The organism is Clavibacter sp. B3I6 (genome assembly GCF_030816895.1).
Lineage (GTDB): Bacteria > Actinomycetota > Actinomycetes > Actinomycetales > Microbacteriaceae > Clavibacter.
On sequence record NZ_JAUSYL010000001.1, the window covers coordinates 2,975,907 to 3,091,249 of the forward strand.

Consider the following 115,343-nt stretch of genomic DNA (forward strand, 5'->3'; position numbering starts at 1 on the left):
TGGTGCTCGGCATGTCGTCGTCGGGGGCCATGCATCCTCCTCGTGCTCGATGCGGGCGCCGCGCACCCGCCGTCCCTCCACCCTGCCCCTCCGTCGGCCGGCCGGCCGGCCTCGGCCCTCCCGCTCGTGCGCAGGGGATGATGGACCCATGGCGTCTCCGCTCCACCCCCGCACCCCGTCCGTCCTCCGTCGCGCCGCGCTCGCCGCGTCCGCCGCCGCGCTCGTGGTCGGGGGCGCGCTGATCCCCGCGGGCGCCGCCTCCGCGCACGACCGGCTCGTGGGATCCACGCCGGCGGCCGACGCCACGGTCACGTCCGAGCCCGGCACCATCGCCCTCGACTTCAGCGAGGACCTGCTCTCGCTCGACGCGCAGAACTCCGGCTTCGCGATCCAGGTGGTCAACGCGTCGGACGGCTCCTTCCACGAGGACGGCTGCGTGGCGGTCGACGGCACCACGGCCACGAGCCGCATCGCGCTCGGCACGGCCGGCACCTACCAGGTCACCTGGCGCGCGGTCTCGAGCGACAGCCACCCCATCGACGGCACCTACTCCTTCACCTACGCACCCGAGGGCGACACGGCCGGCACCCCGGCGGTCCTCGCCGCACCCGCGTGCGGGGACGCCTGGGCGGGCAGCGAGCCCACCCCGACGCCCGAGCCCGAGGGCACCATGACGACGCAGGGCGCGGAGTCGGCGGCGCCCACGCCGACCTCGGACGCGCAGTCCGGCGAGTCCGTCCCGATCGCCGACGCGGCCGAGGACACCCCGGTCTGGGTCTTCGTGCTCATCGGCTTCGTGATCCTCGCGGCCGCCGTCCTCGTGGTGCTCGGCGTCGTGCGCCGGTCGTCGCGCCGGTTCCCCGGCGAGGACGGCCGGAGCGTCGGCGGACCGCTCGACGGCGCCGGCGACCCGCGCTGACCGCGGCGACGGGGCGGGTATCCCGCGGGCCGGCTAGGCCCGGTCGTCGGAGCCGAGCGCGCGGCGGAGGGCCGTGAGGTCGTCGCCGTCGAGCGTGCCGGCGAAGCGCAGGAGGGCGGCCTCCCGGTCCTTCGTGGCCGCGAGCGCGCCGGACATGAGCGACGCCGCGTGGTCGGTGCGCGAGCGCGCGGGCGCGAACGTGAGGGAGCGCGCCTCGTCGGAGCGGACCACCAGGCCCTTCTGCCCGAGGCGGTCGAGCACCGTGAGCACCGTCGTGAGCGCGGGGCGCGGATCCGCGATGCGCGCGACGACGTCCTTGCCGGTGAGCGGCCCGTCGGCGTCCCAGAGGGCGTCCATGATCGCGGCCTCGAGCTCGCCGCGGGGTCGCTGGCGTCCGATCGGCACGGCGGCTCCCCTCGGTTCGGGCGGCGGATGGGAAAGGTCGATCCTAACTCCGCCGGGCGCCCGCCGAGCTCCCGCGCTCAGGCACCGCGGCGTCCGATCGGGCACGATGGGGGCATGACCGATTCACAGGACCGAGAGCCCACCCCCCTCGAGCAGGCCATCGCGCGCGGCCAGGCCGGCGAGTCCGACATGACCGCCGTCCTCACCGAGTTCATCAACACCGTGGTCGTCGTGCCGACCGCCACGCCCCTGACCCCCGAGACCGACCAGCTCCAGCCGGTCCTCTTCGACCGCGACGGCGTGCCCATGCTCGCCGCCTTCACGCACGAGGACCGCATCGACGAGAAGGTGACGAGCGTCGCCGACCACGTCGCCACCATCCCCGCCGCCGAGCTCGTGCAGGCGATCCCCGAGGGCACCGGCCTCGTCATCAACGTCGGCACCACGGACGGCTTCGAGATGATGCCCGAGGGCGTCGCGCAGCTCGCCGACGACGTGCGCCGCGTCATCGACCAGGACGACGACGGCCAGCCCGGCACCGCGGCCCCGGCCGCGCCCTCGCCCGACGCCGTCTGACCCGCGCGGTCCGACCGACCACCCGACGCCGTCGCATCCGAGGAGGATGCGGCGGCGTCGTCGCGTCCGGCGTCGCGTGTCCGCCGGCGTCGCCCGGCGGACCGCCCGCGGATCGTCACACGCCGGAAACCTCCCGCTCGATATGCTGATCCCCGTAACACGGCCGCGCACGCATCGCGGGAGAGCTCCTCCGGGAGCACCGAAGGAGCAAGCCTCCCCGCCAATCTCTCAGGTCCACGTACCGCGATGCACTGGCCACTCTGAAAAGCAGCCGTCCCGCACGGCTCGCCCACGGTGAAAGCACCGTCCTCGGACGGCGCGAAGCTCTCAGGCCCATGACAGAGGGGGAGTCCCGCATCCGGCGTCCCCGCCGGAGGACACCGGAGGACTCCATGACCGACGCACCCGCCGACACCGCCGCCGAGGCGCCGCCCCGGCGATCCCCGCTGCACGCCGTGCACGAGGCCGCCGGCGCCTCCTTCACCGACTTCGCCGGCTGGCTCATGCCCGTCCGCTACACGAGCGACCTCGCCGAGCACCGCGCCGTGCGCGAGGCCGCGGGCATCTTCGACATCTCGCACATGGCCGAGATCGCCGTGGAGGGCGAGGGCGCCGGCGCGTTCCTCGACTCCGTGCTCGCCGGGAAGCTCTCCGCCATCGCCGAGTGGCAGGCGAAGTACACGCTGCTGCTGGATCCCTCGGGCGGCATCGTGGACGACCTCATCGTCTACCGCACCGGCGAGGAGTCCTTCCTCGTCGTCGCCAACGCCGGCAACCACGACCCCGTCCTCGCCGTCCTCGCCGACGCCGCCGCCGGCCTCGACGACGTGGCGGTCGACGACGCGAGCGACGACGTGGCGCTGATCGCCGTCCAGGGCCCGGTGTCCCGCGCGATCCTCGAGGCGACCGACGGCCTCCACGCCGAGGCGCCGCTCGAGGCGCTCCGCTACTACCGCGCCACGCCGGCGCGCTTCGCCGGGAAGGACGTGCTCGTCGCCCGCACCGGCTACACGGGCGAGGACGGCTACGAGCTGTACGTCGCCACCGAGGACGCCGTCGCCCTGTGGGAGGCGCTCGTCCGGGCCGGCACGCCGCTCGGCCTCCTGCCCACCGGCCTCGCCTGCCGCGACACGCTCCGCCTCGAGGCGGGCATGCCGCTCTACGGGCACGAGCTCGGCCTCCACACGCTGCCCGTGCAGGCCGGCCTCGGCAAGGTGGTCGCGCTCGCCAAGGAGGGCGACTTCCGCGGGCGCGCCGCCGTGGAGAGGGGCCCGGATCCCGTCGCCCGCGTGCTCGTCGGCCTCGTCACCGAGGGCCGCCGCGCCCCCCGCGCCGACTACCCCGTCTACGCCGAGGAGGCCGCGGGCGACTCCGCCGCGGCCCTCGAGGCCGTGATGGAGGCGACCGAGGGCGCCGTGCCGCCCGTCGGCATCGTCACGAGCGGCGCCCTGTCGCCCACGCTCGGCCACCCCGTCGCCATGGCGTACGTGGATCCCGCGCTCGCCGCCCCCGGCACGCGCCTCGCCGTCGACGTCCGCGGCACGCGCGTGCCCGCCACCGTCGTGACCCTCCCGTTCTACTCGCGAAAGGCCTCCGCATGACCGACCAGACCAGCCTCCAGTACACCGCCGAGCACGAGTGGGTGCAGGTCGACGGCGACGTCGCGACCGTCGGCATCACGGCCTACGCCGCCGACAAGCTCGGCGACGTCGTCTTCGTCGAGCTGCCCGCGGTGGGCGACGAGCTCTCCGGCGGCGAGGTCGTCGGCGAGATCGAGTCGACCAAGTCGGTCGGGGAGCTCTTCGCCCCCATCGACGGCACCGTCACCGAGGTCAACGACGACGTCGTCGCCTCGCCCGACCTCGTGAACAGCGACCCGTTCGGCGCCGGCTGGCTCGTGAAGGTGCGCTTCGAGGCGCTGCCTGCGCTCCTCAGCCACGACGAGTACGTCGCGCTGGTGGGCGAGTGACCGCCGTCGACGCCGGCACGCGCCCGGCCGCTCCCGCCCCCGTCTCCGCGCCCGACATCGCGGACGAGTCGTCCGCCTTCGCGCCCGGCGCGTTCGGGGCCCGCCACATCGGCATCGACTCCGAGGCCCGCGCCACCATGCTCGGCGTCCTCGGCCACGACTCGATCCCGTCGCTCCTCGCCGCCGCCGTGCCCGAGACGATCCAGGTCGACCGGTTCCGCACCGCCGGCGACTCCGTGCTCCCCGAGGCCGCGACCGAGCGCGACGCCCTCGCCGAGCTCCGCCGCATCGCGAGCCGCAACCGCCTGCGCACGTCGATGATCGGCCTCGGCTACCACGACACGATCACGCCCGCCGTGATCACCCGCAACGTGCTCGAGAACCCGAGCTGGTACACGGCGTACACGCCCTACCAGCCCGAGATCTCGCAGGGCCGCCTCGAGGCGCTCATCAACTTCCAGACGATGGTCGCCGAGCTCTCGGGCCTCGCGACCGCGAACGCGTCCATGCTCGACGAGGCCACGGCCGTCGTCGAGGGCATGCTGCTCGCGCGCCGCGCCTCGAAGGCCAAGACGCCGGTCTTCCTCATCGACGAGGACGCCCTGCCGCAGACGCGCGCGCTCCTCGACAGCCGCGCCGCCGCGCTCGGCATCGAGCTGGTCGCGCACGACCTCGCCACGGTGGATCCCGCGGAGCTGCCCGACGCGTTCGGCGCCTTCGTCCAGTACCCCGGCGCCTCCGGCCGCATCTGGGACCCGAGCGCGGTCATCGCGCGCGTGCACGCGTCGGGCGGCCTCGCGGTCGTCGCGGCCGACCTGCTCGCGCTCACGGTCATCACGTCGCCCGGCGAGCTGGGCGCGGACATCGCGGTCGGCACCTCGCAGCGCTTCGGCGTGCCCATGGGCTTCGGCGGCCCGCACGCCGGCTACCTCGCCGTGCGCGCCGGGCTCGAGCGGCAGATGCCCGGCCGCCTCGTCGGCGTCAGCCAGGACGCGGCCGGCCACCCCGCCTACCGCCTCTCCCTGCAGACGCGCGAGCAGCACATCCGCCGGGAGAAGGCCACGAGCAACATCTGCACCGCGCAGGTCCTCCTCGCCGTGATGGCGTCGATGTACGCCGTCTACCACGGGGCGAAGGGCCTCCGCGTGATCGCGCGCCAGGCCAACCGGGGCGCCCGCCGCCTCGTCCGGTCGCTGGCGTCCGTCGGCGTCGAGCCCGTCCACGCCGCGTTCTTCGACACCGTGCGGGTCTCCGTGCCCGGCCGCGCCGACGCGATCCTCGCGGCGGCCGCGGACGGCGGGGTCAACCTGCTCCGCGTCGACGCCGACACGATCGGCTTCAGCGTCGACGAGGCCACGCGCGTCGAGGACCTCCAGGTCGTCGCGCGCGCGTTCGGTGCCGAGCTCGCGGACGACGAGGGCGCGTCCGGCGACCTCTCCTCGATCCCCGAGGCGTCGATCCGCACGAGCGAGTACCTCACGCACGCCGTCTTCTCCACGCACCGCTCCGAGACCGGCATGATGCGCTACCTCAAGCGCCTGTCCGACAAGGACTACGCGCTCGACCGCGGCATGATCCCGCTCGGCTCCTGCACCATGAAGCTCAACGCGGCCACCGAGATGGAAGCCGTCACCTGGCCCGAGTTCCAGGCCATCCACCCCTTCGCGCCGGCCGACGACGTCGAGGGCTACCTCGAGCTCGTCCTCCAGCTGGAGACCTGGCTGGCCGACGTCACCGGATACGACACGGTGAGCCTCCAGCCGAACGCCGGCAGCCAGGGCGAGCTCGCGGGGCTCCTCGCGATCCGCGGCTACCACCTCGCCAACGGCGACACCCAGCGCACCGTCTGCCTCATCCCGCAGAGCGCGCACGGCACGAACGCGGCCAGCGCCGTGCTCGCCGGCATGCGCGTCGTGGTCGTCGCATGCGACGAGCTCGGCAACGTCGACGTCGCGGACCTGCGCGCCAAGATCGCCGAGAACCGCGACGCGCTCGCGGCGCTCATGATCACGTACCCCTCCACCCACGGCGTCTACGAGCACGAGGTCGGCGTGATCTGCGAGGCCGTGCACGAGGCCGGCGGCCAGGTCTACGTCGACGGCGCGAACCTGAACGCGCTCCTCGGCTTCGCCCGGTTCGGCGACTTCGGCGGCGACGTCTCGCACCTCAACCTGCACAAGACCTTCTGCATCCCGCACGGCGGCGGCGGGCCCGGCGTCGGCCCGGTCGCGGCGAAGGCGCACCTCGCGCCCTTCCTCCCCGGCCACCCGCAGGCGCAGCGCAACGTGCACGCGCTCGTGCAGGACGGCGTCGTCTCCACCATCGAGCACGGCGGCGCCCCGGTGTCGGCCGCGCCGTACGGGTCCCCGAGCATCCTCCCCATCAGCTGGGCCTACGTCCGGATGATGGGCGCCGAGGGCCTGAAGCAGGCCACCGGCGCCGCGGTGCTGTCGGCGAACTACATCGCCGCGCGCCTCCGCGACCACTACCCCGTGCTCTACGCGGGCGAGGACGGCCTCGTCGCGCACGAGTGCATCCTCGACCTCCGCCCGCTGACGGCCGCGACCGGCGTGACGGTGGACGACGTGGCCAAGCGCCTCGTCGACTACGGCTTCCACGCGCCGACGATGAGCTTCCCGGTGCCCGGCACGCTCATGGTCGAGCCCACGGAGAGCGAGGACCTCGCCGAGGTGGAGCGCTTCATCGCGGCGATGATCGGCATCAAGCAGGAGGCCGACTCCGTCGCCGCGGGCGAGTGGCCGGCGGACGACAACCCGCTGCGGAACGCGCCGCACACGGCCGAGTCGGTCATCGCGGGGGAGTGGACGCACGCGTACACGCGCGAGCGCGCCGTCTACCCGGTGTCGACCCTCGTGCGCGACAAGTACTGGCCGCCGGTGCGCCGGATCGACCAGGCCTACGGCGACCGCAACCTGTTCTGCGCCTGCCCGCCGCCGGAGGCCTTCGCCTGATCCGCGGCTGGCGCACGACGCACGCACCGACGAGGGCGGCGGGACCTCCGGGTCCCGCCGCCCTCGTCGTGCGTCCGGCCTCCGCCGACCGCGCCCGCTAGTGCTCGGTCGCCTTCTCCGCGCCGTGCCCGGTGAGCGACCGCACGTCCATCTCGGCCGCCACGAGCGGATCCTCCTTGCGCGTCGACGTCACCGTCCCGATCCAGCCCAGCAGGAACCCGACGGGGATCGACACGATCCCCGGGTTGCTCAGCGGGAACCACGAGAAGTCGGCGCCGGGGATCATCGACGTCTCGGCGCCCGACACCACGGGCGAGAACGCGATCAGCACGAGCGCCGTCCCGAGGCCGCCGTACATGCTGAGCACCGCGCCGCGCGTGGAGAACCGCCGCCAGTAGAGGGAGAACAGGATCGTCGGGAGGTTCGCGCTCGCCGCGACCGCGAAGGCGAGCGCCACGAGGAACGCCACGTTCTGCCCGTTCGCACCGATGCCCGCGAGGATCGACACGATCCCGATCACGACCACCGTGATCCGCGCGACCCGCACCTCGCCGTTGGCCGAGACCTGCCCCTTCTTGATGACGCTGCCGTACACGTCGTGCGCGAAGGACGCCGCCGCCGTGATCGTGAGCCCGGCGACCACCGCCAGGATCGTCGCGAACGCGACCGCCGCGATGATCCCCAGGAGGATCGGCCCGCCGAGCTCGAGCGCCAGCAGCGGTGCCGCGGAGTTCACGCCGCCGGGCGCCGCGAGGATCCGCTCGCTCCCGAGCAGCGCTCCCGCGCCGTAGCCGAGCACGAGGGTGAAGAGGTAGAAGATCCCGATGAGCCAGATGGCCCAGACGACGCTCCGCCTCGCCTCCTTCGCGGTCGGCACCGTGTAGAAGCGCATGAGCACGTGGGGGAGTCCCGCGGTGCCGAGCACCAGCGCGAGCGCGAGCGACAGGAAGTCGAGCTTCGTGATCCCCGTGGCCCCGTACTGGTTGCCGGGCTCGAGCACGGGCTTGTCCGCCGCGGCGGCCGCCGCGCCCAGCAGCTCGGAGATGTTGAACCCGTGGATCGCGAGCACCCACACGGTCATCACGGCGGCGCCGGCGATGAGCAGGCAGGCCTTGATGATCTGCACCCACGTCGTGCCCTTCATCCCGCCGACGAGCACGTAGACGATCATGAGCGCGCCGACCACGGCGATCACGAGCGACTGCCCGAGCCGGTCGTCGATCCCGAGCAGCAGCGAGACGAGACCGCCCGCGCCCGCCATCTGCGCGAGGAGGTAGAAGAAGCAGACCGCGAGCGTGGTGGTGGCCGCCGCCAGCCGCACGGGCCGCTGCTTCAGCCGGAAGCTCAGCACGTCGGCCATCGTGAACTTGCCCGTGTTGCGCATGAGCTCGGCCACGAGCAGGAGCGCCACGAGCCAGGCGACGAGGAACCCGATCGAGTACAGGAAGCCGTCGTAGCCGTTGATGGCGATGGCGCCCACGATCCCGAGGAACGAGGCCGCCGAGAGGTAGTCGCCTGCGATCGCGGTGCCGTTCTGGGGCCCGGTGAAGGAGCGGCCGGCCGCGTAGTAGTCAGCCGCGGTCGAGTTGTTCCGGCTCGCGCGGAAGACGATCACGAGGGTGATCACCACGAACGCCCCGAAGATCGAGATGTTGAGGACGGGATCCCCGGTGTCGGTCGTGGGCGTCGTCGCCAGGACGGCGGAGGTCGCGGCGGTCACCGCCGGCCGCCCTTCCGGCGCTTGGGCGGCGTGGTCCCGCCCGGGCCCCGGACGGCGACGCGCTCCCGCTCCTCCAGGTCGGCGCGGATCTCCGCGGCGATCGGGTCGAAGCGCGCGTTGGCCCGGCTGACGTACCAGGTGGTGATTGCGAAGGTCGTGACGAACTGCCCGAGCCCGAGCAGGATCCCGAGGTTCACGTTGCCGATGACGGGCGTGGACATGAAGTCGTGCGCGTAGTCGGACAGCAGCACGAACGCGAAGTACCAGACGAGGAACGCCACGGCGAGCGGGAAGACGAAGCTGCGGTGCTCGCGCTTCAGCTCCCGGAACCGGGCCGAGTCCTCGACCTCCAGGTAGTCGACGGCCGGCCGGGGGTCCCCGGTCGGATGAGCGGCGTCGCCCATGGGATCTCCTCGAGATGAGGCCGCACCTCGTCGTGCGGCGTTCCCAGGTTAGGCACAGGTGCGGGTGTTGCGCCAGGGTCGCGCCCCCGGGAGCGCCCGAGCGCCCGTCACGCGAACAGCCCGGGGCAGCAGCGCGAGCGCGACGGGGTAGCCCACGAAGCTCACGACGTCGAGGATCAGGTGGGCCACCACGAGGGGCGCCGTCCGGCCGAACCGCACGTAGCACCAGCCGAACACGACGCCCATGGCGACGTTCCCGAGGAACGGCCCGTAGCCCTGGTAGAGGTGGTAGCTCCCGCGCAGCACGGCGGCCACGAGGATCACGCTCCACATCCCGAGCCGGCCGCGCCCCCAGCCGAGCTGGCCGAGCCGGGTGAAGAGGTAGCCGACGACGATCACCTCCTCCTGCAGGGCCGCGCGCAGGGCGACGAGCACGAGCACCGGCACGGTCCACCAGTAGGAGTCGAGCGCGGTGGGCACCACGTCCACCGTGATCCCCAGCGCCCGGCCGGCGAAGTAGAGCCCGAGCCCCGGCACCCCGATGAGCGCGGCCAGCCCGAGCCCGGCGGCGACGTCGCGTCCCGGGCGCGCGAGGTCGAGCCCGATGCGCCGGAAGGCGCTGCGTCCCGGCTGCCACAGCAGGAAGAGGACGAGCGCCACCGGCACGAGGGCCGTGGCGACGTCGAGCAGCTGGTACAGCAGGTCGAACACCTGCCGGTCGTTCAGGCTCCGGTTGATGGTGGCGCTCTGCGATCCGAGGGACGCAGCCCGTGTGGACAGGTCGACGATGCGGAGGATCGAGTAGACGGCGCTGGCCCCGAGCGACAGCCCGAGGACGATGGCGATCTCGATCCGGAGCCGGGTCCGGACGGCTGGTCGCAGCGGCGCACGCGCGGCGCGGGGGAGGACGGGAGCGTCGGGCACGGGCCGATCCTAGGCGCGCGGAAGGCGCGCACCGTCCGTCGGCCGGACGTGGTCCGAGAGGCCCCTGACGACGCGATCCGTCGCCGCGGACGGCAGGAACGCGCGATCCCGACCGTCAGGACGCACGGATCCGGAGTCCCACGCGCGGATCCGCGCGTCCGCGTTACCGGTGTGTAACGTTTGGGCCCAGTTTTTGCAAAGACTCCCAGGCGTACCTAGGGTCGTTCATATCTGCGCGGCCGATCGCACGCACGGTGGGTCCGCGCCATTCCCATGCACAGGAGGAACATTGAAAATCAGACGCCTCGCAGCGGCTGGTGCCGTCATCGTCTCCGGTGCCCTCGTCCTCAGCGGCTGCTCTGCGCCCGCTCAGGAGTCCGAGGTCATCGACGGCTCTGAGATCACCGTGGCCTGGAACGACCCGTTCCTCGAGTACAACAACCTCTCGGCGACCGGCAACGCGACCGCCAACACGAACATCGTGTACCTCACGAACCGGTCGTTCAACTACTACGACGACGGCCCGACCCTGGTCAAGGACGAGGACTTCGGGACCTACGAGAAGGTCTCCGACGACCCGCTCGTCGTGAAGTTCACCGTCAAGGACGGCGTCAAGTGGAGCGACGGCACGCCCGTCGACGCCGCGGACATGCTGCTCAACTGGGCGGCCAACACCACGAACGTCAACACCGTCGGCGGTGACGAGGTCCAGACCGACGAGGAGACGGGCGCCGTCACCACCGGCGACGACCAGGTCTTCTTCAACTCGGGCGCCGTGGCGGACACCCGCCTCGGCCTCGTCACCGAGACCCCCGAGATCGGCGACGACGGCCGCAGCCTCACCTACACGTACGACAAGCCGTACGTCGACTGGGAGGTCGCGACCGGCAACGGCGTCGGCGTCTCCGCGCACGGCACCACGCAGCTCGCGTTCCCCGACGAGGACCTCTCGGCCGAGGACGCCAAGGACAAGCTCATCACGGCCATCCAGGACAAGGACGCCAGCGTCCTCGCCCCGGTGTCCAAGATCTGGAACGACGGCTACCGCTACTCGGACATGCCGACCGAGGCGCAGAAGACGCTGGCCACCGGCCAGTACGTCATCTCGGACCTCAAGGCGGACCAGTACGTGACGCTCACCGCGAACCCCGAGTACGTCGGCACCAAGAAGCCGAAGTACCAGAAGATCACGGTGCGCTTCATCGCCGACCCGCAGGCGCAGATCCAGGCGCTCGAGAACGGCGAGGTCTCGATCGCGTCCGGCCAGCCGACGGCTGACCTCCTCAAGCAGGTCCAGGGCCTCAGCGGCGTCGAGTACAAGGGCCAGGCCGAGGGCACCTACGAGCACGTCGACCTGCAGACCACGAACGGCGGCGCCTTCGACGCGTCGAAGTTCGGCGGCGACGCCGCCAAGGCGCAGCTCGTCCGCGAGGCCTTCTTCAAGACGCTCCCGCGCGAGGAGATCCTCGAGAAGCTGATCAAGCCCCTCCAGGAGGACGCGGAGCTCCGCAACTCGAACGTCTTCGTGCCCGGCACCGAGAACTACGAGGCCTCCGTCGAGGAGAACGGCTACGCCGACCAGACGGTCGACATCGAGGGCGCCAAGGCGCTGCTCGCCGAGGCCGGCGTCACGGGCACGATCGACGCCCGCGTCCTCTACGGCCAGGGCAACACCCGTCGCCAGCAGGAGTTCGAGCTCATGCGCCAGTCGGCCGCCCAGGCCGGCTTCAACCTCATCGACGTGAACAGCGCGACGTGGGGCGCCGACCTCTCCAGCAAGCCCGACTCGTACGACATCGCCCTCTTCGGATGGCAGTCCACGAGCCTCGCGGTCGGCGAGTCCGGCCCGAACTACCAGACCGGCGGCATCAACAACTACTACGGCTGGTCCAACCCGGAGGTCGACGACCTGTTCACGCAGCTCGACACGGAGACCGACCCGGGCAAGCAGCGCGAGATCCTCATCGAGGCGGAGAAGCTCATCCAGCAGCAGAGCTGGACGACGCCGATCTTCCAGTTCCCCGGCCTCACGGCCTGGAGCGACACGGTGTCGGGCGTCAAGCCGGCCTTCCTCTCGCCCACGTTCTTCTGGAACTTCTGGGAGTGGGCACCGGCGGATTCCTCTGCCGAGTAGCACGGATGCAGTGAGCGCCCGCCCCCGAACGGGGTGAGCGTGAGGGTGCCGAGGCCACCTGGCTTCGGCACCCTCTCCATGTCCGTTGCCGATTCGTGATCCGCGGATCCGGCCGCGTATGCTCTCGTCGGGTCGGGTCACGAGCCCTGGCCGAACACAGAAAGGGACGTCGTCGCCCTGTGCTTACCTTCGTCTTGAGACGCCTCGTCGCGTCGTTCTTCGTCCTCCTGGGCGCCAGCTTCATCATCTACAACCTGGCCGCCAACTCGGGTGATCCGCTCCAGGACCTGCGCGAGTCGCCGTCACCCAATCGCGACGCCCTGATCGCCGCACGGACCGAGGCGCTGGACCTCGACGTCCCGTCGCCTCTTCGCTACTTCCTCTGGCTCGCGGGCGTGCTCAAGGTGTTCATCGGCCAGATCGACCTGGGTCGCGCCATCGACGGCCGCGAGGTCAACGAGATGATCGCCACGGCGGCCGCCCAGACCATCCAGCTCGTGACCATCGCCACCGTCATCGCCGTGTTCATCGGCGTGGCCATCGGAATGACGACCGCACTCCGCCAGTACAGCGGCTACGACTACACGATCACCTTCTCGTCGTTCCTCTTCTTCTCCCTCCCCGTCTTCTTCGTGGCCGTGCTCCTCAAGCAGTACGTCGCCATCGGATTCAACGACTTCCTCGTGGACCCGTCGATCCCGCCGGTCGTGATCGTGCTGCTGTCGCTCCTCTCCGGCTTCGTCTGGATGAGCATCATCGGCGGCGACCCGAAGCCCCGGCTCATCGTCTTCGGCTCGGCCACGGTCATCACCGCGGTCGTGCTCACCTACCTCGTGCTCACCGACTGGTTCTCGCGCCCCGGGCTCGGCATCCTCCTCATCGCCGCCCTCGGCGCGCTCGTCGCGGTGCTCATCACCTCGCTGTCCACCGGGCTGCGCAACCGGCGCGCCCTGTACTCCGCGCTCGGCATGGCCGCGCTCGGCGCCGCCCTCTGGTACCCGCTGCAGTACGTGCTGACGGTGTCCGCTCCCTGGTGGATCACGCTCGTGCTGATCGCCGCGTTCGTCGTCGTCGGCATCGTGGTCGGCTACCTCGTCGGCCAGAACGACAAGCCCATCGTCGCTCGCGGCGCCGCCATCACCGGCGGGCTCGTCGCCCTGCTGATCATCGTCGACCGCGTCATGCAGGTGTGGCCGGACTACGTGCAGAACACGCGCGGCCGTCCCATCGCCACGGTCGGCGCCGTCACCCCGGGTCTCAACGGCTCGGTCTGGCAGGGCATGCTCGACAGCTACACGCACCTCCTCCTCCCCACCATCGCGCTCCTGCTCATCTCGGTGGCCAGCTACTCGCGCTACTCGCGGGCGAGCCTCCTCGAGGTGATGAACCAGGACTACGTGCGCACCGCGCGCGCGAAGGGCCTCACGGAGCGCACCGTGATCATGCGCCACGCGTTCCGCAACGCGATGATCCCCGTCGCCACCGTCATCGCGTTCGACGTCGGCGCCCTCATCGGCGGTGCGGTGATCACGGAGACGATCTTCGCGTGGAAGGGGATGGGCTCGATCTTCCAGGACGCCCTCCGGACCACCGACCTCAACCCCCTGATGGGCTTCATCCTGATCACCAGCATCCTGACCGTGATCTTCAACATGCTGGCCGACATCCTCTACTCGGTCCTCGATCCTCGAATCCGGGTGAGCTGACACATGACGAACGCACTGATGGGGAACCCCAACGACCCCCACAACGACCCGAACCTCCCCGAGGGCGGCGCGAACTCCGAGCTGACCATCGAGCAGCGCGAGATCGAGGGCCTCAGCCAGGGGACCGTGGTCCGCCGCCGGTTCCTGCGCCACAAGGGCGCCATGACGGCCCTCGTGGTGCTGGTGCTGGTCGCGATCCTCGTGTACTCCAGCGTCGGCATCCAGTTCTTCGGGCTGCGCATCCCCGGCTGGTGGATGTGGAACTACGAGGACGTGTCGCCGATCGTGCAGGGCGGCGACCCCACCTGGGTGCTCCCGTTCCAGTTCGGCGCGCACCCCTTCGGCCAGGACGAGATCGGGCGCGACATCTTCGCGCGGGTCATGCGCGGCACGCAGCAGTCCATCGTCGTCATGGTCGTCTACGGCATCATCGCGGCGTTCCTGGGCATCGTGGTGGGGGCGATCTCCGGCTTCTTCCGTGGCTGGGTCGACTCGGTCCTCATGCGCTTCACGGACCTGATCATCGTCATCCCCGTCATCGTCATCGCGGCGGTCCTGGGCCGGACGTTCGGCAGCCTCGGCGCTGCGGTGCTGGGCCTGGTGCTCGGTCTCGTCGGCTGGCCGAGCCTCGCCCGCCTCGTGCGCGGCGAGTTCCTCAGCCTCCGCGAGCGGGAGTTCGTGGATGCGGCTCGCGTGGCAGGGGCGTCCAGCAGCCGCATCGTATTCCGGCACATCCTGCCGAACGCCATCGGCGTCGTCATCGTGTCGACCACCCTCCTGATGAGCGCGGCGATCCTGCTCGAGGCGGCGCTCTCCTACCTGGGCTTCGGCATCAAGAAGCCCGACGTCTCCCTCGGCCAGATCATCAACGAGTACCAGGGCGCGTTCTCGACCCGTCCATGGCTGTTCTGGTTCCCGGGCCTGTTCATCATCGTCATCGCGCTGTGCATCAACTTCATCGGGGACGGCTTGCGCGACGCGTTCGACCCGCGCCAGCGCCGCATGCCGGGCGGACAGGGCCCCTACCGCCAGATGTTCGCGATGCTCACGGGCCGCGGCGGACGGGACTCCGGTCCGAAGGCCGGATCCGGCGCCGAGGGCGTGCGCGTGCCGCCGCCCGTCGGGTCCGCCCGACCGGGCGCCCAGGCCGACGGTCCCGCCGAGGGCCAGGCGCCCGACGGCGCGGACGGCCGATGACGGTCATCGCCGTCGGTCGTCGGCCCCTCGGGGCCCGGCTCTCAGAGCAGGCCGCTCAGCACCGTCGCGACGACGAGCACCGCGAGCACGGCGATCTCCGCCCAGTGCGTGCGCACGCGTCGCGCCTCCTCCTCGACCGGGCCGCCCAGGTGGCCCGCCTCGGCGAGGTCGGCGAGGCGCAGGCGGATCACCGTGGCGGCGTCGCCGGAGTCGGTGCGCGGCAGGTCGCCGCGGCGCGCGTCCTGCATCATCGCGCTGAGGTGCGGCTGGTTCCGCTCCTCGTTCGTGGTGATGTACGCGTTCGAGTGCCGGCCGGGCGCCGGAGCGGCCCAGGCCGTGACGCGCTCGTGGGCGGTCGTGATGTTCAGCGCCCACTTGGTGTCGACGCGGCGGATTGCGGGCCACGAGATGTCGTGCGTGCGGAAGACGTTGCGGATCTCGACGCCCTCGGTGGCGATGCGCACCCGAGGAGCCCAGAAGACGAGCCACGCGCCGTAGGCCAGCAGGAGCGGTCCCCACGCCTGCGTCGGCAGGAGGTCGGCGCGACCGCCGACCACGGTGCTCACGAGCACCAGCGCCGCGATCGCCGAGACGATCACGGTCAGCAGGCGTCCGAACGACGGGCGGATGACGACGGGCTGATCCATGGCCTCATCGTCCCACGGCCCGCCCGGACGCCCCTCGTACCCCTTGTCCCCAGCAGCCAGGAGGCCGCAGCATGAGCGCTCACGTGAACGGGGCGGACGCCATCGTCCCCATCCTCGAGGTCTCCGGCCTCGGCGTCGACTTCTGGGTCGGCGACGAGTGGATCCCCGCGGCCATCGACATCGACTACAAGGTGAACCCGGGCGAGGTGCTCGCGATCGTCGGCGAGTCCGGCTCGGGCAAGAGCGTCAGCTCCATGTCGCTGCTGGGCCTGCTGCCCAAGAACGGCCGGGTCCGGGGGAGCGCCAAGCTCAAGGGCGTCGAGATGGTCGGCGCCGACCAGGCGACCCTCCGGAAGGCCCGCGGCAACGACATCGCCGTGATCTTCCAGGAGCCCATGACGGCGCTCAACCCCGTGTACACGGTGGGCTTCCAGATCGTGGAGGCCCTGCGGGTCCACCAGTCGATCATCCCGTCGGCCGCGAAGGTGCGCGCGCTCGAGCTGCTGAAGCTCGTCGAGATGCCGGACCCGGAGAAGGCGTTCGACTCCTACCCGCACCAGCTCTCCGGCGGCCAGCGCCAGCGCGCCATGATCGCCCAGTCGCTGTCCTGCGACCCCGACATGCTGATCGCCGACGAGCCCACCACGGCGCTCGACGTGACGATCCAGGCCGAGATCCTCGACCTGCTGCGGAAGCTCCACCAGCGCCTCAACAGCGCGATCGTCATCATCACGCACGACATGGGCGTGGTCGCCGACCTCGCGACCAACGTCATCGTGATGAAGAGCGGCCGCATCGTCGAGCGCGGCTCGGTGCGCGAGATCTTCCAGGCGCCGAAGGACCCGTACACGAAGCAGCTGCTCGCGTCGGTGCCGCACCTCGGCACGGGCGAGGCGTCGCAGGTCGAGATCGCGGCCCGCACCACGGAGCCCGCGATCTCGCTCAAGGACGTGGACATCGACTACCCGAAGCTCGGCCGCGTGCCGGCGTTCCGGGCCGTGTCCGGTGCCTCCTTCGACATCCACCCCGGCGAGGTCGTGGGCGTCGTGGGCGAGTCGGGCTCCGGCAAGACCACCATCGCGCGCGCGGCGGTCGGGCTCCTGCCCGTCGCGGGCGGGGAGATGACGGTCGCGGGGCGCCGCATGACCGGCATCTCGCAGAAGGACCTCCGGGCCGTGCGCCGCGAGATCGGCATCGTCTTCCAGGACCCGGGCTCCTCGCTTAACCCCCGCTGGCCCATCGGCCAGAGCATCGGCGAGCCGCTCGAGCTCTCGGGCCAGTTCTCGAAGAAGCAGCAGAGCGACCGGGTCGAGGAGCTGCTCGAGCAGGTGGAGCTGCCGCGCAGCTTCCGGAACCGCTACCCCAACGAGCTGTCGGGCGGCCAGCGCCAGCGCGTCGGCATCGCCCGGGCGCTCGCGCTCCGGCCCAAGGTGCTCGTCGCCGACGAGCCGACCTCGGCGCTCGACGTGTCAGTGCAGGCGCGCGTGCTCGCGCTGCTGCAGGAGATCCAGAAGGAGCTCCAGTTCGCGTGCCTGTTCGTCAGCCACGACCTCGCGGTGGTCGACCTCCTCGCCGACCGCATCGTGGTGATGAACCACGGGAAGATCGTGGAGCAGGGGCCGACCGAGTCGATCCTGCGGAACCCGCAGCACCCGTACACGCAGAAGCTCATCGCCGCGGTGCCGCTGCCGGATCCCGACCAGCAGCAGGAGCGCCGCCAGCTCCGCGAGGCGCTGCGCGACCAGCAGCCGCCCGCGGCCTGATCGCCCCCGCACGACCCGGCCCGCCGTCCGGCGCACCCCCTCGCGGGGGCGCGCGGGCGGCGGGCCTCGTCGTGCCGCTCGCGTAGGATCGAGGGCGATGGACAGCGACACGCGAGGCCCCGAGGCCGCCCGAGCCCGGCGCCCGCGCGCGATCCGCCGGGCCGTCCGCGGCGCGTCCGCCGCCGTCGCGCTCGCGCTCGTCGCGGGCCTCGCCGCCTGCGCGCCGACCACCGGGACGGTGGCCGACACCGAGATCCGCGCCGCCCTGCCCACGTCGTTCACCTCCTACAACGCGGCGTCGCGCACGGGCGGCACCGACGGCAACCGGCAGATCGTGCATGCCACCAACTCCCGGTTCTCGGAGGTGTCCGCGGACGGCACCGTCGCCGCCGACCCGGGGTACGGATCCGCGCGCGTCGTCTCCCGCGACCCCTTCACCGTGGAGTACACGGTCGCGGAGGGCGTGCGCTGGTCCGACGGCGAGCCCGTCGACGCCGCCGACCTCCTGCTCGCCTGGGCCGCCGGGTCCGGCGCCTTCGACACCCCGGGCTTCGATCCGGCCGGGTACGTCGACGAGGCGACCGGCGGCTACACCGGCCCGCTCCCCGAGGGGACGGTGTTCTTCGACGCCTCCGCCGCCGAGGCGCTGACGCACGTCACCCGCACGCCCGGGATCGGCGACGGCGGGCGCTCCATCACCATGGTCTTCGACGAGTACACGCCCGACTGGCGCCTCGCCTTCGAGGTGGGACTGCCGGCGCACGCCGTCGCCCAGCTCGGGCTGGACATGTCGAGCCCGGGACGCGCGAAGCAGACGCTCGTGGACGCCGTGCAGGACCGCGCGCCGGAACTGCTGTCGCCCATCTCCGACGCGTGGAACCGCGGGTTCGGCGTCGCCGAGATCGCCGCGCACCCGGACCGCGCGGTCGGCTCGGGCCCCTACGCCATCGAGTCGATCGACCCGGGGACCTCCGTCACGCTGCGCGCCAACCGCTACTACACGGGCCTGCACCGGCCGTCGGTGGAGCGGATCGTCGTCTCCACCATCGAGGACCCCGCCGCCGCGGTCGCCGCGCTCAAGGCAGGTGACGTCGACGTGATCGCGCCCGAGGCCGACGCCGACGTCGTCGACGCGCTGGACGACGTGGACGGCGCCACGGTCGTCCGGGGCACGTCCTCGACGTGGGAGCGGCTCGACCTGCAGACCCTGGGGGCCCGCGACCCCGCGATGTCGGACGTCGCCGTCCGCACCGCCTTCCTCTCCACCGTCCCGCGCGAGGCGATCGTCCGCCAGGCGGCCGCGCCCGTGGATCCGGACGCGACGAAGCGCGACTCCTTCGTGCTCGCGCCGGGCGCCGACGGCTACGCCGACGAGGTGGGCGCCAACGGGTCCGGCCGCTTCGACGCCGTCGACCTCGACGAGGCGCGCCAGCTCCTGGCGTCCGTCGGCCAGACCGCGCCCGAGGTGTGCGTGCTCTACGACCCGGCCGACCCCCGCCGCGTCGCCGCCTTCGAGGCCATCCGCACGTCCGCCGAGAAGGCCGGGTTCGTGGTGGCCGACTGCTCCACCCCGCAGTGGGAGAGCGTCCTCGACCAGCCCGACGCCTACGACGTCGCCCTCGTCGGCGCGGATGACGCCTACCCGTCCGTGGCCGGGATCCGCGCCGCGCACGAGGCGCGCGCCGACGCCCGCGACGGGCTCGCGACCGTCGACCCCGACGTGGCGTCGCTCTTCGCGTCGCTCAGCCGCACCGAGGAGGAGGACGCCCGATCCGAGCTGCTCCTGCGCCTGGACCGCCGCATGTACGGCGACCGGGCCGGCCTCCCGCTCTACCAGCACCCCGCCATCGCGGCCATGGCGGCGGGCGTGGACGGCGTCCGGGTGTCCCCGCACCAGGCCGGGATCCTCGACGACGCCTGGCGCTGGACGCGGAGCTCCACCGCTCCCTGAGCCCGGCTTGCGTCGGCACGGTAGACTTGCACTGCTGGGAATAGCAGACGGCGGCTCTTCGCCCTACTCCCTTGATGACAAGGCCAGCATCCTCTTCCCACTGAAGGACAGCACTATGGCGCTAGTCGCGCGCAACGACCTCCGCAATGTGGCCATCGTGGCCCACGTGGACCACGGCAAGACCACCCTGGTCGACGCCATGCTCAAGCAGACGAACTCGTTCGACGCCCACTTCGAGGGCGAGGACCGCATGATGGACTCGAACGACCTCGAGCGCGAGAAGGGCATCACGATCCTCGCGAAGAACACCGCGGTGCTCTACAACGGCAAGCACGCTGACGGCACGCCCATCGTCATCAACGTGATCGACACCCCGGGTCACGCCGACTTCGGCGGCGAGGTCGAGCGCGGCCTGTCCATGGTCGACGGCGTCGTGCTCCTCGTCGACGCGTCCGAGGGCCCGCTGCCCCAGACGCGCTTCGTGCTCCGCAAGGCGCTCGAGGCGAAGCTCCCCGTGATCCTCCTGGTCAACAAGACCGACCGCCCCGACGCGCGCATCGACGAGGTCGTGGCCGAGAGCCAGGACCTCCTCCTCGGCCTCGCGTCCGACATGTCGGACGAGCACCCGGACCTCGACCTCGACGCGATCCTCGACGTCCCCGTCGTCTACGCGTCCGGCCGCAACGGCGCCGCGAGCGACAACAAGCCCGAGAACGGCGCGCTGCCGGACAACGACGACCTCGAGCCCCTCTTCAAGGCGATCCTCGACCACGTCCCCGCGCCGACCTACGACGACGAGCACCCCGCTCCAGGCCCACGTCACCAACCTCGACGCGTCGCCCTTCCTCGGCCGCCTCGCCCTCCTCCGCGTCTTCAACGGCACGATCAAGAAGGGCCAGCAGGTCGCCTGGGTCAAGCACGACGGCACCGTCAAGAACGTGAAGATCACCGAGCTCCTCATCACGAAGGCGCTCGAGCGGTTCCCGACCGAGTCCGCGGGCCCCGGCGACATCGTCGCCGTCGCCGGCATCGAGGACATCACCATCGGCGAGACGCTGGCCGACCCCGACGACGTCCGCCCGCTGCCCACCATCACGGTGGACGACCCGGCCATCTCGATGACCATCGGCACCAACACGAGCCCGCTCATCGGCAAGGTCAAGGGCCACAAGCTCACCGCGCGCATGGTCAAGGACCGTCTCGACCGCGAGCTCATCGGAAACGTGTCCATCAAGCTGGTCGACATCGGCCGTCCGGACGCCTGGGAGATCCAGGGCCGTGGCGAGCTGGCGCTGGCGATCCTCGTGGAGCAGATGCGCCGCGAGGGCTTCGAGCTCACCGTCGGCAAGCCGCAGGTGGTCGTCAAGCAGGTCGACGGCAAGATCCACGAGCCCTACGAGCACCTCACCATCGACTCGCCCGAGGAGTACCTCGGCGCGATCACGCAGCTCCTCGCCGCCCGCAAGGGCCGCATGGAGGGCATGAGCAACCACGGCACCGGCTGGGTGCGCATGGAGTTCGTCGTCCCCTCGCGCGGCCTCATCGGCTTCCGCACGGAGTTCCTCACGATCACGCGCGGCGCGGGCATCGCCAACGCCGTGTCGCACGGCTACGAGCAGTGGGCGGGCGAGATCACGACCCGCGTCAACGGCTCGATCGTCGCCGACCGCGCGGGCGTCGCCACGCCGTTCGCCATGGTGGCCCTGCAGGAGCGCATGTCGTTCTTCGTGGAGCCCACCCAGGAGGTCTACGAGGGCATGGTCGTGGGCGAGAACTCGCGCGCCGACGACATGGACGTGAACATCACCAAGGAGAAGCAGCTGACCAACATGCGTCAGTCCACCTCCGACTCCTTCGAGCGCATGACGCCGTCGCGGAACCTGACGCTCGAGGAGTGCCTCGAGTTCGCCCGCGAGGACGAGTGCGTGGAGGTCACGCCCGAGTTCGTGCGGATCCGCAAGGTCGAGCTCGACGCCAACGCGCGCCAGCGCAAGACGTCGCGACTGAAGAAGCAGAACGCCTAGTCCGGCATGACCCCGACGAGCCCGTCCGCCAGGTCCCTCCGCAGGAGGGGGCTGGCGGCCGGGCTCGTCCTCGTCGTGGGCACCTCGCTCGGCGGCTGCAGCCAGGTGGGCGAGGCCGTCCGCGACGCGGCCCACGAGGGCGCCGAGCAGGTGCGCCACGGCGTCGAGGACGTCGTGGGCGACACCCTCGGCAAGGTCCAGGTGTCGAACGACGGGCACGTCCCCGACTCGTTCCCCTCCGACGCCGTGCCGTTCGCCGAGGGGCAGCTGCTCGGCGGGGGAGCCGCGCCCGACGACGCCGGCTGGGTCGCGCAGGTCCAGGTGCCGGACGTCGCGGGCGGGTTCGCCGACGCGCGGGCGCGGCTCGAGGCCGCGGGCTATGCCGCCGGCGAGGTCGCGGCCGACGACGCGCGCGGGTACGGGCGGTTCACGACCGACGCGTGGACCGTCATCGTCACGGTGTCCGCGGACCTCGGGTCGCCGGTCGCGACGTACGTCGTGCTGCGCGCGGCCTGAGCCGCTGGGGCCGGTGCTGCCGCCGCCGCTGCTCCCGCCGTGGCCCCCCGCCCGGCCGGTCAGGAGGCGAAGAGCGTCTCGCCGACGAAGCCGTCGCGGCCCGCGCCCGGCGGGACCGCCCAGATCCCGCTGCCCACGTGGCGCAGGTACTCGTTCATCGCGTCGCGCGCGAGGCTCCGCTGGATGGGGATGAACTGCGTGCGCGGATCGCGCTGGAACGCGAGGAAGAACAGGCCCGCGTTGAGCCGCCCCAGGTCGTCGTTGCCGTCGACGAAGTTGTAGCCGCGGCGGAGGAGCACGGCGCCGGCGTTCGCGTCCGGGTGCGCGAGCCGCACGTGCGACGCCGGGTCGATCAGCGGGGCGTCGCCGCGACCGGTGGCGTGGAAGTCCGGGGCCGTCGTCTCCGTGCCGCCGCTGAGCGGCGCGCCGGATCCCTTCGTGCGGCCGACGACGCGCTCCTGCTCGCGGAGCGACGCGCGGTCCCACGTCTCGATGGTCATGCGGATCCGGCGGGCGACGAGGTAGGAGCCGCCCTGCATCCACGCCTCGGCGGGCGAGGACCCGGCGTCGGCCCAGACGTGGTCCTCGACCTGGCTGGTGTCCTCGGACTTCACGTTCGCCGTGCCGTCCTTGAAGCCGAAGAGGTTCCGCGGCGTGACCTGCGCGCGGCTGGTCGACGACGTGCGGCCGAAGCCGAGCTGCGACCACCGGATGGCGGCGCGGCCGAAGGCGATGCGCGACAGGTTGCGGATGGCGTGCACGGCCACCTGCGGGTCGTCGCTGCACGCCTGGATGCAGAGGTCGCCGCCCGTCGCCTGCGGCACGAGCGCCTCGCCGGGGAAGCGCGGCAGATTGACGAGGGCGGCGGGACGGCGGTCGGCGATCCCGAAGCGGTCGACGCCGTCCGCGGTCGTGAACAGCGACGGGCCGAGGCCGAACGTGATGGTGAGGCCGGCGGGCGGCAGGTCGAGCGCCTCGCCCGTGTCGTCCGGCGGGGAGTCGTAGGGGCCGTCGACCGCACCGAGGGCGCCCGCGGATCCGCCCGCCGTCATGCGCGCGGCCGCCGCGCTCCAGTCGCGGAGGAGCGAGACGAGGCCGGCCCGGTCGATGTCGGCCACGTCGAACGCGGCGAAGTGCAGGCGGTCCTGCGCGGGCGTGGTGATCCCCGCCTGGTGCGGACCGTGGAACGCGTAGGTGACGCCGCCCGCGGCCTGGCGCGCGCCCGCGAAGGCGCGGTCGGCCATCACGCCGCCGGCCGCCCCGACGAGGCCGCCGCCGAGCGCGCCGGCGCCCAGGAGGCCGAGGACGCCGCGGCGGGAGATGCCGCCCGGGGCGACGGTGCCGTGGTCCGCCATCAGCCGACGAGCGCGCCGGTGAGCCGGGACAGGGGCTCGGCCAGCGCGTTCACGCCGTCCGCGAGGCCCTTGACCTGCTCGGTCGTGAGCTGGTCGTAGGGGGTGAAGCCGCGGTCGAGGGAACCGTACGCCGCGAGGTCCTGCTCGAGGGAGGAGAACTGCGCGTCGAGGGTCGCGACCAGCTCCGGGTCCTTCGGGGCGACGATGTCGCGCACGCCCTCGTACGCGACGCGCGCGCCCTCGAGGTTGGCCTGGAAGTCCCAGAGGTCCGTGTGCGACCAGATCTCCTCCTCGCCGGTGATCTTGCCGGAGGCGACCTCGTCCATCAGCCCGACGGCGCCGTTGGAGACCGTGGAGATGTCGACCGAGAACCCGTCCGCGTGCACCGCGTCGTAGAGCCGCTGCGTGTCGGCGGTGAGCTCCTGGGCGAAGTGCGCGCGATCCGCCGTGGTGAGCGGCGTGTAGACGTCGCCGCCGTTCGCGTCGGGCGCCGGCTGCCAGAGGTCCTTCTCGATGCGGTGCCAGCCGGTCCACTCGGTGCCGGGCTCGACGTCGGCCTCGCGGAAGTCGATCTCCGGGTCGAGGTCGCCGAACGACTCGGCCACCGGCTCCACGCGCTCGTAGTACGCGCGGGCCGTGGGGTAGAGCGCGCGGGCCCGCTCGTCGTCGCCCGCGAGGTACGCGTCGGCGAACTCCTCGGTGGCGGGGAGGAGGCGCCCGATCTGGTCCTTGACGTACGCGAGATACGCGGCGGCGGCGTCCTGGCCCTGCTGCTCGGCATCACCCGCGAGCGCGACCTGGTCGCCCGTGACGGTGAAGGGCGTGCGGCCCACGCCGCCGCCCACCATGCCGGGCTTGCAGACGGTGTAGTAGTCGCCCGGCTGCACCGTGAGCACGAGGTCGCGCTCGATGCCGGGGCTCACGTTCTCGACCTCGCCGACGATGCGGAGGCGGTCCTCGGCGAGCAGGTAGAACTCCGTCACCTGGTCCGTGGAGTTCGTGACGTGGAACGACACGGTGCCGCTCGGCGCGGTCGCCGCGGACACGGTGCACGCGTCGGCCGAGCTGTCCACCGCGAGCTGCGTGATGCCGGGGGAGGCGGCGGGGGCGTTGGCGACGCATCCGCTGAGGGCGAGGGCGGCGCCGGCCAGCAGGGCGGCGGCGGGGAGGGTCGAGCGCGTCATGGGTCCTCGGGGGGAGCGGGCCGGCGGTGCCGGGCGGTGGATGGAGCGGGGAGGGAAGGAGGGGAGCGGGAGCGGGGCCGCGGTCAGCGCGCGGCCGGCGCGTCGACGACGCGGGGCGCGGCGTGGGCGTCTGCGGCGGGGCCGGGGCCGGGCGCGGCTTCCGCACCGGCGGCGGGGGCCGGCCGCGCGCGCCGCCCGCGACGGGAGAGGGCGAGGTAGACCGTGAGCGTCGGCACCACGTACAGCACCCACGTGATCCCCTCGAGCCACGTGGTGGCGGGGGAGAAGCCGACGGTGCCCTTGAGGAGCGTGCCGTACCAGGATCCGGGCGGCACGGCGCCGGAGACGTCGAACGCGAGCGCCCCGAGCCCCGGCAGGATCCCCGCCTCCTGCAGGTCGTGCACGCCGTATGCGAGCACGCCGCCGGCCACGACGATGAGCAGCGCCCCGGTCCAGGTGAAGAAGCGCGCCAGGTCGATGCGGAGCACGCCCCGGTAGACGAGCCAGCCGAGCCCGACCGCGGTGACGAGGCCGAGGCCCGCGCCGACGAGCGGCATGGTGGTGGAGCCCGTGGCCTGCACGGCCGACCAGAGGAACAGGGCCGTCTCGATGCCCTCGCGGCCGACCGCGAGGAACGCGACCGCCACGAGGCCCCACGCGGCGCCGGCGATGGCCCGGTCGACCGCGCCCTGCAGCTCGGACCGCATGTCCTTCGCGGTGCGGAGCATCCAGAACACCATCCAGGTGACGAGGCCCGTCGCGACGATGGAGAGGGATCCGCCGATCGCCTCCTGCGCCTCGAACGTGAGGCCGTAGGCGCCGTAGGTGAGGATCGCGCCGACCGAGAGCGACAGGAGGACGGCCAGGCCGACCCCGGTCCAGAGCCGGCCGAGCACGTCGCGCCGGCCGATCTTGACGACGTAGGCGATGAGGATCGTGACGACCAGCGCGGCCTCGAGGCCCTCGCGCAGGCCGATCAGGTAGTTCGCGAACACGCGTGCGCCTCTCCGGGCAGCGGACGCGACGAGGCGTCCCATTGCTCGTGGTGGGGAAATGTAGGTGAGCCTTGCCTTACCTCGTGCACAGTAGCGCGGGGGCGGCAGCGCGTCCAGTCGGGTCCCCAGGAGGGGCGGCGGGGTCGCGGATAGGATCGCCCGATGACCTCCGGCACGTCCCGACGCCCCGCTCGGGCCGCCCGCACCCGTCGTCCCGACCGCGAGCACGTGCTGTTCGTGCACGCGCACCCCGACGACGAGAGCATCGTCACGGGCGGCACCATCGCGCAGCTCGTGCGGGACGGCGTCCCGGTCACCGTCCTCACGTGCACGCGCGGGGAGCGCGGCGAGGTCATCCCGGCGGAGCTCCGCCACCTGGAGGGCGACCTGCGGGCGCTCGCCGACCACCGCGAGACCGAGCTGGCCGACGCCATGGCCGCGCTCGGCGTCGACGACCACCGATTCCTCGGCGACGCGGACGCGCGCTGGCGCGGGCTCGAGCCGCGCCGGTACGTCGACTCCGGCATGGAGTGGGGCGAGGACGGGGTGCCCGTCGCGCTCCGGCCGCTGGACCCCGACTCGCTGTGCGCGGGCGACGAGGCCGACGAGGCGCGCGACGTGCTCGCCGTCATCGCGGACGTCGACGCCACGAGCGTCGTCACCTACGACGACCACGGCGGATACGGCCACCCCGACCACGTGCGCACGCACGTCATCGCGACCTGGGCGGCGGAGGAGGCGGGGATCCCCGCGTACCTCGTCACCACGACGCGGTCGTCGGCCCGGGAGGCGCACGACCTCGTCGCGGCGCGCGGCCGCTTCCCCGCGCCGGACCCGGACCCGGCGGGCGTGCTCGTGCTGTCGGACGACGCCGTCGACCTCCGGGTGGACGCGACCGACGTGCTCGACCGGAAGATCCGCGCGGTCGCCGCGCACCGCACGCAGACCGTCGTCGACGGCGACCAGTTCGCGCTCTCGCACGGGATCGGCGCGCCCGTCTCGCCCGTCGAGTCGTACCGGATCCACCGCCCGGTCGGCGCCCTGCCCGACGACGACGGCGCCCCGCGGCCCCCGCGCGGCGCGCAGCGCGTCGGCACCGCGGTCGCCTGCCTCGTGCTGGGCCTGATCGTGGGCGCGGTCGGCACGGCCGCGCACCGGGCCACCCTCCCCGTCGGCGGCGCCGTGCTCCCGGTCGGGCTCGTGCTCGCCCTCGCCACGCTCGCCTGCCTGCTCGTCGCCCTCCGCCTGCTCCTCGTCGACCGCGTGCACGCGCTGTGCCTCGGGCTCGGCGTCGTCGCCGCCGTCGCGGTGCTCGGCACGCGGGGCCCGAGCGGATCCGTGCTGTTCCCCGACGACGGCCTGAGCCAGGTCTGGGCGGTCGCCCCCGCGATCCTCGTCGCGGCGGTCGTCGTGTGGCCGCGCTTCTCGCGGAGCGCGCCCGCGGGCGGCACCTCGGGCGGCGCGGGGACCGGCCCGGACGGCGCTCCCGGGGCGGCACCGGCCGACCCCGCCCCGGCCGGGACGGGTCCGCGCGCCGCGTAGACTCGTCCGGGCCGCACCGCTCCCGGAAGGACCCGCCCGAAGTGACCTACGTCATCGCCCTGCCCTGTGTCGACGTCAAGGACCGCGCCTGCATCGACGAGTGCCCGGTGGACTGCATCTACGAGGGCGAGCGGTCGCTCTACATCCACCCGGACGAGTGCGTGGACTGCGGCGCCTGCGAACCCGTGTGCCCCGTCGAGGCGATCTACTACGAGGACGACCTGCCGGAGAAGTGGTCCGACTACTACACGGCCAACGTCGAGTTCTTCGCGGAGATGGGCTCGCCCGGCGGCGCGACGAAGGTCGGCGTGATCCACGCCGACCACCCCGTGATCTCGGTCCTCCCGCCCCAGGCCGGCTGACCCCCATGGCCCTCGGCGAGCTCCCCGACTACCCCTGGGACCTGATGGCCCCGTACGCCGAGCGGGCGCGGCGTCACCCGGACGGGATCGTCGACCTGAGCATCGGATCGCCCGTCGACCCGACGCCGACCCTCATCCGCGATGCGCTCGCCTGGGCCACCGACGCGCACGCGTACCCGACCACGGTCGGCACCCCGGAGCTCCGGCGCGCGATGGTCGAGTGGCACGCCCGGCGCCGCAATGCGACGCTCGACGTCGACCAGGTGCTCCCGACCATCGGGTCGAAGGAGATGGTGGCCTGGCTGCCGTTCATGCTCGGCCTGGGGGAGGGCGACGCGGTCGTGCACCCGCGCGTCGCGTACCCGACCTACGCCGTCGGCGCGGCGCTCGCCGGCGCCCGGAGCGTGCCCGCCGACGTCCCGGCGGACTGGCCCGCGGACACGCGGCTCGTCTGGCTGAACTCGCCCGGCAACCCCGACGGCCGCGTCCTCGGCGTCGATCAGCTGCGCGCGGCGGTCGCCCGGGCGCGCGAGCTCGGCGCCGTCATCGCGAGCGACGAGTGCTACGCCGAGCTCGGCTGGGAGGGGGAGTGGGCCGACGGCCCGACGCCCTCGATCCTCGACGCGCGCGTGGTCGGCGACGACCACCGGGGCGTCCTCGCGCTGTACTCGCTGAGCAAGCAGTCGAACCTCGCCGGCTACCGGGCCGCGCTCGTCGCGGGCGACCGGGACGTGATCGCCCGGCTGATCCGCGTGCGCAAGCACGCCGGTCTCCTCCCGCCCGCGCCGCTCCAGCACGCCATGACGGTGGCGCTCGGCGACGACGACCACGTGCGCGCGCAGCGGGAGCTCTACCGCGCCCGGCGCGCGACCCTGCGGCCCGCGCTCGAGGACGCCGGCTGGCGAATCGACGCGAGCGAGGCGGGCCTCTACCTGTGGGCGACCCGCGGCCGCGACGCCTGGGAGGGCATCGCGGAGCTGGCCGACCTCGGGATCCTCGCGGGCCCCGGCACCTTCTACGGCGACGCGTCGCCGGAGCACGTGCGCCTGTCCCTCACGGCGAGCGACGAGCGCGTCGAGGCGGCGGCCGCGCGGCTGCGCTCCTAGCGCACGCGTGGCACGACCTCCAACGGATCGACGCGGATGCTGGCGGAGGCGACAGTGTCCCGGTCGGCCCTTTAGGCTGTAGTCGGTTCGGACCCGGCGCCGTGAACGGTGCCACGAGCGCCCGCAGGCGCGGATCTGTCCGACCGATCCGACACCAGACTCGAGGAGGCGCCGTGACCGATGGCGGGCAGCAGGCGGACGACCGGCAGGCGGACGAGCCGCAGAAGGCCACGCTGACGTACCCGGGCGGCCGGGTGGAGTTCCCCATCCTCCCCGCGGTCGACGGCGCGTCCGGCATCGACATCTCCGGGCTCACCCGGCAGACCGGGCTCACGACGCTCGACAACGGCTTCGTCAACACGGCGGCGACGCGCTCGGCCATCACGTACATCGACGGCGACCAGGGCATCCTCCGCTACCGCGGCTACCCCATCGAGCAGCTGGCGCGGCAGTCGAGCTACCTCGAGGTGGCCTGGCTCCTCATCCACGGCGAGCTGCCCACGGCCGACGAGCTCGCGAAGTTCGACGACGGCATCCGCCGCCACACGCTCCTCCACGAGGACTTCAAGGGCGTGTTCCGCGCCCTGCCCACCAACGCGCACCCGATGTCGGTGCTCTCCAGCGCGGTCTCCGCGCTCTCCACCTACTACGAGGACTCGCTGAGCGTCCACGACCCGGAGCAGGTCGAGATCTCGACGCTGCGCCTGCTGGCGAAGCTTGCCGGTCATCGCGGCGTACGCGCACAAGAAGAGCCTCGGCCAGGCGTTCCTCTACCCGGACAACTCGCTGTCCTTCGTCGACAACTTCCTCCGCCTGAACTTCGGCAACAACGCCGAGCCCTACGAGGTGAACCCGGTCGTCAGCCGCGCGCTCGAGCGCCTGCTGATCCTGCACGAGGACCACGAGCAGAACGCGTCGACGTCGACCGTGCGGCTCGTCGGATCCACCGAGGCCAACATGTTCGCCTCCGTCTCGGCCGGCATCGGCGCGCTCTTCGGCCCGCTGCACGGCGGCGCGAACGAGGCCGTGCTCTCCATGCTGGGCCGCATCCGCGACTCCGGCGAGGGCGTCGACCGCTACGTCGAGCGCGTGAAGAACAAGGAGGACGGCGTCCGCCTCATGGGCTTCGGGCACCGCGTCTACAAGAACTTCGACCCGCGCGCGCGCCTCGTGAAGGAGAGCGCCGACGAGGTGCTGGAGGCCCTCGGGATCCAGGACCCGCTGCTCGACATCGCCAAGGAGCTCGAGGCCGTCGCGCTCGCGGACGACTACTTCATCGAGCGGAAGCTGTACCCGAACGTGGACTTCTACACGGGCGTCATCTACAAGGCGATGGGCTTCCCCACGCGCATGTTCACGGCGCTGTTCACGATCGGGCGCCTGCCCGGCTGGATCGCGCACTGGCGCGAGATGAACGAGGACCAGACGACCAAGATCGGCCGCCCCCAGCAGCTCTACATCGGCCAGCCGGCCCGGGACCTCCCCCCGCGCGACTGACCCGCCCCGCACCACGGAGGCTCCCGAACAGGGGGCGTCCCGAGGCCGCCGATCCGTGTACCCGCGCGGATCGGCGACCTAGACTCGACTGCACCGACAACCCGCCCGCCGCCCGCAACAGCCCCTGCCGTCGGTCCGAACCCGAAGAGGGGGCCATGGCCAGACGCCTGCCGTCGTCCCCGCCGGTGCTGCCCGGGTTCACCTACGTGACGGTGCTCGGATCCGGCGGCTTCGCCGACGTCTTCCTCTACGAGCAGGACATGCCGCGCCGCCAGGTCGCCGTGAAGGTCATGCTCGCCGAGATCGTGACCGAGCGCCTCCGCGCCATGTTCCGCGCCGAGGCCGACCTCATGGCGCAGCTGAGCGCGCACCCGTCCGTGCTCACCGTGCACCAGGCGAGCGTCGCCTCCGACGGACGGCCGTACCTCGTCATGGAGCTGTGCTCGTCGAGCCTCAGCGACCGGTACCGGCGCGAGCCGCTGGGCGTCGCCGAGGCGCTGCGCGTCGGGATCCGCATCGCGAGCGCCGTGGAGACCGCCCACCGCGCGGGCGTGCTGCACCGCGACATCAAGCCCGCGAACATCCTCACCACCGCGTTCGGGCACCCCGTGCTCAGCGACTTCGGCATCGCGTCGACGCTCGAGGACGCCGCGGCGACCGACGCCGTGGGCCTGTCGATCCCGTGGTCGGCGCCCGAGGTGCTGGCCGAGGAGAGCCCCGGCACCGTGCGGAGCGAGGTGTGGTCGCTCGCCGCGACCGTCTACTCGCTGCTCGCGGGCCGCAGCCCCTTCGAGGTGCCGGGCGGGCAGAACGCGCCCGCGGACCTCGTCGCGCGGATCCAGAGGGCGCGGCCCCTCCCGACCGGTCGCGCCGACGTTCCCGAGCGGCTCGAGCTGGTGCTCCGCCGCTCGATGTCGCGGCAGCCGGAGGCCCGGCCCGAGTCGGCGCTCGCGTTCGTGCGCGAGCTGCAGGCCGTGGAAGCGGAGCTGCACCTGGCGCAGACGCCGCTCGAGGTCGCGAGCGAGGAGTGGGCGTCCGCCGTGGCGGCGGTCCCGGACGAGGACGAGGACCCGACGCGCGTGCGCGGCATCGTGCAGGTGGATCCCGGCGCGGGCCCGCGGGGCGCCCGGCGGGTGCGGCGGAGGGCCGCGGCGACGGCGGCGCGCGTGACGGACCCGGGTGCGGCGCGCGGCGTCGGCGGCTCCGGCGCGGGGGCCGTCGCGTCCGAGCCGGTGCGCGTCGGATCCGCGTCCACGTCGTTCGGCCGGTCCGGATCCGGGCCCGTCGGCGTCTCGACCCCCGGCCGCGCCGCCGCGCCGCCGCCCCGGTCCTTCCTCGCCCGGCACCGCATCGCGCTCGGCGCGGCGGCCGCGGGCGCGGTCGCGGCGTGCGTCCTCGTGGGCGTGCTGCTCGGCGCGTCCCGCGGCGGCGGCACGGACCCGCGCGACATCCCCGTGGTCGGCGAGATCCGCGCCTCGGCCACCGCCGACGGCGTGCTGTTCTCCTGGGCCGACCCCGGGCTCGACGCCGACGACGCCTACCAGGTGGTCCGCGACGGCGGCCTGCCGAGCACGCAGCGCGACACGTCGTTCCGCGTGGCGACGGGGGCCGCGGGCACGAGCGACCGCGCCTGCGTCCAGGTCACCGTCACGCGCGACGGCATCGCCGGGGAGCCCTCGACCGAGAAGTGCGCGGAGCTGCCGCGATGATCCGCCAGTGGATCCGCCGGCACCGCCAGGCCGCGACGACCGTCACCGGCGGCGCGGTCGTCCTCGCCCTCCTCACGGGCTTCGCCCTCGTCTCCGACGGGTACGACGCGCAGCGCGTCGACCTCGACGACGGCTCGGTGTGGGTCGTCAACTCCGCGCAGCAGGCCATCGGCCGTGCCAACACGGCCGTGCTCGAGCTCGACAGCGTGGTCGACTCGCGCAGCGAGGACATCGACGTGCTGCAGGCCGGATCCACCGTGCTGCTCGCCGACCGCGGCAGCTCGCGCCTCGACGTGGTGGACGACGCGACGAGCGAGGTCGTCGACACGGCCCCGCTGCCGGCGGGCGCCGAGGTGATGCTCGCGGGATCCCGCGCGGCGATCCTCGTCCCCGCGACCGGCCAGCTCTGGCTCGTGCCGGTCGCGGGCCTCGCCGCGTTCGACGCGGGCTCCGCGCCGACCCTCTCCCTCGGCGCCGACGCGGTCGCGTCGATGGACGCCGACGGCACGCTCCTCGTGTACTCCGCGGACGCGGGCACGCTGTCGCGCATCCGGGCTGCCACCGACGACACCGTCGAGGAGACCGTGGACGTGGGTCCCGTGGGCGCGCCCGCCGAGGAGCAGGCGGAGGCGCCGGCCGACCCGGCGGTCGCGATCGCGGGGGAGACCGTCGAGGCCGGCGACCCGGGACGGCCGGCCGGGCAGCGCCTCGCGCTCACGGGCGTCGACGACCACTGGGCGCTCTACGACGCCGACGCGCGAGCCCTCCTCGTGGACGGCCGCGCGGTCGACCTCGGCGGATCCGTGGCGGCGGACGCGCAGGTGGCCCTGCAGCGCGCGTCCGCGGACGGCGACGGCGTCCTCGTCGCGCACTCGGGTGGGCTCCTCGAGGTGCCCGTCGCGGGCGGCGACCCGGTCGTCGTCTCCGACGCCGTGCAGGGCGCGCCCGCGCGGCCCGTGCGCGTGGCCGGCTGCGAGTACGCCGGCTGGTCCGACGGATCCGGCTGGCAGCGCTGCCTGGCCCCCGCGGTGCTCCCTGGGACCGACGCCGAGGGGATCCGCACCACGGCCGGCGCGACCGCCGGGCTCGGGTCCATGCCGGCCCAGGCGGCGCTGCGCTTCCTCGTCGACGGCTCGCGGGTCGTCCTCAACGACGTGCGCGGCGGCGCGGCGTGGGCCGTGCAGCGCGGCGCGGGCCTCATCGACAACTGGTCGGACCTCATCGACCGCGACCGCTCCGACACCGTCGTCGAGCAGAACACGGCCGACACCCCGCCCGAGACCGACCGCGTGCAGCAGCCGCCCGTCGCCGTCGACGACGAGCTCGGCGCGCGCCCCGGCCGCACCACGGAGCTGCCCGTGCTCCTCAACGACCACGACCCGAACGGCGACGTGCTCGTGATCGACTCCGTCACGCCCGTCGACGCCGAGGTCGGGACGGTCGACATCGTCCACGAGGGGCAGGGGCTCCAACTCGCCCTGCCGCCGACCGCGTCCGGGACCGTGCGGCTCTCCTACGTCGTGAGCGACGGCCGCGGCGGCACCGCGACGGCCGACGTCCGCGTGGCCGTGCGCACGGAGGGCGAGAACTCCGCGCCCGTGCAGGTGCGGCCCGCGACCGGCACGGTGGCCGAGGGCGACCGGCTGCAGACGGACGTGCTGGGCGGCTGGTACGACCCGGACGGGGATCCGCTCTACCTCACGCGCGCGAGCGTGCCCGCCCCGGACGCCGTGAGCTGGAAGCCCGAGGGCCGCGTGGTCTACACGGACGCGGGCGCGGGCGGCGACACGCGCACGGTCGCGCTGCAGGTGTCCGACGGGCGCGAGGAGGGATCCGGCGAGCTCGTCGTGACCGTGCGCCGCGCCGGCGACGTGCCGCTCGTGGCCGAGGGCTTCGTCGTGCAGGCGGCGGTCGGGCGCGAGATCACCGTGGAGCCGCTCACGCACGCGCGCGGCGGCAACGGGGCGATCCGGCTGGCGGCCGTGCCCGCGCGCGCCGGCGTGCAGGTCACGCCCGACCTCGAGGCCGGCACGTTCCGCCTCCAGGGGAGCCAGACGGGCACGCACCTGCTCGAGTACACGGTGACCGACGGGCGGACGACCGCGACGGGCGTCGTGCGGGTCGAGGTGCGCGGCGTCCCCGAGTCCGACGGCCGGCCCGTCACCGTGCCGCACACCGTCTTCGTGCGCGCGCTGCAGGCGCAGGACGTGGACGTGCTCGCGACCGACTTCGACCCCGCGGGCGGCGTGCTCGTCATCACGGACGCGGTCTCGCCCGGCGACGCCGCGGGCGTGCGCGCGGAGGTCGTGCAGCAGCGGCTCGTGCGGATCAGCCTGACCCGGCCGCTCGACGGGCCCGTGGACGTCGAGTACCGGGTGAGCAACGGCGTGGCCGAGGCCGCGGGCGTCATCACGGTGATCGAGGTGCCCGAGCCCGCCGTCCGCCAGCCGCCCGTCGCGACCGACGACCGCGTGGCCGTGCGCGTGGGCGACGCCGTGGACGTGCCCGTGCTCGCCAACGACGAGCAGCCCGACGGCGACGCGCTCCGCCTCGACCCGGTGCTCGTCAATCCGCTGCCCGAGGGCGCCGGCCTCCTCTTCGCGAGCGACGACCGCCTCCGCTACCTCGCGCCCGACCGCACGGGCGACTACACGGCCGTCTACCGCGCGGTCGCGCCCGACGGCCAGTGGGCGACCGCGACCCTCACGATCTCCGTGCGCGAGGCCGACGTCGCGACCAACGCGGCGCCCGTGCCGCGCCCGCTCACCGCGCGCGTGCTCGCCGGCGAGACCGTGCGGATCCCCGTGCCGCTCACCGGCATCGACCCCGACGGCGACTCCGTGCGCCTCCTCGGGCAGGACACCGGCCCCGAGAAGGGGCAGGTCACCGAGGTGGGGCCCGACTGGATCGACTACCAGGCGGGCGACTACTCCACGGGCACGGACGCGTTCGCGTACGCCGTGGTCGACGGGCTGGGCGCGCGGGCGACCGGCACCGTCCGCGTGGGGATCAGCCCGCGGGTCGAGGGCGCGCGGAACCCCGTCGCGACCGCCGACACCGTGACCGTGCGGCCCGGCCGCGTGCTGCGCGTGCAGGTGCTCGCCAACGACACGGATCCCGACGGCGGCGCGCTCGCGCTCGTCTCGGTGCAGCCCCAGGCCGCGGGCCTCGTCGCGGGACTCGACGGCGACACCGTGCGCGTCGTCGCGCCCGAGGCCGCCGGCCGGTACGGGTTCGTGTACGGCGTCCGGAACGCGCGCGGCGGCACGGACGAGGCGTTCCTCACCGTGATCGTCGACCCGGCCGCGCCGCCCACCCGTCCGATCGCGCGCGACGCCGTGCTGCAGCTGTCCGACGTGCTCGACCGCTCGAGCGTCGACGTGGACGTGATGCGCAACGTCTTCTCCGCCGAGGGCGACGTGTCCGCGCTGGTGCTCGGCGTCGGCGCGGGCTACGAGGACGTGGCGCGCGTGACGTCCGACGGCCGGATCCGCGTCGAGGTCGGCGACGAGCGCCGCATCGTCCCCTTCACGGTCGCGCAGCCCGACGACCCGGCGATCTCCGCCACGGCCTTCATCTGGGTGCCCGGCTTCGAGGACACCCTCCCGCAGCTGCGCGTCGGCCAGCCGCGGCCGACCGTCGCGAGCGGCGAGCGGCTGGTGCTCGACCTCGACGACCACGTGATCGCCGCCGGCGGGCGCGCGGTGCGGATCGCCGACCCGAACGCGCTCTCCGCGACGCACGCCGACGGGCCCGTCGAGCTCGTGGACGAGGACACCATCGCGTACCGCAGCGAGCCGGGCTACTTCGGGCCCGCGGCCGTGTCGTTCACCGTGACCGACGGATCCGGGATCGGCTCCGGGGCCGCGGGCGGCCGCACCGCCGCGCTCGTGCTGCCGATCACGGTCACGCCCACCGAGAACCAGCCGCCCGTGTTCACGGGCGCGGTCATCGACCTCGAGCCCGGGCAGTCGAAGGACATCGACCTCGGCCGCCTCACCACCTACCCGTACGCGGACGACCGCGGGCAGCTCGCGTACGCGCTCGAGGGCGTCGTGGCCGCGGGCTTCCGCGCCTCCGTCGACGGCGGCACCCTGCGCGTCTCCGCCGACGGGGGCGTCGCGACCGGCGCGGCCGCGTCCTTCCCCGTCAGCGTCCGCGACGCCACGCAGACCGGGCGCGCGGGCCGAGTGGACCTCCGGGTCGTGCCGTCGACGCGCCCGCTCGCCGAGCCCGCGACCGACGAGGGCGCCGTGACCCGCGGATCCTCCACCACGATCGACGTGCTCGCCAACGACGAGGCCGGCAACCCGTTCCCCGGCACGCCCCTCACGGTCGCGTCCATCCGCGGTGCGGACGGCGCGAGCCTCCCCGCGGGCGTGACCGTGACGCCGTCGGCCGACCGCGCGACCCTCGCCGTCACGGCCGCCGCGGACGCCGAGCCCGGCGACGTGCGCGTGCAGTACGAGGTGCGCGACGCCACGGGCGAGGCGGGCCGGGCCGCCTTCGGCACCGTCGTGATCCACGTGCAGGACCGCCCCGGGCCCGTCGCGGCCCTCCGCGCCACGGGCTTCGCGGACCGCTCGCTCACGGTCGCGTTCGAGCCGGGCGTCTTCAACGGCTCGCCCATCACCGGCTACCAGGTGCGCGTGCTCCGCGGGGGCGCGGCCACCGCGACCGTCACGTGCGCGTCGACCACGTGCGCGGTCCCGACGCCCGGCAACGGGCCCTCGAACGCGGTGCAGGTCGAGGTGTCGGCCGTCAACGCCGTGGGCGCGTCCGATCCCGCGTCGATCTCCGGGCTCTGGTCGGACGTGCTGCCCGCGGCCCCCGCCGGCCTCACCGTGGAGCCGCTCGTCGACGGGCTGCGCGTGTCGTGGCGGCCGTCGGACGCGCCGTCGGCGTCGAGCCCGGTCACGCAGCACGTCGTCACCGTGGGCGGCGTCACCCGGCAGGTGGCCGCGGACGCCACGAGCGTCGAGGTGCGGGATCCGTCGCTCGTCCCCGAGGTGCCCGTCGCCGTCGCGGTCGCCGCGCGCAACAGCGCCCAGGTGCAGGACGCGTCCGCCTGGCTCGCGGCCACCACCACCGGCACGCCGCGGGGCGCCCCCACCGCCACAGGCGCGCCCTCCGCGGTCGCCGACCCCGCCGACGAGACGCGCGTCACCGTGTCGTGGCCGGCGTTCCAGGGCCAGGGCGTCGACGGGATCCGCTACCTGGTGGCCGCGTACGCGCCCGGGTCCGCGCCCGCCTGCTCGGTCGCCACCGAGGGCGTCGCGCCGTGGTCCGCCGACCACGGACCCGCGGTCGACGTGGGCGGCGCGACCAGCCACCTGTTCACGGGCCTCGCCACCGACCAGCCCGTCGCGTTCGCCGTGCTCGCCGCCAACAGCCAGGGCTGCACGGTCGTCGAGGCCGGCCAGCTGACGCCGCGCACCGCGCCGTCGACGCCCGTCGTCACGGTCGCGCTGCCGGACCCGGAGCGGTCCTCGGAGGGCGTCTCCCGCGCGGTCCTCACCGACGCGCGGTACCGGCCGGGCAGCGCGTCCGCCTCCGCCCAGCTGCTGTACCGCGTCGACGGGCAGGGCGACGGCGTGCCGGTCGGCGTCGGCCAGGAGCTGACGCTGCCGCGCACGGGCGCCCGCGCGAGCGTCCAGGTGCGCGTGGTCGAGGACAGCGGCGACGGGCGGCCGCGCTCGAGCGGCTGGTCGGATCCCGTCGACGCCGGCGTCGCGGTCGACGCGCGGGCCGGCGACGTGCGCTTCACGGCTGACGCCTCCGGCGCCGTGAGCGCCTCCTGGACCTCGATGCCCCCGGTGGCCGCGGGCGGCTACTCCCGGAGCGAGCACCGCTGCGGCGGGACGGGCCCCTGGACCGACGGGTCGTCGGGCGCGGCAGGATCCTGCATCATCCCCGCGGGAGGGGAGCGGATCCTCGAGGTGCGCGTCGCCGCGAACTCGGGCAACCTGTACACGTACGCCCACCGCGGATGACGGCCGATCCCGCGGCCCCCGTGCCGCACCGCCAGGCCGCACCCGAGAGGCACGCCCCCATGACGATGACCGCCGACGAGGCCCGCGCCTTCCAGGACGAGTTCGCCCGGCTCGTCCGCAACGTCGAGCAGGTGCTCCTCGGCAAGTCCCACGTGGTGCGCCTCGCCTTCACCGCCATGGTCACGGGCGGGCACCTGCTGCTCGAGGACGTGCCCGGCACGGGAAAGACCTCGCTCGCGCGCGCCATGGCGCAGACGGTCGACGGCACGCACAGCCGCGTGCAGTTCACGCCCGACGTGCTGCCCGGCGACATCACGGGCGTCAGCGTCTACGACCAGCGCACGGGCGAGTTCGAGTTCCACCGCGGACCCGTGTTCGCGAGCATCGTGCTGGCCGACGAGATCAACCGCGCGAGCCCGAAGACCCAGTCCGCGCTCCTCGAGGTGATGGAGGAGGGCCGCGTCACGGTGGACGGCACGCCGTACGACGTGGGCGACCCGTTCATGGTCATCGCGACCCAGAACCCCATCGAGCAGGCGGGCACCTACGCCCTGCCCGAGGCGCAGCTCGACCGCTTCCTGCTGCGCACCTCCATCGGGTACCCCGACCACGAGTCGATGCTGCGGATCCTGCAGGGCTCCGCCGTGAGCGCACACGACGTGACGCTCGCGCCGGTCGCGTCGGCCGCGTCCGTGCGCGCGCTCCAGGAGCGCGCGGGGACGGTGCACGTGGATCCGTCGATCGCCGACTACGTGGTGCGCCTCGTCGACGCCACCCGCACCGCGCCCGAGGTGCGGCTCGGCGCCAGCGTGCGCGGCGCCCTCGCGCTCGTGCGCGCCGCCCGCACCTGGGCCGCCGCCGACGGCCGCCACTACGTGCTGCCCGACGACGTGAAGGCCCTCGCCGAGCCCGTGCTCGCGCACCGCCTGCTGCTGGATCCCGAGGCCGAGTTCGACGGGGTCACGCCCACGAGCGTGCTGTCGCAGATCCTGATCGAGACCGCGCCGCCGCGGGACCGGCACGCGGGGGCGCCGTCCGCGGGCGGCGCGTCCGAGCCCGGCGCCGCGGGCGCGCGGCCGGGCGGATGACCGCGGTCGGGACGCGCGGCGCCGCCGACGCGCCCGGTCCCGGCGGCGTCCCCGAGGTCGCGGACGCCGCCCCGGGCGCCGTGCCGGGCGCCGCCGCGCCCCGGAACGCGATCGCGCGCCTCGTCGGCGTCGTCACGCCGCTCGGCCGCGTCGTCGCCGTCGCGGCGGTCGTCGCGGGCGCGGCCGGCTACGCGCTCGGCTGGCGCGAGCTCGTGGCCGTCGCCTGGACCGCCGCCGCGCTCTGGGTCGTCGCGCTCCTCCACCTCGTCGGATCCGCGGGCGTCGAGGTGACCCTGCGCCTCCCGCGCGACCGCGTGGTGGCGGGGGAGCGAGCGCCCGCCACGGTCGCCGTGCGCAACCCGCTCCGGCGGCGGGCCGTGGGCCTCACGGTCGAGGTGCCCGTCGGATCCGGGCTCGCCGAGATCCACGTGCCGTCACTCGGGCACGGCCACTCCCACGAGGACGTCTTCGTCGTGCCCACCTCGCGCCGCGGCGTGATCCCGCTCGGCCCCGCCCGCATCGTCCGCGGCGACCCGATCGGCCTGGTGCGCCGCGAGTCGGCCGAGGCCGCCGCGACCCGGCTCCTCGTGCACCCGCGCACGCTCGCCATGCCGAGCACGAGCACGGGCTTCGTCCGCGACCTCGAGGGCCGCGCCACGCGCGACCTCACCGACAGCGACGTGTCCTTCCAGTCGCTCCGCGAGTATGTGCCGGGCGACGCCGTGCGGCACATCCACTGGCGCTCCACCGCGAAGACCGGCGTGCCCATGGTGCGGCGGTTCGAGGAGACCCGGCGGAGCCACATCATGGTGGCGCTGTCCCTGCACGCGGGGGATTACGGGAACGCGGCGGCGGACGGCGCGGCCGGCGGCGCGGGCGCGGGCGCGGACGCGGGCGCTGCCGGCGGATCCGGCGCGGGCGGCGACGCCGGGTTCCCCGCGGGCGGCACGACGGTCGCGGCCGGGGGAGCGGCGGACGCGCTCCCCGGATCCACCGCCGAGGCCGAGTTCGAGCTGGCCGTGAGCGTCGTCGGATCCCTGGGCGCGCGCGCCATCGTCGACGCGCGCACCGTCTCGGTCGTCGCCAGCGCCGACCGCACGGGCCGCCCGCGGGCCCGCCGCCTGCCGACCGTCCCCACGCTGCCCGGCCTCGCGCGCACCGTCCGCCGCCCGGCCCCCGCCGCCTCCCGCTCCGCCCGCCTCCGCCGCCTCGCCACCGTGACGCGCGACCGCCTCCTCGACGACCTCGCCGAGATCGCCGCCGACGACCGCGCGGCGCCGCTCGGGGAGCTCGCCCGGGCCGCCGCCGACGAGGTCGCGGGCGTCTCCGTCGTCTTCCTCGTCTGCGGCACCGGCGCCGCGCCCGCCGCGATCCGCTCCGCCGCCGTCGGCTTCCCGCCCGGCGTGCAGGTGGTCGCGGTCGTCTGCGACCCCGAGGCCGAGGCCGGGCTCCGCCGCCTCGGCGACCTGAGCGTCCTCACCGTCGGCTACCTCGACGACCTGCGCGGCGCCCTCCAGCGGAGCGCGTCGTGAGCGGGGGCGGCGGGTGGCGGGCGGCACGCGTCGCGGCGGGGCGCGCCGGTGCCCGTGGCGGTGCCGCTGCCCGTGGCGGTGCCCGTGCCCGCGGTCGCGCGCGCGTCCCCGCCGGTGCCCGCGACCCCGGCCGCACCCTCGTCCCCGTGCTCGCGATCGCCCTCCTCACGGCGCTCGCCGCGGCCGCGTTCTGGCCCGTGTACCGCGACGCGTCGTTCGTCCGCATGGCGGGGATCACGCTCGCGGTCGGCGTGCTCGTCGCGGTCGCGGGCGCCCGCCTCCGCTGGGGCAGCGCGGTCGTCGCGGGCGCCGTCATCCTCGCCTTCCTCGCGCTCGGGGTGCCGCTCGCGGTGCCGACCGCCGCGGTCGACGGCTGGCGGCCCACGCTCCGCGGGCTCGGCGAGCTGGTCGAGGGCGCGTCCCTGGGGATCGTCCGGCTGCTCACGATCGCGCTCCCGGTCGGCGACTACCAGGCCCTCCTCGTGCCCGCGTTCGCGCTCGTGCTGCTCGGGTCCGTGGTCGGCGTGACAGTGGCGCTGCGGACCCGCCGGCCGGAGCTCGCGGTGATCCCGTCCCTCGTGATCCTCGTCGCCGCGGCCGCCCTCGGCCCCGACCGCAGCCAGGGCCCGGACGCACCCGACGCCTCGGGCCTCCTCGTGCCGCTCGCGCTGGCGTGGCTCGCGACGGCGCTGCTGTGGATCGCCCGCTGCCGCTGGCGCCGCCGGCACCGCGCGGTCCGCCGCCTCGGTCGGCAGGCGGGCATCCCGGTGGAGTCGGCGTCCGACCGGCGGCGCTCGGGCGCGCGCGCCGGGGCCTCCGCCGTCGCCGTCCTCGCGGTCGCCCTCGTCGCGGGCGTCGCGGCCACGAGCGCCGCCCCGCCGGACGCCTCCCGCGCCGGCCTCCGCTCCACCGTGGAGCAGCCCTTCGACCCGCGCGCCCAGGTCAGCCCGCTCTCGTCGTTCCGCACCTACTGGAAGGCGCCGACCGTGGGGGACACGCTGTTCACCGTCGCCGGCCTGCCCGCGGGCGGACGCGTCCGGCTGGCGGCGCTCGACACCTACGACGGCGTCGTCTACGGCGTGGGCGGCGCGCGCGGCAGCGTCGACGCGTCCCGCACCGGGCAGGCCTCCGGCACCTTCGCGCGCGTGCCGTACCGCCTCGACCAGACGGGCGTCCCGGGCGACGGCGTGACCCTCGACGTCGTCATCGACGCGTACCGCGGCGTCTGGCTCCCCGGCGCGGGCCGCCTCGAGCGCATCGGGTTCCCGGGCGACGACGGCGGGCGCCTCGCCGACTCCTTCTACTACGACGACGCGACGGCCACGGGCGCGGTCATCGGCGGGCTCGTCGCGGGCGACGCGTACGAGCTCGAGGCGGTCGTCGCCTCGACGCCGCCGCTCGAGGCGCTCGCCGACGAGCGCCCGGGCGACGCCGTCGCGCCCCGGCCCACGGGCGTGCCCGACGAGGTCGCGGCCCGCATCGCGGCGTCCACGGCGGCCCCCGACGGCGCGACCGCCGGCGGCGCGGACGCCGGGGCCGGCACCGCGGCCTCGCCCGGCGCGCAGCTCGTCGCCGCGGTCTCCGCCCTCCGCGCGGACGGCTACGTCAGCCACGGCGTCGGCGACGCGCCCTTCAGCCGGTCCGGCCACTCGGCGGAGCGCATCGCCGACCTCCTCACCACCCGCCCGATGCTGGGCGACGCCGAGCAGTACGCGGTCGCAGCCGCCCTCATGGCCGACGAGCTGGGCTTCCCGGTGCGCGTCGTCATGGGCTTCGCGCCCGGCGAGGCGGCCGTGCGCGAGGCGGAGGGGCGCCCCGTGCCGATCACCGGATCCGACGTCACGGCCTGGATCGAGGTCGACACGGCATCCTCCGGCTGGGTCGCCGTGGATCCGAACCCCGCCCGTCCGCGACGTCCCCGACGCCCTGCCCGACGAGCCCACCGAGGTCGCCCGCCCGCAGACCGTGCTGCCGCCGCCCGTCGAGGAGCAGGCCGAGCCCGAGGACCGCACGCCGCCCGACGCGAGCCGCGACGACCGGCCGGAGGCGGATCCGGCGCTCCAGGCCCTGCTCGCCGCCCTGCGCGTGGCGGGCTGGTCGCTGCTGGGGCTGGGGCTCGCGGCGTCACCGTTCCTCGCCGTGGTGGGCGCGAAGGCCCGACGGCGCCGTCGGCGACGCGGGGCGGCGGACGCGCGCGCCCGCGTCGGCGGCGCATGGGACGAGTTCCGCGACGGCGCGCTCGACCGCGGCCTCGTGCCGCCGGTCGCCGCGACCCGCCGCGAGGTCGCGCGGCTCGCCGGGGTCGGCGGGGCGCGGGGGCTCGCGGACGTCGCGGACGAGTCGGCGTTCGCGCCCGGCGACGTGCCCGATCCGCTCGCCGACGCCGCGTGGCGCCGCGTGGACGAGCTGGCTGCGCGCATGGACGCGGGGCGGACCCGGCGGCAGCGGCTGCGGGCGCTCGTGTCGCCGGCGTCGCTCCGCGGCGCGCGGCCCGGTCGGGGCACCGGCGGGACCGGTGGTGCCGGGGGCGCGCGCGGGCGCGCCGGTGCTCCGGACGACCCGGGTCGGCCGCGCCGCTGACGGGTCCTCCCCAGGCCGCGTCGCGGCCCTCCGTGCACGGTGGGCGGTCGGGGCGGGGCTCCGGCGCATGCGACGTGGTGTCCTCCGCCCGTGGACATCGCCCCGCCCCCGTCGCCCCCGCCCGCCCCGCCCCCGCCGTTCCCCGTGCTCGGCGTCGCGGCCCCTCTCGTGGTCAGCGCGGCGGTCTGGGCCGTCACGCGGTCGCCGTACGCGCTGCTGTTCGCGGCCCTCGGGCCCGTGGTCGCGGTCGCGGGCGTCGCCGATCAGCGCATCTCCGGCCGCCGCTCCACCCGCCGCGCCGCCCGGGAGGCGCGGGACGCGGGCCGCGCGCCTGCACGACGAGGTGCGGATGCGGGTCGCCGCCGTGCGGGCGGCGCTGCGGTCCCGCGCGCCGTCGGCCCGCGAGATCCTCGACGGGCGCGCCAACCCGGCACTCCTCTGGCGTGCCGACCCGGGCGCGGACGGCGCGGCGCCCGTCCTCGCGCTCGGCACCGGGGAGGTGTCGAGCGGGATGGTGTGGCGCGGGGATCCGGAGGCGCGGGTGCCGGACGAGCCCGCGCCCGTCCGCCGCCGCCTCGTGCGCCGCTCGGCTGCCCGGCCCCCCGTCACGGGGCCGGGCGGTCGGCGAGGCGGGTCGGGCCTCCCCGGACCCGCGCGGTGGGCGGATCTCGTCGGCTGGGTCCCCGAGGCCCCCGTCCTCGTCGCGGGCGCGGGCGGTCTCGGGCTGCGCGGCCCGCGCGCCCTCGTCGCGCCCGTGCTCCGGGCCGCCCTCGTCCAGCTCGTGCACGCGCTCCCGCCCGACGACCTCCGCGTCGTCTCCCGCCCGGCCGGCGCGGAGTGGGACTGGCTGGCGCGCCTCCCGCACGCCGCGGACGGCGCCGGCACGGAGGCGGTGACGCCGGGCGAGCCGGGCGCGTCCGTCGTCCGGCTCCGGCTCGGCGCGGGCGAGGTGGTGCTCGCCGCGGCGTCGCGGGTCGAGTCGCTCCCGGCCGCCTGCCGCACGGTGCTCGACGTCCGCGGACCGGGTGCCGCACGGATCCTCGTGGCCGAGGCCGCGCCGGACGTCCCGGCCGCCCCGCCCGGTCCCGGTCCCGGTGCCGCGCCCGTCCCGGCTGCCGAGCTCCCGCCGGTTGCCGCGCTCCCGTCGGGCGATGCGTCCGCCACCGCGCACCCCGGCGACCCGGAGGGCGACCCGCCCGTGCGGATCACGCGCACCGGCCTCGTGCGGCCCGAGCTGGTGTCCCTCACGGAGGCGGAGCGCCTCGCCGACGAGCTCGCGGCGCTCGCCCGGGACCGCGGTCTCGCCGCGGCGCGGTCGCCCCTGCCGTCCCGCGTGCCGTTCGCGGACCTCCCGTGCCCCGCCGAGCCGGCGGGCCGCCCGCGCACGCTCGCCGCCGTCGTCGGCGTCGGGCACGGCGGTCCCGTCGCGGTGGACCTCGTCGCCGACGGCCCGCACGCGGTGGTCGCGGGCACGACGGGCAGCGGCAAGAGCGAGCTGCTCGTCACGTGGATGGCGGCGCTCGCCGCGGCCCACCCGCCCGAGGAGGTCACCGTCCTCCTCGTCGACTTCAAGGGAGGCGCGGCCTTCGATCCGCTGCTCGTCCTGCCGCACGCGGTCGGCCTGGTCACCGACCTCGACGGCCAGGGCGCTCGGCGCGCCCTCGAGAGCCTCCGCGCCGAGGTCCGGCACCGCGAGCGGACACTGCGCGAGGCCGGAGCACGCGACGTCGACGACGAGGCGGCCGCGGGGATCCTGCCGCGCCTCGTCATCGTCGTCGACGAGCTGGCCGCGCTCCTCGCCGACCAGGACGGCCTGCACGAGGTCGTCGCCGACATCGCCGCGCGGGGACGGTCGCTGGGCATGCACCTCGTGCTCTGCACGCAGCGCCCGGCCGGCGTCGTGCGCGACGCGGTGCTCGCCAACTGCGACCTCCGCCTCTCGCTGCGCGTCAACAACGAGGCGGACAGCCGTGCCCTCCTCGGCACGACCGCGGCCGCGCGCCTCCAGGACGCCCCTCCCGGCCGCTGCCTCGTCGGGGCGCACGGCGCTCCCGCCCAGCCGTTCCAGGTCGCGGTCACGACCGCGGACGACCTGGCCGCCGTCGCCGCCGCGCGCGCGACGCGGGTCCCGGTGCGACGCCCGTGGCTGGATCCGCTCCCCGCGGTCGTGCCGCTGGCCGACCTCGCGGCGCACACCGCCGATCCGCTCACCGGTCCCCGGTCCGGCCCCGTCCCGGCACCCGGCGCCGTGCCGTCCCTCCCCTTCGCCCTCGTCGACCTGCCCGCGGAGCAGCGGCGGGCGACCGCGGTCTGGCGGCCCGGGACGGACGGCCACCTGGTCGTCGTCGGCGGCCCGGGGTCCGGCCGCACCACGCTCCTGCGCACCCTGGCGGCCTCGGCGGCCGACGTACGCATGCACGTGCGGATGGTCCCCGCCGACGCCGAGGGCTGCTGGGACGGGCTGAGCGCCGTGGTCGCGCGCATCCGGGACCCCGCCGGCCCCCGGGATCCGCTCCTCGTCCTGGCGGACGACCTCGACGTCGCGGCCTCGCGCCTGGACCCCGAGCACCAGGCCGCGCTGCTCGAGCTGGTCGCCGTGGTCGTCCGCAAGGGTCCGATCGCCGGGGTGGCGCTCGCGGTCGCGGGGCGTCGCGCGAGCGGACCGCTGCAGGCCGTGGCCGCGGCGGCGGGCCCGCCGGTGATCCTCGCGCTCCCCACCCGGCAGGAGCACGCGCTCGCGGGCGGCGACGTCCGCCTCGTCGAGGCCCGCCCGGCACCCGGCGCGGGGGAGTGGCGGGGCGAGCGGATCCAGGTGGCGCTGCCGCCCGCGCCTGCGCCTGCACCGCACGGGACCGCCGCGGAGGCGCGCGATCCGGCGCCCCGCGTGGTCCTCGACCACGACGCCGTGCACGCCCTCGTCACCCCGTCACCCGTCGCGGCGGTCGCGCGTCTCCGCGAGCACGGCATCGACGCCGTCGACGCGGCGGATCTCCCACCGGGGTGGACGCCGGACGCACCCGTTCCCGTGGCGCGTCCGGACGGCACGGGGACGACGGGTCCCGGCTCCGCAGGGGCGCCCGGCACGGCCCGCGTCGTGGTCGCGGATCCCGACGTCTGGCTCCTGCGCGGACCGCTCCTCGCCGGGATCCGCCGCACCGGCAGCGTCGTGCTCGAGGGCTGCGCCCCGCGGGACGTCCGCACGCTGCTCCGCGTCCGCGCGGTGCCGCCTCCCCTCGTGCCCCTCCCCGGGCGCGCGTGGCTGGTCGCGCCGGACGGCGCCCTGCGCCGCGCCTCCTGGCCGCCGGCGCCGGCGGGGTCGACGCAGCCCGCCATCGGGGCCGCGCCGGCCGCGGGGGTCAGCCGATGAGCGTCGGCGACACCCGGATCGCGCCCACCGGCACGCCGCCGCCGAGCACCACGAGGTCGAGCTCGGGGCGCACGCGCTCCACGTCCTCCCGCGTGATCGCCCCCGCCTGCGCGAGCAGCTCCAGCGCCACGATCGTGGACGCCCGCAGGCTCCCGTCGAGCGTCTTGGACGCCACGGTCGTGCCGTCGGGCGCGGTCATGATCATGATCCCCTCGGCCCCGCCCTTGGCGAAGAGACCGAGCCGCTCGATCACCACGGTGTTCGCGCGGCCCGGTCCGTCGATCGCCCAGCCCTGCGCGCGCACGGCCGCGGTGAGCGCGGCCGCGTGCCGGTACAGCGCGAACGGCGAGCCGGGCGCGGAGGTCGCGATGCGGTGGATGCCGCGCGCGAGCGCCGTGAGCGACATCGCATGCACGGGCGCGCCGCACCCGTCGACGCCCGTCGTCGCGATCCGCTCGCCCGTGAACCGCTCCACCACGTCGCGGATCCGCACCTGCAGGGGGTGGTCCGGGTGCAGGTAGTCGTCGGTCGACCAGTCGTTCGCGACGCAGGCGAGCAGCATCGCGGCGTGCTTGCCGGAGCAGTTCATGTAGACGGGCGAGGCCGGGATCCCGGCGCGCACGAGCTCGTCGCGCGCCGCCCGTTCCAGCGGCCAGTCGGCGGGGCAGCGGAGGGCGGACTCGTCGAGCCCGGCCTTCGCCAGGATCCCGCGCACCACGGCCACGTGCCGTGCGGTCGCCGCGTGGCTGGCCGTGGCGAGCACGTGCTCCTCCTCGGTCAGCTCGGCGCCGCTCGCGAGCACCGCGAGCGCCTGGAACGGCTTCATGCTCGAGCGCGGGAACACCGGCGTGGCGGCGTCGCCGACCTCGCGCAGCACCTCGCCCGCGGGCGAGAGCACCACGGCGGCGCCGATGTGGCGCGACTCCACGAAGCCGCTGCGGTCGAGCACCGCGAGCTCCACGGCGCCCTGGACGGGGATCGTCTCGACGGACGTCGCCATCAGAGCGCCCGGAACGCGTCGGCGATCACACCGAGGGCGTCGTCGAGCAGCTCCTCGGAGATCGCGAGGCTCGGCAGGAAGCGGAGGACGTTGCCGTACGTGCCCGCCGTGAGGATGATCACGCCGTGGGCGTGGCAGTACGCCGCGATGGCCGCCACCGCGTCCGCGTTCGGCTCCTTGGTGGTGGACCCGGTGCCCGGCTGCACGAGCTCGATGGCGGTCATCGCGCCGATGCCGCGCACGTCGCCGATGATGTCGTGCTCCGCCTGCAGCGCGGTGAGCGCCCGGTGCAGGTGCTCGCCGATCCGCGTCGCCTCGGCGAGCAGGCCGTGCGCGTCGATCGCCTCGAACACGGCGACGGCCGCCGCGGCCGCGACGGGGTTGCCGCCGAACGTGCCGCCGAGCCCGCCGGGGAGGGCGGAGTCCATGATCTCTGCGCGGCCGGTCACGCCCGCGAGCGGCAGGCCGCCCGCGATGCCCTTGGCCGTGAGCACGAGGTCGGGCACGAGCCCGAGGTGCTCGCTCGCGAAGAAGCGCCCGGTGCGGGCGAGGCCCGACTGGATCTCGTCGGCGATGAAGACCACGCCGTTGGCCGTGCACCACTCCTGCAGCGCCGGCAGGAAGCCGTCGGCCGGCACCATGAAGCCGCCCTCGCCCTGGATGGGCTCGGCGACCACGCACGCCAGGTCCGTCGCGCCGATGCGCTTCTCGAGGTACGAGATGGTGCGGGCCGCGGCCTCGGCGCCCGAGAGGCCGTCGTGGTACGGGTAGGAGCTCGGCGCGTGGTAGACGTCGCCGGCGAACGGGCCGAAGCCCGTGCCGTAGGGCGAGGCCTTGTAGTTCATCGCCATCGTGAGGTTGGTGCGGCCGTGGTAGCCGTGGTCGAGCACCGCCACCGCGCGACGGCCCGTGTGCTTGCGCGCGATCTTCACGCCGTTCTCCACGGCCTCCGCGCCCGAGTTCACGAGCACGGTGCGCTTCTCGTGCGTGCCCGGCGTGTGCTCCGCGAGCAGTTCCGCAACGCGCACGTACTCCTCGTACGGCGTCACGGTGAAGAGCGTGTGGATCACGTCGCCGAGCTGCTCGGTCGCCGCGTCCACGACCTCCTGGCGCGTGTGGCCCACCGTCGTCACGCCGATGCCGGCGCCCAGGTCGATGAAGCGGTTGCCGTCCACGTCCTCGACGACCGCGCCGTGGGCGCGCGCGATGTAGACCGGCAGCAGGGACGAGACGCCGGGCGGCACCACGCGCTTCCGGCGCTCGTGCAGCTCGCGGGAGAGCGGCCCGGGGATCTCCGTCACGATGCGTCGCTCCTGCGGCACCTGCGGGCGCGCGACGCGGCCGGTCGGGGCGGCGGGGGAGTCGGAGGCGGAGCCGGCAGGAGTGCCGACGAGGGCGGAGTCCAGGGTGTCTGTCATGATCCGGCGAGTTTACCCGCGCGGGGAGCCGGATCCGGGAGGGCGGCAGCCCCGGCGGCTAGCGTGATCCCATGCAGATCGAGCACCGCTACGCCCTGTCCGTCGAGTGGACGGGCGACCGCGGATCCGGCACGTCCGACCACCGGTCCTACGGCCGCGACCACGTCGTCCGCATCGACGGCAAGCCCGACCTGCTGGGCTCCGCGGATCGTCCCTTCCGGGGCGACGTCGACCGGTGGAACCCCGAGGACGCCCTCATCTCCGCGCTCGCCCAGTGCCACCTGCTCAGCTACCTGCACGCCGCCGCGACGGCCGGGGTCGTCGTCGTCGCGTACCGCGACGAGGCTACCGGCACGATGCGGCAGACGGACGGCGGCGGCGGGCACTTCGTCGAGGTCACGCTGCGACCCGTGGTCACGGTGCGCGATCCGGCCCAGGTCGAGCTCGCCACGTCGCTGCACGCGGGCGCCGCCGAACGCTGCTTCATCGCGTCCTCGGTCGCCTTCCCCGTGCACCACGAGCCGCGCACCGTCGTCGCGGAGGCCGCCGGCTCCTGATCCCCCGGCCGGCCGAGCGACCCAGCGGCCGAGCGGCCGGGCCGCCGATCGACCCGCTCCGGCATGCACCGCCACCCCCGCATCCGACCCCCTCCGCCGTCCCCTGTCAGCCGCTCCCCGGCCGCGTCGGGCAGACTGTCCGGGTCCCTCCTCCATACCTGGTGCGTCCGCCGCGCCGATGAAAGCGATGAACGTGAAGCGACGCATCCCCCTCACCCTGGCCGCGGCCGCGATCCTGGCGCTGTCCGCCTGCTCCAGCGGCGGCACGTCCGACGCGGATCCGTCGGCGAGCCCGACGGCCGGCGCGCGCACCGCGGGCGCCTCCTGCATCGACACGGCGGCGGGCGACGCGTCCAAGTCGGTCGAGGTCTCCGGCGACTTCGGGTCCGCCCCCGAGGTCACGGTCGACGGCCCGCTCACGGTCGACACGACCGAGCGCACGATCGTCACGGAGGGCGACGGCGAGGAGGTCGGTGCAGGCGAGACCGCCAACATCGCGCTCGCGGCCTACAACGGCACGTCCGGCGCAGCGCTCGACCAGCTCGCCTACAACCCCGACCAGCCGCTCGCGGCGAAGATGGACGACGCGTCGTTCCTCCCGGGCGTGGTGCGGGCCGTCGAGTGCACCACCGTCGGATCCCGCGTCGTCGCGGTCGTGCCGGCCGCCGACGGCTTCGTGCCCGACCAGGCGTCCCAGCTCGGTCTCGGCGCGACCGACCCCGTGGTCATCGTCGTCGACGTGCTCAGCAAGGCCGCGACGCCCCTGGACCGCGCCGACGGCGCGGACCAGCCCGCGCCCGAGGGCTTCCCCGAGGTCGCCCTCGCGGACGACGGCGCCCCCACCATCACCATCCCGGACGCCGACCCGCCGACGGAGACGAGGATCGCGAACCTGAAGGTCGGGGACGGCGAGGAGGTCCCCGACGGCGCCAGCGTCACGGTGCACTACACCGGCATCAACTGGAACACGAAGAAGGTCTTCGACTCGAGCTGGGAGCGCGGCGAGCCGGCCACGTTCGTCACCTCGCAGGTCATCCCCGGCTTCACCAAGGCGCTCGTCGGCCAGAAGGTCGGCTCGCAGGTCATCGCGATCATCCCGCCCGCGGACGGCTACGGCGAGGCGGGCTCCGGCGAGGACATCGGCGGCACCGACACCATCGTGTTCGTCGTCGACATCCTCGGCACCTCGGCTCCCGCGGGCCAGTAGGGATCGCCGTGCGCCGCGTCATCGTCCTCGGATCCACGGGCTCCATCGGCGTGCAGGCCCTCGAGGTCATCGCGCGCCATCCGGAGCGGTTCGAGGTGGTCGGGCTCGGCGCCGGCAGCAAGCGGGAGGCGCTCGCCGAGCAGGCGAGGATCGCGGGCGTCGAGCACACGGCGCTCGGCGCGGACGAGGCCGAGCAGCTCATCCGCTCGGTCGACGCCGACGTGGTGCTCAACGGGATCACCGGATCCGTGGGGCTCGGCCCCACGCTCGCCGCGCTGGAGGAGGGCCGCACCCTCGCCCTCGCCAATAAGGAGTCGCTCATCGTGGGCGGCGAGCTCGTCCGGTCCATCGCGAGGCCGGGCCAGCTCGTGCCCGTCGACTCGGAGCACTCCGCCATCGCGCAGGCCCTGCGCGGCGGCACCGCCGAGGAGGTCCGGCGCCTCGTGGTCACGGCTTCCGGCGGGCCCTTCCGCGGGCGCACGCGCGCGGAGCTGGCCCACGTGACGCCTCGCGAGGCGCTCGCGCACCCCACGTGGGACATGGGCCTCGTCATCACGACGAACTCCTCGACCCTCGTCAACAAGGGCCTCGAGGTCATCGAGGCGCACCTGCTCTTCGACGTGCCCTACGACCGGATCGACGTGGTCGTGCACCCGCAGTCGCTCGTCCACTCGATGGTCGAGTTCATCGACGGGTCCACGCTCGCGCAGGCGTCGCCGCCGGACATGCGGCTGCCCATCGCGCTGGGGCTCGACTGGCCGCACCGGATGCCGGACGTCGGCGTCCCCATCGACTGGACCCGGGCCGCGACCTGGACCTTCGAGCCGCTCGACGACGCGGCCTTCCCCGCCGTCCTCCTCGCCAAGGAGGTGGGGCGGGCCGGATCCACGTTCCCGGCCGTCTACAACGCCGCGAACGAGCAGGCGGTGCACGCGTTCCACGCGGGACGCGCCGGCTTCCTCGACATCGTCGACACCATCCGCCGCGTCGTGGACGCGCATGAGCCGGCATCCGGCGCGCTCACGCGCGAGTCCCTGGCCGAGGCGGAGCGCTGGGCGCGCGCCGAGGCCGACCGCGTGCTGGGGGTCTGACCCGGCCGCTCGGTCCGCAGCCCGGAGGTCGCGCCGCAGCCGTCGACGCTGCGCGCCGACCGGCCACCGGACGAGGAGGCGGCTCAGCCGTTCCCGGCTCAGCCGTTCCCGTTGCCGTTCCCCGCGTTGCCGGCTCCGCCGTTCCCCTTCCCGTTCCCGTTGCCGTTGCCGGCCCCGCCGTTCCCGTTCCCGCCGCCGTTCCCCGGCTCGCCTTCCTCGCCGTCGTCGCCTCCGGGCGTCGGGCTGGGGGTCGGGCTGGGCGAGGGCGTCGCGGTGCGCGTCGGCGTTGGGGTCGGCGGGGGCGAGGGCGTCGCGGTGCGCGTGGGAGCCGGCGTCGGCGAGGCGCTCTCGGACGGCGCGGGCGTCGGCGTCGGCGTCGACCCGGCGGCGTCGCGCGCGGCCTCGAGCTGCGCGCGCACCGCGTCGATGCGCGCGATGACCTCGTCCCGGCGCGCCTGGTCGATGGACCCGTCGGCGAGGTCGGCCTCGACGGCGGTCCGCAGCTCCTCGAGCTGCGCGAGCGCCTTGGCGTAGTCACCGTCGGCGGACGACTGCGTCACCGACAGGGTGCGCTGCTGCAGGTCGTCGAGCGCGCTCTCCTCCGGGGTGGACGGGCCCGCGCAGCCGGCGAGCAGCAGGAGGGCCGCGGCGGTGGTCGCGAGGCCGACGGCGGCGCGGCCGCGGAGCGTGCGGCGCGCGGGGGAGCCGGGCTCGCGTCGGGGGGATGTGCGGATCACGGGGCGTCCTCCACGCTCTTCTGCAGCTCCTCGAGGCTGGCGCCGAGGGGGCCGGGCACGGCCGGGTACGCGGTGTCGCGGTCCATCGACGTGACGGTCACGACGCCGACGACGGCGGCAGCCGCGATGAGCACCGAGACGACCGCGATGCTGAGCGCGCGGCGCCCGCGTCGCGTGGCCGGGGGACGGTCCGGGTCCGTCGACGGTCGCCCGGCGGGCGCGACGGGCGCGCTGCGCGAGGTGGGGTCGTCCGCCCGGCCGGTCGACATCGCGGGCGCCGCGCTGAACCGCTCCGTCCGGGCGTCGGGATCCGCGAACGGAGCGGCGGTGGCGCCCGCGAGCCCGGCAGCGGCTGCCCCGGCTGCCCCGACGCCGGCGGCCTCGGCCACGGGCATCACGCGCGTCGACGCGGCGGTCGGCTCGTCCACGCTCGACAGGGGCGCGCGTCCGGTCCGCAGCTCCGCGGCGACCTCGCGCGCGGTGGGACGCGCGGCGGGGTCGCGGCGCGTCATGCGGGTGAGGAGGTCCACCCAGGCCGCGCCGAGGCGGGCGGGGATGTCGGGGTCCCGGACGACGCGCGCCATGGTCGACTCGGCGGCCGTGCCCGGGAAGGTGCGGCGGCCGGTGAGGCACTCGAGGAGCACCAGGCCGAGCGCGTAGACGTCGGTCGGCGCGCCCACGGACTCGCCGAGGGCCTGCTCGGGGCTGAGGTAGCTGACCGTGCCGATGATCGACCCGGTGGAGGTGAGGCGCGTGCCGTCCACGAGGCGCGCGATGCCGAAGTCGGTGAGCTTCGCCGCGGCGGGCTCGTCGTCCTCGGGGCGCGCGAGCAGCACGTTGGCGGGCTTCACGTCGCGGTGCACGACGCCGCGGCGGTGGATGTAGCCGAGCGCGTCCGCGAGGATCCCGCCGATGCGCGCGACCTCGGGCCCGGGCAGCGGCCCCTCCTTCATGCGGTCGGCGAGGGTGGTGCCGTCGACGATCTCCATCACGATGAACGCGAGCACGCGGTCGGCGACGACGTCGTCGCCCACGTCGAAGAGCGTCACGAGGCCCGGGTGGCTGAGGCCCGCGAGCATGCGCACCTCGCCCTCCTGGCGCTCGACCTCGGCCGGATCGGCGGAGTCGGTGGCGAAGACCTTGACGGCGACCTCGCGGCCGAGCGTCTCGTCGACGGCGCGGTGCACGGTGGCCATGCCGCCGCGCCCGAGCAGGCCGCTGATGCGGTACCGGCCGGCCAGCAGCGTGCCGGCGAGGCCGTCGGACCGTTCTCCGGGCATGGGTGCACCTCTCGTCACGGGATCACCAGCCTAGCCGGGGTCGTGCGCCGGGCTCCGGCCGCGCCGTCCGTCCGCGCAGCTCGGCGGCCCCGCGCGATCCCCGCGATCCGCGCCACGGCGGCGTCCCCCCAGGGTGCGCGAGGTAGCCTCCTTCACCATGGACGGCGTCTTCCTCTACATCCTCGGGGTGCTCATCATCGTGGTCGGCGTCGCCGTGTCCATCGGCCTCCACGAGGTCGGGCACCTGGTGCCCGCGAAGGCCTTCGGCGTGCGCGTCACGCAGTACATGATCGGCTTCGGGCCGACGATCCTCAGCCGCCGGAAGGGCGAGACCGAGTACGGCGTGAAGGCGATCCCGCTCGGCGGCTACATCTCCATGATCGGGATGTTCCCTCCGCAGAGCTCGCGCGCCGGCACGAGCAGCACGGGCATCGCGCAGCTGGTCGGCCCGGACGCGCGCCGCGGGTCCGCCCCCGACGCCGAGACCGCCCCCGGCGCCGCATCCCCGGCCACCCCCGACGCCGACGACCGCGCCGGCCGCGGCTTCTTCGACCTCCTCGTGCAGGACGCCCGCCAGGCCAGCGCCGAGAGCGTCGGCGACGAGGATCACCGCGCCTTCTACCGGCTGTCCGTGCCGAAGCGCATGGTCATCATGCTCGGCGGGCCCGCGATGAACTTCCTCCTCGCGATCATCCTGTTCGCCGTGGTCCTCTGCGGCTTCGGCGTCACGACGCCCACCACCACGGTCGGCCAGGTGAACGCGTGCATCGTGCCCGCCGGATCCGCGTCCGCCGCCGACGCCGACGCGTGCCCGGACGGCGCGCCCGTCGCCCCCGGCGCCGCGGCCGGCCTCCAGCCCGGCGACACGGTCGTCAGCATCGACGGCACCCCGGTCACCGCGTGGGACCAGGTCACCGGCACCGTGCGGGTCTCCGCCGGCCGGGAGCTCGACGTGGTCGTGGAGCGCGACGGCGCCCGGCAGGCCCTGGCCATCACGCCCGTCCTCACCGAGCAGGCCGTCATCGGCCAGCGCGGCGCCCCCGAGGTCGACGAGCAGGGCCGGCCGGTCACGCGCGAGGTAGGCCTCATCGGCTTCAGCCCCACGCAGGCCGTGCAGCGGCAGCCGCTCTCCGCCGCGTTCACCACCACCGGCGAGAACATGGCGGCCGTCGGCAACCTCATCCTGAACCTCCCGCAGCGGCTCGTGGACGTCGGCCGCGCGGCCTTCGGCGGCGGGGAGCGCGACCCCAACGGCCCCATGAGCGTCGTGGGCGTCGGCCGCGTCGCCGGCGAGATCGCGAGCCTCGACGAGACGCCCGTGGCCTCGCGCGCCTCGGCCATGATCGGGCTGGTCGCGTCGCTCAACGTGGCCCTCGGCATGATCAACCTCCTGCCGCTCCTGCCGCTCGACGGCGGGCACGTGCTCGGCGCCGTCGTGGAGGGCGTCCGCCGCTTCCTGGCCAAGGCGTTCGGCCGCCGCGACCCGGGTCCCGTCGACGTCGCGAAGCTCATGCCGCTGACGTTCGTGGTCGTGATCCTCTTCGGCGCCATGAGCGCGCTGCTGATCTTCGCCGACCTCGTGAACCCCGTCCGCCTCACCTGACCCGCCGCCCGGCGGCGACCGGGCCTCCGCGCCCCCGACGCACCGGGCGCGCAGGAATCGGACGTAGGCTCTGATGCGTGCCAGCAGTCAATCTCGGAATGCCGAAGGTCCCTGAGGTCCTCGCGCCCCGTCGGAAGACCCGTCAGATCAGCGTCGGCAAGGTGAAGGTCGGCGGCGACGCGCAGGTCAGCGTCCAGTCGATGACGACCACGCAGACGACCAACATCAACGCCACGCTCCAGCAGATCGCCGAGCTCACGGCCACCGGCTGCGACATCGTGCGCGTCGCGGTGCCGCACCAGGACGACGCGGACGTGCTGCACATCCTGGCGAAGAAGAGCCAGATCCCGATCATCGCGGACATCCACTTCCAGCCCCGCTACGTCTTCACGGCCATCGACGCCGGCGTCGGCGCGGTGCGCGTGAACCCCGGCAACATCCGGAAGTTCGACGACCAGGTCGGCGCCATCGCGAAGGCCGCCAAGGCCGCGGGCACCTCCATCCGCATCGGCGTCAACGCCGGGTCGCTCCACCCGAGCCTCCTGCAGAAGTACGGCAAGGCCACCCCCGAGGCGCTCGTCGAGTCCGCCGTGTGGGAGGCGAGCCTCTTCGAGGAGCACGACTTCCACGACTTCAAGATCTCGGTCAAGCACAACGACCCCGTCATCATGGTGAAGGCCTACCGCCTGCTCGCCGAGCGCGGCGACTGGCCCCTGCACCTCGGCGTCACCGAGGCCGGCCCCGCGTTCCAGGGCACGATCAAGAGCGCCACGGCGTTCGGCATCCTGCTGTCCGAGGGCATCGGCGACACCATCCGCGTCTCCCTCTCCGCGCCCCCCGCGGAGGAGGTGAAGGTGGGCCTGCAGATCCTGCAGTCGCTCAACCTCCGCGAGCGGAAGCTCGAGATCGTCTCCTGCCCGAGCTGCGGCCGCGCCCAGGTCGACGTCTACTCGCTGGCCGAGCAGGTCACCGAGGGCCTCAAGCACGTCAACGTGCCGCTGCGCGTCGCCGTCATGGGGTGCGTCGTGAACGGGCCCGGCGAGGCGCGCGAGGCCGAGCTCGGCGTCGCGTCCGGCAACGGCCGCGGGCAGATCTTCGTCAAGGGCGAGGTCATCAAGACCGTGCCCGAGTCCGAGATCGTCCAGACCCTCATCGAGGAGGCCAACCGCCTCGCCGCCGAGATGCCCGCCGGATCCATCGGCAGCCCCGAGATCCTGGTCTGACCCTCCCCTCCCCACCCGCCTGCACCGGCGGCGTGCGTCCGCGCGCGCTGTCTGCGCGTAGGCTCTGCTAGTCGTCCGCCCGGCGGACCGCCCCACGAACTGAGGATGCTGTTGAACGGTAACGCCACTTTCCGGCATCGGAACACCTCCCTGCTGGGGCTCGCCAGCGTCCTCGCCCCGCACACGGTCACCTCCGCCGAGATCGACGACCGGCTGAAGCCCGTGCTCGCGCGCCTCCGCCTCCCCACGGGCCTCCTGCAGCGCGTCGCGGGCGTGCTGGAGCGGCGCAACTGGGACGCCGGCATGTCGTTCGACGCGGCCGCCACCCAGGCGGGCCGGAAGGCGCTCGCGCAGGCGGGCGTGGACGCGTCGCAGATCGGCCTGCTCATCAACACGTCGGTCACGCGCGCGCACCTCGAGCCGAGCGTCGCGGTGAGCATCCACAACGGCCTCGGGCTGCCGTCCTCGGCGCTCAACTTCGACATCGCGAACGCGTGCCTCGGCTTCGTGAACGCGATGACGCTCGCCGGCCACCTCATCGACTCGGGCCAGATCGACTACGCGATGATCGTCGACGGCGAGGACGCCGGCGAGATCCGCCACAACACGGTCGCGCGCCTGCTCCGCCCGGAGACGACCCGCGCGGACTTCCTCAGCGAGTTCCCGAGCCTCACGCTCGGCGCGGGCGCCGCGGCGGCCGTGCTCGGGCGCACGAGCGACCACCCCGAGGGGCACCGGATCCTCGGCGGCGTCACGCGCGCGGCCACCCAGCACCACGAGCTGTGCATCGGCGACGTCGACGGCATGTTCACCGACACGAAGGAGCTCCTCCGCGGCGGCATGGAGCTGGTCGTCGACGCGTGGAAGGAGGCCGCCCAGGACGACTGGGACTGGTCGGACATGGACCGCTACATCCTCCACCAGGTGTCGGACGTGCACACGAACGCCATCGTCAAGGCCGCGAAGCTCGACAAGTCGCGCGTGCCGCTGACCTACCCGCGCTACGGCAACGTCGGTCCCGCGAGCATCCCGATCACGCTCGCCGACCAGGCGGACAGCCTCAGCCGCGGCGACCGCGTGCTCTGCATGGGCGTGGGCTCCGGCCTCAACACGGCCATGACCGAGATCCTCTGGTAGCCGCGCCGTGACGCGCGAGGGCCGCACCAGCGCGGCGACCGTCCCCGTGCCCGGCCCCGACGGGCGACCGCTGCCCGGCCTCGACCCCGCCTGGTCGCGCGTCGTGCGCGCCGGCGGCCACGGCTGGCACGTGCTCGACACGGGGGAGCGGCTCGCCACCACGGGCGCGCCCGTCGCCGGCACGGTCCTCTGCGTGCACGGCAACCCGACCTGGTCCTACCTGTGGCGGCGCATCGCGGCGGAGTCGCTCGCGCGCGCCGAGCGGGACCCGTCGCGGCCGGCCTGGCGCGTGGTCGCCGTCGACCAGCTCGACATGGGGTTCTCCGAGCGCACCGGCGTCGCGCGCACGCTGCCGACGCGGCTCGACGACCTGCAGGCCCTCACCGACGAGCTGGGGCTGTCCGGATCCGGCGCCGCCGGTCCCGTCGTCACGCTCGGCCACGACTGGGGCGGCGTGGTCAGCCTCGGCTGGGCGCTCCGCAACCGCGACGTGGTCGCCGGCGTCATGGCCCTCAACACGGCCGTGCACCAGGAGGAGGGCGTGCCCATCCCGTGGCCGCTGCGCCTCGCGCTCGCCACGGGGATCCACGACGCCGCCACGCGCGGCACCCCGGGCTTCCTCGCCACCACGCTCGCCCTCGCGCACCCGCCGCTCGACCCCGCCGTGCGCCGCGCGTACGCCGCGCCGTACGCGGGCGCGGACCGCCGCGACGGGATCCGCGGCTTCGTCGCCGACATCCCCGTCGGCCCCGCGCACCCCAGCCACGTGACGCTCGTCTCCATCGCGGAGGGCCTCCGCGACCTCGACCTGCCGGCCCTGTTCGTCTGGGGCCCGCGCGACCCGATCTTCTCCGACGTCTACCTCTCCGACCTCCTCGAGCGCCTGCCGCACGCGGACGTCCACCGCGTCGAGGGGGCCGGTCACCTCGTCGCCGAGGATCACGACTACGCGGCGACCGCGCTCGACTGGCTCGCCGACCGCGTGCTGCCCGGATCCGCCCGGGTCGCCGTGCGCGCCCCGGTCGCCGCCGAGGCCGATCCCGTGCGCCCGCTCGGCGCCCTGCTCGAGGAGCACCGCGACAGCGACGCCCCCGTCCTCGTCGAGATGGCGCCGCGCGGCGGCGGCGGACCCCGCACCGTCTCCTGGCGCCTGCTCTCCCGCCGGGTCCGCGAGATCGCCGCGGGCCTGCACGCCCGCGGCCTCCGCGCGGGCGACCGCGTCTCGCTCCTCGTGCCGCCCGGCGCGGACCTCACGGCCCTCCTCTACGCGTGCCTCCGCATCGGCGCGATCGTCGTGGTCGCCGACGCGGGCCTCGGCGTGAAGGGCCTGGGACGCGCGGTCGCCGGATCCCGCCCGGACATGGTCGTCGGCATCCCCGCCGGCCTCGCCCTCGCGCGCGCCCTCGGCTGGCCGGGGGAGCGGATCTCCGTCACGACCCTCGCGCCGCCCGTCGCCCGCGCGCTCGGCGTCGCCGCGAGCCTGCCGGAGATCGCCCGCGACGGCCGCGCGCAGGTCCTGCCCGCCGAGCCGTCCGCGGACGACGACGCCGCGATCCTCTTCACCTCGGGATCCACCGGCCCCGCCAAGGGCGTCGTCTACACGCACCGGCAGCTGGCCGCCCTCCGCGACACCCTCGGCGCCCGCTTCGACGTGGGGGTCGGCACGGGCCTCGTCGCCGGGTTCGCGCCGTTCGCGCTGCTCGGCCCGGCGCTCGGCGCCACGAGCGTCACGCCCGACATGGACGTGACCCGCCCGCGCGATCTCACGGCCTCCGCGCTGGCCGCCGCCGCCCGCGCCGCGGACGCGACGGTCGTCTTCGCGTCGCCCGCCGCGCTCGCCAACGTCGTCGCCACCGCGGACGCGCTCACGGCCGACGACCGCGACGCCCTCGGCCGCGTCCGGTCGCTGCTGTCCGCCGGCGCGCCGCTCTCGGAGGCGCTGCTCACGCGCGCCGCCGCGCTCGTGCCGGCCGCCTCGATCCACACGCCCTACGGCATGACCGAGGGCCTGCTGCTCACCGACGTGACCCTCGACGGGATCCGCGCCGCCGTCCTCCGCGGCGACGCGGGCGTCTGCGTCGGCGCGCCCGTCGACCCCGTGGCGATCCGCATCAGCCCGCTCGACGCCGACGGCGCCGCGACGGGGGCGCTCACGACCGAGCAGGGCGTCACGGGCGAGATCGTCGTCGCCGCGCCCCACGTCCACGACCGGTACGACCGCCTGCACGTCACCGACCGCGCCGCTCGCCGCGACTCCGCCGACGGGATCCGCCGCCACCGCACGGGCGACGTCGGCCACCTCGACGCGACCGGCGCCCTCTGGATCGAGGGCCGCCTGCCGCACGTGATCACCACGGCCGACGGCGTCCTCACGCCCGTCGGCCCCGAGCAGCGCGCCGAGTCCGCGCCGGGGGTCGGCCGCGCGGCCGCCGTCGGCGTCGGCCCCGCGGGCGTCCGGCAGCTCGTCCTCGTCGTCGAGACCGTGCCGGCCGCGCGCCGGGTCGGCCTCGCGGAGGAGGCGCTCGCGGCGGCCGTGCGCGCGGCCGTGGACCTCCCGGTCGCGGCGGTGCTCGTCGTCCCCGTCCTGCCCACCGACGTCCGCCACAACTCGAAGATCGACCGGGCGCGCCTCGGCCGCTGGGCCGCGGGCATCCTCTCGGGCGGACGCGTGAGCGCGCCGTGATCGTGCTCGTCACGGGCGCGAGCGGCATGCTCGGGCGCGCCGTCGCCGAGCGCCTCGCCGTCGCGGGGCACGCCGTCCGCACCTTCCAGCGCCAGCCCTCCGGCCTCGCGTCGAGCGGCACCGCGCCCGTGCCCGGGGCGGTCGTCGACCTCCGCGGCAGCGTCGTGGATCCCGTCGCCGTGGCCCGCGCGGTCGCGGGCGTCGACGCGGTCGTGCACCTCGCCGCCAAGGTCTCCCTCGCCGGGGACCCGGCCGACTTCCGCGCCGTGAACGTGGCGGGCACGCGCGCGCTCCTCGACGCCGCACGTGCGACCGGCGCCACGCGGTTCGTCCACGTCTCCTCGCCGTCCGTCGCGCACACCGGCCTCTCGATCACGGGGGACGGCGCCGGCCCCGCGGATCCCGTCCGCGCGCGCGGCGACTACGCCCGCACGAAGGCGGAGGGCGAGCTGCTCGCCCTCGCGGAGGACTCGCCCGGCATGCGCGTCCTCGCGGTCCGCCCGCACCTCGTCTGGGGCCCGGGCGACACGCAGCTCGTCGCCCGCATCGTCGACCGCGCCGCCCGCGGCCGCCTCCCGCTGCTCGGGCACGGCGCGGCGCTCATCGACACGGTCTACCGCGACAACGCGGCCGACGCGATCGTCGCCGCCCTCGACGCCGCCGACACCGCGCACGGCCGCGCCTACGTCGTCACCAACGGCGAGCCGCGTCCGGTCGCCGAGCTGCTCGCCGGCATGTGCCGCGCCGCCGGCGTCCCCGCGCCCCGCCTCCGCGTCCCCGCCGCCCTCGCCCGCGCCGCCGGGGGAGCCGTGGAGCGCGTCTGGGCCGTGCGCCCCGGATCCGACGAGCCGCCCATGACCCGCTTCCTCGCCGAGCAGCTCTCCACCGCGCACTGGTTCGACCAGCGAGAGACCCGCCGTGCGCTCGGCTGGACCCCCGCGGTGTCCCTCGACGAGGGCTTCGAGCGCCTGCGCCTCTCCTACGCGACCGGCGTCGGCGCCCGCCGCTGAATTGCGGCCGCGCCGGAGCGACGCGCCCGGATCGCTAGGCTGTGTCGGGTGTCCACACGCCTCTCCCAGCTCTTCGTCCGCACCCTCCGGGAAGACCCCGTCGACGCCGAGGTCGCGAGCCACCGCCTCCTCGTGCGCGCCGGCTACATCCGCCGCCAGGCCCCCGGCATCTTCGCCTGGCTGCCGCTCGGCCTCCGCGTGAAGCGGAAGGTCGAGGCGATCGTCCGCGAGGAGATGGAGCGCATCGGCGCCCAGGAGGTGCACTTCCCCGCGCTGCTCCCCGCCGAGCCGTACCAGGTCACGGGCCGCTACGACGAGTACGGCCCCGGGATGTTCCGCCTCGAGGACCGCAAGCGCGCGCCCATGGTGCTGGCGCCCACGCACGAGGAGTTCTTCGCGCTGCTCGTGAAGGACCTCTACTCGAGCTACAAGGACCTGCCCCTGTCGATCTACCAGATCCAGGACAAGTACCGCGACGAGGCCCGCCCCCGCGCCGGCATCCTGCGCGGCCGCGAGTTCACGATGAAGGACGCCTACTCCTTCGACGTCACCGACGAGGCCCTCTCGATCAGCTACCAGGCGCAGCGCGACGCCTACGAGCGCATCTTCCAGCGCCTCGGCCTCGAGTACGTCATCGTCGCCGCCGACGCGGGCGCGATGGGCGGCTCCAAGAGCGAGGAGTTCCTGCACCCCACGCCCATCGGCGAGGACACCTTCGTGCGCTCGCCCGGGGGCTACGCGGCCAACGTCGAGGCGTTCACGACCCTCGTGCCGGAGCCGATCCCCATCGAGGGCCAGCCCGCGGCACGGGTGTTCGACTCACCCGACACCCCCACCATCGCCACCCTGGTCGACCTCGCGAACGCGCAGGAGCCCCGCGAGGACGGCCGCGCCTGGACCGCGGCGGACACGCTGAAGAACATCGTCCTCGCGCTCAGCCACCTCGACGGCACGCGCGAGCTCGTCGTCGTCGGCATCCCCGGCGACCGCGACATCGACCTCAAGCGCGCCGAGGTGGCGTTCTTCCCGGCCGAGGTCGAGCCCGCCACCGCCGCCGACCTCGCGAAGCAGCCTGGGCTCGTCACGGGGTACATCGGCCCGTGGTCGCCGGAGGGCCCGGTCCTCGGATCCACGTCGACGACGCGGGTGCGCTACGTGGTCGACCCCCGCGTGGTCGACGGCACCTCGTGGATCACCGGCGCCAACGTCGCCGGGAAGCACGTGCTCTCGCTCGTCGCCGGCCGCGACTTCACGCCGGACGGGGCCGTCGAGGCCGCGGACGTGCGCGACGGCGACCCCGCGCCCGACGGCTCCGGCCCCATCAGCGCGGGCCGCGGCACCGAGATCGGCCACGTATTCGAGCTCGGCCGCAAGTACGCGGAGGCGCTCGGCCTCAAGGTCCTCGACGAGAACGGCAAGCTCGTCACGGTCACCATGGGCTCGTACGGCATCGGCATCACGCGCAACCTGGCGCTCGTCGCCGAGGCGACGCAGGACGGCCGCGGCCTCCTCTGGCCCGCGTCCATCAGCCCGTTCGACGTCCACGTGGTCATGACCGGCAAGGACGAGGGCGTGCGCACGGCCAGCGAGGAGCTGGTCGACGCGCTCGACGCCGCCGGCCTCGACGTGCTCTTCGACGACCGCCCGAAGGTCTCGCCGGGCGTGAAGTTCGGCGACGCCGAGCTCATCGGCGTGCCGACCATCGTCATCGTCGGCCGCGGCGCCGCCGACGGCATGGCCGAGCTGTGGGACCGCCGGACGAACGACCGCACCCCGATCGCGCTCACCGACGTGGTGGGAGCCCTCGCCGGCGGCCGCTGATCCCCTCCCGCCCCACCCGCAGGCTGCCCGACCCGTCCCGGTCGGGTAACCTGTGGTGTTTCCAACCGAATAGAGGAGTCGCCCGTGGACATCGACCTGAGCGTCTTGCGCATGATGGAGCGCGAGCGCGAGATCCCGTTCGAGGAGCTCGTCTCGATCATCGAGCAGGCCATCCTCACCGCCTACCTCAAGCACACCGACCAGGCCGACGCCAAGCCCGTCGCCGACGGCGTGCCCCCCGCCCGCGTGCACCTGGACCGCAAGTCCGGCCACGTCTCCGTGCACGTCCCCGAGCTCGACGACGACGGCCTCGTCATCGGCGAGTCCGAGGACAGCCCGAGCGACTTCGGCCGCATCGCCGCCTTCGCCGCGAAGCAGGTCATCAACCAGCGCCTGCGCGACATCGGCGACGACCGCATCCTCGGCGAGTTCAAGGGCCGCGAGGGCGACATCGTCGCCGGCGTCGTGCAGCAGGGCCCGAACCCCCGCATGATCCACGTCGACCTCGGCACCATCGAGGCGATCCTCCCGCCCGAGGAGCAGGTGCCCGGCGAGAAGTACACGCACGGCTCGCGCCTGCGCGTCTACGTCACGAGCGTCTCGCGCGGCGCGAAGGGCCCGCAGATCACGGTCTCGCGCACGCACCCGTCGCTCGTCCGGAAGCTCTTCGCGCTCGAGGTGCCGGAGATCGCCCAGGGCCTCGTCGAGATCGTGTCGCTCGCCCGCGAGGCCGGGCACCGCACCAAGATCGCGGTGCGCGCGACCGAGCCCGGCATCAACGCCAAGGGCGCCTGCATCGGCGAGCTGGGCCAGCGCGTCCGCGCGGTCACGGCGGAGCTGAACGACGAGAAGATCGACATCGTCGACTACTCCGAGTCGCTGCCCGTCTTCGTGGGCAACGCGCTGTCGCCCGCGAAGGTCACGAGCTCCTTCGTCATCGACCAGGCGACCAAGGCCGTGCGGGCGCTCGTGCCCGACTACCAGCTGTCGCTCGCCATCGGCAAGGAGGGCCAGAACGCCCGACTCGCCGCGAAGCTCACGGGCGCGAAGATCGACATCCAGCCCGACAGCATCCTCGAGGGCGACGACTGATCGCCGCCCGTCGCGACCCCGCCTCGCCGCCGCCGGACGGAGGGGGTAGTATGGAGCCGGTAAGAACGTGCGTCGGCTGTCGTCGGCGTGCCCCGAGGTCCGCTCTCCAGCGGATCGTGGCCGATCCCCGCACCCGCTCCCTCGTCGTCGACGAGCGTGCTGTGCTGGCCGGCCGGGGTGCGTGGATCCATCCGACCATCGAGTGCATCGACAGAGCGATCGCGCGGCGGGCCTTCGGGCGGGCCCTGCGGAGCGATGCGGCGCTCGACCCCGCAGCTCTTGGGGGACTACGAGAGCGGCTCGCGGCCCAGCCGAGCGCGCGAGCATCCGAGAGAACAGGCTGAACGGCACATGGACAACTAATGAGCGGCTCGAAATGAGATCCGTCCAGCACTAGCGGTCCCCTCCTGCCTGGGAGAGGACCCCCAGACAGGAGAACAGTGGCAAAACCACGCGTACACGAGATCGCCGCCGAGATCGGCGTCGACAGCAAGACCGCACTCGCCAAGCTCAAGGAGATGGGCGAGTTCGTCAAGGGACCGTCGTCGAGCATCGAGCCCCCCGTGGCCCGCAAGCTCAAGGCGGCGCTCGAGGCAGCCGGCCTCACCGGACAGGCCGCGGCACCCGCCGCCACGCCGTCGTCCGCCCCGCGCCCCGGAGCCCGCTCGTCGGCTCCGAAGCCCGGCGGCCGCCCCACCCCCGGCCCGCAGCCGACGGCCCCGGTCGCCGACGCCCCCGAGGCGTCCGACGTCCCCGCGCCCGTCGCCCCGCTGACCGTCGCGGAGCGCCAGGCCCAGGCCGAGGCCGGCCGCAAGGCCGTCGCGGACGAGAAGGCGCAGGCCGCCAAGGCCGCTCCCGCCGCCCCCGAGGCGTCCGCCGCCGCCGCCCCGAGCGCCCCGCGCCCGGACGCCGGCAGCGCGCCCGCCCCCTCCACCGGCATCCCGCGTCCCGGGATCCCGCGTCCGGCGGCCCCGCGCCCCGGCAACAACCCCTTCGCGAGCAACCAGGGCATGGGCACCAAGCCCCGCCCGGGCAACAACCCGTTCGCGAGCAACCAGGGCATGGGCCAGCGCCCCGCCGCGGGAGCCGCAGGCCCCCGTCCGGCCGCTCCCCGTCCCGGATCCCCCCGCCCCGGCGCCCCGCGTCCCGGCGGCGTCGGCCAGGGCGCACGTCCTGTCGGCTTCGGCCAGCGCCCCGCGGGTGCGGGTCGTCCCGGCGGCGCTCCCGGCGGAGCGGGACGCCCCGGCGCCCCGGCAGCCGGCGGCTTCCAGCGTCCGGCCGGCGGCTTCGCCGGTCGTCCCGGTGGCGGCGGTCGCGGTCGCGGCCCCGGTGGCGGCACCGCCGGTGCCTTCGGGCGCGGCGGCGGCAAGAGCAAGTCGCGCAAGTCGAAGCGGACGAAGAGGGCCGAGTTCGAGCTGCGCGAGGCTCCGTCGCTGGGTGGCGTCAGCGTCCCCCGCGGCGACGGCAACACGGTCGTCCGCCTGCGTCGCGGCGCGTCCATCTCGGACTTCGCCGACAAGATCGACGCCAGCCCCGGCAACCTGGTGACCGTGCTGTTCCACCTCGGTGAGATGGCCACGGCGACCGAGTCGCTCGACGAGGCCACGTTCGACGTGCTCGGCGCGGAGCTCGGCTACAAGATCCAGGTCGTCTCCCCCGAGGACGAGGACCGCGAGCTGCTCGAGGGCTTCGACATCGACCTCGACCAGGAGCTCGAGGACGAGGACGACGACGTGCTGGAGATCCGGCCGCCCGTCGTCACCGTCATGGGCCACGTCGACCACGGCAAGACGCGCCTGCTCGACGCCATCCGCAACGCCAACGTCATCGAGGGCGAAGCGGGCGGCATCACGCAGCACATCGGCGCGTACCAGGTCTGGGCGCCGCACGAGGGCTACGAGCGCGCCATCACCTTCATCGACACCCCGGGCCACGAGGCGTTCACCGCCATGCGCGCCCGTGGTGCGCAGGTCACCGACATCGCGATCCTCGTGGTCGCGGCCGACGACGGCATCATGCCGCAGACGGTGGAGGCCCTGAACCACGCCCAGGCGGCGAACGTGCCGATCGTGGTCGCGGTCAACAAGGTCGACAAGGAGGGGGCCAACCCCGCCAAGGTGCGCCAGCAGCTCACCGAGTACGGCCTGGTCGCCGAGGAGTACGGCGGAGACGTCATGTTCGTCGACGTGTCGGCGCTCACCGGCAAGGGCGTGGAGGACCTCCTCGAGGCCGTCCTGCTCACCGCCGACGCCGGGCTCGACCTGCGCAGCAACCCGAACAAGGACGCGCGCGGCGTCGCCATCGAGGCCCGCCTCGACAAGGGCCGCGGCGCGGTCGCGACCGTGCTCATCCAGTCGGGCACGCTCCGCGTGGGCGACGCCATCGTGGCGGGCACGGCCTACGGCCGGGTCCGCGCGATGATGGACGAGAACGGCGATGCGGTCCACGAGGCCTACCCGTCGCGTCCCGTCCAGGTCCAGGGCCTCTCGTCGGTCCCCGGCGCGGGCGACACCTTCCTCGTCACCGAGGAGGACCGCACCGCCCGTCAGATCGCCGAGAAGCGCGAGGCCGTCGAGCGCAACGCCCAGCTCGCCAAGTCGCGCAAGCGCATCAGCCTCGAGGACTTCACGCGAGCGCTGGAGGAGGGCAAGGTCGAGTCGCTCAACCTCATCATCAAGGGCGACGTGTCCGGTGCCGTCGAGGCGCTGGAGGAGTCGCTCATGAAGATCGAGGTGGACGACTCCGTGCAGCTGCGGATCATCCACCGCGGCGTCGGAGCGGTCACCGAGAGCGACGTCAACCTGGCGACGATCGACAACGCGATCATCATCGGGTTCAACGTCCGCCCCGACCCGAAGGCCCGCGCCCGCGCGGCTCGCGAGGGTGTCGACATCCGCTTCTACAGCGTCATCTACTCGGCGCTCGAGGAGATCGAGTCGAGCCTCAAGGGCATGCTCAAGCCCGAGTACGAGGAGGTCCAGTCCGGCGTCGCCGAGATCCGGGAGGTGTTCCGCTCCTCCAAGTTCGGCAACATCGCGGGTGTCATCGTCCGCTCGGGCACCATCACCAGGAACGCCAAGGCGCGGGTCATCCGCGACGGCGTGGTGGTGGGCGACAACCTCGCCATCGAGTCGCTGCGACGGTTCAAGGACGACGTCTCCGAGGTCCGCACGGACTTCGAGGCGGGCATCGGCCTCGGCAAGTTCAACGACATCGAGATCGGCGACGAGATCGAGACGATCGAGATGAAGGAGAAGCCGCGGGCGTAGCCTCGGCTGATCCGGGCCCCGCTCCCCACGAGGGGAGCGGGGCCCTCCCCGTCCCGCCCCGTGCGGGACACGAGCAGGACGCCGGGCGAGCACGCCCGGCCGCACCCGTCACGGAAGGACGTCGACCATGGTCGATCACGCGAGGGCCCGGAAGATGGCCGACCGCATCAAGGAGATCGTCGCGCGCAAGCTCGACCGGGGGATCAAGGACCCGCGGCTCGGCTTCGTGACCGTCACCGACGTGCGCGTCACGGGCGACCTGCAGCACGCCAGCATCTTCTACACGGTCTACGGCACCGACGAGGAGCGCGCCGACACGGCCGCGGCCCTCAAGTCCGCCACCGGCATGCTGCGCAGCGAGGTGGGCAAGAACATCACCGCGCGCCTCACGCCGTCGCTCGAGTTCATCCTCGACGGCGTGCCGGAGAACGCGGCCGCCATCGAGGCGCTCCTCGAGGAGGCGCGACGCCGCGACGCCGACGTGCACACGCAGGCGCAGGCCGGCGTGTACGCGGGCGACGAGGACCCGTACGTGAAGCCGCGCGTGATCGCGGACGACGAGGACGAGCTGGACGACGACGAGGACGCCGAGGACGCCGACCCGGCCGACCCGGCCGCGCCGGGGAGCGCGCCCGCGCACTGATCCGCGTCGGACTGCAGGAGGGGACCCGCGTCGGGTGACGCGGGTCCCCTCCTGCCGTCCCGGACGCGCCTCAGCTCGGCAGCGCGTAGGTCCCGTCCGGCTGCCGCACGGCGAGGCCGTCGGCGAGGAGCCCGTCGAGCGCCCGCTCGCGCTGCACGGGCTCCGGCCAGGCGGTCGCGAGGTCGGCGGCGGACACGGGGGAGTGGCTCGACCGGAGCTCCGCGAGCAGGAGCCCGCGCACCTGCCGGTCGGATCCCTCGTAGCGCTTCTGCACGACCCGCGCCGGGCCGTCGTACGCCGGGTACCCGGCGGCGCGCCACGCGCACAGGTCGCGCACCGGGCACTCCTCGCAGCGCGGGGAGCGGGCGGTGCAGACGACCGCTCCGAGCTCCATCGCGCCCGCGTTGAAGACGCGCGCCTCGGCCACGTCGTCGGGCAGCTGCGCCGCCATCGCCGCGAGGTCGGCGGCGGTGCGCGCGGGGCCGGGATCGCCCTGGCCGGCGACCGCCCGGGCGAGGACCCGGCGCACGTTCACGTCGACGACCGGGTGCCGGTGCCCGAAGGCGAACGCGGCGACGGCGCGGGCGGTGTACGGGCCGACGCCGGGCAGGTCGAGCAGCGCGTCCACGTCCTCGGGCACCTCGCCGCCGTGCCGCTCGACGATCGCGACGGCGCACGCGTGCAGGTTGAGCGCGCGCCGCGGGTAGCCGAGGCGCCCCCAGGCGCGGACGGCCTCGCTCGCGGGCGTCGCGGCCAGCACCGCGGGGACGGGCCAGCGCGCGAGCCACTCCTCGAGCCGCGGGATCACGCGCACCACGGGCGTCTGCTGCAGCATGAACTCGCTGACGAGGATGCCCCACGAGCCGAACCCCTCGCGCCGCCACGGCAGGTCGCGGGCGTTCTCCCGGAACCACGCGTTCACGGGCGGGGCGAGGGCGGTCTCCGGCACCCGGTCAGCGTAGGCGACTTCGCGCCTAGGCTCGTCCCATGCCCCTGTACCGCGCCTCCCGCGCCGAGGTCCTCGCCTCGCTCGCGGACGAGTTCCTGCACAACTACGGCCGAGGTCGCGCGTTCCTCGCGGTCGACGGCGGACCCCTCGCGGACCCGGTCGCGTTCGCGCACGACCTCGCCGACGTGCTGCGCGCGGACGGCCGCGGGGCGTACGTCGCGTCGGCCGCCGACTTCGCATCCGGGGACGGTGCGACGCCTGCGGCTGCGGTCGCGGACGCGCTCCGGGACGGGCTCGCGCGCCCCTTCCGCCGCGCCGGCACCGCGTTCGCGCTCCGACCCGACGGCGATCCCGTCGCCGACGCCCCCGACGACGCCGTGCTCCTCGTGGCCGGCGACGCCCTGCAGAGCCCGGAGCTGCGCGGGCTCTGGAACGCCGTCGTGTACCTGCTGCTGCCGGACGAGCCGCTCGCGACGTCCGGCGGCGACGCGGGCTCGGCCGCCCAGGAGGCGCACGCGCGGTACATCCGGGCGGTGAACCCGCGGCGGGCCGCGACCATGATCGTCGACGTCTCCGACCCCGAGCTGCCGCGCCGCGTCTTCGCCGACAGCTGCTGAGCACCCGACCGGGCGCGCGCGGTCTCCCGGTCTAGCGCGGGATCGACCGCGCGAGCTCCGCGGGGGAGAGGTGACGACCGCTCGTCTCCACGGCGTGCACGAGCTGCACCAGCGCCGCGTTCACGCGCGCGTCCTGGCCGGCGCCGGGCGCGAGGGTCGCGACGGCGCCGTTGAGGTGGTCGACCTCGGTCGGGCGGTCGCGGCGGATGCTCTGCAGCGTCGACCCCGGGTTCGGCACCTGCCCCATCCCGCGGGCGAGCATCACCGGCATCCGCGCGGCGAGGCCGAGGGGCAGCGCGGCGAACAGCCGGAGCCGGCGGTGCGTCAGTCCGCTGAGCGGACCGAAGACGACGCCGCGCGCGAGGCCCGTGCGCACGGTCTCCTGCATGGCGCGCGTGACGATGCGCCGCAGGGCGGGATCGGCGATGACCGCCTGCACGCTGAGGCCCGTGATGGCGGGCACGGCGTTGATCCCGTTGACGACGAGCTTGGTCCACTGCGCGCCGCGGAAGTCGGCGGCGACCGTGACGGGCATGACGGGATCCAGCACCCGGCGCACGAGCTCCACGCCCGCGCCGTCCGGGCCGTCCGCGGAGCCGACGTGCAGGCCGGCGGGCGCGGTCACGGTGACGAGCCCCGGCTCGGTGAGCGATGCGGCGACGAGCGCGAGCCCGCCCACCACCTGGGAGCGCGGCAGGCACTCGGCGCCCATCGTGAGCGCGGAGAGGCCGTTCTGCACGACCAGCACGGGGATCCCGCGGAGCCAGCCCGCGTTCTCCGTCATCGCGTCCCGCGCGTCGGCGATCTTGGTGGCGACGATGGCGAGCTCGGGCGGACGCCCCAGCCGCTCGGCCGCCGCGACGCGCGCGACGTGGTCGCCGTAGCCGCCGGTGAGGCGGAGGCCGCGGTCCTGGACGGCCCGGAGGTGCGGTCCCCGGGCGGTGACGTCGACCTCGTGGCCGGCGCGGTCGAGGAGCGCCGCGATGGTCCCGCCGACCGCGCCCGCTCCCAAGACACCGATCCGCACGCGTCCTCCTCCGACCATCCCGATCCTAGGCGGGCGCATCCGCGGGAGCCGGGGGACCGGCCGGGCACGGCATGATGGTCAGGCCATGGAAACCCCGACCCCCCGCGCCGCGCCCTCCACCGCGAGCGGCCTGCTCCTCATCGACAAGCGCGGCGAGTGGACGAGCCACGACCTCGTCGCCCGCACGCGCCGCCTCGCCGGCACCCGCAAGGTCGGTCACGCGGGCACGCTCGACCCGATGGCGACGGGCCTCATGATCCTCGGGGTCAACAGCTCCACGCGCCTGCTCACCTACCTCGTCGGCCTCGACAAGGAGTACCTCGCGACCATCCGCCTCGGCCGCGCCACGACCACCGACGACCGCGAGGGCGAGGTCGTCTCGCGCGCGGAGCCGGGCCGGATCCGCGACCTGGCCGCCGCCGACGTGGAGCGCGCCATCGCCGACCTCCGCGGGACCATCTCGCAGGTGCCGAGCGCCGTGAGCGCCATCAAGGTCGATGGCAAGCGCGCCTACGCCCGCGTCCGCGCGGGGGAGGACGTGGAGCTCGCCGCGCGGGAGGTCACCGTCTCCGCGTTCGACGTGCTCCGCGTCGACGCGGTCGAGCCCGAGGAGGGCGGGGAGGACGGCGCGCAGCTGGACCTCGACGTCCGCATCACCTGCTCCTCCGGCACGTACGTGCGCGCCCTCGCGCGCGACCTCGGCCGCGCGCTCGGCGTCGGCGGCCACCTCACGGCGCTCCGCCGCACGCGCGTCGGCCCCTTCCTCGTGGACGACGCCGTGGCCATCGACGAGCTCGTGGTCGCCGACCGCCTGATCCCGCCGGCGGACGCGGCCGGGCGCCTCTTCGACGTGCTGCACCTCACCGAGCAGGAGGCCGTGGACCTCGGGCACGGCAAGAGGCTCACGACCCCGGACGACGCGCCCACCGAGGATCCGCTCGCCGCGGTCGCGCCCGACGGCCGCCTCGTGGGGCTCGTCGGCTTCCGCGGCCGCACCGGCACGTCCATCGTCAACTTCCCGTCCGACGAGGCGGGCGCATCGTGATCGGCTGGTTCACGGTCGCGCAGATCGCGGTCGCGGTCGTCGCCGGCGTGCTCTGCCTCGTGCTGGGCGCCGTCGGGCGGAAGCCGAGCGACCTCACGATGGGGCCCACCGCGCTCGTGGAGGTGCTGCTCGTGGGCCAGCTCGTGGTCGCGATCGTGGCGCCCGCCGTGGGCAACGCGCCGTCCGGCAACCTCGTCGAGTACTACGCGTACCTCGTGAGCGGCCTCCTGATCCCGCCGCTCGCCATGTTCTGGGCGCTCGTCGAGCGCACGCGGTGGAGCACCCTGATCCTCGGCGCCTCCTGCCTCGCGATCGCGATCATGGTGTACCGGATGGACGTCATCTGGAACGTCCAGTCGGCGTGAGCGACCCCTCCCTCGGGTAGGGGATAATCGCAGGTGCCATGACTGACTCCCGGAACTCGCGCATGACCGGCCTCGGGCGGGTCCTGGTCTTCTTCTACGGGCTGCTGGCCCTCGCCGCGACGGGTCGCTCGGTCACGCAGATCCTCACCAAGTTCGACGAGGCGCCCGTGGCCTACGCGCTCTCGGCGCTCGCGGCGATCGTCTACATCGTCGCGACGGTCGCGCTCGTCGCGCCCGCCCGCACCCCGGAGGCCGCACGCCGCTGGTACCGGATCGCGTTCGCCACGATCGCGTTCGAGCTCGTCGGCGTCCTCGTCGTGGGCACGCTGAGCCTCGTCGACTCCGAGCTCTTCCCGCACGACAGCGTCTGGTCGGTGTACGGCTACGGCTACGTGTTCATCCCGCTCGTGCTCCCGGTCCTCGGCCTCCTGTGGCTGCGCCGCGGCGGGCGCTCGCGGGTGAGCGCGGTGGACGAGCGCCCCGTGCGCGGGGACCGCTGACCGTGCTCGTCGTCCACGACCCGGCCCGGGTGCCGGAGGGCTTCGGGCCGAGCGCCGTCACGATCGGCAAGTTCGACGGCGTGCACGCGGGGCACCGCGCGGTGATCCGCCGCCTCCTCGCCATCGCCGCCGACGAGGGCCTGTCCTCCGCGGTCGTCACGTTCGACCGCCACCCCGCCGCGCTCCTGGCCCCGGCCGCGCGCCCGCAGAGCCTCGTGAGCAACCGGCAGAAGATCGAGCTGCTCGCCGAGCTCGGTGTGGACGCGACCCTGATGCTCCCCTTCGACGAGCACCTCCAGCGCCTGAGCCCGGAGGAGTTCGTGCAGCAGGTGCTGGTCGACGCCCTGCGCGCCCGCGTCGTCCTGGTGGGCGAGGACTTCCGCTTCGGCGCGCAGGGCGCGGGCGACGCCGCCGCGCTCACCCGCCTCGGCCGGGCGCACGGCTTCCGCACGGTCGTCGTCGGCGACGTCATGCCGGACGGCAGCCGCAAGGTGTCGTCCACGTGGATCCGGGACCTCATGGACCGCGGCGACGTCGAGGCCGCCGCCGAGCTGCTCGGCCGCGCGCCCGCCGTCCGCGGCCTCGTCGTGCACGGCGAGAAGCGCGGCCGCGAGCTCGGCTTCCCCACCGCGAACCTGTCGCCCGAGGCCGAGGGCCTCATCCCGGCCGACGGCGTCTACGCCGGCTGGCTGCGCGACGGCGACCGCACGTACCCGTCCGCGATCTCCGTGGGCACGAACCCGACCTTCGCGGGCGTGCGGCCGCGCGTCGTCGAGGCGTTCGTGCTCGACGAGACGCTCGACCTGTACGACCACGAGGTCGAGGTCGTGTTCGTCGCCCGGATCCGCGGCATGGTGGCGTACGAGGGCCGCGACCCGCTCATCGCCCAGATGACGGACGACGTCGTCCGCACGCGCGTGGTGCTCGGGATCTAGGCGTCGCCGGCGGGCGCCGCCGGTGCGGGCGCCGCGTCGCCCTCGGGGCGGGGCGTGCGGCCGAAGAGGTACATGATCAGCGTCGAGGCGGTCGCCTCGATCACGGGGCCCTGGCCCACGCTCCAGCCGGCATCGGACGCCCGCAGCGTGCGCGCCCGCAGCACGCCGCGGATCGCCGCGGGCGCGATGGCGGCGCGCGCGACCGCCACCGCGCCGGTCGACCGGGCGTCGAGCTCGAGGTCGGCCCTCAGCGCGTGCGCGATGTCGAAGGCGTGCACGACGACCTCGAGCAGCTCCGGCAGGCGCTTCCGGCCCGTCCCGGCGCGCTTCCCGGCGGCGATGGCGCGGATTCGGGCAACCAGCTCCTCGGGGGAGCGGGCGGCCTCGTCGGCGCTCAGGTCGTCCATCACGCGCATGGGGTTGAGGTGCGGCCGGCGGCGCATCGACCCGACCGCGGTGCGCACCATGGCGGCGTTGCTCGCGCCGACCCGCCACACGATGTGGCCGGCGACGTCGCGCACGGTCCAGCCCTCGCACATGCTCGCCGCCTCCCAGCCGTCCGCGTCGAGGGACGCGAGGAGGTCGGCGGTGCGGTCGAGGACGTCGGCGATCTCCTCGCTCCAGACGGCCGTGACCTTCGCCTCCGGCTCGGGCGTGCGCTGGCTGAGGGGCAGGTGCCGGGAGATCTCGCTCATGGCCCGCAGCCTATTCCGGCCGCCGTAGAATCTGGTGGTGACGACGACCCCCGCAGCTCCCCGTGCGGGCGCGCTCCTCGCCCTGGTCGGCATCGTGCTGGTGGCGCTCAACCTCCGCACCGCCGTGGCCGTGTTCTCGCCGATCGTGGGCGAGATCGGCCGCGACGTCCCCCTCGACAGCGTCGCGATCGGCGTGCTCGGCGCCCTGCCTCCCGTCTGCTTCGCGCTCTTCGGCCTGCTCGCGCCCGCGATCTCCCGACGGCTGGGCCTCGAGCTCACCGTGGTGGTGGGCCTCCTCGGGATGGTCGTGGGGCACCTCGTGCGGGCCGGATCCGACCAGGTGGTCGTCTTCGGCATCGGTACGGTCCTCTCGCTCGCCGGCATGGGCCTCGGCAACGTGCTCCTGCCGCCGCTCGTGAAGAAGTACTTCCCCGGGCGGATCGGGCCGCTCACCTCGCTCACGACCGTGATGCTGTCGATCAGCACGGGCGTCCCCTCGCTCGTCGCCGCGCCGCTGGCCGACAGCGCGGGCTGGCGCGTCGCGATCGGGGCGTGGGCCGCGGTCGCCGTCGTGGCGCTCGTGCCGTGGATCGCCCTGCTCGTCCAGCACCGCCGCGACACGCGCCGCGAGCGCGAGGCCGCCGCCGCGCTCGACCAGGTCGAGGAGGCGCCCGCCGCCGTCACGGGACGCGTGTTCCGCTCGCCCGTCGCGTGGGCGCTCGTGGGGATCCAGGCCGCGTCGTCCTTCAACGCCTACGCGATGTTCGCGTGGCTGCCCGCGCTCCTGCAGGACACGGCCGGGCAGACGCCCGTCGAGTCCGGCGTGCTCCTCGCGGTCTTCGGCTTCATGGGCCTGCCGACCGCGATCGTCATGCCGCTGCTCGCGGCGCGCATGCGGAACGTGGGCATCCTCATCCAGCTCGGCGTCCTCTTCTTCGTCGTCGGCTACGTGGGCCTCCTGGTCGCGCCGGCCGCCGCGCCGCTCCTCTGGGTGGCCGCCGCGGGCCTCGGGCCGCTCCTGTTCCCGCTGGTCTTCGTGCTCATCAACCTGCGCACCCGCACGCACGGGGGAGTGGTCGCGCTCAGCGGGTTCGTGCAGGGCATCGGCTACTCGATCGGCGCGATCGGACCGCTGCTGTTCGGCGTGCTGCACGAGGTCTCCGGCGGCTGGACCGCGCCGCTGCTCATGCTCTTCGCGATGGTCGCCGTGGCCAGCGCCTCCGGCTTCTACCTCGCGAAGCCGCGCATGCTCGAGGACACCTGGGAGCGCGCGCCCCGCGAGCCCGCCGGGCGCTAGCCGCGTCCTCGGCCGCCGCCCTCCGGCCCGCGGCCGCCCCGTTCACCTCCCGACCGCCGGGCGTCCACCCGCGGTCCACCCGTCGTCGCCCTCATCCGGCAGGGTGCGGAAGCACCCGCACAGCGACACGGAGGACACGCATGACGAATGACGCACGCACGACGGTGAGCCGCAGGGGCCTGCTCCAGGGAGGCGCCGCGGTCGGCGCCGGGGTGGCCGTCGCCGCCTTCGGATCCGCCCCCGCCGCCCGCGCGGCCGGCGCCCCCGCCAAGGTCGGCGGGTACCTGTGGCTCGAGGGCGACCACCACGTGCACACCCTCTTCAGCAACGACGGCAAGTACCGCGTCCGCGACCACATCCGCCAGGCCGTCGCGAACGGCGTGCAGTGGATCGTGCTGACCGACCACGGCAACACCCCGCACTCGACGAAGGGCAGCGTCGACGCGATCGTCCCCTTCATCGAGGAGGCGCGGAAGGAGTTCGGCGCGCAGATCGTCATCTTCCACGGACTGGAGTGGAACATCCCGGGCGCCGAGCACGCGACCGTGCTCGTGCACCCGCAGGGCGACGCGATCGGCGTCCTGAAGGAGATCGAGGCCCGCTGGGACGCCCGCGTCAAGGGCACCCGCGACGGCACCCCCGCCAACGAGGCCCTCGCCGTCGAGGGGATCCGCTTCCTCGAGCAGGCCGTCGCCTCGCGCCGCGTCAAGGACGCCGCGATGCTCCCCAACCACCCCTCCCGTCAGGGCATCGACTCCCCGCACGAGCTGCGCGCCTGGCAGGACGCCGGCCCCCGCGTCGTCCTCGGCATGGAGGGCGCGCCCGGCCACCAGGCGGGCGGCCTGCCCTCCCCGCACAGCACGGTCGGTTCCCGCGGCCTGTACGGCAACGCCCCCGGCACCTACTCGTTCCCCGGCTACCCGGCCGAGTCGTACCGCACCTGGGGCGGCTTCGACTGGGTCACCGCGACCGTCGGCGGCGTCTGGGACTCCCTGCTCGCCGAGGGCCGGCGCTTCGTCGTCACCGCGACGAGCGACAGCCACAACGTCTACCTCGACACCACCGAGGTCGGCCCCGGCAGCGACTACGACCGCGACGGCCGCATGGTGGACCCCGTCTACCGCGGCGGCGTCGACACCGACGAGAACGACTTCTGGCCGGGTCACTACAGCCGCACGCACGTCGGCGCCGTCCGCCAGGACCACACGTCGGTGCTCGACGGGATCCGCGCCGGCCGCGTCTGGGTCGACCACGGCGGCCTCGTCGACGCGATCGACGCGCGCCTCGTCCTCGAGCGCGGCCGCAGCGTCCCGCTCGGCGGCACCCTCGTCGGCAAGCGCGACCGCAGGGTCACCGTCACGGCCGACATCACGACGGCGGCGCGCCCGAACCGCGCCGGCTTCGTGCCCGAGCTCGCGCGCGTGGACGTGATCGTCGGCCGCATCGACGGGCCCGCCGCTGACCGCGACGCGACGACCGCGCCCGCCACCCGCGTCGTCGCGCAGCTCCCGGTGTCGCGGCTCACGGCGATCCCCGGCGGGTACCGCCTGTCGCTCGAGATCACCCCGCCCGGCGACCGCTTCTACGTGCGCCTCCGCGGCACCGACGGCAAGCGCCAGCAGCCCGGCTTCCTCGGTGCGGCGATCGACCCCGCGGGTCCCGCCATCGACGTGGTCGGCGACGCCGACCCGTGGGAGGACCTCTGGTTCTACACGAGCCCGCTCTACGCCGAGCTCTCCTAGCGGATCCGCGCGCCCGGACGCCGGCGTCTCCTCGGGGGCGGCGCTGGCGTCGGGGTGCGGCTCAGAAGCTCGGGACCATCGCCTTGCGGTGCACGAGCGCGCCCGCGCCGACGATGGGGCCGTCCTCCGAGAGGCCGGAGGGCACGACGCGCGTCTTGGTGACGAAGCCGAACTGCTCGCGGAGCGCGATCGGCTCGCGGATCATGTCGAAGAGGTCGGGGGTCACGCGGCTGAAGCCGCCGCCGATGGCGACGACGTCGAGGTCGACGAGCGAGCTGGCCGACGCGACGGCGCGGCCGATCGCGAGGCCCGCACGCCGCACCGCCTGCACGGCGAGGTCGTCGCCCGCCCGGTAGCCGGCGGCGAGGTCCTCGCCCGTGGATCCGGTCCAGCCGCGGGCGCGCGCCCACGCGACGCTCCGGGGTCCCGACGCGATGGCCTCCACGCAGCCCTGGCCGCCGCAGCTGCACGGGTCGTCGAACCCGGCGACCTCGACGTGGCCGATGTGACCCGCGTTCCCCGTGGGGCCCGCGACCGTGCGGCCCCCGAGCACGAGGCCGCCGCCGATCCCGGTCGACACGATCATGCCCATCACGTCGTCGTAGCCGCGGCCCGCGCCGACCCAGTGCTCGGCGAGCGTGATGGCGAGCCCGTCCATCTGCAGGGTGGTGGGCACGTCGGGCGTGAGCTCGGCGACGCGGTCGCGCAGCGGGTAGTCGCGCCAGGCCGGCACGTTGAGCGGCGAGACGAGGCCGCGGCGCACGTCGACGGGGCCGGCGGCCGCGAGGCCCGTGCCGATGAGCTCGGCGTCGTCGGGGAGCGCGGCGAGGGCCCGGCGGGCGACCCCGAGCACGGCGTCGAGCAGCTCGTCGGCCGAGCGCTCGGGCCCGGTGGGGCCGCGGAAGCGGCTGCCGGCGAGGACGCGGCCCTCGTCGTCCACGAGCGCGGACTCGACCTTGGTGCCCCCGAAGTCGACGGCGAGCGCGAGCGTGCGAGGCATCTTCGTCCTGTCCCGGTCCCGGATCCGCCCGTGCACCGGCGTCCAGGATACGGGCGGCCGAGCACGCCCCCCGGCGGCGCGCGGCCCGGAGCGGCTCCGCCGATCGGCTGGCCCGTCAGCCGATCGGCTGGCGATGACCTGCCACCTGTGGGGAATCCATCCTCCATCCGGCTGCCCGCACCTATGCTCGTGCCGTGCATCCCGACCACCGCCCTGGACATGACGCCCACGACCCCTCCGACCCGCGCACCGGGTACGCGGCGTCCGTGCGCCGGACCCTCGCCCCCGCCCTCGAGTACGCCGACGCCGCCGCGGCACGGCTCGCCTCCCGTGAGCTCGACGAGGGCATGCCCGCCTCCGGGGGCCTCGACGACGGCGGGGAGGACGTCCGCGTCCGCTTCCCCGGCCTGCCGGGCGACGTCCTCTCCGAGGCCCGCCGCTCGACCGTCTTCCTGCCGTACGAGTTCGTGTTCCGCCGGCTCATCGACCTGCCCGCCCTCATCGTGTGGGATGCGGTCTCGGATCCCGACATGGTCTCCGGCTGGCTGGCCGAGGCGTCCATCGACCAGGAGGAGGGCGGCGACTTCTGGTTCGAGTGGATGACGGTCCCCGACCGCAGCCTCGCCTCCGCGTCGGGCGGGATCGTCACGCGCTTCGAGGAGGGCCGTGCGATCGACTACACGTTCCTGCACGAGGGCGAGGTCACCGCGCGCTTCCACCTCCGGCTGCAGGAGGTGCCCGGCGGACCGCGCGACCGGCAGACGGAGCTCGTCGTCACGGTCTCGGGCGTCCTCCCCGCGGGCATCGCGAACGTCCTCAAGGCCAGCTGGCGCCTGCACCTCGACCTGCTGCAGGACCTCGTGCACGGCCGCCCGGTCGACTGGGCGACGTGCGAGGCCGAGCACGGGGCCACCTGGCGCCGCTACCTCGCCGAGCTCGAGTCCGCCGAGGGCTGAGCCGCGGCCGGGGCGAGGCCGGATCCGCGGGCGTCGTCCATCCGGCGTCCCGGCTCCTGGGAGGGCCTTGCCAGGCTGATTGCCTAGCGTGAGGGAATGACATCGCCCCGCGCCGCCTCCCGTCTCGCCCTCGTGACCGGGGCGACGGGCTACATCGGCGGTCGGCTCGTGCCCCGCCTCCTCGCGGCCGGCTTCCGGGTGCGCGTCCTCGTGCGCGATCCCCGCCGCCTCACCGACGTCCCCTGGCGGGAGGACGTGGAGGTCGTGCAGGGCGACCTCGGGGACCCGTCCACGCTCGCCCCCGCCGTCGCGGACGTCGACGTCCTCTACTACCTCGTCCACGGCATGGGCGCCAAGGGCGACTTCGCCTCCTCCGAGCGCGCCTCCGCCGAGCACGTCGCCGAGGCCGCGCACGCCGCGGGCGTCGGGCGCATCGTGTACCTCGGCGGGCTGCACCCCGACACGGACGAGCTCTCGAAGCACCTCGCCAGCCGCAAGGCCGTGGGCGACGTGCTGCTCGCGAGCGGGGTGCCGACCATCGCGCTGCAGGCCGGCGTCGTCATCGGATCCGGCTCCACGTCGTTCGAGATGATCCGGCACCTCACCGAGGTGCTCCCGTTCATGCCCGCACCCGGGTGGGTCCGCAACTTCATCCAGCCCATCGCGATCCGCGACGTCCTCTACTACCTCGTCGCCGCGGCCGACCTGCCCGCCGACCTCAACCGCACCTTCGACATCGGCGGGCCCGACGTGCTGCGCTACGGCCAGATGATGAACGGCTACGCGGTCGAGGCGGGCCTGCCGCAGCGGCCCATCGCGTCCATCCCGATCTTCGCGCCCCGGCTCGCGGCCCACTGGGTCAACGTCGTCACGCCCATCCCGCGCACGCTCGCCGTGCCGATCATCGAGTCGCTCCAGTACGACTGCGTCATGGGGGAGCACGACATCTCCACCTACATCCCCGACCCCGAGGGCGGCCTCACGGGCTACCGCCGCTCCGTGCGCCTCGCGCTCGGCAAGATGCGCGACGGCGTCGTCGAGACGAGCTGGAAGGACTCGGTCGTCGTCGGCGCGCCCAGCGACCCGCTGCCGAGCGACCCCGACTGGGCCGGCCACACCGTCTACCTCGACCTCAAGGAGCGCTCCACCGAGGCGGCGCCCGAGGACCTCTGGGCCGTCATCGAGTCGATCGGCGGCGACAACGGCTGGTACTCGCTGCCCGTCGCCTGGGCCGCCCGCGGCTGGATGGACAAGCTCGTCGGCGGCGTCGGCCTCCGTCGCGGACGACGCAGCGCGACCACGCTGCAGACCGGAGATGCGCTCGACTTCTGGCGCGTCGAGCACATCGTGCGCGGATCCGCCCTGCGCCTGCGCGCCGAGATGAAGCTGCCGGGCGAGGCGTGGCTCGAGCTGAGCGCGACGCCCCGCGCGGACGGCGGCAGCGACTACCGGCAGCGCGCGATCTTCTTCCCGTCCGGCCTCGCCGGGCGGCTCTACTGGTTCGCGATCCTCCCGTTCCACGGCGTGATCTTCACGTCGATGGCCACCCGCATCACCGGCAAGGCGCTCGCCGCCACCCGCCGCCGCGAGTCCGGCCGTCCGCTCGAGGGGGCCGCACGGTGACCCGGCGGACGAGGGCCCCGCGCATCGGCCTCATCGTCCTGACCCTCCTGGGCATCGCCCTCGCCTCGGCCGGCCTCGCGACCGCCGTGACGATGAGCGTGTCCGGGCCGGTGCAGGCGCGTGCGGGCCTCGGGATCATCGCGGGCGAGGAGCCCTCGACGACGCGGACGCCGAGAGGGGCGGCCACGCCGGATCCCGCGGCCTCCGAGGCGTGGACGCCCGTGCCGGTCGACGCCGCCGGGAGCCGGAGCATCACCGACCTCACGGACGGCGCCGTCACGCGCGTCACGGTCGACGTGCTCGGGATGGCGCTCAGCCCGGGCCAGGCGGGCGCGCTCGTCGCCGCGATCCTGTCCCTGCCGCTCCTCGTCGCGGTCGCCGTGCTGGTCGCCGCCCCGGGTCCGCGACGCTGGTGGCGTCGCGCGCTCGGCCGCCCGCGCGGATGACCTCCCCCGTCGGGCCGATGACATCCCCGGACGCGGGGACCATGATGGGCACGACGAGAGGCGGATCCATGGCATCGCGCACGCGCACGACCGTCCTCCTCGGGGACAGCCTCGCAGGGGACGGCGGCTGGGGCGGCATCGTCCCCGGCCGGGACGACGGCGAGGGCGGCGCGTCGGTCGTCGACCTGGGCCGGCCCGGCCAGATCACCGACGACGTGCTCGCGTTGCTGCCCGAGGTGGTGGCCCAGGATCCCGCGACGGTCGTCGTCTCCTGCGGCACGCACGACCTCGGCGCCAAGCGACGCGGACCCGAGCAGACCGTCCGCGCGCTGGAGACGATCCTGGCCCACCTCCGCCGCGACCTGCCCGCGGCGCGGATCCTCGTGCTCTCGGTGCCGCCGCGCGGGCGCGAGCACGCCGAGCGGATCCGGGTGGTCAACGTGCACATCCGCCAGTACGCGCCCGCGGTCCGCGCGCAGCACGTGGACCTCTGGCCCGCCCTCGGCTTCGGCGACGGCGAGCTCGACCCCACCCTCACCGACGACCGGCTGCACCTCAACGCCGACGGGGTCGCCGCGGTGCGTGCCGTGCTCGGGCCGGTGCTCGCGGAGCCCGCCCCCGCTGCGGCGGACCAGCACACGGATCCGGCCGGCCCCTAGCGGGCGTCGACGCCCGGGCCGGCGGACCGCAGCTCCGCCACGCCCGCCAGGACCACGGCGAGCTTGCGCCGCCACCAGTCCCGGGGCGTCGCGGCGGATCCGGTCGACACCTCGCCCGCGAAGCGCGCGGTGACGCGGTCCACGGTGCCGAGGGCGTTCCGCTGGGCCTCCTCCTCCCGGGCGTGCACGGCGTCCGGCGCGCCGGACGAGTGCGCCGGGGTGCCCCGGCGCGAGGCGTGCGGGGAGGACGCCGCGTCGGCGTCGGCCACGCGGTCGGCGGCGATGCCGTCCGCGGCCAGGGCGAGCAGCCCGCGGCCCATCGAGGCGGGCATCGTCGCGTCCACGATGGGCGAGGACGAGGCGGGCCGGTCGTCCCCGCCGCCCGCCACGGCGAGCACGCGCTCCCAGCCGACGTAGGACTCGACCGCGATGTCGAGCACCGTGTCGAGGACCAGCACGGCCTCCGCCTCCGGGAAGCCCATGCGGGTGAGGTCGCGGATCGCGCCCGTGAACCGCAGGACGACCTGGTCCGGCGCGGTCTCGAGGTGGTGGATCGCGCTCGCGAGCCCCGGGTGGCGGTCGTACATGTCCCACACGCGCTCGACGGCCTGCTCGAGGTAAGCGCGCCACGACCCGTCGTCGGGGGCGGCGAGCACGTCGGCGGGGGAGTCGGGCACGAGCGGCCAGTCCATGGCCGCGAGGGCGGTGTCGCAGGCGAGGAGGACGATGTCGTCCCGGCTCGCGACGTGCCGGTACAGGGTCGAGTGGTCGACGCCGAGGCGCTGCGCGAGGGAGGTGAGCGTGAGGGTGCTGAGCCCGACCTCGAGGGCCGCCTCGGCGATCAGCCTCCGTGACACCCGCGCGGGCCTCCCGACCCGACCGGCTCCCCGCTCCATGGCGACGATCCTACCGTGACGACGCAAGAGATTCGGGTGCGAACGGCTCGGGCGTCGGGCGGGCGCGGCGGCCCTCGCCCGGCGGCCGCGGCTAGCGTGGGACCATGCCCGACAACCGCACCCCCTTCTCCGAGCTCGACGACTTCATCGCCATCCCGCGCCTCGGCGGCCTCATGCTCTCGCCCGACGGGCGCCGCGCGGTGCTCACCGTCACGACCCTCGACCCCGCGCGGACCGGCTACCGGCACGCCCTCTGGGTCGTGCCCGCCGCGGGCGGCGGCGTGCCGCAGCGCCTCACCCGTTCCGCGAAGAGCGAGGCGGGCGCCGCGTTCACCGCCACCGGCGACCTCCTCTTCGTCTCCTCCCGCCCCGACGCGGACGACGCCGACGAGAAGGACGCCGCGCAGCTGTGGATCCTGCCGGCCGCCGGCGGCGAGGCGCGCGCCATCACCCGGCTCGCGGGCGGCGTGGCCGGGATCGCCGCCGTCGCGCGCGACGCGTCCACCGTGGTCCTGCACGCGCCGCTGCTGCCCGGATCCGCCTCGCTCGAGGCCGACGCGGTCGCGCGGAGGACGCGGGCGGACCTCAAGGTGAACGCGATCCTGCACGAGAGCTACCCGGTCCGCTACTGGGACCACGACCTCGGGCCCGACGAGCCGCACCTGCTCGCCCTCGACCTCGCCGACGCTCTCGTCGAGGAGCCCGCGCGTCCCACGACCGCGGACGCCGCGACCGCGCTCGCCGCCGAGGCCGCGACCGAGGACGGCGGATCCGCGGCCGCCGCGGCCGCCGCCACCGCGCAGCCGTACCCGGCCTCCCTGCCGCGTCCGCGCGACCTGACCCCGCGGCCCGGCCGCACGCTCGACCACGCCGCGGCCGCCGTCACCCCGGACGGCCGCACGCTCGTCGTCGCCGTCGGCGTGAAGGAGCGCCGCGGCGACCGCCAGGCCCTCGTGTCGATCGACGTCGCGACGGGCGAGCGCACGACGCTCCTCGACCTGCCGGGCGTCGACGTCGAGTCGCCCGTCGTCAGCCCCGACGGCGCGCTCCTCGCCTACGTGCGGACCGACCGCGCGACGCCCGCCGGCCCGACGCAGCAGGAGATCTGGGTGTCCGCCCTCGACGGGTCTGACGCCCGCCGCGTCGCCGCCGACTGGGACCGCTGGCCGTCCTCGCTGCAGTTCGACGTGGACTCGCAGGCGCTCGTCGTCACGGCCGACCAGGACGGCCGCGGACCCGTGTTCCGCCTCGGCCTCGACGGATCCGTCACGCAGCTCACGACCGACGACCACTCCTACACGGACGTGCGCGTCGACCGCGAGACGGGCGACGTCCTCGCCCTCCGCTCCTCCTGGCTCGCGCCCGCGCACCCCGTCCGCGTGTCGGCGGCCGACGGATCCGTGACCGAGCTGGCCACGCCCGCCCCCGTCCCCGCCGCGGTCGGCACCATGACCGAGGTGGAGACGACCGCGGCCGACGGCGCGCGCGTGCGCGGCTGGCTCGTGCTGCCCGAGGGCGCGTCGGCCGAGGCGCCCGCGCCGCTGCTGCTGTGGATCCACGGCGGCCCGCTCAACAGCTGGAACGCGTGGAGCTGGCGCTGGACCCCGCAGGTGATGGCGGCGCGCGGCTACGCGGTGCTGCTCCCGGATCCCGCGCTCAGCACCGGCTACGGCCTCGACTTCATCGCGCGCGGCTGGGACGCGTGGGGCGACGCGCCCTTCACGGACCTCATGTCGATCACCGACGCGGTCGAGGCGCGCGACGACATCGACGCGACGCGGACCGCCGCGATGGGCGGATCGTTCGGCGGCTACATGGCGAACTGGGTCGCGGGCCACACCGACCGGTTCCGCGCCATCGTCAGCCACGCGAGCCTGTGGGCCCTCGACCAGTTCGGGCCGACCACCGACTCCTCGCAGTACTGGCAGAGCATCTTCTCGGCCGAGGGGCTCGACCGGAACTCGCCGCACCACTCCGTCCGCGACATCGCGACGCCCATGCTGGTGATCCACGGCGACCGCGACTACCGCGTGCCCGTGGGCGAGAGCCTGCGCCTCTGGTCGGAGCTCGCCGAGCACCACGCGGCGGACGACGGCACCACCCCGCACCGGTTCCTGGTCTTCCCGGACGAGAACCACTGGATCCTGAAGCCGCAGCAGTCGGTGGTCTGGTACCGGACGGTGCTCGCGTTCCTCGACCAGCACGTGCACGGGAAGGACTGGGTGAGGCCCGAGGTGCTCGGCTAGGGGCGGCTCCGGGCGGACGCGGCGGTCACCGGGAGCGCGACCCGCCGAGGCGGAACGGGTTGGTGAGGGTCGCGGCCAGGAGGAACCACGCGGTCGCGCCCGTGTGGAGGCTCGCGTAGTAGATGTCGCCGAAGCCCGTGTCGAGGCCGTCGCTGGACGCGGAGACCACGCCCCGCCCGTCGCCGTTCGGCTGCTCGGCCTGCGCGACCTCGATGCTGCGGAACAGCTCGATCGCGCGCGCCCGGTCGCCGGGTGCGCGGCGGATGCGGAAGCAGAGGGCCAGGTGCCCGGATCCCTCGAACCACACCTTGCTCGTGTCGGTGTCGCTGTACGACGGCCCCGTGTACGGGCCGTCGACCGCGGACAGGTTCTCCACCACCCAGTCGAGCGAGCGGGAGTAGCGCCGGTCGAGGGTCGCGAGGTAGGCCCAGGTGTGCACGTCCTCGGGGACGACGGTGCGGTTGATCGTGACGCCGTCCGGGTCGGTGCCCGTCCAGAGGTGGCCGTCGGCGGGATCCTGCATGGCCTCGACGAAGGAGCGGGCGACGGCCGCGTCCGCGGCCCAGGACGCGTCGCGCGTGAGGGTCGCGAGCTGCGAGAAGAAGCCCGTGACGTCGATGTTGTGCTCGGTGGACTTGAACGTGATCGGCTGGTCGTCCGCGCTGCGGCCGCCGGTGAAGCCGTACGGCGCGCGCGTCGTGTCCGTCGCGTTGGCGCGGATCCACCGCCCGAGCCGCACGGCGCCGTCGAGGAACCGGCGCTGGCCGGTCACGACGAAGAGCCGCGCGAGCGCCATGCCGACCCAGCTCTGGTTGCCCGTGTACGCGGCGGGGGAGCCGATGTCGAGGTTCCCCGACGGCGCGCCCGTGGCCGGGAAGGTGTCCGGCTGGTACGACGCGCGGGTGCGGCCGTCGCCGATCGGGTCGTGGGCCTGGACGAAGAGCAGGGCGTCGCCGAGGACGGTGGCGCGGCGGACGTCGGCGCGGGATCCGCGGCCGAGGTAGGCGAGGATCACGAGCGCGTCGTCGTAGGCGAAGGACGACACGAAGTCGAAGGTCGGGGTGCTGAAGAAGCCGCCCTGGTAGCTGCGCGGGAGGCGCAGCTGGTCGCCGGTCGCGTACTCGTCGACGCGGGCGTCGAGGAACTCGTAGGCGGAGGCGGCCGAGCGCATGAGCGACCGGGACGCCGCGGGCGAGCCGAGGTCGGGGGCACCGAGGAGCGGGCCGGAGGCGGACGCGGCCTGCGGGGCGGCGAGGGCGGCGGCGCCGAGGGCCGCGGCGGCCGCGCCTCCGCCGATCAGGGCGCGGCGGCTGAGCTGCGGCGCGGCGTGCGGGACGGGGCTCGCGGGGCGGGGGTCGGTCATGTCGGCTCTCCATCTTCGTCGATCGGGGACGTGCAGGACGGGTGGTGCGGGGTGGTGCAGGCGGTGCCGGTCGGTGCGGTCAGCGGGGGAGGGGGCGGTCGAGCTCGTGGGCGGGCCGGAGGAGCGCGGCGCCGACGGAGGCGGCGGGCAGGTCGGGCGGCAGCAGGCGCACCCGGTCGGGGATGTCGAGGCTCGCGAGGAACGGCGACGTCGCGGCCTGCGACGCGAGTACGCCGAGCACGTCGTCGAGCAGGGGCGCGCCCAGCCGGCTGACGCCGCCGCCGATGACCACCGCCTCCACGTCGGCGGTGAGCACGAGGATCCGGACGGCGGCGGCGATGCCCTCCGCGAGCCGCAGCCGGATGCCGATCGCGGTCTCGTCGCCCGCCTCGGCGGCGCGGAGCATGTCGGCAGCGGCGTGCGCGCCGGATCCGCGCCACTGCCGCGCGATGCCCGCGCCCGAGGCCATGGTCTCGAGGCAGCCGCGCTGGCCGCACGGGCAGGGGAGGCCCGCGGGGTCGACGGGCACGTGCCCGATCTCTCCCGCGCCGCCGCGTGCGCCGCGGAGCAGCACCCCGTCGGTGACGAGCCCGGCGGCGAGCCCGGTGCCCACGTTGAGGTAGGCGAGCGATCCGCGGAGCCCGAGCAGGTGCGCGACGCCGAGGGCGGCCGCGTTGACGTCGTTCTCGACCGCGACCGGGACGCCCACGAGGCCCTCGAGCGCGCGGCCGAAGGGGAAGCCCTCGATGCCGAGGTTCACCGCGTGCTGCACGGCGCCGGTCCGGGGATCGACCATGCCGGGGATGCCGGCGCCCACGGACTCGACGGGCGGATGCCCGAGCCCGGCCACGAGGTCGGCGACGGCCTGGGCGGCGGTGGCGAGCACCGCGTCGGCGCCGTGACCCGTGGGGCGGCGGAGCGAGGAGACGACGGCGTCGGCCGCGTCGACGGCGACGGCCTCGACCTTGGTACCGCCGATGTCGAGTCCGATGCGCACCGGTGTCCTTCCCTGCGGTGTCCGAAGGCCGGGATCCGGCGGGGGCTGCGGCGCCGCGTTCGTTAGTAAACATTACAAACCCGACGGCCACAAGGTGTTCATCCCACCCCACTCCCGCACAAGGCCGTGTTTCCGGGAGATTTCGTGCCCGGATCGACGCCGAATGCTTGACACGCGTTTGTAAGGAGGATTTACTAACGCTCCAAGCAGTCGATGACGACCGGATGGAATGGAGATGGTGCACATGCCCGAAGGATCGGCCCCCGCCGCCTCCGCCACGGGGGGCGCGCGAGCCCGGCGCCCCGTGTCGAAGTCGCTCCCGCAGCACGCCCGCCTGCACAACCGCACGATGATGCTGCAGGCCCTCTTCCACCGCGGGGCCATGAGCCGGGCGGACCTCGCCCGCGAGTCGGGCCTCACCCGCCCCACCGTCTCCGTCCTCGTCGGGGAGCTCGCGGCCGACGGCATCGTCGCCGAGGTGGGCCAGCGCGAGGACCCCCGGGTCGGCAAGCCCGCGCAGCTCGTCGAGATCGACGCGGACTCCTTCCACATCGTCGCGCTCGACCTCTCGAACGGCCGCCGCTTCGTCGGCGCCGTCATGGACCTCCGCGGCGAGGTGCTCGCCGAGGCAGCCCTCGAGGTCGACGGCGCCACGGGCGACGCGGCCGTCGCCAAGGTCGTGCGCCTCGCGGAGCGCCTCGTGGCGCAGACGAGCCGCCGGCTCCTCGGGATCGCGGTCGGCGTGCCCGGCATCGTCGACGACGCGGGCGTGGTGCGGAAGGCCCTCGACCTCGCGTGGTCGGACGTGCCGCTGCGCGCCCTGCTCGCCGACCACTTCCGGGTGCCCGTCCGGATCGCCAACGACGCCAACCTGTCGGCCGTCGGCATGCACATGTTCGCCGAGGTCCCCGGGCAGAGCGTCATGGTCGTCACCATCGAGGACGGCGTGGGCGTCGGCCTCGTCATCGGCGGCGCGCTGGTGGAGGGCGAGCAGTTCTCGGCCGGCGAGATCGGCCACGTCACGGTGGGGGAGCCCGACGCGGGCGAGCCCTGCACGTGCGGCCGGTCGGGCTGCCTCGAGACCGTGATCGGCGCGCGCTACCTCGCGCGGCGCATCGCGGGCCTCGCGGGCGCCGACCGCGACGCCGTCCTCCGGGACGCCGGCCGCGCGCTCGGCGTGGTCATCGCCCCCGTCATCAGCGCCCTCAACCTCAACCACGTCGTCGTGACCGGACCCCGCGAGCTCATCGAGGGCCCGCTCCGCGACGCGACCGTCGCCACCATCCGGCAGCGCACCCTCGCCTCCGTCGGCGACGCGCTCTCGCTCCGCATGCGCGACGACGACGCCGACCTCGTGCTGCTGGGCGGGGCCTCGCTCATGCTGCAGACCGAGCTCGGCGTCTACTGACCCCCCCGACCGCACCGCCACACCCCGCACCGCACCGCACGCACCGATCCCAGGAGAACCACCATGCGACACATGAAGATGGGCGCCGTCACCGGCCTCGGCCTCGCGGCCGCCCTCGCCCTCACCGGCTGCTCGAGCGGCGGCACGACCGCGGCGGGCGACGGATCCGCCCAGGAGGTCGCCGCCACGAAGGGCGACGGGAAGACCCTGAACGTCTGGGTCATGACCGGCGACTACACGGACGCCACCATGGAGGCGATCAACGACGAGTTCACGGAGGCGACCGGCGCCGAGGTCAAGATCCAGACCCAGCAGTGGGACGGGATCACCACGAAGATCGCGACCGCGCTCTCCACCTCCACCCCGCCCGACGTGATCGACATCGGCAACACGCAGGTCGCGAGCTACGCCGCGAACGGCGGCCTGCTCGATCTCACGTCGTACCGCGACGACCTGGCGCAGGGCCAGACCTGGCTCGAGGGCCTCGAGGCGCCGGCCACGGTGGACGGCAAGCTCTACGCCGTCCCGGGCTTCGCCGGCGCCCGCGCCGTGATCTACAACAAGACCATGTGGGCGGACGCGGGCGTCACCGCGGCCCCGACCACCTACGAGGAGCTCACCGCGGCGCTCGAGGAGGTCGCCGCGGCGAACTCCGCGACCGACGGCTTCTCGCCCTTCTACATGCCGGGCCAGTACTGGTTCGCCGGCATGCAGTTCGTGTGGGACGCGGGTGGCCAGATCGCCACCGAGGCCGACGGCACGTGGGAGCCGGGCTTCAGCGCCCCCGAGGCGCAGCAGGGGCTCGCGGACTTCCAGGAGTTCCAGAACGCCTACTCGACCGCGGCCTCCCGCACGCTCGACACCACGGCGCCCGATCAGACGCAGGTCTTCGCGGACGGCACCACCAGCGCGATCCTCGCCTCGAACGGCTACATCGACATGATCAAGAAGGCGAACCCGGAGCTCACCGACGACGACCTCGGCAGCTTCCCGTTCCCCGGCAAGTCGGGCGACACGCAGCCCGTCATGCTGGGCGGCTCCGACTGGGGCATCGCCGCGAAGTCGACGAACGCCGAGCTCGCGCTGCAGTGGACGAAGATCGCCGCGAGCCCCGACATCCAGTCGGAGTGGGTGTTCGGCAACGACACCTGGATCCCGAACAGCGCCGAGGCCGTCGAGGCCGCGTCGGGCTCGCTGTCGGAGCTCGACAAGGGCTTCTTCGACGCCGCGCTCCGCTCGAACGCCACGCCGGCGAGCGGCAGCTGGGCGGACCTCGAGGGCGACAAGAGCATCAACCAGCTCTTCGCCGCCGTCGCCTCCGGGTCGAAGGCGCCCGAGGCCGCGGCCGCGGACTTCGACTCCGCCGCCGACGAGAAGCTCAACGCCGAGTAGCGCCACCGGGGCGCCGCCGGCCACGTCGGCGGCGCCCCACCCCACCGGGCCCCGGCTCCGCTCCCCGCGACACCCGCACCACCATCCGAAGGAGGCCTCGTGGCCCTCACCCGCACGAGCCCCGCGCCGCGCCGCGGATCGCCCGCCCCGACCGGCTCGCCCCGACGGTCGACCGCCCGCCGCGGCAGCAGCGCACCCGCCTGGCTGCTCTCGCCCGCCGGCCTCGTGCTGCTGGTCGTGCTCGTCGCGCCCATCGTGTACCTGGTCGTCACGTCCACCACCGACTCCGACCAGCGCACCCTCTACACGGGGGCGTACCAGAGCGTCGGGCTCGGCAACTACGTCGACCTCGTGCAGGACCCGGCCTTCTGGGCGTCGCTCGTGCGCACGATCCTCTTCACGGCCGCCATGGTCATCGGCAGCGTCGCCATCGGCACGGGCGTCTCGCACCTCATGACGCGGATCAGCACGCCGTTCCGCTACGCCGTCACGATCGTGCTGATCTTCGCCTGGGCCATGCCCAACGTCGCGTCCTCGCTCGTGTGGAAGTGGCTGTTCCAGCCGGGCTACGGGGTCGTCAACTGGCTGCTCACGCAGGTCGGCGTCTTCGGCGACATGACCGACGTCGACTGGTCGAACGACGCGTTCCTCGCCTACACGTCCATCTGGATGCTCATCGTGTGGCAGGCGGTGCCGTTCATCGCGCTGACGCTGTACGCGGCGGAGACGCAGATCCCGCCGGAGCTGAAGGAGGCCGTGCGCCTCGACGGCGCCTCGGAGCTCGCGGTGTACCGCGCCATCACGCTGCCGTTCCTCACGCCCACGCTGCTGCTCGTGACGATCCTCTCGGTGATCTGGGACTACAACGTCTTCAACCAGATCTGGCTCGTCTCGCAGGGAGGCCCGGACGACGCGACCTCCACGCTCGGCGTCTTCACCTACACGACCGCGTTCGTCGGCTTCGAGCTCGGGCAGGGCGCGGCGATCTCGGTCGTCACGACGCTGCTCCTGCTGGTCCTCACCGCGTTCTACATCCGCAACCTCATCCGATCGGGAGAAGACCTGTGACCACGACAGCGCCCGCGGGCACCGGGGCCGTGCCGCCCGAGACCGAGGAGGAGGCCTCCGCGGTCGTCGCGGGCGGGATGCGCGAGCGTCGCGGCGTCGCACGCTCGACCCGCAGACGGCGCCGGCGTCCGTGGATCGGCGACTCGATCGCCGCGGTCTTCTGCGTCGTCTGGATCTTCCCCGTCTACTGGATGGTGAACACGGCGTTCAAGCCGCGTTCCGAGTCCATGAGCCGCACGCCGGGCTTCCTGCCCTCCGACCCCACGCTGTCCAACTTCGTGGCCGCGTTCACCAACGGCGACTTCCTGCTGTACCTGCGGAACTCCGCGGTGGTCGTCACGGGCGCGGTCGTGCTCTCCATCGTGCTGGGGCTGCTGGCGGCCGCCGCGCTGTCGCGGTTCTCGTTCCGCGGGCGCCGGCCGATCATGGTCGCGATCCTCGTGGTGCAGATGCTGCCCGCGACCGCGCTGCTCATCCCGCAGTTCCTGATCTTCACCCAGATCGGCCTCATCGGCACCTACCTCGGCCTCGTGCTCGCCTACGTCGGCGCGGTGCTGCCCTTCACCATCTGGGTCATGCGCGGCTTCTTCCTCGCGATCCCGGTGGAGCTGGAGGAGGCGGCCCGCATCGACGGCTGCTCGACCTGGCAGGTGCTCACGAGGATCCTGTTCCCGCTCGTGATGCCCGGCATCATCGCCTCGAGCGTGTTCGCGTTCATCGCGGCGTGGAACGACTACATCGTCGCCAACACGTTCATGCAGGACCAGTCGCACTACACGCTGCCCGTGTGGCTCGCGTCCTTCACCACACAGACCACCGGCACCGACTTCGGTGCCCAGATGGCCGCATCGGTGCTCTTCTCGCTGCCGGTCGTGGTCTTCTTCATGATCATCCAACGCAACCTGGTGTCCGGCATGTCCGCCGGCGCCGTGAAGGGCTGACCCCGCATGACCACCCCGATCGCCGTCATCCCCGCCCCCGTCTCGCTCGTGCCGGGCTCGGGCTCCCTCCTGCTCGACGCCCGCACCCGGATCCAGGCGCCCGACGCGCTCGCCGCGACCGTCGCCTGGCTGCAGTCCGCGCTCCGGCCCGCGACCGGGTTCCCGTTCGCCTCCACGACCGAGGAGGCGCCCGGCGCGATCTCCCTCGCGCTCGACCCCGGCCTCGCGGCGGGCAGCCACACGCTCGACGCGACCGCGGAGGGCGTCCGGATCCGCGGGGGCGACGAGGCCGCCGTCTTCGCCGCGTGCCAGACGCTCCTCCAGCTGCTGCCGCCCCAGGTGCTCCGCCGGGCGCCGGTCGCGGGCGTCGCATGGACCGTGCCCGCCGTGGCGATCGAGGACGCGCCCCGGTTCCGCTGGCGCGGCGCGATGCTCGACGTCGCCCGCCACTTCCTCCCCAAGCACGACGTGCTGCGCTTCATCGACCTCATGGCGATGCACAAGCTCAACACCCTGCACTGGCACCTCACCGACGACCAGGGCTGGCGGATCGAGATCCGCCGCTACCCGCGGCTCACCGAGGTGGGCTCCTGGCGCACCGAGACGCAGGTCGGCGCCACGGCGGAGTCGCCCGGCGACGGCCGCCCGCACGGCGGCTGGTACACGCAGGACGACATCCGCGAGGTCGTCGCCTACGCGGCCGCGCGCCACATCGACGTGGTGCCCGAGATCGACGTGCCGGGACACTCGGTGGCCGCCATCGCCGCGTACCCGGAGCTCGGCGTCGGGAGCGCGGACCAGCCGCGGGCCGTGCACACGCGCTGGGGGATCATCCACGACGTCCTCAACATGGAGGAGTCGACGCTCGCGTTCTACCGCGACGTGCTCGACGAGGTGATGGAGCTGTTCCCGTCGCGGTACGTCGGCATCGGCGGCGACGAGTGCCCCCGCGACCAGTGGGCCGAGGACCCGCGCACGCAGGAGCTCATGCGCGAGCGCGGCTTCACCGATGAGCTGGAGCTGCAGAGCTGGTTCATCGGCGGGCTCGACGCCCACATCACCGCCGCCGGCCGCACCATGTACGGCTGGGACGAGATCCTCGAGGGCGCGGTGTCCGCCTCCGCGGTCGTCGCGTCGTGGCGGGGCATGACGGGCGCGATCACCGCCGCCCGCCGCGGCCACGACGTGGTCGCCTGCCCCGACGACCAGGTGTACCTCGACTACCGGCAGTCGGACGGCCCGGACGAGCCGATCCCCGTCTCCATCCCGCTCACGCTCGAGGACGTGCTCGCGTTCGAGCCGGTGCCGGACGCGCTCACGCCCGAGGAGGCGGAGCACGTGCTCGGCGGCCAGGCCAACATCTGGACCGAGCACATGGACTCGCCCCGCACCATCGACTACCTCGTCTTCCCGCGGCTGTCGGCGCTCGCGGAGGCCGTGTGGTCGCCGCGGCCTGCGGGCGGCACGCGGGACGTGGAGGACTTCCGCGCGCGCCTCGCCGTGCACCTGGAGCGGCTCGACGCGTTCGGGGTCGAGTACCGCCGCGACTCCGGGCCGATGCCGTGGCAGCGGCGGCCCGGCGTCGTCGGGCGGCCGGCGACGCGCGAGGAGCGCCAGGCGTACATCGACGGCATCGTCGCGAGCATCGCGCAGTGAGGGCCGTGACCGCGCCCGCGCGGCCGTCCGCTGGCGTCCGCGTCCGCCCGTCCGCCTCCCGCGCCGAGGGGGTGCGCGCGTGGAGGTGATCATCCTGCCGACGGCCGAGGAGGTCGGCCGCGTGGCCGCGGGCCGCGTCGCCGCCGTCGTCGCGCGCGACCCCGAGGCGGTCGTCGGCCTCGCCACGGGATCCAGCCCCGAGGGGATCTACGCGGACCTCCGCCGTCGCGTCGACGCCGGCGAGGTCTCCTTCGCCCGCGCGCGCGGCTTCGCGCTCGACGAGTACGTGGGCATCCCGCTCGAGCACCCCGAGTCGTACGCGAGCGTCATCGCGCGCGACGTGGTCGGGCCGCTCGGCTTCGACCCCGCGCGTGTGCGCGTGCCCGACGGCCGCGCCGCGGACCTGCGTGCGGCCGCCGAGGAGTACGACCGGGCGATCCGCGACGCGGGCGGCATCGCCGTGCAGATCCTCGGGATCGGCGCGAACGGGCACATCGGCTTCAACGAGCCGACGTCGTCGCTCGCGTCGCGCACCCGGATCAAGACGCTCGCCCCCGCGACCCGCGAGGCGAACGCCCGCTTCTTCGACTCCCTCGACGACGTGCCCACCCACTGCATGACGCAGGGGCTCGGCACGATCCTCGAGGCCGGCCGGCTCGTGCTCGTGGCGCAGGGGGAGGGCAAGGCGGCCGCCATCGCCGCGGCCGTCGAGGGGCCGCTCACCTCCTTCGTGCCGGGCAGCGCGCTGCAGCTGCACGAGCACGCGGTGGTCGTGCTGGACGAGGCGGCGGCGTCCCGGCTGACGCTCCGCGACTACTACCGGCACACGTACGCGAACAAGCCCGCATGGCAGCGCATCCCGTGAGCGGCACGACGCTCCTCCGCGCGGCGCGGGCGGTCGACGCGCGGGGCGCCGTCGACGAGGCGTGGGTCCTCCTCGACGGGGACGCGATGGCGGCCCTCGGCAGCGGGCGGGAGACGCCGGCCGCCGACCGCGTCGTCGACCTCGGCGACGCGACGCTCGTACCCGGCTTCGTCGACCTGCATGTGCACGGCGGCGCCGGCGGATCCCACGACGACGGGCCGGACGGGATCCGCGCGGCCGTCACCCTGCACCGGCGGCACGGCACGACGCGGTCGGTCCTCAGCCTCGTCGCGAACCCCGTGCCCGACCTCGCGCGGTCGCTCGCCGGGATCCGCGCGGTGATGGCCGAGGACCCGACCGTGCTCGGCGCCCACCTCGAGGGCCCGTTCCTGTCACCGGCCGCGGCGGGGGCGCACGCGCACGCGCACCTCGTGGATCCGACGCCCGCGCGCATCGACGCCCTGCTGGAGGCGGGGGAGGGCGTGCTCCGGCAGGTCACCATCGCGCCCGAGCTCGACGGCGCGCTCGACGCGATCGGACGCCTGGTCGCGCACGGCGTGGTCGCGGCCGTCGGGCACACGACGTGCTCGGGCGCGACCGCCCGAGCCGCCTTCGACGCGGGCGCGACCGTGCTCACGCACGCGTTCAACGCGATGCCGGGCATCCACCACCGCCAGCCGGGGCCGATCATGGCGGCGCTCGCCGACGAGCGGGTGACGCTCGAGCTGATCCTCGACGGCGTCCACGTGGCGCCCGCGGTCGCCGGGCTGCTGTTCCGGGAGGCGCCCGGCCGCGTCGCGCTCATCACCGACGCGATGGCGGCGGCCGGATCCGCGGACGGCCGGTACCGCCTCGGCGAGCTCGAGGTGGAGGTCGCGGACGGCATCGCCCGGCTCGCGGGAGCGGACACGATCGCGGGCTCCACCCTCACGCAGGACGCGGCCCTCCGGATCGCGGTGCACGAGGTCGGCCTCGCGCTGCCGGACGCCGTGGCCGCGCTCACCCTCGTCCCCGCGCGGGCGCTCCGGCTCGACGACCGGATCGGCCTGCTGCGCGCCGGTCACGCGGCCGACGTCGTGGCCCTCACGCCCGACCTGCAGGTCTCCCGCGTGTGGGCGGACGGGCGGGAGCTGTCGCCGGGCTGACCGCGCACCGGGCGCGGCCCGTCGCGCGCCTCAGCGTCCGTCGGCCAGCGACGCCTGGATCGTGCGGATGTGCGCGCCCAGCTCCCCGGAGGCCAGGAGTCCCGGGCCGAGCGGGCCCGACGGATCCGTCCCGAGGAGCGGGAGGAGCCGCAGCGCGGACCGCACGGGGTCGGTGAGGAGCGCCAGCTGCGCGGCGATCTCCTGCATCGCGCGCGACGGGTCGCCGGGTGCGGCGGCGGCCGCGGCCTTCGCGGCGTACGCGGCCGCGCCCAGTCCGTGCGCGCCCATGTGCGCGACGCCCGCGGCCTGCCCCGCCGACCAGGCGGCGGCGCGCGCGGACGGCGACGTCACGACCTGCGCGGCGCGGTTCGCCACGAAGCGGCGCCGGATCTCCCCGGCCGTGTCGAGCTCGCCGCGCGCGAAGCCCCGCGCGCGGGCGATGGCGTCGCGCGGTCGGTCGTCGTCCGGTGCCTCGACCACGAACAGGGGCAGCACGCGCAGGGCGCAGTCCGCCGCCCACGCGGCGACGAGGCGCCGGTCGGTCTCGCTCAACGTCTGCGGGGAGGGCATGCCAGCACCCTCGCACACGCGCGACCCGACGGGTCAGGCCTCGTCGCGGTAGACCACGCGGCGCTCCCCGGCGCGGACGGCCGCGGACAGGCGGTTCCCGGCGGGCGGGAGCGGGCAGTTCATCCAGTCGGAGAAGCCGCAGGGCGGGACGACGGCGCGCGTGAAGTCGAGGGTCACGGGTCCGTCGCCGTCCGGGCGGGGGAGGAAGAGGAAGCGGCTGGGCGCGTAGCTCTCGCGGCCCGTGGTGGCGTCGGCGAAGACGAGCTGCAGGCGGTCGCCGTCCGCGAAGGCGCTGAGGCGCACCTCCTCACCCTCGATCTCCACGACGATGTCGCCCGGCACGGGCAGCTCCCGCGTGCGCCCCTGGTCGGCGATGTGCTCGAACGGGATCACGCGGTCGTCGTCGACGCGCTCGAAGCGGCCCTCGAGGATCCACTCGGGCGCGTACGGGTAGACCTCGATGTCCTCGAACGCGCGGTTGCGGGGGCTCGCGGAGTCCCAGAGCCGGTAGCCGTGCTCGGGCTCGCCGGTCTCCAGCGAGGTGCGCTCGATGCGCGTGAGCTGCACGGTGTCGGGCTGCCCCTCGAGCGCCTCGAGGTCGCTGACCTCCTGGCCGGGAGCGAGCCACGTCGTCTGGATCAGCGCGAGGCTGCCGAACGGGCTCGTCACGGCGGCGAGGCGGGCGCGGTGCCAGGCCTCGTAGCGGGCGAGGGCGTCGGGGTCGGCGGCGTCGGGGCGGGCGGCATCGGTCGTCGTGTCGGTCACGTGAGGGTCAACGCGCCCGGTCCGGCCGCATTCCCGCCGCGCGCGTCGTCGCCGCGTGCACGTGCCGGCGCACGGGCCCGGGTGCGCCGCGCGGAGCCCGCGCGGAGGCGACGGGTATTGACTGGGCGCACCGACGGAAGGACGCTCCCATGGCACGCACGGTCGCCGACCAGCTCATCGCCCAGCTCATCGAGGCGGGGGTGAGCCGGATCTACGGGGTCGTCGGCGACAGCCTCAACCCGGTCGTCGACGCCGTGCGGCGCACGGGCGGGAGCCGCAAGGGCGGCATCGACTGGATCCACGTGCGGCACGAGGAGGCGGGCGCGTTCGCCGCCTCGGCCGAGGCGCAGCTCACCGGGAAGCTCGCCGTGTGCGCCGGATCCTGCGGGCCCGGCCACCTGCACCTCATCAACGGCCTCTACGACGCGCACCGCTCGGGCGCGCCCGTGCTCGCGATCGCCAGCCACATCACCACGAACCAGATCGGCTCCGGCTACTTCCAGGAGACGCACCCCGACCGCCTCTTCGTCGAGTGCTCGCACTACACGGAGATGATCTCGACCGCGGTGCAGGCGCCCCGCGTCGTCGACCAGGCCATGCGGCACTCCCTCGCGCTCGGCGGCGTCAGCGTCATCACGCTGCCCGGCGACGTCGCCGAGTTCGAGGCGGAGGGCGAGGCACCGACGTTCACGCTGCCGCGCCGGCCCGCGATCGTCCCGGCCGAGGAGGACGTGCGCGCGCTCGCCGCCGCCATCGACGAGGCGAGGAGCGTCGCGATCTTCGCGGGTCGCGGCGCCGGATCCGCGCACGCCGAGCTCATGGAGCTGGCCGACCGGATCGCCGCACCCGTCGGCCACTCGCTGCGCGGCAAGGACGTGATCCAGCAGGACAACCCGTTCGACGTGGGCATGACGGGCCTCATCGGCTACGGCGCGGCGGCCGCGGGCATCTCCGGCGCCGACCTCCTGATCCTCATCGGCACCGACTTCCCCTACGACCAGTTCCTGCCCGGCAAGGAGGTGCGGACGGCGCAGATCGACATCGCGCCCGAGCGCCTCGGCCGACGCACCGACGTCGACATCGCGATCCACGGCGACGCGCTCTCCACGATCCGCGCGGTGCTGCCGCTCGTGCAGCGGAAGACCGACCGGCGGTTCCTCGAGAAGCTGCTGAAGGAGCAGGACAGGAAGGTCGAGCAGGTCGTCGGCGCGTACACGTCGAAGGCGGAGAAGCTGAAGCCGATCCACCCCGAGTACGCGGCGAGCATCCTCGACGAGGTCGCGGCCGACGACGCCGTCTTCCTCAGCGACACCGGCATGTGCAACGTGTGGAGCGCGCGCTACCTCACCCCGAACGGCCGCCGGCGGATGCTCGGCTCGCTCGTGCACGGGTCCATGGCCAACGCGCTGCCGATGGCCATCGGCGCGCAGGTCGCCCAGCCGGGCCGCCAGGTGGTCTCGGTCTCGGGCGACGGCGGGCTGTCCATGCTGATGGGCGAGCTCGTCACGGTCGCCGCGTACGGGCTGCCGGTGAAGGTCGTCGTGTTCAACAACTCGACGCTCGGTCTCGTGAAGGTGGAGATGCTGGTCGACGGGATCCCCGACTTCGGGGTCGACGTGCCCATGGTCGACTACGCGGCCGTCGCGGCCGCGCTCGGGATCCACTCCCAGCGCGTCGAGGACCCGGCCGACATCCGCGGCGCCCTCGAGGCCGCGTTCGCGCACGACGGGCCCGCGCTCGTCGACCTCGTGACCGACCCGATGGCCCTGTCGATCCCGCCGGAGATCACCGCCGCGCAGGTGAAGGGCTTCGCGCTGTCGATGTCCAAGATCGTGATGAACGGCGGCGTCGGCGAGGCCGTGAAGCTCGCCCGCTCGAACCTGCGGAACATCCCGCGGCCCTGAGCCGTTCCGCCTGGGGGCCGGTCCCGCCTGCGCGCGGTCGGCCCTCGCACCCCGTCCCGTCCCACCCCGCACGTCCCACCCGAGGAGCCACCATGTCCCAGCCCGTCGTCGTCACCGCCGTGTTCACGCCCGTCGAGGGGAGGCGGGACGAGGCCGTCGCCGCCCTCTCCCGCGGCATTGCCGAGGTCCACGAGGAGGACGGGTGCGAGGTCTACGCCATCCACGACGCCCCCGACGGCACGATCGTCATGCTCGAGAAGTGGTCGTCCGCGGAGGCCCTCGATGCGCACGGGGCGGGCGAGCCCGTCGCGCGGATGGTGGCGTCGCTCGAGGGCCTGATCACCGGCCCCGCCGTGGTGACGCGCCTCGCGCCCATCCCGGCGGGCACCGAGCTGCAGGGCGCGCTCTAGGCGGCAGGCCCGCGCGCCCCGCACGCCCCGCGCGGTCAGCCGACCTCGACCAGCGTGATCCCCGCCGAGCGGTCGCCCGACGCCAGCGCCTCGAGCGCGGCCGGGGCGTCCTCGAGCGGGATGCGGTGCTCGATGAGCAGCTCCGGACGGAGCGCGCCTGACGCGACCATCGCCATCAGCTCGGCGTAGTCGTGCGCGGGCATGCCGTGGCTGCCGTGCAGGCTCAGCTCCCGGCCGATGATCACGGGGACCGGCACCGCGGGCTCGCTCGCGAACAGGCCGATCTGCACCTGCCGGCCCGTCGGCGCGAGCGCGAGCAGGCTGATCCGCAGGGTCGACTCGCGGCCGAGCGCCTCCACCGACACCTGGACGCCCTCGGGCGCGGCCGTGCGGATCGCGGCGAGCACGTCCTCCTCGGCGAGCCCGGACGAGTCGATCGCGTGCGCGGCGCCGAGCTCGGTGGCGCGCGCGAGGGCGGCCGGGTCGATGTCGACCGCGATGACCTCGGCGCCCACGGCGACCCCGATCATCACGGCGCTGAGGCCCACGCCGCCGCAGCCGACGACGACGAGGCGCTCGCCCGGCCGGATGCGCGCCCGGTGCACGAGCCCGCGGAACGCCGTGGCGAACCGGCAGCCGAGGAGGGCGGCGGCGCCCGCGTCGAGGTCGTCGGGCACGGGGATCAGGTTCACGTCGGCGTCGTGCAGCACGACCAGCTCGGCGAAGGACCCCCAGTGGGTGAAGCCCGGCTGCGTCTGGTCGCGGCACACCTGGCCGTTCCCGGCCAGGCACTCGGGGCAGCGGCCGCACGCGCAGACGAAGGGGACGGTGACGCGGTCGCCCGCGCGGAAGCGCGTGACCTCGGGACCCGCGGCGTGGATCCGCCCGACCAGCTCGTGGCCCGGCACCTGGGGGAGCGCGATGCCGTCGTCGTGGCCGAGCCAGCCGTGCGCGTCGCTGCGGCAGACGCCGGTGGCCTCGACGCGCACGACGACCCCGCGCGCGGAGGGGACGGGGTCCGGCAGGTCGCGGACGACGGGCGTCGCGCCGAACTCCTCGTAGACGACGGCGCGCATGGGGGCTCCTCGGGTGGTGCGGGATCGGGTGAGCCCTCCACGCTATCCGAGCGGGCGCGGCGACCCGAGCGGCCCGAGCGACCCGAGCGGCCCGCGCTGGCAGACTGGGCGCGTGACCCGCACCCCCGCCGCCGCCCCCGCGTTCACCCGACCGTCGCTCGCCCCGGGGCTCCTCGGGGCCATCGTGCTGCTGGCCGGGTTCGCGGTGATCGACGGGGACCTCTTCACCGTCGTGCGGTTCGCGGTGTCGATCCTCGCGCTCATCATGATCGTGTTCTCGCTCCGCGCCCGCAGCTGGTGGAGCGCGGCGCTGCTCGCGGGCGTCGCCGTGATGTGGAACCCCGTCGCCGTGATCCCGGTCGAGGCGACGACGTGGCAGTCGCTGCAGTACGTCGCCGCGATCGTCTTCATCGCGGCCGGCATCCTCGTGAAGGTGCCGGTCAGCTCATCTCCACCCCGGAGGTAGTGCCGAACTCGCGCTCCTCCGTGAGGCCGCGGCGGAGGAAGGCCACGATCTCGTCGAGCGAGCGGCGCGTGAGCTGCGGATCCACGCGGGGCAGCGCGAGCCACCCGCGGTCGGCGTTCGGCAGCGTCACGAGCCGGGACTTGACGCCCGCGGCGCGCAGCTCGGAGACGGCGGCCACCAGGCGCTGACGGCGGGGATCCCCGGCGCCCGTGTGGATGAGGTTCGACGGCAGGTCGCGGAGGCCCCGCGGGCCGGACCCGGTGCGCGAGCTGTCGTCCGCGGCGATGTCGCCCGAGGGCAGCGTGCCCGAGGGGCTCACGAGCACCAGGCGCAGCACGGACGGCCCGCCGGTGTCGCGGGCCGTGGCCGTGACGCGGAGCGCGAGGTCGGCGCCCGGACCGTCGCCGAGGACGCCGAGGCGCTCGGGCGTCCCGTTCCAGCCGGCCGTGCGCGCCGCGATCCAGCGCATCCCGGCGAGGGCGAGCGCGTCGTCGTCGGTCGGCATGCTCACGACCACCGCGCGGAGCTCCGTGGCGAGGGTCGACGGCAGCCAGTCGCCGCGGATCCGCGGGAACACCACGACGACGGGGGATCCGGTCTTACCCAGGTCGTGATCCGGCGGCAGCCAGACGTCGAGGTCGAGCGGCGGGCCCTGCTCGCCCGCGGTGCGGCGATCCACCGTGGTGCCGGCCGCCTGCGACCCGCGGAGCGCGCGTGCGGCCTCGGGGAACTCGCGCCCCGCCCACCAGAGGAGCCGGCTGCGGGTCGGGACGGCGGTGCGGTCGGCCATCACGCGTCCTGCGCGTCGACGGCGGGCAGCTCGGCCGGGGCGGCCTCCGAGGGACGCGTCTCGCGACCGCCGCGCGGGACGGCGCCGTGGCCCTCGGGTACGCGCTCGCCCTCCCGGACGGGACCGGGGGGCGTACCGTCGCCGAAGGGGCGACCGCCCAGCTCCTCGCGCCCGTGCGGCTCCAGCCAGCCCCAGGTCTCGGGGCCGACGGGCACGACGCGCGTCGGGTTGATGTCGGTGTGCGTCAGGTAGTAGTGCTGCTTGATCTGCACGAAGTCGATGGTGTCGCCGAAGCCGGGCGTCTGGAACAGGTCGCGCGCGTACGCCCACAGCACGGGCATCTCCGCGAGCTTCTGCCGGTTGCACTTGAAGTGCCCGTGGTACACGGCGTCGAAGCGCGCGAGCGTGGTGAAGAGGCGGACGTCGGCCTCGGTGATCGTGTCGCCCACGAGGTAGCGCTGCGTGGCGAGGCGCTCGCTCAGCCAGTCGAGCCGGGAGAAGAGGCGGTCGTACGCCTTCTCGTACGCCTCCTGCGATCCCGCGAAGCCGCAGCGGTACACGCCGTTGTTCACGTCGCGAAAGACGAGGTCGGCGACCTCGTCGATCTCCGCGCGGAGGTGCTCGGGGTAGAGGTCGGGCGCGCCCTCCCGGTGGTGCTCGGTCCACTCGGTGGAGAGGTCGAGCGTGATCTGCGGGTAGTCGTTGGTGACCACCTGGCCGGAGGGGATGTCGACGAGGGCCGGCACCGTGATCCCGCGCGGGTAGTCGGGGAAGCGCGCGAAGAACGCCTCCTGCAGGCGCTCGATGCCGAGGACGGGGTCGCGCCCGTCGGGGTCGAGGTCGAAGGTCCAGCTGCGGGCGTCGTGCGTGGGGCCGGGGAGGCCGAGCGAGATGGCGTCCTCGAGGCCGAGCAGGCGGCGCACGATCACGGAGCGGTTGGCCCACGGGCAGGCGCGCGCCGCGACGAGCCGGTAGCGGCCGGCCTCGACCGGCCAGCCCTGCGAGCCGTCTCGGAGGATGCGGTCCTCGATGTAGTTCGTGTCGCGGGTGAACTCACCCTCCTCGACGTAGCGGCCGGGGGAGCCCGCCTCGTTGGTACCGGTGGGTGTCGCCTGATCCGTCATCCGTCCAGCGTAGGCCGGACGGCCCGCGGCGACCGGGCCGGGATGCGCTCCGGCACCGGACGGATCGCCGGGGGACGCGCGGCGGATCAGGGCACGCGGCGGTCCCGGCGTGCCCTAAACTCCTCATGTGCCCGTCCTCCCCGAGGCGGCCGGGCGCAGGCGGCGGACCCGCATCCCACCCCCGACCCGGAACCCCGGTTGCTCGAGGAAGGTCCCCTCGCCACCGTCCGACCGCACGCGTCACCGTGCGCGACGGGCGCTGAGTCCTTCCGATCCGGGAGCGCAGGCACGGCCTGGCCCCGGCAGTGAACAAGGAGTTGCATGGCTCGCACCGGCCAGCGGCGGTCGTCCGCCCGCACGCGCACGATCGACAACGAGGGGCTCATCCCCGTCCTGGCGCGCGCCGTGCGCGAGATCGAGCAGGCCGCCCAGCGCGGCAAGCTCAAGCCGGTCAACCGCACGAAGTTCCAGGTCATCGCCGTGCTCATGCGCGAGGAGCGCACGCACGCGAAGGACCCGGCCACCCCGCTCAGCGACTCCGAGCGCGCCGAGACGCTCAAGCGCCTCGACGGCATCGCCAGCATCCTCGCCCGCACCGCCGCGCGCGACACCTCGGTGCTGCCGCTGCTGGATCCCGACGCCAAGCTCTCCGAGGCCGCCCGCGCCATGCGCAAGCACATGCTGTTCGACGGCGGCGTGGAGATGGTCGTCGAGGACGAGCCCGAGCCCGAGCCCGAGGATTCCCGCCCTCGCCAAGCTGCACGAGCGCCAGGTCGTGCCGCCGTCGGTGAAGGCGCGCGTGCTCGCGAACCCGTTCCTCGAGCCCGACCTCGACCGGCCCGCGCCCGCCGCGCCGCCCACGCGCCTGCTGGCGAACTGGGAGCTGCTCGGCCCGCTGTTCAAGTCGTTCGAGTACGGCGCCGGCGGCGGCATCGCGAGCATGGACCTCCCCGAGAGCCCGCGCATCGACCGCCTGTCGCCGCAGAACCTCGAGCTCATGCGCCACCAGGCCCGCTTCCTCGAGAGCGTCCGCCTCGGCCACCGCGAGTTCCTGCTCGCCGACGAGCCGGGCCTCGGCAAGACCGCGCAGGCGCTGCTCGCCGCGTCGGTCGCCGACGCGTACCCGCTGCTCGTCGTCGTCCCGAACGTCGTGAAGATGAACTGGAAGCGCGAGGTGGAGCGCTGGACGCCGCACCGCCGCGCCACGGTCATCCACGGCGACGGCGCGGGCCTCGACGCCTTCGCCGACGTCGTCATCGTCAACTACGAGGTGCTCGACCGCCACATCGGCTGGCTGCGCACGCTCGGCTTCCGCGGCATGGTCGTCGACGAGGCGCACTTCATCAAGAACCTCCAGTCGCAGCGCTCCAAGTTCGTGCTGGCGCTCGCCGAGAGCATCCGGGAGCGCCAGTCGAACCCGCTGCTCATGGCGCTGACGGGCACGCCGCTCATCAACGACATCGACGACTTCCGCGCCATCTGGCAGTTCCTCGGCTGGATCGACGGGGACAAGCCCACGTCCCGCCTCATGGGCGAGCTCGAGGAGGCGGGCCTCACGCCGGCCGACCCCGGCTTCTTCGCCGAAGCCCGCCGCGCGGTCATCGACCTCGGGATCGTCCGCCGCCGCAAGATCGACGTGGCGACCGACCTGCCCAGCAAGCGCATCGCCGACCTCCCCGTCGAGCTCGACGACGACCTGGGCCGCTCCATCCGCCAGGCCGAGCGCGAGCTGGCGGCGCGCCTCGTGAAGCGCTTCACGGCGCTCGTCGGCGCCCGCGGCACCACGGTGCCCGACGTGCTCGACGGACCCGCCGCCGAGCGCGCGCACCTCATCCGGCTCGTCGCGCAGTCGGAGCTCGACGAGGCCAAGGCGCAGAAGACCGGCGAGAACGTGTTCACCATGGTCCGCCGCATCGGCCAGGCGAAGGCGGTGCTCGCGGCCGACTACGCCGCGCAGCTCGCGCGCTCGGTCGGCAAGGTGGTGTTCTTCGCCAAGCACGTCGACGTGATGGACCAGGCGGAGGCCACGTTCGCGAAGCGCGACATCACGTCCGTCTCCATCCGCGGCGACCAGACCCCGGCCGCGCGCCAGCACGCGATCGACGCCTTCCAGAACGACCCCGAGGTCCAGGTCGTGGTGTGCTCGCTCACCGCGGCGGGCGTCGGCCTCAACCTGCAGGCGGCGTCCAACGTGGTGCTCGCGGAGCTCAGCTGGACGAGCGCGGAGCAGACGCAGGCCATCGACCGCGTGCACCGCATCGGCCAGGAGGAGCCCGTCACCGCGTGGCGGATCATCGCGGCGCAGACCATCGACGCGAAGATCGCCGAGCTCATCGACAGCAAGGCGGGCCTCGCGGCGCGGGCGCTCGACGGCGAGGACTTCGACGAGGCCGGATCCACGTCGGTCCAGCTCGACGCCCTCTCGCACCTGCTCGAGGAGGCGCTGGCCGCGTAGCTGTCGCGACCTGCACGACGACGCCCCCGCGACCTGCTGGTCGCGGGGGCGTCGCGCGTGCGTGCGGGGTATCGGCTCACTGCTGCCTTTCTCGGCCGAGGAGACGAGGGACCTTCAGGAGCACGAAGTAGCTGAAGGCGAAGAGAAGCAAACCGAACACGCCGGCCGGATACGTGCGAGTCATCGCGTCCTCACCAGCGGCGAGGGGGGCGACTACGAGTGTGGCGAAGAGGTAGAAAGCGGTGATGATCGCGGTGAGCACCAGGGCGCGCGTCCTGCGCCTGCGAATCGTCGGTTCAGTCATTTCGGCACTGCCCTTCCAAGCTGAGGATGTAGATGCGGTAGTTCTGATTGTCGGGGCAGACCCCGTGGGCTGCGACGATGGCCACGATCGTGACGCCGAGGCCGCCTGCGGCGACGCACCCGACACCGCCCGTCTCCGGTCCAAGTGCGGCGCAGATTGTCGCGGCGAGTCCCCCGGCCGCAGCGGTGGCACCGGTCGCTTGCTCCGTGGAGTCGAGGCTGACGTAGGGGAAGGGATCCGAGCCGACGGAGACGAGCGATGTGTCGATGACGTCGTGGGCGGCGGGGACAACGACGGCGCTGCCAGATGAGTCGTAGGTGAAGGCGATGTCTACGCCGGGTGAGACGTGATAAGTGACCCGTTCTCCGTGAGCCGTCGCGACGCTGTCACGTGGTGCTGGCCCACGTTGAAGGGCCCTGCCCAGCTCGGCGAGTCGGTGAGGGGTGAGTGCAGCGCTCGTCTGGGGAGCGGGCCGCGAGTCCGACAAGACCCGTAAGCCATGTCCGGGGGGACCGGCGGCGAAGGCGGGTGGAGTGGCGGCGAGCGGTGCGAGTGTGAGCGCCACCAGGAGCGCGAGGCGTTTGAGCGATCGAGATCTCATGTTCTCCTCCAGTCGGGAACGCACCTACAGTCCTCCTCCGGCAGCTCCTGGGCGCGCGTTGTGCACAGGGTGCGGATGGCGGGGCCGAAGTGTGCTTAGGACCCGCGAATGGTGTGAACGGTTGCGCGTCGTGTCACGACCAGCGCTCGCGGCACCAGCGGCATCGGTGGCAGGCGCAGACCATCGACGCGAAGATCGCCGAGCTCATCGACAGCAAGGCGGGCCTCGCGGCGCGCGCGCTCGACGGCGAGGACTTCGACGAGGCCGGATCGACGTCCGTCCAGCTCGACGCCCTCTCGCACCTGCTCGAGGAGGCGCTGGCCGCGTAGGTGTCGCGACCTGCACGACGACGCCCCCGCGACCTGCTGGTCGCGGGGGCGTCGTGCGTGCGGGGAGGCGCTAGCCGCGCTCGGCCCGGCGGCGTGCGTGCTCGGCCTTGCGGGCGGCGCGGCGCTCGCGGGCGACGGCGTCCTGCGCGTCCTGCGTGGGGTTCGAGCGCGAGGTGCCGATGACGGCGAACGCGATGAGGACCACGACGACCGCCAGCACGGCGTAGACCAGGATCGTCGTGCCGGTCATGCGCGCTCCTCGGGTCGGGTGCTCCGAGCGTAGCGGCGGTCAGTCCTCGAGGGCCGCGCCGCGGAGGTCCGGCAGGGTGAGCGCGGCCGCGGCGGCCAACGCGAAGACGGCGGCGAAGACGCCGAACGGCAGCGCGACGCCGCCGAGCGCGAGGAGCGGCGGCACGCACAGCGGCGCGATGATCGACGCGAGCCTCCCGAAGCCCGCCGCGCTGCCCGCGCCCGTCGCGCGTACCCGCGTCGGGTAGAGCTCCGGGGTCACGGCGTAGAGCGCGCCCCACGCGCCGAGGTTCGAGAACGACATGAGGGAGCCGAACACGAGGATCGAGGTCACGTCGTCGGCGGTGCCGAAGAGGCCGGCGGACACGGCGGATCCCGCGAGGAAGACCGCGAGCGTCACGCGGCGGCCCCAGCGCTCGACGAGCCAGGCGGACACGGCGTAGCCCGGCAGCTGCGCGAGCGTGATGAGCAGCGTGTACGCGAACGACCGCACGAGCGAGAAGCCCTGCGCCACGAGCAGCGTCGGCAGCCAGATGAAGGCGCCGTAGTACGCGAAGTTGACGCAGAACCACACGATCCAGAGGGACAGCGTGCGGCGGCGGAGTCGCGCGCCGAAGAGGCGCTCGCGGGGCGCGGGGGCCGCGGCGTCGGCGGCGGCGTCGGCCATGAGGTCCGTCGGCGTCTCCGGAACCGCGTCCGGGGCCGGATCCGCCCCCGCCGCCCCCTCCAGATCGCGCACGACCCGCTCGGCCTCCGCGTGCCGGCCCTTCGCCTCGAGGAACCGCACCGACTCCGGCAGCCGCAGCCGCACGAAGATCGCCCACACGGCGGGGACGGCGCCGAGCGCGAGCGCCCACCGCCAGCCGTCGTCGCTCGACGGGATGACGAGGTAGCCGATGAGCGCCGCCGCGGTCCAGCCCACCGCCCAGGACGACTCGAGGATCACGATGACGCGGCCGCGGATCCGCGCCGGCGCGAACTCGCTCACGAGCGTCGACGCGACCGGCAGCTCGGCGCCGAGCCCCAGGCCCACGACGAAGCGGAGCGCGATGAGGGCCCCCACCGACATCGCGAGCGCGGAGACGCCCGTCGCCAGGCCGTAGACCAGCAGCGTGAGCGCGAACACCTGGCGGCGGCCGAGCCGGTCGGCGAGGAGCCCGCCCACGCTCGCGCCGATCGCCATGCCGAGGAACCCGGCGGATGCGACGAGGCCGAGCTGGCCGGCGTCCGCCTTCCACACCACCGCCAGCTGCGCGATGACGAACGAGATGAGGCCGACGTCCATGGCGTCGAGCGCCCAGCCGACGCCGCTGCCGCCGAGGATGCGCGAGTGCGCCCGCGTCCAGGGAAGGGCGTCGAGGCGCTCGGAGCGGGTGGGCCGCGAGGTGGTCGTGGTCATGTGCTCGGCTTTCGGGGAGGACGGGCGCGTCCGCGGGCCGCTCCGGGTGGAGGCGGTCACGCGGGAGGACGACGGGCTACCGGGAGCCCGGAGGGGCGGACGGGCGGACGGTCCGGGGACGCCGAGACGGGCGGGGGACAGGGCCCGAGCGTAGCGGGGGCCTGCCGTGCCGTCAGCCGTGTGACGCGGGGAGGCGTCCGCCCGGCCGCCCGGCTCGCCGAGGCGGGGAGGGGCGGAGCGGGGCGGACTCCGGATCAGCCGAGCGCCTCCGGGGCGCGGAAGAAGTCGCGCTCGTAGGCCGCGGAGACGCGGGACGCCTCGAGCATCGCCGCGCGTCGCCCGGGTCCCGCGAGCACGGCCGCCTCGTCCACCAGCGCGCACGCGTGCTCCGTCGCGGCCGCGAACGCCGGATCGGCGTAGGTCTCCAGCCACGCCGCGTACGGGTGCGCGGCACCGGCCGCCGCCGCCGCGGATCCCGCCGCCCGGAGCCGGGTGCCCACGTCCGCGTAGATCGTGAAGCACGGCAGCAGCGCCGCGACGAGGACGGCGTAGTCGCTCGCCGCCGCGTGCGCGAGGAGGTGGTCGACGTACGCGCGCGTCACGGGTCCGACGACCGCGGGCGCGGGGTGCCGGGCCAGCCACTCCTCGTGCAGCGCGGACTCGGCGGCGATCGCGTCGGCCGCGGAGCGCGCCCAGGCGACCTGCGCCGCGGGCGTCGGCGCGAGCTGGCTGGCCCGGGCGAGCACACGGGAGTACGCGCGGAGGTAGATCGCGTCCTGCGCGAGGTAGTGCGAGAACCACGCCTCGGGCAGGCTGCCGTCGCCGAGGCGGCGGACGAACGCGAGCTCGTCGATCTCCCGGCGGAGATCCGCGGATCCTGCCCACATCTCCGCGGTGACGGGTCCCGCGTGCGTCCCCGCGGCGTCCCAGAGGGTCCGCAGGTGGTCGAGCGGGCCGGCGCCCGCGCCCACGTCGAGGTCCTCGGCTCGCGCGAGGGATCCGGTGAGCCAGCCCTTCGCCTCCGTGAGCGCCGCGAGCCAGTCGCCGCGGCGCGGGTGCAGCGTCGCCAGGGCGCTCGACAGCGAGCAGCCGGTGCCGTGCGTGCTCGTCGTCGCGATGCGCGGACCGGCGACCACGTCGACCGCGGCCTGCGCGCCGGGCGCACCGGGTGACACGAGCGCGTCCGGGCAGTCGTCCTCGCGCAGGTGGCCGCCCTTGACGATGACGCGCACCCGGTGCCGGTCCGCCAGCGCGCGGCCCTGCGCGAGCGCCTGGTCCCAGCCGTCGGCCTCGGGCTCGCCGAGGAGCGCCGCGAGCTCGGGCAGGTTCGGCGTCACGACGTCGGCGAGCGGCAGGAGGCGGCGGAGCGCGTCCGTGGCGTCGTCGTCGAGGAGGGCGTCGCCGGACTGCGCGACCATGACCGGATCCAGCACCACGACGGGCGGGCGCACCGCGCGCAGCCAGTCCGCCACCTCGTCGACCACGGCGGCCGAGCCGAGCATGCCGATCTTCACGGCGTCGATCGCCACGTCGTCCGAGACGGCGTCGAGCTGCGCGCGCAGGAACGCCACGGGCGGCACGTGGATCTCCCGCACGCCCCGCGTGTTCTGCGCCACGAGCGCCGTGACGACGGCCATGCCGTAGCCGCCGTTCGCCGCGATGGACTTGAGGTCGGCCTGGATGCCGGCGCCGCCCGTCGGATCCGTGCCCGCGATGCTGAGGACGCGCGGGACGCGGGACGGATCGGCAGCGGGGCGCGGAGTGCCCGTCGCGTCCGCCTCCGGGGACTCGGCCGTGGCCGTCGCGGTGCCCGCCTCCGCGACCTCCGCCCCGACGTCGTCGCCGCCGCCCGCCCCGCGCACGCGCGCCCACTCGGCCGCGAGCTCGCGCGCCGAGGCCGCGGGATCCTCGGCCGCGCAGATCGCCGACACGACGGCCGTGCCCGCGCCGCCCGCCGCCGCGATCGCCGCGACGTCCCGCACGTCCACGCCGCCGATCGCGACGCAGGGCACGGGGGAGAGCCCCGCGATGATCCCGAACCCGTCGTGGCCGAGCGGCGCCGGGTGGTCGGGCTTGGTGCTGGTGGGGCGGATCACGCCGACGCCGAGGTAGTCGACGGTGCCGGCCGGGAGCGCGCGCACCGCCTCGACGTGCGCGGGCGTGTTCGCGGTGAGGCCGACGACGAGCCGCCGGTCGGGGCTCGCCGCGTCGAGCATCCGCCGGACCAGCTCGGCCGGGACGTCGGACTGCCCGACGTGCACGCCGTCCACGCGCGTGCCGCGCGCGAGGGCCGCCAGGACGACGTCGACGCGGTCGTCGACGAGCAGCAGCGGACGGGCGGCGTCCGGGTGCGCGGACGCGTGCGCGTCGATCGCGTCGGCCGCCGCCGTCACGGTCGCCAGCAGGTCGGCCGCACTGGCGTGCTTGTCGCGGATCTGCACGGCCGTCGCCCCGCCCGCGACCGCCGCCGCGACGACCGCGGGCACGCCGCGCTCGCCGCAGAGCGCGGGGTCGGTGACGAGGTAGACGGAGAGGTCGAGCGCGCTCACGAGAGGCGCTCGCGGTGGGCGACGAGCTCGGGCGTGATCGCGTCGAGGGCGTCGAGGAGCGCCACCGCGAACGATCCGGGTCCGCGCGCGCCCTCGGCGGCGACCTCCGCGGCGATCGTGTACACGCTCGTCGCGGCCACGGCGGCCCGCAGCGGATCCGGCTCCAGCGACGCGAACGCCGCCATCACGGCGCCGAGCGCGCAGCCCCCGCCGGTCACCTTCGTCAGGAGCGCGTCGCCCGTGTGCACGCGCACGACGCGGTGGCCGTCCGTGATGTGGTCGACGGGACCCGACACCGCGACGACCGTGCCGTAGGTGCGCGCGAGGAGCGTCGCGGCGTCGAGCGCCGCCTCCACCGCGTCGGTCGCGTCGACCCCGCGTCCGCCGACGCCGCCGGTCGCGAGCGCGATGACCTCCGATGCGTTGCCGCGCACGATCGTGGGCGACAGCGCCACCAGCTCGTGCGCGAGCCGCGTCCGCACCGGCAGGGCGCCGACCGCGACGGGATCCAGCACCCACGGCGTGCCCGCCTCGCGCGCCGCGTGCGCGGCCTCGACCGCGGCCTCCCGCTGCTCGGCGTGCGGCGTGCCGAGGTTGACGAGCACGCCCGACGCGATCCGCGCGAACGGCCCCGCCTCGGTCGGCACGTCCGTCATCGCGGGCGCGGCGCCGAGCGCGAGGAGGACGTTCGCGGTGAAGCCGGTGACGACGGCGTTCGTGATGCACTGCACGAGCGGCGTGCGCTCCCGCAGCAGGCGGAGGAGGTCCGCCGAGGCGGTCCCCGCTCCCGTGGTCTCGTGGGTGGATGGGCGCGCAGCGCTCATGATGACATCCCTCCGCCGGTGCGAACCGGATCAGGTGCGACGGGTCTCATCTCAGCCCTCGTGGGCACCCCGTGTCAGGGATCCACACTAGGGGAGACGCGTCGCGCCCGTCGGGTCGACCGGCGGCGGGAGGCGGAGGCGCGCTAGGCGAGCCCCGCCACGTCGAGCACCCACGCGTAGTCGGAGGCGCGCTCGCGCCAGGCGTCGTACCGGCCCGACTTGCCGCCGTGGCCCGCCTGCATCTCGGTGCGCAGCAGCACGGGCGCGCCGACCTCGCGGAGGCGGGCCGTCCACTTCGCGGGCTCGACGTAGAGGACGCGCGTGTCGTTGAGGCTCGTGACCGCGAGGATCCGCGGGTACTGCACGCCCTCGCGCACGTTCTCGTACGGCGTGTACGACTTCATGTACGCGTACACCTCGGGGTCGTGCAGCGGGTCGCCCCACTCGTCCCACTCGATCACGGTGAGCGGCAGCGACGGGTCGAGGATGCTCGTGAGCGCGTCGACGAACGGCACGCCCGCGAGGATCCCGGCGAAGCGGTCGGGCGCGATGTTCGCGACCGCGCCCATCAGCAGGCCGCCGGCGCTCCGGCCCTCGGCGACGAGGCGGTCGGGGCTCGTCCACCCGCGGGCGATGAGGTGGTCGGCCGCTGCGACGAAGTCGGTGAAGGTGTTGCGCTTCGCGATCGTCTTGCCCTCGTCGTACCAGCGCCGGCCCATCTCGCCGCCGCCGCGCACGTGCGCGATCACGAACGCCATGCCCCGGTCGAGCAGCGAGAGCCGCGCGATGGAGAACGACGGGTCGATGCTCGCCTCGTACGAGCCGTAGCCGTACAGCAGGAGCGGCGCGGGTGTACCGGGGTGCACGAGGCCGCGCTTGTAGACGACCGACAGCGGGATCTCGGTGCCGTCCTCCGCAGTCGCCCACTCGCGGGTCTGCACGTAGTCGTCGGGGTCGTAGCCGCCGCGCACGGGCTGCTGCTTGAGGAGGCGGAGCTCGCGGGTGGCGAGCACGTAGTCGTAGGTGGTGGGCCGGCGTCGCGAGGCTCGTGTAGCCGAGGCGCACGGTGGGCTGCGCGAACTCGGGGTTGCCGGCGGTGCCGACCGTGTAGATCGGCTCGTCGAACGCGATCTCGTGCAGCTGCTCGCCGTCGAGGACCCGGTCGAAGGGGATCACGCCGACGCGGGTGAGGCCCTCGCGGCGGTACGACACGACGACGTGGTCGGCGAACGCGCTGGCGTCCTCGAGGCGCACGTCGTCGTCGTGCGGGATGACGACCTGGCGGTCGGTCGTCGAGGTCGGGTCGTCGGCGGGCACGTCGATCAGCTCGAAGTTGGTGGCGCCGTCGTTGTGCAGGATGAGGAGCCGGTCGCTGCCGTCGATGACCGCGTGGTCGACGTCGTACTCGACGCTGTGGCGGCGGGGCCACACCGGGCGGAAGGTGCCCGTGGGGTCGCCGGCGTCGAGCAGCAGCACCTCGGTCGTGATCTTCGAGCCGACCTGGATCACGAGGTACTGGCGGCTGCGGGTCATGCCGAAGCCCGTGAAGTAGCTCTCGTCGGGCTCGGTGAAGACCTTCACGTCCTGCGCGGCGGGCGTGCCGACGCGGTGGCGCCACACGGTGTCGGGGCGCCAGGCGTCGTCGACCGTGACGTAGAAGAGATGGTCGCCGTGCGCCGAGAAGGTGGCGCCGTGGCTGGTGCCGGGGATCTCGTCGGCGAGGTCCTCGCCCGTGGCGAGGTCGCGGATCCGGAGCGTGAAGCGCTCGTCGCCCTCGACGTCGACCGAGTAGGCGAGGAGCGATCCGTCGGGGCTGACCTCGAACGCGCCGAGGGAGAAGAACTCGTGGCCCTCCGCCTCGGCGTTGGAGTCGAGGAGCACCTGCTCGCCCTCGACCGCGACGCCGTCGTCGGCTGCCTCGATGACGGGCGGGGTCCAGTCGTCCGGACCCTGGACCGGCCGCCGGCAGCGGATCGCGTACTGCGACCCCTCGACCGTGCGCGCGTAGTACCACCAGTCGCCCTCGCGCACGGGGACCGAGAGGTCGGTCTCCTGGGTGCGGTCCTTGATCTCCGTGAAGATCCGCTCGCGCAGCGGCTCCAGGTGCGCCGTCGCGGCTTCCGTGTACGCGTTCTCGGCCTCCAGGTGCGCGATGACGTCGGCGTCGTCCTTGTCGCGCAGCCACTCGTACCGGTCGACGAAGGTGTCGCCGTGGAACGTGCGCTCGATGGGGCGCTGGTCCGCGACGGGAGGGGTGGGGGAGGAGGACTCGGAGACGGCCGGGACGGCGGGGTCGGTCATCCGTCGAGCCTACCGACGGAGCTGCCGCCGCCGCCCACCGCGTCGCCCGCGGACGGCCTCGACCACCGCGCCGAGGACCACGAGGATCCCTCCCGCGACGCCCCACCACCCGGACGGCGGGTCCGCGGGCCCGACCGGGACGGACAGGGCGACGAGTCCCACGCCCACGAGCGCGAGGAGGATCCAGCCGAGCATGGGGTCTCCGTCCGGGTGAGGACGCGCCCAGGCGGGACGGCGCGTCCCGTCACGCTAGCTGCACAGCCCCATCGCGCGCGGAGATCGCCCCCAGGGAGGGCGCGGTCGCGTCAGGAGGAGATCGGCCCCGCCTCGCGCGGACCCGTCGCGCCGGGCGTGGTCTCCCGGCCGATGGTGCTCGAGCGGGTGGCGAGGCGGGCGACGGCCTGCAGCGGGATGGACAGCCAGCCGGGACGGTTGCGGACCTCGTAGATCGCCTCGTACACGGCCTTGTCGATCTCGAACGCGTCGAGCAGCGCCCGGTTCGCACGGAGGTCGGTGCCGGAGCGGGCGATGTAGCCGTCGACGAACGCGCGACGCGCGTCCGACGCCCACGACGCCGCCGACTTGCCCGGGTGCGCGAGCGCGTAGGAGCCGGCCACGTAGTCGAACGAGCGGAGCATGCCGGCGACGTCGCGGAGCGTGACGTCGGGCAGCGAGCGCTCGTGCATGGGGCGGAGCGGCTCGCCCTCGAAGTCGAGGAGGACCCAGCCGCGGTTCGGCACGGAGAGCACCTGGCCGAGGTGGTAGTCGCCGTGGATGCGCTGCAGCTTCGGCCACTCGCCGTGCTCGGCGGCGTCGTAGACGCTCGCGATGGCGTCGTGGAAGGCGGCGATCTCGGGGACCTCGCGCTCGGCGGTCGCGTGGCGACGGCGGAAGCTGACCATGATCCCCTCGATGACCTCGGGGGTCGCCTCGACGGTGGGCAGGGCGGCCGCGAGCGTGGCGTGCACGTCGGCGGTCGCCTCGCCGAGCGCCCGGGCCTGCGCCTGGAAGTCCTCGTCGGCCTCGGCCGCGCGGAGCGCGACGCGCCAGGCGTCGGTGACGCCGGGGAGGAACTCCTGCGCGAAGGCGACGTGCCCGACGGCGTGCCCCACCTCGCGGCCGGAGTCGCTCCACTCGGCGAGCACGCTGCCCATGGTCTGCGGCACGAGCCGGGATCCGGCGCCCGCGATGGCGGACTGGAGCACGACGTCGGGGTTCTCGCCGTGGTGCAGCGCGCGGAAGACCTTGACGATCATGGAGTTCGCGGCCGTGCCGTCGGCGGAGACCATGTCGTAGATGATCGAGGTGTTCGACTGCTCGCCCGAGAGCACGTGGGATCCGACGACGGTCGCGATCTCCACGCCCGGCTGGCGCTGGCCGCGGGCGGTCGCGCCCAGCGAGGTCTCGTCGACGTCGGCCTCGCGCTCGTCGAGGATCGTGCGGATCAGCGCCCACGCGTACGCCGGGTCGTGCGGCCCGTCGTAGA

General features: G+C 74.5%; 88 protein-coding genes, 5 pseudogenes and 2 riboswitches (2 of these 95 cut by a window edge). Of the genes and pseudogenes, 60 read left to right on the plus strand and 33 right to left on the minus strand.

Going from position 1 to position 115,343, the window contains the following annotated elements; genetic code table 11:
* Positions 1-31: the start of a ChaB family protein gene (locus tag QFZ62_RS14445; protein WP_307507079.1), read on the minus strand. Its footprint begins 365 nt before the window's first position; 31 of the gene's 396 nt are visible here — the first part of the coding sequence; the start codon lies at positions 29-31; the stop codon falls past the left edge of the window.
* A gap of 117 nt (positions 32-148) precedes the next feature.
* On the opposite strand from QFZ62_RS14445, the gene QFZ62_RS14450 reads away from it, so the two are divergent.
* Entirely contained in the window at positions 149-919 is a 771-nt protein-coding gene (locus tag QFZ62_RS14450) for a copper resistance protein CopC (RefSeq protein WP_307507083.1), read from the plus strand.
* Between the two features lie 33 nt (positions 920-952).
* Here QFZ62_RS14450 and QFZ62_RS14455 read toward each other — a convergent pair whose 3' ends face one another.
* Entirely contained in the window at positions 953-1,324 is a 372-nt protein-coding gene (locus QFZ62_RS14455; RefSeq protein ID WP_307507086.1) for a BlaI/MecI/CopY family transcriptional regulator, read from the minus strand.
* 114 nt (positions 1,325-1,438) lie between these two features.
* Here QFZ62_RS14455 and QFZ62_RS14460 point away from each other — a divergent pair, with 114 nt between their 5' ends.
* The 4 genes from QFZ62_RS14460 to gcvP all read left to right on the plus strand — a co-directional run bounded on the left by QFZ62_RS14460 (position 1,439) and on the right by gcvP (position 6,841).
* Positions 1,439-1,900, plus strand: coding sequence for an SseB family protein (locus tag QFZ62_RS14460; protein ID WP_307507088.1), 462 nt, complete (start codon positions 1,439-1,441; stop codon positions 1,898-1,900).
* A 167-nt stretch (positions 1,901-2,067) separates the two neighbouring features.
* A riboswitch (glycine riboswitch) is annotated at positions 2,068-2,154 on the plus strand.
* A gap of 138 nt (positions 2,155-2,292) precedes the next feature.
* On the plus strand, positions 2,293-3,501 hold the full coding sequence (gcvT, locus tag QFZ62_RS14465) for a glycine cleavage system aminomethyltransferase GcvT (protein ID WP_307507091.1): 1,209 nt from the start codon (positions 2,293-2,295) through the stop codon (positions 3,499-3,501).
* Entirely contained in the window at positions 3,498-3,869 is a 372-nt protein-coding gene (gcvH, locus tag QFZ62_RS14470; RefSeq protein WP_119433811.1) for a glycine cleavage system protein GcvH, read from the plus strand. Before gcvT ends, gcvH begins: the two co-directional genes overlap by 4 nt.
* Positions 3,866-6,841: an aminomethyl-transferring glycine dehydrogenase gene (gcvP, locus tag QFZ62_RS14475; protein WP_307507095.1), complete on the plus strand. Its 2,976-nt coding sequence runs from the start codon at positions 3,866-3,868 to the stop codon at positions 6,839-6,841. Before gcvH ends, gcvP begins: the two co-directional genes overlap by 4 nt.
* A gap of 97 nt (positions 6,842-6,938) precedes the next feature.
* On the opposite strand, the gene QFZ62_RS14480 is transcribed toward gcvP, so the two are convergent.
* The 3 genes from QFZ62_RS14480 to QFZ62_RS14490 are packed head-to-tail and all read right to left on the minus strand — an operon-like array spanning position 6,939 to position 9,889.
* The gene (locus QFZ62_RS14480; RefSeq protein WP_307507098.1) at positions 6,939-8,561 is read right to left on the minus strand and encodes a cation acetate symporter; all 1,623 of its coding nucleotides are present in this window, start codon (positions 8,559-8,561) and stop codon (positions 6,939-6,941) included.
* A complete protein-coding gene (locus QFZ62_RS14485; protein WP_307507101.1) occupies positions 8,558-8,965 on the minus strand; it encodes a DUF485 domain-containing protein in 408 nt (135 codons plus the stop codon). The genes QFZ62_RS14480 and QFZ62_RS14485 overlap by 4 nt, the downstream gene beginning before the upstream one ends.
* 48 nt (positions 8,966-9,013) lie before the next feature.
* The gene (locus QFZ62_RS14490) at positions 9,014-9,889 is read right to left on the minus strand and encodes a CPBP family intramembrane glutamic endopeptidase (protein WP_307507102.1); all 876 of its coding nucleotides are present in this window, start codon (positions 9,887-9,889) and stop codon (positions 9,014-9,016) included.
* A 289-nt stretch (positions 9,890-10,178) separates the two neighbouring features.
* On the opposite strand from QFZ62_RS14490, the gene QFZ62_RS14495 reads away from it, so the two are divergent.
* The 3 genes from QFZ62_RS14495 (at position 10,179) to QFZ62_RS14505 (ending at position 14,926) form a co-directional block, all read left to right on the plus strand.
* Entirely contained in the window at positions 10,179-12,023 is a 1,845-nt protein-coding gene (locus tag QFZ62_RS14495) for an ABC transporter family substrate-binding protein (protein WP_307507106.1), read from the plus strand.
* Between the two features lie 179 nt (positions 12,024-12,202).
* Positions 12,203-13,729, plus strand: a complete 1,527-nt coding sequence (locus QFZ62_RS14500) for an ABC transporter permease (protein ID WP_307507109.1) — start codon at positions 12,203-12,205, stop codon at positions 13,727-13,729.
* Between the two features lie 3 nt (positions 13,730-13,732).
* Positions 13,733-14,926: an ABC transporter permease gene (locus tag QFZ62_RS14505; protein ID WP_307507112.1), complete on the plus strand. Its 1,194-nt coding sequence runs from the start codon at positions 13,733-13,735 to the stop codon at positions 14,924-14,926.
* A gap of 41 nt (positions 14,927-14,967) precedes the next feature.
* Here the strand turns inward: QFZ62_RS14505 and QFZ62_RS14510 are convergent, their stop codons facing one another.
* Positions 14,968-15,573: a PH domain-containing protein gene (locus QFZ62_RS14510; protein ID WP_307507115.1), complete on the minus strand. Its 606-nt coding sequence runs from the start codon at positions 15,571-15,573 to the stop codon at positions 14,968-14,970.
* A gap of 71 nt (positions 15,574-15,644) precedes the next feature.
* On the opposite strand from QFZ62_RS14510, the gene QFZ62_RS14515 reads away from it, so the two are divergent.
* From QFZ62_RS14515 to QFZ62_RS14530, 4 genes and pseudogenes are all read left to right on the plus strand, one after another.
* On the plus strand, positions 15,645-17,336 hold the full coding sequence (locus QFZ62_RS14515; RefSeq protein WP_307507118.1) for an ABC transporter ATP-binding protein: 1,692 nt from the start codon (positions 15,645-15,647) through the stop codon (positions 17,334-17,336).
* 97 nt (positions 17,337-17,433) lie between these two features.
* Complete coding sequence (locus QFZ62_RS14520) at positions 17,434-19,287, plus strand: ABC transporter substrate-binding protein (protein ID WP_307507121.1); 1,854 nt, start codon at positions 17,434-17,436, stop codon at positions 19,285-19,287.
* A gap of 115 nt (positions 19,288-19,402) precedes the next feature.
* Positions 19,403-21,311: pseudogene (typA, locus tag QFZ62_RS14525) on the plus strand (translational GTPase TypA).
* 6 nt (positions 21,312-21,317) lie between these two features.
* On the plus strand, positions 21,318-21,827 hold the full coding sequence (locus tag QFZ62_RS14530) for a hypothetical protein (protein ID WP_307507124.1): 510 nt from the start codon (positions 21,318-21,320) through the stop codon (positions 21,825-21,827).
* A gap of 59 nt (positions 21,828-21,886) precedes the next feature.
* Here the strand turns inward: QFZ62_RS14530 and efeB are convergent, their stop codons facing one another.
* The 3 genes from efeB to efeU form a co-directional block, all read right to left on the minus strand.
* Positions 21,887-23,182, minus strand: coding sequence for an iron uptake transporter deferrochelatase/peroxidase subunit (gene efeB / locus QFZ62_RS14535; protein ID WP_307507127.1), 1,296 nt, complete (start codon positions 23,180-23,182; stop codon positions 21,887-21,889).
* Entirely contained in the window at positions 23,182-24,366 is a 1,185-nt protein-coding gene (gene efeO, locus QFZ62_RS14540) for an iron uptake system protein EfeO (protein ID WP_307507130.1), read from the minus strand. Before efeO ends, efeB begins: the two co-directional genes overlap by 1 nt.
* Positions 24,367-24,449: 83 nt before the next feature.
* A complete protein-coding gene (gene efeU, locus QFZ62_RS14545; RefSeq protein WP_307507132.1) occupies positions 24,450-25,361 on the minus strand; it encodes an iron uptake transporter permease EfeU in 912 nt (303 codons plus the stop codon).
* A gap of 162 nt (positions 25,362-25,523) precedes the next feature.
* Between efeU and QFZ62_RS14550 the strand changes: the two genes are divergently transcribed.
* The 11 genes and pseudogenes from QFZ62_RS14550 (at position 25,524) to QFZ62_RS14600 (ending at position 46,137) form a co-directional block, all read left to right on the plus strand.
* On the plus strand, positions 25,524-26,903 hold the full coding sequence (locus QFZ62_RS14550) for a PIG-L family deacetylase (protein ID WP_307507134.1): 1,380 nt from the start codon (positions 25,524-25,526) through the stop codon (positions 26,901-26,903).
* Between the two features lie 41 nt (positions 26,904-26,944).
* Entirely contained in the window at positions 26,945-27,265 is a 321-nt protein-coding gene (fdxA, locus tag QFZ62_RS14555; RefSeq protein WP_307507136.1) for a ferredoxin, read from the plus strand.
* Positions 27,266-27,270: 5 nt separating this feature from the next.
* Positions 27,271-28,371, plus strand: a complete 1,101-nt coding sequence (gene dapC / locus QFZ62_RS14560) for a succinyldiaminopimelate transaminase (RefSeq protein ID WP_307507139.1) — start codon at positions 27,271-27,273, stop codon at positions 28,369-28,371.
* 173 nt (positions 28,372-28,544) lie between these two features.
* Positions 28,545-29,868 (plus strand): annotated as a pseudogene (locus QFZ62_RS14565) (citrate synthase).
* Between the two features lie 155 nt (positions 29,869-30,023).
* Positions 30,024-31,577, plus strand: coding sequence for a serine/threonine-protein kinase (locus tag QFZ62_RS14570; RefSeq protein WP_307507142.1), 1,554 nt, complete (start codon positions 30,024-30,026; stop codon positions 31,575-31,577).
* On the plus strand, positions 31,574-37,570 hold the full coding sequence (locus tag QFZ62_RS14575) for an Ig-like domain-containing protein (RefSeq protein ID WP_307507145.1): 5,997 nt from the start codon (positions 31,574-31,576) through the stop codon (positions 37,568-37,570). Before QFZ62_RS14570 ends, QFZ62_RS14575 begins: the two co-directional genes overlap by 4 nt.
* Before the next feature lie 59 nt (positions 37,571-37,629).
* Positions 37,630-38,658, plus strand: a complete 1,029-nt coding sequence (locus QFZ62_RS14580) for a MoxR family ATPase (protein ID WP_307507146.1) — start codon at positions 37,630-37,632, stop codon at positions 38,656-38,658.
* Positions 38,655-40,190 carry a DUF58 domain-containing protein gene (locus tag QFZ62_RS14585; RefSeq protein WP_307507148.1) on the plus strand — a complete coding sequence of 512 codons (1,536 nt, stop codon included), beginning with the start codon at positions 38,655-38,657 and terminating at the stop codon, positions 40,188-40,190. The genes QFZ62_RS14580 and QFZ62_RS14585 overlap by 4 nt, the downstream gene beginning before the upstream one ends.
* A gap of 197 nt (positions 40,191-40,387) precedes the next feature.
* Positions 40,388-42,025: pseudogene (locus QFZ62_RS14590) on the plus strand (transglutaminase domain-containing protein); the annotation flags it as partial.
* 130 nt (positions 42,026-42,155) lie between these two features.
* On the plus strand, positions 42,156-42,770 hold the full coding sequence (locus QFZ62_RS14595) for a hypothetical protein (RefSeq protein ID WP_307507151.1): 615 nt from the start codon (positions 42,156-42,158) through the stop codon (positions 42,768-42,770).
* A 349-nt stretch (positions 42,771-43,119) separates the two neighbouring features.
* On the plus strand, positions 43,120-46,137 hold the full coding sequence (locus QFZ62_RS14600; protein ID WP_307507155.1) for an FtsK/SpoIIIE domain-containing protein: 3,018 nt from the start codon (positions 43,120-43,122) through the stop codon (positions 46,135-46,137).
* Here QFZ62_RS14600 and QFZ62_RS14605 read toward each other — a convergent pair.
* Positions 46,127-47,137 carry an asparaginase gene (locus QFZ62_RS14605; protein WP_307507158.1) on the minus strand — a complete coding sequence of 337 codons (1,011 nt, stop codon included), beginning with the start codon at positions 47,135-47,137 and terminating at the stop codon, positions 46,127-46,129. The genes QFZ62_RS14600 and QFZ62_RS14605 overlap by 11 nt on opposite strands.
* Positions 47,137-48,555 carry a 4-aminobutyrate--2-oxoglutarate transaminase gene (gene gabT / locus QFZ62_RS14610; RefSeq protein WP_307507161.1) on the minus strand — a complete coding sequence of 473 codons (1,419 nt, stop codon included), beginning with the start codon at positions 48,553-48,555 and terminating at the stop codon, positions 47,137-47,139. Before gabT ends, QFZ62_RS14605 begins: the two co-directional genes overlap by 1 nt.
* 71 nt (positions 48,556-48,626) lie before the next feature.
* On the opposite strand from gabT, the gene QFZ62_RS14615 reads away from it, so the two are divergent.
* The 3 genes from QFZ62_RS14615 (at position 48,627) to QFZ62_RS14625 (ending at position 51,410) form a co-directional block, all read left to right on the plus strand.
* A complete protein-coding gene (locus QFZ62_RS14615) occupies positions 48,627-49,112 on the plus strand; it encodes an OsmC family protein (RefSeq protein ID WP_307507163.1) in 486 nt (161 codons plus the stop codon).
* Between the two features lie 187 nt (positions 49,113-49,299).
* Positions 49,300-50,319 carry an FKBP-type peptidyl-prolyl cis-trans isomerase gene (locus tag QFZ62_RS14620; RefSeq protein ID WP_307507165.1) on the plus strand — a complete coding sequence of 340 codons (1,020 nt, stop codon included), beginning with the start codon at positions 49,300-49,302 and terminating at the stop codon, positions 50,317-50,319.
* Positions 50,320-50,327: 8 nt separating this feature from the next.
* On the plus strand, positions 50,328-51,410 hold the full coding sequence (locus tag QFZ62_RS14625) for a 1-deoxy-D-xylulose-5-phosphate reductoisomerase (protein ID WP_307507167.1): 1,083 nt from the start codon (positions 50,328-50,330) through the stop codon (positions 51,408-51,410).
* Between the two features lie 98 nt (positions 51,411-51,508).
* On the opposite strand, the gene QFZ62_RS14630 is transcribed toward QFZ62_RS14625, so the two are convergent.
* Both QFZ62_RS14630 and QFZ62_RS14635 read right to left on the minus strand, forming a co-directional pair.
* Positions 51,509-52,147, minus strand: coding sequence for a hypothetical protein (locus QFZ62_RS14630; protein ID WP_307507169.1), 639 nt, complete (start codon positions 52,145-52,147; stop codon positions 51,509-51,511).
* Positions 52,144-53,427 (minus strand): serine/threonine-protein kinase, encoded by a 1,284-nt coding sequence (locus QFZ62_RS14635; protein ID WP_307507171.1) that lies wholly within the window; start codon positions 53,425-53,427, stop codon positions 52,144-52,146. Before QFZ62_RS14635 ends, QFZ62_RS14630 begins: the two co-directional genes overlap by 4 nt.
* Positions 53,428-53,584: 157 nt before the next feature.
* Between QFZ62_RS14635 and QFZ62_RS14640 the strand changes: the two genes are divergently transcribed.
* The 10 genes from QFZ62_RS14640 to rbfA all read left to right on the plus strand — a co-directional run bounded on the left by QFZ62_RS14640 (position 53,585) and on the right by rbfA (position 67,908).
* Positions 53,585-55,030 (plus strand): RIP metalloprotease, encoded by a 1,446-nt coding sequence (locus QFZ62_RS14640; protein WP_307507173.1) that lies wholly within the window; start codon positions 53,585-53,587, stop codon positions 55,028-55,030.
* A 77-nt stretch (positions 55,031-55,107) separates the two neighbouring features.
* Positions 55,108-56,253 carry a flavodoxin-dependent (E)-4-hydroxy-3-methylbut-2-enyl-diphosphate synthase gene (gene ispG, locus QFZ62_RS14645; RefSeq protein WP_307507176.1) on the plus strand — a complete coding sequence of 382 codons (1,146 nt, stop codon included), beginning with the start codon at positions 55,108-55,110 and terminating at the stop codon, positions 56,251-56,253.
* 105 nt (positions 56,254-56,358) lie between these two features.
* On the plus strand, positions 56,359-57,390 hold the full coding sequence (locus tag QFZ62_RS14650) for a 3-oxoacyl-ACP synthase III (RefSeq protein WP_307507179.1): 1,032 nt from the start codon (positions 56,359-56,361) through the stop codon (positions 57,388-57,390).
* 7 nt (positions 57,391-57,397) lie between these two features.
* Positions 57,398-60,073, plus strand: coding sequence for an alpha/beta fold hydrolase (locus tag QFZ62_RS14655; protein ID WP_307507181.1), 2,676 nt, complete (start codon positions 57,398-57,400; stop codon positions 60,071-60,073).
* Positions 60,070-61,083 (plus strand): NAD(P)-dependent oxidoreductase, encoded by a 1,014-nt coding sequence (locus QFZ62_RS14660; protein WP_307507183.1) that lies wholly within the window; start codon positions 60,070-60,072, stop codon positions 61,081-61,083. Before QFZ62_RS14655 ends, QFZ62_RS14660 begins: the two co-directional genes overlap by 4 nt.
* Before the next feature lie 48 nt (positions 61,084-61,131).
* Complete coding sequence (locus QFZ62_RS14665; RefSeq protein WP_307507186.1) at positions 61,132-62,904, plus strand: proline--tRNA ligase; 1,773 nt, start codon at positions 61,132-61,134, stop codon at positions 62,902-62,904.
* Between the two features lie 84 nt (positions 62,905-62,988).
* On the plus strand, positions 62,989-63,996 hold the full coding sequence (gene nusA, locus QFZ62_RS14670; protein ID WP_307507189.1) for a transcription termination factor NusA: 1,008 nt from the start codon (positions 62,989-62,991) through the stop codon (positions 63,994-63,996).
* Positions 63,997-64,046: 50 nt separating this feature from the next.
* The gene (locus QFZ62_RS14675) at positions 64,047-64,340 is read left to right on the plus strand and encodes a YlxR family protein (protein ID WP_307507192.1); all 294 of its coding nucleotides are present in this window, start codon (positions 64,047-64,049) and stop codon (positions 64,338-64,340) included.
* 96 nt (positions 64,341-64,436) lie between these two features.
* The gene (gene infB, locus QFZ62_RS14680; protein ID WP_307507194.1) at positions 64,437-67,265 is read left to right on the plus strand and encodes a translation initiation factor IF-2; all 2,829 of its coding nucleotides are present in this window, start codon (positions 64,437-64,439) and stop codon (positions 67,263-67,265) included.
* Between the two features lie 127 nt (positions 67,266-67,392).
* On the plus strand, positions 67,393-67,908 hold the full coding sequence (rbfA, locus tag QFZ62_RS14685; RefSeq protein WP_307507196.1) for a 30S ribosome-binding factor RbfA: 516 nt from the start codon (positions 67,393-67,395) through the stop codon (positions 67,906-67,908).
* A gap of 70 nt (positions 67,909-67,978) precedes the next feature.
* Here the strand turns inward: rbfA and QFZ62_RS14690 are convergent, their stop codons facing one another.
* Positions 67,979-68,857, minus strand: a complete 879-nt coding sequence (locus QFZ62_RS14690) for an A/G-specific adenine glycosylase (RefSeq protein ID WP_307507199.1) — start codon at positions 68,855-68,857, stop codon at positions 67,979-67,981.
* A 38-nt stretch (positions 68,858-68,895) separates the two neighbouring features.
* Between QFZ62_RS14690 and QFZ62_RS14695 the strand changes: the two genes are divergently transcribed.
* Positions 68,896-69,474: a hypothetical protein gene (locus QFZ62_RS14695; RefSeq protein ID WP_307507202.1), complete on the plus strand. Its 579-nt coding sequence runs from the start codon at positions 68,896-68,898 to the stop codon at positions 69,472-69,474.
* Between the two features lie 31 nt (positions 69,475-69,505).
* Here the strand turns inward: QFZ62_RS14695 and QFZ62_RS14700 are convergent, their stop codons facing one another.
* A complete protein-coding gene (locus QFZ62_RS14700) occupies positions 69,506-70,501 on the minus strand; it encodes a ketopantoate reductase family protein (RefSeq protein ID WP_307507204.1) in 996 nt (331 codons plus the stop codon).
* Positions 70,502-70,586: 85 nt separating this feature from the next.
* Between QFZ62_RS14700 and truB the strand changes: the two genes are divergently transcribed.
* From truB to QFZ62_RS14720, 4 genes are read left to right on the plus strand one after another with little or no spacing between them, the layout of a single operon-like run.
* Positions 70,587-71,546 carry a tRNA pseudouridine(55) synthase TruB gene (gene truB / locus QFZ62_RS14705; protein WP_307507207.1) on the plus strand — a complete coding sequence of 320 codons (960 nt, stop codon included), beginning with the start codon at positions 70,587-70,589 and terminating at the stop codon, positions 71,544-71,546.
* Positions 71,543-71,911 (plus strand): hypothetical protein, encoded by a 369-nt coding sequence (locus tag QFZ62_RS14710; RefSeq protein WP_307507209.1) that lies wholly within the window; start codon positions 71,543-71,545, stop codon positions 71,909-71,911. Before truB ends, QFZ62_RS14710 begins: the two co-directional genes overlap by 4 nt.
* Positions 71,912-71,949: 38 nt before the next feature.
* Positions 71,950-72,411, plus strand: coding sequence for a hypothetical protein (locus QFZ62_RS14715; protein WP_307507211.1), 462 nt, complete (start codon positions 71,950-71,952; stop codon positions 72,409-72,411).
* Between the two features lie 2 nt (positions 72,412-72,413).
* Positions 72,414-73,346 carry a bifunctional riboflavin kinase/FAD synthetase gene (locus QFZ62_RS14720; RefSeq protein WP_307507213.1) on the plus strand — a complete coding sequence of 311 codons (933 nt, stop codon included), beginning with the start codon at positions 72,414-72,416 and terminating at the stop codon, positions 73,344-73,346.
* On the opposite strand, the gene QFZ62_RS14725 is transcribed toward QFZ62_RS14720, so the two are convergent.
* Positions 73,343-74,041 (minus strand): maleylpyruvate isomerase family mycothiol-dependent enzyme, encoded by a 699-nt coding sequence (locus QFZ62_RS14725; protein WP_307507216.1) that lies wholly within the window; start codon positions 74,039-74,041, stop codon positions 73,343-73,345. The two genes, QFZ62_RS14720 and QFZ62_RS14725, sit on opposite strands and share 4 nt — an antisense overlap.
* A 37-nt stretch (positions 74,042-74,078) precedes the next feature.
* On the opposite strand from QFZ62_RS14725, the gene QFZ62_RS14730 reads away from it, so the two are divergent.
* Entirely contained in the window at positions 74,079-75,338 is a 1,260-nt protein-coding gene (locus QFZ62_RS14730) for a CynX/NimT family MFS transporter (RefSeq protein WP_307507219.1), read from the plus strand.
* Between the two features lie 140 nt (positions 75,339-75,478).
* Positions 75,479-77,080: a PHP domain-containing protein gene (locus QFZ62_RS14735; protein WP_307507223.1), complete on the plus strand. Its 1,602-nt coding sequence runs from the start codon at positions 75,479-75,481 to the stop codon at positions 77,078-77,080.
* A 61-nt stretch (positions 77,081-77,141) separates the two neighbouring features.
* Here the strand turns inward: QFZ62_RS14735 and QFZ62_RS14740 are convergent, their stop codons facing one another.
* Positions 77,142-78,080 (minus strand): ROK family protein, encoded by a 939-nt coding sequence (locus QFZ62_RS14740; protein ID WP_307507225.1) that lies wholly within the window; start codon positions 78,078-78,080, stop codon positions 77,142-77,144.
* Between the two features lie 194 nt (positions 78,081-78,274).
* On the opposite strand from QFZ62_RS14740, the gene QFZ62_RS14745 reads away from it, so the two are divergent.
* The 4 genes from QFZ62_RS14745 to QFZ62_RS14760 all read left to right on the plus strand — a co-directional run bounded on the left by QFZ62_RS14745 (position 78,275) and on the right by QFZ62_RS14760 (position 81,764).
* Positions 78,275-79,036 (plus strand): SRPBCC domain-containing protein, encoded by a 762-nt coding sequence (locus QFZ62_RS14745; protein WP_307507228.1) that lies wholly within the window; start codon positions 78,275-78,277, stop codon positions 79,034-79,036.
* A 96-nt stretch (positions 79,037-79,132) separates the two neighbouring features.
* The gene (locus tag QFZ62_RS14750) at positions 79,133-80,659 is read left to right on the plus strand and encodes an SDR family oxidoreductase (protein WP_307507231.1); all 1,527 of its coding nucleotides are present in this window, start codon (positions 79,133-79,135) and stop codon (positions 80,657-80,659) included.
* Entirely contained in the window at positions 80,656-81,105 is a 450-nt protein-coding gene (locus QFZ62_RS14755) for a hypothetical protein (RefSeq protein WP_307507233.1), read from the plus strand. The genes QFZ62_RS14750 and QFZ62_RS14755 overlap by 4 nt, the downstream gene beginning before the upstream one ends.
* 68 nt (positions 81,106-81,173) lie before the next feature.
* Positions 81,174-81,764 carry a GDSL-type esterase/lipase family protein gene (locus tag QFZ62_RS14760; protein ID WP_307507235.1) on the plus strand — a complete coding sequence of 197 codons (591 nt, stop codon included), beginning with the start codon at positions 81,174-81,176 and terminating at the stop codon, positions 81,762-81,764.
* On the opposite strand, the gene QFZ62_RS14765 is transcribed toward QFZ62_RS14760, so the two are convergent.
* Positions 81,761-82,621 (minus strand): TetR/AcrR family transcriptional regulator, encoded by an 861-nt coding sequence (locus QFZ62_RS14765; RefSeq protein ID WP_307507238.1) that lies wholly within the window; start codon positions 82,619-82,621, stop codon positions 81,761-81,763. The two genes, QFZ62_RS14760 and QFZ62_RS14765, sit on opposite strands and share 4 nt — an antisense overlap.
* A gap of 143 nt (positions 82,622-82,764) precedes the next feature.
* On the opposite strand from QFZ62_RS14765, the gene QFZ62_RS14770 reads away from it, so the two are divergent.
* The gene (locus tag QFZ62_RS14770; protein ID WP_307507241.1) at positions 82,765-84,906 is read left to right on the plus strand and encodes an alpha/beta fold hydrolase; all 2,142 of its coding nucleotides are present in this window, start codon (positions 82,765-82,767) and stop codon (positions 84,904-84,906) included.
* 25 nt (positions 84,907-84,931) lie between these two features.
* Here QFZ62_RS14770 and QFZ62_RS14775 read toward each other — a convergent pair whose 3' ends face one another.
* Both QFZ62_RS14775 and QFZ62_RS14780 read right to left on the minus strand, forming a co-directional pair.
* Positions 84,932-86,269 carry a hypothetical protein gene (locus QFZ62_RS14775; RefSeq protein WP_307507245.1) on the minus strand — a complete coding sequence of 446 codons (1,338 nt, stop codon included), beginning with the start codon at positions 86,267-86,269 and terminating at the stop codon, positions 84,932-84,934.
* A 79-nt stretch (positions 86,270-86,348) separates the two neighbouring features.
* Positions 86,349-87,266 carry an ROK family protein gene (locus tag QFZ62_RS14780; protein ID WP_307507248.1) on the minus strand — a complete coding sequence of 306 codons (918 nt, stop codon included), beginning with the start codon at positions 87,264-87,266 and terminating at the stop codon, positions 86,349-86,351.
* A gap of 304 nt (positions 87,267-87,570) precedes the next feature.
* Here QFZ62_RS14780 and QFZ62_RS14785 point away from each other — a divergent pair, with 304 nt between their 5' ends.
* The 7 genes from QFZ62_RS14785 (at position 87,571) to nagA (ending at position 95,741) form a co-directional block, all read left to right on the plus strand.
* The gene (locus QFZ62_RS14785) at positions 87,571-88,674 is read left to right on the plus strand and encodes an ROK family transcriptional regulator (protein WP_307507251.1); all 1,104 of its coding nucleotides are present in this window, start codon (positions 87,571-87,573) and stop codon (positions 88,672-88,674) included.
* Positions 88,675-88,737: 63 nt separating this feature from the next.
* A complete protein-coding gene (locus QFZ62_RS14790; RefSeq protein ID WP_307507254.1) occupies positions 88,738-90,066 on the plus strand; it encodes an extracellular solute-binding protein in 1,329 nt (442 codons plus the stop codon).
* Positions 90,067-90,165: 99 nt separating this feature from the next.
* A complete protein-coding gene (locus QFZ62_RS14795; RefSeq protein WP_307507257.1) occupies positions 90,166-91,134 on the plus strand; it encodes a carbohydrate ABC transporter permease in 969 nt (322 codons plus the stop codon).
* A complete protein-coding gene (locus tag QFZ62_RS14800) occupies positions 91,131-92,075 on the plus strand; it encodes a carbohydrate ABC transporter permease (protein ID WP_307507259.1) in 945 nt (314 codons plus the stop codon). The genes QFZ62_RS14795 and QFZ62_RS14800 overlap by 4 nt, the downstream gene beginning before the upstream one ends.
* Before the next feature lie 6 nt (positions 92,076-92,081).
* The gene (locus QFZ62_RS14805; protein ID WP_307507261.1) at positions 92,082-93,731 is read left to right on the plus strand and encodes a beta-N-acetylhexosaminidase; all 1,650 of its coding nucleotides are present in this window, start codon (positions 92,082-92,084) and stop codon (positions 93,729-93,731) included.
* A 79-nt stretch (positions 93,732-93,810) separates the two neighbouring features.
* Positions 93,811-94,596 (plus strand): glucosamine-6-phosphate deaminase, encoded by a 786-nt coding sequence (gene nagB / locus QFZ62_RS14810; RefSeq protein ID WP_307507264.1) that lies wholly within the window; start codon positions 93,811-93,813, stop codon positions 94,594-94,596.
* Positions 94,578-95,741, plus strand: a complete 1,164-nt coding sequence (gene nagA, locus QFZ62_RS14815) for an N-acetylglucosamine-6-phosphate deacetylase (RefSeq protein WP_307507266.1) — start codon at positions 94,578-94,580, stop codon at positions 95,739-95,741. Before nagB ends, nagA begins: the two co-directional genes overlap by 19 nt.
* A 30-nt stretch (positions 95,742-95,771) precedes the next feature.
* On the opposite strand, the gene QFZ62_RS14820 is transcribed toward nagA, so the two are convergent.
* Together QFZ62_RS14820 and QFZ62_RS14825 are read right to left on the minus strand one after the other, a co-directional pair.
* Positions 95,772-96,311, minus strand: coding sequence for a putative immunity protein (locus QFZ62_RS14820; protein WP_307507269.1), 540 nt, complete (start codon positions 96,309-96,311; stop codon positions 95,772-95,774).
* Between the two features lie 33 nt (positions 96,312-96,344).
* Positions 96,345-97,076: a DUF1684 domain-containing protein gene (locus QFZ62_RS14825; protein ID WP_307507272.1), complete on the minus strand. Its 732-nt coding sequence runs from the start codon at positions 97,074-97,076 to the stop codon at positions 96,345-96,347.
* Between the two features lie 149 nt (positions 97,077-97,225).
* On the opposite strand from QFZ62_RS14825, the gene QFZ62_RS14830 reads away from it, so the two are divergent.
* Positions 97,226-98,980 carry a pyruvate dehydrogenase gene (locus QFZ62_RS14830; protein WP_307507275.1) on the plus strand — a complete coding sequence of 585 codons (1,755 nt, stop codon included), beginning with the start codon at positions 97,226-97,228 and terminating at the stop codon, positions 98,978-98,980.
* A gap of 92 nt (positions 98,981-99,072) precedes the next feature.
* Entirely contained in the window at positions 99,073-99,390 is a 318-nt protein-coding gene (locus tag QFZ62_RS14835) for a putative quinol monooxygenase (RefSeq protein ID WP_307507277.1), read from the plus strand.
* Positions 99,391-99,425: 35 nt separating this feature from the next.
* Here QFZ62_RS14835 and QFZ62_RS14840 read toward each other — a convergent pair whose 3' ends face one another.
* The gene (locus QFZ62_RS14840) at positions 99,426-100,466 is read right to left on the minus strand and encodes a zinc-dependent alcohol dehydrogenase family protein (RefSeq protein WP_307507280.1); all 1,041 of its coding nucleotides are present in this window, start codon (positions 100,464-100,466) and stop codon (positions 99,426-99,428) included.
* 112 nt (positions 100,467-100,578) lie between these two features.
* Between QFZ62_RS14840 and QFZ62_RS14845 the strand changes: the two genes are divergently transcribed.
* Positions 100,579-100,932 (plus strand): DUF6804 family protein, encoded by a 354-nt coding sequence (locus QFZ62_RS14845; RefSeq protein ID WP_307507283.1) that lies wholly within the window; start codon positions 100,579-100,581, stop codon positions 100,930-100,932.
* Here QFZ62_RS14845 and QFZ62_RS14850 read toward each other — a convergent pair.
* Together QFZ62_RS14850 and QFZ62_RS14855 are read right to left on the minus strand one after the other, a co-directional pair.
* Positions 100,907-101,722: an alpha/beta hydrolase gene (locus QFZ62_RS14850; protein WP_307507285.1), complete on the minus strand. Its 816-nt coding sequence runs from the start codon at positions 101,720-101,722 to the stop codon at positions 100,907-100,909. The genes QFZ62_RS14845 and QFZ62_RS14850 overlap by 26 nt on opposite strands.
* Positions 101,722-102,846 (minus strand): glutathione S-transferase family protein, encoded by a 1,125-nt coding sequence (locus tag QFZ62_RS14855; protein WP_307507288.1) that lies wholly within the window; start codon positions 102,844-102,846, stop codon positions 101,722-101,724. Before QFZ62_RS14855 ends, QFZ62_RS14850 begins: the two co-directional genes overlap by 1 nt.
* A gap of 321 nt (positions 102,847-103,167) precedes the next feature.
* Here QFZ62_RS14855 and QFZ62_RS14860 point away from each other — a divergent pair.
* Positions 103,168-105,301, plus strand: a pseudogene (locus tag QFZ62_RS14860) (DEAD/DEAH box helicase).
* A gap of 76 nt (positions 105,302-105,377) precedes the next feature.
* Here QFZ62_RS14860 and QFZ62_RS14865 read toward each other — a convergent pair.
* The gene (locus QFZ62_RS14865) at positions 105,378-105,605 is read right to left on the minus strand and encodes a hypothetical protein (protein WP_307507290.1); all 228 of its coding nucleotides are present in this window, start codon (positions 105,603-105,605) and stop codon (positions 105,378-105,380) included.
* Positions 105,606-106,319: 714 nt separating this feature from the next.
* Between QFZ62_RS14865 and QFZ62_RS14870 the strand changes: the two genes are divergently transcribed.
* Positions 106,320-106,535, plus strand: a complete 216-nt coding sequence (locus tag QFZ62_RS14870; protein ID WP_307507293.1) for a hypothetical protein — start codon at positions 106,320-106,322, stop codon at positions 106,533-106,535.
* 70 nt (positions 106,536-106,605) lie between these two features.
* On the opposite strand, the gene QFZ62_RS14875 is transcribed toward QFZ62_RS14870, so the two are convergent.
* The 7 genes and pseudogenes from QFZ62_RS14875 to QFZ62_RS14905 form a co-directional block, all read right to left on the minus strand.
* Complete coding sequence (locus tag QFZ62_RS14875; RefSeq protein ID WP_307507296.1) at positions 106,606-106,785, minus strand: hypothetical protein; 180 nt, start codon at positions 106,783-106,785, stop codon at positions 106,606-106,608.
* Positions 106,786-106,824: 39 nt separating this feature from the next.
* Positions 106,825-108,183, minus strand: a complete 1,359-nt coding sequence (locus QFZ62_RS14880; protein ID WP_307507299.1) for an MFS transporter — start codon at positions 108,181-108,183, stop codon at positions 106,825-106,827.
* Positions 108,184-108,437: 254 nt separating this feature from the next.
* Positions 108,438-110,732 (minus strand): bifunctional hydroxymethylpyrimidine kinase/phosphomethylpyrimidine kinase, encoded by a 2,295-nt coding sequence (locus tag QFZ62_RS14885; RefSeq protein WP_307507301.1) that lies wholly within the window; start codon positions 110,730-110,732, stop codon positions 108,438-108,440.
* On the minus strand, positions 110,729-111,556 hold the full coding sequence (gene thiM, locus QFZ62_RS14890) for a hydroxyethylthiazole kinase (protein ID WP_307507303.1): 828 nt from the start codon (positions 111,554-111,556) through the stop codon (positions 110,729-110,731). The genes QFZ62_RS14885 and thiM overlap by 4 nt, the downstream gene beginning before the upstream one ends.
* Positions 111,547-111,638, minus strand: a riboswitch (TPP riboswitch). Its footprint overlaps the gene before it by 10 nt.
* A 61-nt stretch (positions 111,639-111,699) precedes the next feature.
* Positions 111,700-113,857 (minus strand): annotated as a pseudogene (locus QFZ62_RS14895) (S9 family peptidase).
* A gap of 9 nt (positions 113,858-113,866) precedes the next feature.
* The gene (locus QFZ62_RS14900; protein ID WP_307507305.1) at positions 113,867-114,052 is read right to left on the minus strand and encodes a hypothetical protein; all 186 of its coding nucleotides are present in this window, start codon (positions 114,050-114,052) and stop codon (positions 113,867-113,869) included.
* A gap of 110 nt (positions 114,053-114,162) precedes the next feature.
* Positions 114,163-115,343, minus strand: partial view of a phosphotransferase gene (locus tag QFZ62_RS14905; RefSeq protein WP_307507307.1) — the 3' portion only. The gene runs 289 nt beyond the window's last position; only the last 1,181 of its 1,470 coding nucleotides appear in the window; the start codon falls outside the window, past its right edge; its stop codon occupies positions 114,163-114,165.

Bases quoted from the DNA above. Each gene is read 5' to 3' on its own strand.
- dapC (WP_307507139.1), top strand. From the start codon at position 27,271: ATGGCCCTCGGCGAGCTCCCCGACTACCCCTGGGACCTGATGGCCCCG.
- QFZ62_RS14585 (WP_307507148.1), top strand. From the start codon at position 38,655: ATGACCGCGGTCGGGACGCGCGGCGCCGCCGACGCGCCCGGTCCCGGC.
- QFZ62_RS14715 (WP_307507211.1), top strand. From the start codon at position 71,950: ATGACTGACTCCCGGAACTCGCGCATGACCGGCCTCGGGCGGGTCCTG.
- QFZ62_RS14820 (WP_307507269.1), bottom strand. From the start codon at position 96,311: ATGCCCTCCCCGCAGACGTTGAGCGAGACCGACCGGCGCCTCGTCGCC.
- QFZ62_RS14485 (WP_307507101.1), bottom strand. From the start codon at position 8,965: ATGGGCGACGCCGCTCATCCGACCGGGGACCCCCGGCCGGCCGTCGAC.
- QFZ62_RS14740 (WP_307507225.1), bottom strand. From the start codon at position 78,080: ATGCCTCGCACGCTCGCGCTCGCCGTCGACTTCGGGGGCACCAAGGTC.
- truB (WP_307507207.1), top strand. From the start codon at position 70,587: ATGGAAACCCCGACCCCCCGCGCCGCGCCCTCCACCGCGAGCGGCCTG.
- QFZ62_RS14620 (WP_307507165.1), top strand. From the start codon at position 49,300: ATGAACGTGAAGCGACGCATCCCCCTCACCCTGGCCGCGGCCGCGATC.
- efeB (WP_307507127.1), bottom strand. From the start codon at position 23,182: ATGGCGGACCACGGCACCGTCGCCCCGGGCGGCATCTCCCGCCGCGGC.
- rbfA (WP_307507196.1), top strand. From the start codon at position 67,393: ATGGTCGATCACGCGAGGGCCCGGAAGATGGCCGACCGCATCAAGGAG.
- QFZ62_RS14770 (WP_307507241.1), top strand. From the start codon at position 82,765: ATGCCCGACAACCGCACCCCCTTCTCCGAGCTCGACGACTTCATCGCC.
- thiM (WP_307507303.1), bottom strand. From the start codon at position 111,556: ATGAGCGCTGCGCGCCCATCCACCCACGAGACCACGGGAGCGGGGACC.
- QFZ62_RS14675 (WP_307507192.1), top strand. From the start codon at position 64,047: ATGGAGCCGGTAAGAACGTGCGTCGGCTGTCGTCGGCGTGCCCCGAGG.
- QFZ62_RS14865 (WP_307507290.1), bottom strand. From the start codon at position 105,605: ATGACTGAACCGACGATTCGCAGGCGCAGGACGCGCGCCCTGGTGCTC.
- QFZ62_RS14835 (WP_307507277.1), top strand. From the start codon at position 99,073: ATGTCCCAGCCCGTCGTCGTCACCGCCGTGTTCACGCCCGTCGAGGGG.
- QFZ62_RS14725 (WP_307507216.1), bottom strand. From the start codon at position 74,041: ATGAGCGAGATCTCCCGGCACCTGCCCCTCAGCCAGCGCACGCCCGAG.
- QFZ62_RS14615 (WP_307507163.1), top strand. From the start codon at position 48,627: ATGCAGATCGAGCACCGCTACGCCCTGTCCGTCGAGTGGACGGGCGAC.
- QFZ62_RS14805 (WP_307507261.1), top strand. From the start codon at position 92,082: ATGACCACCCCGATCGCCGTCATCCCCGCCCCCGTCTCGCTCGTGCCG.
- gabT (WP_307507161.1), bottom strand. From the start codon at position 48,555: ATGACAGACACCCTGGACTCCGCCCTCGTCGGCACTCCTGCCGGCTCC.
- QFZ62_RS14515 (WP_307507118.1), top strand. From the start codon at position 15,645: ATGAGCGCTCACGTGAACGGGGCGGACGCCATCGTCCCCATCCTCGAG.
- QFZ62_RS14695 (WP_307507202.1), top strand. From the start codon at position 68,896: ATGCCCCTGTACCGCGCCTCCCGCGCCGAGGTCCTCGCCTCGCTCGCG.
- gcvH (WP_119433811.1), top strand. From the start codon at position 3,498: ATGACCGACCAGACCAGCCTCCAGTACACCGCCGAGCACGAGTGGGTG.
- QFZ62_RS14640 (WP_307507173.1), top strand. From the start codon at position 53,585: ATGGACGGCGTCTTCCTCTACATCCTCGGGGTGCTCATCATCGTGGTC.
- QFZ62_RS14880 (WP_307507299.1), bottom strand. From the start codon at position 108,183: ATGACCACGACCACCTCGCGGCCCACCCGCTCCGAGCGCCTCGACGCC.
- QFZ62_RS14650 (WP_307507179.1), top strand. From the start codon at position 56,359: ATGCTGTTGAACGGTAACGCCACTTTCCGGCATCGGAACACCTCCCTG.
- QFZ62_RS14510 (WP_307507115.1), bottom strand. From the start codon at position 15,573: ATGGATCAGCCCGTCGTCATCCGCCCGTCGTTCGGACGCCTGCTGACC.
- QFZ62_RS14875 (WP_307507296.1), bottom strand. From the start codon at position 106,785: ATGACCGGCACGACGATCCTGGTCTACGCCGTGCTGGCGGTCGTCGTG.
- gcvT (WP_307507091.1), top strand. From the start codon at position 2,293: ATGACCGACGCACCCGCCGACACCGCCGCCGAGGCGCCGCCCCGGCGA.
- QFZ62_RS14505 (WP_307507112.1), top strand. From the start codon at position 13,733: ATGACGAACGCACTGATGGGGAACCCCAACGACCCCCACAACGACCCG.
- QFZ62_RS14520 (WP_307507121.1), top strand. From the start codon at position 17,434: ATGGACAGCGACACGCGAGGCCCCGAGGCCGCCCGAGCCCGGCGCCCG.
- QFZ62_RS14840 (WP_307507280.1), bottom strand. From the start codon at position 100,466: ATGCGCGCCGTCGTCTACGAGGAGTTCGGCGCGACGCCCGTCGTCCGC.
- QFZ62_RS14550 (WP_307507134.1), top strand. From the start codon at position 25,524: ATGACCTCCGGCACGTCCCGACGCCCCGCTCGGGCCGCCCGCACCCGT.
- QFZ62_RS14575 (WP_307507145.1), top strand. From the start codon at position 31,574: ATGATCCGCCAGTGGATCCGCCGGCACCGCCAGGCCGCGACGACCGTC.
- QFZ62_RS14600 (WP_307507155.1), top strand. From the start codon at position 43,120: ATGCGGGTCGCCGCCGTGCGGGCGGCGCTGCGGTCCCGCGCGCCGTCG.
- QFZ62_RS14855 (WP_307507288.1), bottom strand. From the start codon at position 102,846: ATGACGGATCAGGCGACACCCACCGGTACCAACGAGGCGGGCTCCCCC.
- nagA (WP_307507266.1), top strand. From the start codon at position 94,578: ATGGCAGCGCATCCCGTGAGCGGCACGACGCTCCTCCGCGCGGCGCGG.
- QFZ62_RS14580 (WP_307507146.1), top strand. From the start codon at position 37,630: ATGACGATGACCGCCGACGAGGCCCGCGCCTTCCAGGACGAGTTCGCC.
- QFZ62_RS14900 (WP_307507305.1), bottom strand. From the start codon at position 114,052: ATGCTCGGCTGGATCCTCCTCGCGCTCGTGGGCGTGGGACTCGTCGCC.
- QFZ62_RS14775 (WP_307507245.1), bottom strand. From the start codon at position 86,269: ATGACCGACCCCCGCCCCGCGAGCCCCGTCCCGCACGCCGCGCCGCAG.
- QFZ62_RS14450 (WP_307507083.1), top strand. From the start codon at position 149: ATGGCGTCTCCGCTCCACCCCCGCACCCCGTCCGTCCTCCGTCGCGCC.
- QFZ62_RS14830 (WP_307507275.1), top strand. From the start codon at position 97,226: ATGGCACGCACGGTCGCCGACCAGCTCATCGCCCAGCTCATCGAGGCG.
- efeO (WP_307507130.1), bottom strand. From the start codon at position 24,366: ATGACGCGCTCGACCCTCCCCGCCGCCGCCCTGCTGGCCGGCGCCGCC.
- QFZ62_RS14790 (WP_307507254.1), top strand. From the start codon at position 88,738: ATGCGACACATGAAGATGGGCGCCGTCACCGGCCTCGGCCTCGCGGCC.
- QFZ62_RS14750 (WP_307507231.1), top strand. From the start codon at position 79,133: ATGACATCGCCCCGCGCCGCCTCCCGTCTCGCCCTCGTGACCGGGGCG.
- QFZ62_RS14760 (WP_307507235.1), top strand. From the start codon at position 81,174: ATGGCATCGCGCACGCGCACGACCGTCCTCCTCGGGGACAGCCTCGCA.
- QFZ62_RS14605 (WP_307507158.1), bottom strand. From the start codon at position 47,137: ATGGCGACGTCCGTCGAGACGATCCCCGTCCAGGGCGCCGTGGAGCTC.
- QFZ62_RS14735 (WP_307507223.1), top strand. From the start codon at position 75,479: ATGACGAATGACGCACGCACGACGGTGAGCCGCAGGGGCCTGCTCCAG.
- QFZ62_RS14570 (WP_307507142.1), top strand. From the start codon at position 30,024: ATGGCCAGACGCCTGCCGTCGTCCCCGCCGGTGCTGCCCGGGTTCACC.
- QFZ62_RS14850 (WP_307507285.1), bottom strand. From the start codon at position 101,722: ATGGCCGACCGCACCGCCGTCCCGACCCGCAGCCGGCTCCTCTGGTGG.
- QFZ62_RS14530 (WP_307507124.1), top strand. From the start codon at position 21,318: ATGACCCCGACGAGCCCGTCCGCCAGGTCCCTCCGCAGGAGGGGGCTG.
- QFZ62_RS14635 (WP_307507171.1), bottom strand. From the start codon at position 53,427: ATGCCCGGAGAACGGTCCGACGGCCTCGCCGGCACGCTGCTGGCCGGC.
- QFZ62_RS14460 (WP_307507088.1), top strand. From the start codon at position 1,439: ATGACCGATTCACAGGACCGAGAGCCCACCCCCCTCGAGCAGGCCATC.